The organism is Actinomadura sp. NEAU-AAG7, assembly GCF_018603865.1.
Lineage (GTDB): Bacteria > Actinomycetota > Actinomycetes > Streptosporangiales > Streptosporangiaceae > Spirillospora > Spirillospora litoris.
Genome location: NZ_JAHFZY010000001.1, coordinates 1,875,407 through 1,986,497, shown reverse-complemented (window position 1 = coordinate 1,986,497; position 111,091 = coordinate 1,875,407). Strand labels below are relative to the sequence as shown.

At 73.5% G+C, this 111,091-nt stretch carries 111 protein-coding genes (1 of these 111 only partly in view); 42 read left to right on the top strand and 69 right to left on the bottom strand.

Features of this window, described 5'->3' with window-relative positions; genetic code table 11:
• Positions 1-334 carry the 3' portion of a phosphate signaling complex protein PhoU gene (phoU, locus tag KLI87_RS09110; RefSeq protein WP_214616518.1) on the top strand. Its footprint begins 326 nt before the window's first position, so 334 of the gene's 660 nt are visible here — the last part of the coding sequence; its start codon lies off the left edge, out of view; its stop codon occupies positions 332-334.
• Between the two features lie 86 nt (positions 335-420).
• On the opposite strand, the gene KLI87_RS09105 is transcribed toward phoU, so the two are convergent.
• The 3 genes from KLI87_RS09105 to KLI87_RS09095 all read right to left on the bottom strand — a co-directional run bounded on the left by KLI87_RS09105 (position 421) and on the right by KLI87_RS09095 (position 2,876).
• Complete coding sequence (locus KLI87_RS09105; protein ID WP_214616517.1) at positions 421-642, bottom strand: hypothetical protein; 222 nt, start codon at positions 640-642, stop codon at positions 421-423.
• Positions 643-688: 46 nt separating this feature from the next.
• Positions 689-841 carry a hypothetical protein gene (locus KLI87_RS09100; RefSeq protein WP_214616516.1) on the bottom strand — a complete coding sequence of 51 codons (153 nt, stop codon included), beginning with the start codon at positions 839-841 and terminating at the stop codon, positions 689-691.
• Positions 842-959: 118 nt separating this feature from the next.
• On the bottom strand, positions 960-2,876 hold the full coding sequence (locus KLI87_RS09095; RefSeq protein WP_214616515.1) for an AfsR/SARP family transcriptional regulator: 1,917 nt from the start codon (positions 2,874-2,876) through the stop codon (positions 960-962).
• Positions 2,877-2,949: 73 nt separating this feature from the next.
• Between KLI87_RS09095 and KLI87_RS09090 the strand changes: the two genes are divergently transcribed.
• Complete coding sequence (locus KLI87_RS09090; protein WP_214616514.1) at positions 2,950-3,822, top strand: alpha/beta fold hydrolase; 873 nt, start codon at positions 2,950-2,952, stop codon at positions 3,820-3,822.
• Positions 3,823-3,826: 4 nt separating this feature from the next.
• Here the strand turns inward: KLI87_RS09090 and KLI87_RS09085 are convergent, their stop codons facing one another.
• From KLI87_RS09085 to mshA, 3 genes are read right to left on the bottom strand one after another with little or no spacing between them, the layout of a single operon-like run.
• Positions 3,827-4,594: a phosphoglyceromutase gene (locus KLI87_RS09085; protein WP_214616513.1), complete on the bottom strand. Its 768-nt coding sequence runs from the start codon at positions 4,592-4,594 to the stop codon at positions 3,827-3,829.
• Between the two features lie 28 nt (positions 4,595-4,622).
• Positions 4,623-5,168 carry a YbjN domain-containing protein gene (locus KLI87_RS09080; protein WP_214616512.1) on the bottom strand — a complete coding sequence of 182 codons (546 nt, stop codon included), beginning with the start codon at positions 5,166-5,168 and terminating at the stop codon, positions 4,623-4,625.
• Positions 5,165-6,487, bottom strand: coding sequence for a D-inositol-3-phosphate glycosyltransferase (gene mshA / locus KLI87_RS09075; protein ID WP_214616511.1), 1,323 nt, complete (start codon positions 6,485-6,487; stop codon positions 5,165-5,167). Before mshA ends, KLI87_RS09080 begins: the two co-directional genes overlap by 4 nt.
• Before the next feature lie 98 nt (positions 6,488-6,585).
• On the opposite strand from mshA, the gene KLI87_RS09070 reads away from it, so the two are divergent.
• Positions 6,586-7,350 carry an SDR family NAD(P)-dependent oxidoreductase gene (locus KLI87_RS09070; protein WP_156221497.1) on the top strand — a complete coding sequence of 255 codons (765 nt, stop codon included), beginning with the start codon at positions 6,586-6,588 and terminating at the stop codon, positions 7,348-7,350.
• Here the strand turns inward: KLI87_RS09070 and KLI87_RS09065 are convergent.
• The gene (locus KLI87_RS09065; protein WP_214616510.1) at positions 7,347-8,156 is read right to left on the bottom strand and encodes a class I SAM-dependent methyltransferase; all 810 of its coding nucleotides are present in this window, start codon (positions 8,154-8,156) and stop codon (positions 7,347-7,349) included. The genes KLI87_RS09070 and KLI87_RS09065 overlap by 4 nt on opposite strands.
• An 80-nt stretch (positions 8,157-8,236) precedes the next feature.
• On the opposite strand from KLI87_RS09065, the gene KLI87_RS09060 reads away from it, so the two are divergent.
• On the top strand, positions 8,237-8,704 hold the full coding sequence (locus tag KLI87_RS09060) for a universal stress protein (protein ID WP_156221493.1): 468 nt from the start codon (positions 8,237-8,239) through the stop codon (positions 8,702-8,704).
• A 7-nt stretch (positions 8,705-8,711) separates the two neighbouring features.
• On the opposite strand, the gene KLI87_RS09055 is transcribed toward KLI87_RS09060, so the two are convergent.
• On the bottom strand, positions 8,712-9,221 hold the full coding sequence (locus tag KLI87_RS09055; RefSeq protein ID WP_214616509.1) for an O-acetyl-ADP-ribose deacetylase: 510 nt from the start codon (positions 9,219-9,221) through the stop codon (positions 8,712-8,714).
• Positions 9,222-9,471: 250 nt separating this feature from the next.
• Between KLI87_RS09055 and KLI87_RS09050 the strand changes: the two genes are divergently transcribed.
• Complete coding sequence (locus tag KLI87_RS09050) at positions 9,472-10,305, top strand: NAD(P)-dependent oxidoreductase (RefSeq protein ID WP_156221489.1); 834 nt, start codon at positions 9,472-9,474, stop codon at positions 10,303-10,305.
• Between the two features lie 25 nt (positions 10,306-10,330).
• Here KLI87_RS09050 and KLI87_RS09045 read toward each other — a convergent pair whose 3' ends face one another.
• Positions 10,331-11,092: a dioxygenase gene (locus KLI87_RS09045; RefSeq protein ID WP_156221487.1), complete on the bottom strand. Its 762-nt coding sequence runs from the start codon at positions 11,090-11,092 to the stop codon at positions 10,331-10,333.
• Positions 11,093-11,179: 87 nt separating this feature from the next.
• Here KLI87_RS09045 and KLI87_RS09040 point away from each other — a divergent pair, with 87 nt between their 5' ends.
• Positions 11,180-11,662, top strand: a complete 483-nt coding sequence (locus KLI87_RS09040; RefSeq protein WP_156221485.1) for a MarR family winged helix-turn-helix transcriptional regulator — start codon at positions 11,180-11,182, stop codon at positions 11,660-11,662.
• Here the strand turns inward: KLI87_RS09040 and KLI87_RS09035 are convergent.
• Complete coding sequence (locus tag KLI87_RS09035) at positions 11,603-12,859, bottom strand: MFS transporter (protein WP_214616508.1); 1,257 nt, start codon at positions 12,857-12,859, stop codon at positions 11,603-11,605. The two genes, KLI87_RS09040 and KLI87_RS09035, sit on opposite strands and share 60 nt — an antisense overlap.
• 80 nt (positions 12,860-12,939) lie before the next feature.
• Between KLI87_RS09035 and KLI87_RS09030 the strand changes: the two genes are divergently transcribed.
• Positions 12,940-13,539, top strand: a complete 600-nt coding sequence (locus KLI87_RS09030; RefSeq protein ID WP_214616507.1) for an ABATE domain-containing protein — start codon at positions 12,940-12,942, stop codon at positions 13,537-13,539.
• Here the strand turns inward: KLI87_RS09030 and KLI87_RS09025 are convergent.
• Complete coding sequence (locus KLI87_RS09025; RefSeq protein ID WP_214616506.1) at positions 13,536-14,627, bottom strand: winged helix DNA-binding domain-containing protein; 1,092 nt, start codon at positions 14,625-14,627, stop codon at positions 13,536-13,538. The two genes, KLI87_RS09030 and KLI87_RS09025, sit on opposite strands and share 4 nt — an antisense overlap.
• A complete protein-coding gene (locus KLI87_RS09020) occupies positions 14,617-15,255 on the bottom strand; it encodes a TetR/AcrR family transcriptional regulator (RefSeq protein WP_173390999.1) in 639 nt (212 codons plus the stop codon). The genes KLI87_RS09025 and KLI87_RS09020 overlap by 11 nt, the downstream gene beginning before the upstream one ends.
• A gap of 136 nt (positions 15,256-15,391) precedes the next feature.
• Here KLI87_RS09020 and KLI87_RS09015 point away from each other — a divergent pair, with 136 nt between their 5' ends.
• On the top strand, positions 15,392-15,892 hold the full coding sequence (locus tag KLI87_RS09015) for a MarR family winged helix-turn-helix transcriptional regulator (protein ID WP_214616505.1): 501 nt from the start codon (positions 15,392-15,394) through the stop codon (positions 15,890-15,892).
• A 15-nt stretch (positions 15,893-15,907) separates the two neighbouring features.
• Here the strand turns inward: KLI87_RS09015 and trpS are convergent, their stop codons facing one another.
• Positions 15,908-16,966: a tryptophan--tRNA ligase gene (gene trpS / locus KLI87_RS09010; protein ID WP_214616504.1), complete on the bottom strand. Its 1,059-nt coding sequence runs from the start codon at positions 16,964-16,966 to the stop codon at positions 15,908-15,910.
• A 226-nt stretch (positions 16,967-17,192) separates the two neighbouring features.
• On the opposite strand from trpS, the gene KLI87_RS09005 reads away from it, so the two are divergent.
• The 3 genes from KLI87_RS09005 (at position 17,193) to KLI87_RS08995 (ending at position 19,724) form a co-directional block, all read left to right on the top strand.
• Entirely contained in the window at positions 17,193-17,681 is a 489-nt protein-coding gene (locus tag KLI87_RS09005) for a MarR family winged helix-turn-helix transcriptional regulator (RefSeq protein ID WP_156221476.1), read from the top strand.
• A gap of 75 nt (positions 17,682-17,756) precedes the next feature.
• Entirely contained in the window at positions 17,757-19,244 is a 1,488-nt protein-coding gene (locus KLI87_RS09000; protein WP_214616503.1) for an MFS transporter, read from the top strand.
• A 12-nt stretch (positions 19,245-19,256) separates the two neighbouring features.
• On the top strand, positions 19,257-19,724 hold the full coding sequence (locus KLI87_RS08995; protein ID WP_214616502.1) for a TIGR03618 family F420-dependent PPOX class oxidoreductase: 468 nt from the start codon (positions 19,257-19,259) through the stop codon (positions 19,722-19,724).
• A gap of 30 nt (positions 19,725-19,754) precedes the next feature.
• On the opposite strand, the gene KLI87_RS08990 is transcribed toward KLI87_RS08995, so the two are convergent.
• Both KLI87_RS08990 and KLI87_RS08985 read right to left on the bottom strand, forming a co-directional pair.
• A complete protein-coding gene (locus KLI87_RS08990) occupies positions 19,755-20,663 on the bottom strand; it encodes a M56 family metallopeptidase (protein ID WP_214616501.1) in 909 nt (302 codons plus the stop codon).
• Complete coding sequence (locus KLI87_RS08985) at positions 20,660-21,043, bottom strand: BlaI/MecI/CopY family transcriptional regulator (RefSeq protein WP_308165909.1); 384 nt, start codon at positions 21,041-21,043, stop codon at positions 20,660-20,662. Before KLI87_RS08985 ends, KLI87_RS08990 begins: the two co-directional genes overlap by 4 nt.
• Positions 21,044-21,135: 92 nt before the next feature.
• On the opposite strand from KLI87_RS08985, the gene KLI87_RS08980 reads away from it, so the two are divergent.
• The 3 genes from KLI87_RS08980 (at position 21,136) to KLI87_RS08970 (ending at position 23,955) form a co-directional block, all read left to right on the top strand.
• Positions 21,136-22,512, top strand: a complete 1,377-nt coding sequence (locus KLI87_RS08980) for a cytochrome ubiquinol oxidase subunit I (RefSeq protein WP_250903506.1) — start codon at positions 21,136-21,138, stop codon at positions 22,510-22,512.
• Entirely contained in the window at positions 22,509-23,393 is an 885-nt protein-coding gene (locus KLI87_RS08975; RefSeq protein ID WP_214616500.1) for a cytochrome d ubiquinol oxidase subunit II, read from the top strand. The genes KLI87_RS08980 and KLI87_RS08975 overlap by 4 nt, the downstream gene beginning before the upstream one ends.
• Positions 23,394-23,466: 73 nt before the next feature.
• On the top strand, positions 23,467-23,955 hold the full coding sequence (locus KLI87_RS08970; RefSeq protein WP_214616499.1) for a hypothetical protein: 489 nt from the start codon (positions 23,467-23,469) through the stop codon (positions 23,953-23,955).
• Positions 23,956-24,107: 152 nt separating this feature from the next.
• On the opposite strand, the gene KLI87_RS08965 is transcribed toward KLI87_RS08970, so the two are convergent.
• The 3 genes from KLI87_RS08965 to KLI87_RS08955 form a co-directional block, all read right to left on the bottom strand.
• Entirely contained in the window at positions 24,108-25,022 is a 915-nt protein-coding gene (locus KLI87_RS08965) for an NAD-dependent epimerase/dehydratase family protein (protein ID WP_214616498.1), read from the bottom strand.
• A gap of 80 nt (positions 25,023-25,102) precedes the next feature.
• Positions 25,103-26,164 (bottom strand): hypothetical protein, encoded by a 1,062-nt coding sequence (locus KLI87_RS08960; protein WP_214616497.1) that lies wholly within the window; start codon positions 26,162-26,164, stop codon positions 25,103-25,105.
• Positions 26,161-26,526, bottom strand: coding sequence for a PadR family transcriptional regulator (locus tag KLI87_RS08955; protein ID WP_156221462.1), 366 nt, complete (start codon positions 26,524-26,526; stop codon positions 26,161-26,163). The genes KLI87_RS08960 and KLI87_RS08955 overlap by 4 nt, the downstream gene beginning before the upstream one ends.
• Before the next feature lie 79 nt (positions 26,527-26,605).
• Here KLI87_RS08955 and KLI87_RS08950 point away from each other — a divergent pair, with 79 nt between their 5' ends.
• Together KLI87_RS08950 and KLI87_RS08945 are read left to right on the top strand one after the other, a co-directional pair.
• A complete protein-coding gene (locus KLI87_RS08950; protein ID WP_214616496.1) occupies positions 26,606-27,256 on the top strand; it encodes a TetR family transcriptional regulator in 651 nt (216 codons plus the stop codon).
• 54 nt (positions 27,257-27,310) lie between these two features.
• Complete coding sequence (locus KLI87_RS08945) at positions 27,311-27,838, top strand: DUF488 domain-containing protein (protein ID WP_214616495.1); 528 nt, start codon at positions 27,311-27,313, stop codon at positions 27,836-27,838.
• A 117-nt stretch (positions 27,839-27,955) separates the two neighbouring features.
• On the opposite strand, the gene KLI87_RS08940 is transcribed toward KLI87_RS08945, so the two are convergent.
• From KLI87_RS08940 to KLI87_RS08925, 4 genes are all read right to left on the bottom strand, one after another.
• Positions 27,956-28,318: a DUF2516 family protein gene (locus KLI87_RS08940; protein WP_242891293.1), complete on the bottom strand. Its 363-nt coding sequence runs from the start codon at positions 28,316-28,318 to the stop codon at positions 27,956-27,958.
• 187 nt (positions 28,319-28,505) lie between these two features.
• Positions 28,506-28,925 carry a hypothetical protein gene (locus KLI87_RS08935; RefSeq protein ID WP_156221458.1) on the bottom strand — a complete coding sequence of 140 codons (420 nt, stop codon included), beginning with the start codon at positions 28,923-28,925 and terminating at the stop codon, positions 28,506-28,508.
• 56 nt (positions 28,926-28,981) lie between these two features.
• The gene (locus KLI87_RS08930) at positions 28,982-29,380 is read right to left on the bottom strand and encodes a helix-turn-helix domain-containing protein (RefSeq protein ID WP_156221456.1); all 399 of its coding nucleotides are present in this window, start codon (positions 29,378-29,380) and stop codon (positions 28,982-28,984) included.
• Positions 29,381-29,447: 67 nt separating this feature from the next.
• Positions 29,448-30,227 carry a TetR/AcrR family transcriptional regulator gene (locus KLI87_RS08925; protein WP_214616494.1) on the bottom strand — a complete coding sequence of 260 codons (780 nt, stop codon included), beginning with the start codon at positions 30,225-30,227 and terminating at the stop codon, positions 29,448-29,450.
• Positions 30,228-30,350: 123 nt separating this feature from the next.
• Here KLI87_RS08925 and KLI87_RS08920 point away from each other — a divergent pair, with 123 nt between their 5' ends.
• Positions 30,351-31,997 (top strand): carboxylesterase/lipase family protein, encoded by a 1,647-nt coding sequence (locus KLI87_RS08920; RefSeq protein ID WP_214616493.1) that lies wholly within the window; start codon positions 30,351-30,353, stop codon positions 31,995-31,997.
• Between the two features lie 65 nt (positions 31,998-32,062).
• Complete coding sequence (locus KLI87_RS08915; RefSeq protein ID WP_156221438.1) at positions 32,063-32,626, top strand: dihydrofolate reductase family protein; 564 nt, start codon at positions 32,063-32,065, stop codon at positions 32,624-32,626.
• Between the two features lie 81 nt (positions 32,627-32,707).
• Here KLI87_RS08915 and KLI87_RS39875 read toward each other — a convergent pair whose 3' ends face one another.
• Positions 32,708-33,604 carry a neutral zinc metallopeptidase gene (locus KLI87_RS39875; RefSeq protein ID WP_308165908.1) on the bottom strand — a complete coding sequence of 299 codons (897 nt, stop codon included), beginning with the start codon at positions 33,602-33,604 and terminating at the stop codon, positions 32,708-32,710.
• Between the two features lie 120 nt (positions 33,605-33,724).
• Here KLI87_RS39875 and KLI87_RS08905 point away from each other — a divergent pair, with 120 nt between their 5' ends.
• The 6 genes from KLI87_RS08905 to KLI87_RS08880 all read left to right on the top strand — a co-directional run bounded on the left by KLI87_RS08905 (position 33,725) and on the right by KLI87_RS08880 (position 39,053).
• Complete coding sequence (locus KLI87_RS08905) at positions 33,725-35,449, top strand: DUF2207 domain-containing protein (RefSeq protein ID WP_214616491.1); 1,725 nt, start codon at positions 33,725-33,727, stop codon at positions 35,447-35,449.
• A gap of 76 nt (positions 35,450-35,525) precedes the next feature.
• On the top strand, positions 35,526-35,894 hold the full coding sequence (locus KLI87_RS08900) for a hypothetical protein (RefSeq protein WP_214616490.1): 369 nt from the start codon (positions 35,526-35,528) through the stop codon (positions 35,892-35,894).
• Between the two features lie 156 nt (positions 35,895-36,050).
• Positions 36,051-36,791, top strand: a complete 741-nt coding sequence (locus KLI87_RS08895; RefSeq protein ID WP_214616489.1) for a FadR/GntR family transcriptional regulator — start codon at positions 36,051-36,053, stop codon at positions 36,789-36,791.
• Positions 36,788-38,056 (top strand): MFS transporter, encoded by a 1,269-nt coding sequence (locus KLI87_RS08890; RefSeq protein ID WP_250903504.1) that lies wholly within the window; start codon positions 36,788-36,790, stop codon positions 38,054-38,056. Before KLI87_RS08895 ends, KLI87_RS08890 begins: the two co-directional genes overlap by 4 nt.
• 124 nt (positions 38,057-38,180) lie before the next feature.
• Positions 38,181-38,462 carry a hypothetical protein gene (locus tag KLI87_RS08885; RefSeq protein ID WP_156221428.1) on the top strand — a complete coding sequence of 94 codons (282 nt, stop codon included), beginning with the start codon at positions 38,181-38,183 and terminating at the stop codon, positions 38,460-38,462.
• 75 nt (positions 38,463-38,537) lie between these two features.
• Positions 38,538-39,053 (top strand): VOC family protein, encoded by a 516-nt coding sequence (locus KLI87_RS08880; RefSeq protein ID WP_214616488.1) that lies wholly within the window; start codon positions 38,538-38,540, stop codon positions 39,051-39,053.
• Here the strand turns inward: KLI87_RS08880 and KLI87_RS08875 are convergent, their stop codons facing one another.
• Positions 39,054-39,626, bottom strand: a complete 573-nt coding sequence (locus tag KLI87_RS08875; protein ID WP_214616487.1) for a methyltransferase domain-containing protein — start codon at positions 39,624-39,626, stop codon at positions 39,054-39,056.
• Positions 39,627-39,671: 45 nt separating this feature from the next.
• Complete coding sequence (locus tag KLI87_RS08870) at positions 39,672-40,355, bottom strand: TioE family transcriptional regulator (protein WP_156221422.1); 684 nt, start codon at positions 40,353-40,355, stop codon at positions 39,672-39,674.
• Between the two features lie 90 nt (positions 40,356-40,445).
• Here KLI87_RS08870 and KLI87_RS08865 point away from each other — a divergent pair, with 90 nt between their 5' ends.
• The gene (locus KLI87_RS08865; RefSeq protein WP_214616486.1) at positions 40,446-41,612 is read left to right on the top strand and encodes an erythromycin esterase family protein; all 1,167 of its coding nucleotides are present in this window, start codon (positions 40,446-40,448) and stop codon (positions 41,610-41,612) included.
• Between the two features lie 48 nt (positions 41,613-41,660).
• Here KLI87_RS08865 and KLI87_RS08860 read toward each other — a convergent pair whose 3' ends face one another.
• Together KLI87_RS08860 and KLI87_RS08855 are read right to left on the bottom strand one after the other, a co-directional pair.
• Complete coding sequence (locus tag KLI87_RS08860; RefSeq protein WP_214616485.1) at positions 41,661-42,626, bottom strand: asparaginase; 966 nt, start codon at positions 42,624-42,626, stop codon at positions 41,661-41,663.
• Positions 42,627-42,652: 26 nt separating this feature from the next.
• On the bottom strand, positions 42,653-43,480 hold the full coding sequence (locus KLI87_RS08855) for a 3-keto-5-aminohexanoate cleavage protein (RefSeq protein WP_214616484.1): 828 nt from the start codon (positions 43,478-43,480) through the stop codon (positions 42,653-42,655).
• A 20-nt stretch (positions 43,481-43,500) separates the two neighbouring features.
• Between KLI87_RS08855 and dtd the strand changes: the two genes are divergently transcribed.
• The gene (gene dtd, locus KLI87_RS08850) at positions 43,501-43,926 is read left to right on the top strand and encodes a D-aminoacyl-tRNA deacylase (RefSeq protein WP_214616483.1); all 426 of its coding nucleotides are present in this window, start codon (positions 43,501-43,503) and stop codon (positions 43,924-43,926) included.
• A gap of 12 nt (positions 43,927-43,938) precedes the next feature.
• On the opposite strand, the gene KLI87_RS08845 is transcribed toward dtd, so the two are convergent.
• The 4 genes from KLI87_RS08845 to KLI87_RS08830 all read right to left on the bottom strand — a co-directional run bounded on the left by KLI87_RS08845 (position 43,939) and on the right by KLI87_RS08830 (position 46,786).
• Entirely contained in the window at positions 43,939-44,436 is a 498-nt protein-coding gene (locus KLI87_RS08845; RefSeq protein WP_214616482.1) for a hypothetical protein, read from the bottom strand.
• A gap of 95 nt (positions 44,437-44,531) precedes the next feature.
• Entirely contained in the window at positions 44,532-45,515 is a 984-nt protein-coding gene (locus tag KLI87_RS08840) for a folate-binding protein YgfZ (protein WP_214616481.1), read from the bottom strand.
• A gap of 48 nt (positions 45,516-45,563) precedes the next feature.
• Complete coding sequence (locus tag KLI87_RS08835; RefSeq protein ID WP_156221409.1) at positions 45,564-45,980, bottom strand: Fur family transcriptional regulator; 417 nt, start codon at positions 45,978-45,980, stop codon at positions 45,564-45,566.
• A gap of 320 nt (positions 45,981-46,300) precedes the next feature.
• Positions 46,301-46,786 carry an FABP family protein gene (locus KLI87_RS08830; protein WP_214616480.1) on the bottom strand — a complete coding sequence of 162 codons (486 nt, stop codon included), beginning with the start codon at positions 46,784-46,786 and terminating at the stop codon, positions 46,301-46,303.
• A 200-nt stretch (positions 46,787-46,986) separates the two neighbouring features.
• On the opposite strand from KLI87_RS08830, the gene KLI87_RS08825 reads away from it, so the two are divergent.
• Complete coding sequence (locus KLI87_RS08825) at positions 46,987-47,349, top strand: DsrE family protein (RefSeq protein ID WP_156221406.1); 363 nt, start codon at positions 46,987-46,989, stop codon at positions 47,347-47,349.
• A 19-nt stretch (positions 47,350-47,368) separates the two neighbouring features.
• On the opposite strand, the gene KLI87_RS08820 is transcribed toward KLI87_RS08825, so the two are convergent.
• From KLI87_RS08820 to KLI87_RS08795, 6 genes are all read right to left on the bottom strand, one after another.
• Positions 47,369-48,019, bottom strand: coding sequence for a hypothetical protein (locus KLI87_RS08820; RefSeq protein ID WP_156221404.1), 651 nt, complete (start codon positions 48,017-48,019; stop codon positions 47,369-47,371).
• A 107-nt stretch (positions 48,020-48,126) separates the two neighbouring features.
• Complete coding sequence (locus KLI87_RS08815) at positions 48,127-48,927, bottom strand: NAD(P)-dependent oxidoreductase (protein WP_214616479.1); 801 nt, start codon at positions 48,925-48,927, stop codon at positions 48,127-48,129.
• 77 nt (positions 48,928-49,004) lie between these two features.
• A complete protein-coding gene (locus KLI87_RS08810; protein WP_214616478.1) occupies positions 49,005-49,544 on the bottom strand; it encodes a YdeI family protein in 540 nt (179 codons plus the stop codon).
• Entirely contained in the window at positions 49,541-49,951 is a 411-nt protein-coding gene (locus KLI87_RS08805; protein ID WP_156221399.1) for a VOC family protein, read from the bottom strand. The genes KLI87_RS08810 and KLI87_RS08805 overlap by 4 nt, the downstream gene beginning before the upstream one ends.
• 131 nt (positions 49,952-50,082) lie before the next feature.
• Positions 50,083-50,799: a type 1 glutamine amidotransferase gene (locus tag KLI87_RS08800; protein ID WP_214616477.1), complete on the bottom strand. Its 717-nt coding sequence runs from the start codon at positions 50,797-50,799 to the stop codon at positions 50,083-50,085.
• Entirely contained in the window at positions 50,789-52,039 is a 1,251-nt protein-coding gene (locus KLI87_RS08795; protein WP_214616476.1) for a MurT ligase domain-containing protein, read from the bottom strand. The genes KLI87_RS08800 and KLI87_RS08795 overlap by 11 nt, the downstream gene beginning before the upstream one ends.
• A gap of 427 nt (positions 52,040-52,466) precedes the next feature.
• Between KLI87_RS08795 and KLI87_RS08790 the strand changes: the two genes are divergently transcribed.
• Both KLI87_RS08790 and KLI87_RS08785 read left to right on the top strand, forming a co-directional pair.
• Complete coding sequence (locus KLI87_RS08790; RefSeq protein WP_214616475.1) at positions 52,467-53,891, top strand: hypothetical protein; 1,425 nt, start codon at positions 52,467-52,469, stop codon at positions 53,889-53,891.
• 140 nt (positions 53,892-54,031) lie between these two features.
• Positions 54,032-55,159, top strand: coding sequence for a hypothetical protein (locus KLI87_RS08785; RefSeq protein ID WP_214616474.1), 1,128 nt, complete (start codon positions 54,032-54,034; stop codon positions 55,157-55,159).
• 13 nt (positions 55,160-55,172) lie between these two features.
• Here KLI87_RS08785 and KLI87_RS08780 read toward each other — a convergent pair whose 3' ends face one another.
• The 8 genes from KLI87_RS08780 to glf form a co-directional block, all read right to left on the bottom strand.
• Entirely contained in the window at positions 55,173-58,160 is a 2,988-nt protein-coding gene (locus KLI87_RS08780; RefSeq protein WP_308165907.1) for an ATP-binding protein, read from the bottom strand.
• A 163-nt stretch (positions 58,161-58,323) separates the two neighbouring features.
• Positions 58,324-60,420, bottom strand: coding sequence for a hypothetical protein (locus KLI87_RS08775; RefSeq protein ID WP_214616472.1), 2,097 nt, complete (start codon positions 60,418-60,420; stop codon positions 58,324-58,326).
• 269 nt (positions 60,421-60,689) lie between these two features.
• Positions 60,690-62,549 (bottom strand): class I SAM-dependent methyltransferase, encoded by a 1,860-nt coding sequence (locus tag KLI87_RS08770; protein ID WP_214616471.1) that lies wholly within the window; start codon positions 62,547-62,549, stop codon positions 60,690-60,692.
• A complete protein-coding gene (locus tag KLI87_RS08765) occupies positions 62,539-65,226 on the bottom strand; it encodes a hypothetical protein (protein ID WP_214616470.1) in 2,688 nt (895 codons plus the stop codon). Before KLI87_RS08765 ends, KLI87_RS08770 begins: the two co-directional genes overlap by 11 nt.
• Positions 65,227-65,318: 92 nt before the next feature.
• Positions 65,319-66,107, bottom strand: coding sequence for an ABC transporter ATP-binding protein (locus KLI87_RS08760; protein WP_242891252.1), 789 nt, complete (start codon positions 66,105-66,107; stop codon positions 65,319-65,321).
• Positions 66,108-66,109: 2 nt separating this feature from the next.
• Positions 66,110-66,976: an ABC transporter permease gene (locus KLI87_RS08755; RefSeq protein WP_214616469.1), complete on the bottom strand. Its 867-nt coding sequence runs from the start codon at positions 66,974-66,976 to the stop codon at positions 66,110-66,112.
• Positions 66,973-69,012 carry a glycosyltransferase gene (locus KLI87_RS08750; RefSeq protein WP_308165906.1) on the bottom strand — a complete coding sequence of 680 codons (2,040 nt, stop codon included), beginning with the start codon at positions 69,010-69,012 and terminating at the stop codon, positions 66,973-66,975. Before KLI87_RS08750 ends, KLI87_RS08755 begins: the two co-directional genes overlap by 4 nt.
• Positions 69,009-70,175: a UDP-galactopyranose mutase gene (gene glf / locus KLI87_RS08745; protein ID WP_214616468.1), complete on the bottom strand. Its 1,167-nt coding sequence runs from the start codon at positions 70,173-70,175 to the stop codon at positions 69,009-69,011. Before glf ends, KLI87_RS08750 begins: the two co-directional genes overlap by 4 nt.
• Before the next feature lie 179 nt (positions 70,176-70,354).
• Between glf and KLI87_RS08740 the strand changes: the two genes are divergently transcribed.
• Genes KLI87_RS08740 through KLI87_RS08730 form a run of 3 tightly spaced genes read left to right on the top strand, consistent with a single transcriptional unit; the run spans position 70,355 to position 73,715 of the window.
• Positions 70,355-71,572 (top strand): hypothetical protein, encoded by a 1,218-nt coding sequence (locus KLI87_RS08740; RefSeq protein ID WP_214616467.1) that lies wholly within the window; start codon positions 70,355-70,357, stop codon positions 71,570-71,572.
• Positions 71,569-72,780 carry a hypothetical protein gene (locus KLI87_RS08735; protein ID WP_214616466.1) on the top strand — a complete coding sequence of 404 codons (1,212 nt, stop codon included), beginning with the start codon at positions 71,569-71,571 and terminating at the stop codon, positions 72,778-72,780. The genes KLI87_RS08740 and KLI87_RS08735 overlap by 4 nt, the downstream gene beginning before the upstream one ends.
• A complete protein-coding gene (locus tag KLI87_RS08730; protein ID WP_214616465.1) occupies positions 72,777-73,715 on the top strand; it encodes a glycosyltransferase in 939 nt (312 codons plus the stop codon). The genes KLI87_RS08735 and KLI87_RS08730 overlap by 4 nt, the downstream gene beginning before the upstream one ends.
• Here KLI87_RS08730 and KLI87_RS08725 read toward each other — a convergent pair.
• Positions 73,697-75,163, bottom strand: coding sequence for a family 43 glycosylhydrolase (locus tag KLI87_RS08725; RefSeq protein ID WP_214616464.1), 1,467 nt, complete (start codon positions 75,161-75,163; stop codon positions 73,697-73,699). The two genes, KLI87_RS08730 and KLI87_RS08725, sit on opposite strands and share 19 nt — an antisense overlap.
• Positions 75,164-75,332: 169 nt before the next feature.
• Here KLI87_RS08725 and KLI87_RS08720 point away from each other — a divergent pair, with 169 nt between their 5' ends.
• Entirely contained in the window at positions 75,333-76,838 is a 1,506-nt protein-coding gene (locus tag KLI87_RS08720) for a sulfatase (protein WP_214616463.1), read from the top strand.
• A 168-nt stretch (positions 76,839-77,006) separates the two neighbouring features.
• Entirely contained in the window at positions 77,007-80,300 is a 3,294-nt protein-coding gene (locus tag KLI87_RS08715; protein ID WP_214616462.1) for a hypothetical protein, read from the top strand.
• Here KLI87_RS08715 and KLI87_RS08710 read toward each other — a convergent pair.
• Both KLI87_RS08710 and KLI87_RS08705 read right to left on the bottom strand, forming a co-directional pair.
• Entirely contained in the window at positions 80,297-81,241 is a 945-nt protein-coding gene (locus KLI87_RS08710) for a glycosyltransferase (RefSeq protein WP_214616461.1), read from the bottom strand. The two genes, KLI87_RS08715 and KLI87_RS08710, sit on opposite strands and share 4 nt — an antisense overlap.
• 247 nt (positions 81,242-81,488) lie before the next feature.
• The gene (locus KLI87_RS08705; RefSeq protein WP_214616460.1) at positions 81,489-82,979 is read right to left on the bottom strand and encodes an LCP family protein; all 1,491 of its coding nucleotides are present in this window, start codon (positions 82,977-82,979) and stop codon (positions 81,489-81,491) included.
• A gap of 113 nt (positions 82,980-83,092) precedes the next feature.
• On the opposite strand from KLI87_RS08705, the gene KLI87_RS08700 reads away from it, so the two are divergent.
• Together KLI87_RS08700 and KLI87_RS08695 are read left to right on the top strand one after the other, a co-directional pair.
• On the top strand, positions 83,093-84,034 hold the full coding sequence (locus tag KLI87_RS08700; RefSeq protein WP_246249324.1) for a DUF6177 family protein: 942 nt from the start codon (positions 83,093-83,095) through the stop codon (positions 84,032-84,034).
• A gap of 55 nt (positions 84,035-84,089) precedes the next feature.
• Complete coding sequence (locus tag KLI87_RS08695; RefSeq protein ID WP_214616459.1) at positions 84,090-85,505, top strand: DUF1266 domain-containing protein; 1,416 nt, start codon at positions 84,090-84,092, stop codon at positions 85,503-85,505.
• A gap of 9 nt (positions 85,506-85,514) precedes the next feature.
• Here KLI87_RS08695 and KLI87_RS08690 read toward each other — a convergent pair whose 3' ends face one another.
• Positions 85,515-85,961, bottom strand: coding sequence for a hypothetical protein (locus KLI87_RS08690; protein ID WP_156214006.1), 447 nt, complete (start codon positions 85,959-85,961; stop codon positions 85,515-85,517).
• Positions 85,961-87,013, bottom strand: coding sequence for a hypothetical protein (locus KLI87_RS39870; RefSeq protein WP_250903503.1), 1,053 nt, complete (start codon positions 87,011-87,013; stop codon positions 85,961-85,963). Before KLI87_RS39870 ends, KLI87_RS08690 begins: the two co-directional genes overlap by 1 nt.
• Before the next feature lie 1,082 nt (positions 87,014-88,095).
• Here KLI87_RS39870 and KLI87_RS08680 point away from each other — a divergent pair.
• Positions 88,096-88,821, top strand: coding sequence for a hypothetical protein (locus KLI87_RS08680; protein WP_156214008.1), 726 nt, complete (start codon positions 88,096-88,098; stop codon positions 88,819-88,821).
• A 49-nt stretch (positions 88,822-88,870) separates the two neighbouring features.
• Here KLI87_RS08680 and KLI87_RS08675 read toward each other — a convergent pair whose 3' ends face one another.
• The 7 genes from KLI87_RS08675 to eccD form a co-directional block, all read right to left on the bottom strand.
• Complete coding sequence (locus tag KLI87_RS08675) at positions 88,871-90,187, bottom strand: S8 family serine peptidase (protein ID WP_250903502.1); 1,317 nt, start codon at positions 90,185-90,187, stop codon at positions 88,871-88,873.
• Positions 90,188-90,290: 103 nt separating this feature from the next.
• Positions 90,291-91,589 carry a WXG100 family type VII secretion target gene (locus tag KLI87_RS08670; RefSeq protein ID WP_214616458.1) on the bottom strand — a complete coding sequence of 433 codons (1,299 nt, stop codon included), beginning with the start codon at positions 91,587-91,589 and terminating at the stop codon, positions 90,291-90,293.
• Positions 91,590-91,622: 33 nt separating this feature from the next.
• Positions 91,623-91,997 (bottom strand): hypothetical protein, encoded by a 375-nt coding sequence (locus tag KLI87_RS08665; protein WP_156214011.1) that lies wholly within the window; start codon positions 91,995-91,997, stop codon positions 91,623-91,625.
• 158 nt (positions 91,998-92,155) lie between these two features.
• Positions 92,156-92,443 carry a WXG100 family type VII secretion target gene (locus KLI87_RS08660; RefSeq protein ID WP_156214012.1) on the bottom strand — a complete coding sequence of 96 codons (288 nt, stop codon included), beginning with the start codon at positions 92,441-92,443 and terminating at the stop codon, positions 92,156-92,158.
• 43 nt (positions 92,444-92,486) lie between these two features.
• Complete coding sequence (locus tag KLI87_RS08655) at positions 92,487-92,807, bottom strand: WXG100 family type VII secretion target (RefSeq protein ID WP_156214013.1); 321 nt, start codon at positions 92,805-92,807, stop codon at positions 92,487-92,489.
• Positions 92,808-93,048: 241 nt separating this feature from the next.
• Positions 93,049-94,458 (bottom strand): type VII secretion protein EccB, encoded by a 1,410-nt coding sequence (eccB, locus tag KLI87_RS08650; protein ID WP_214616457.1) that lies wholly within the window; start codon positions 94,456-94,458, stop codon positions 93,049-93,051.
• A gap of 9 nt (positions 94,459-94,467) precedes the next feature.
• A complete protein-coding gene (gene eccD / locus KLI87_RS08645) occupies positions 94,468-95,865 on the bottom strand; it encodes a type VII secretion integral membrane protein EccD (RefSeq protein WP_214616456.1) in 1,398 nt (465 codons plus the stop codon).
• Between the two features lie 409 nt (positions 95,866-96,274).
• On the opposite strand from eccD, the gene eccCa reads away from it, so the two are divergent.
• Both eccCa and KLI87_RS08635 read left to right on the top strand, forming a co-directional pair.
• Entirely contained in the window at positions 96,275-100,249 is a 3,975-nt protein-coding gene (gene eccCa / locus KLI87_RS08640) for a type VII secretion protein EccCa (protein ID WP_214616455.1), read from the top strand.
• Positions 100,250-100,326: 77 nt separating this feature from the next.
• On the top strand, positions 100,327-100,785 hold the full coding sequence (locus tag KLI87_RS08635) for a hypothetical protein (RefSeq protein ID WP_214616454.1): 459 nt from the start codon (positions 100,327-100,329) through the stop codon (positions 100,783-100,785).
• 5 nt (positions 100,786-100,790) lie between these two features.
• Here KLI87_RS08635 and KLI87_RS08630 read toward each other — a convergent pair whose 3' ends face one another.
• Together KLI87_RS08630 and KLI87_RS08625 are read right to left on the bottom strand one after the other, a co-directional pair.
• On the bottom strand, positions 100,791-101,948 hold the full coding sequence (locus tag KLI87_RS08630) for a S8 family serine peptidase (RefSeq protein ID WP_214616453.1): 1,158 nt from the start codon (positions 101,946-101,948) through the stop codon (positions 100,791-100,793).
• Between the two features lie 78 nt (positions 101,949-102,026).
• Entirely contained in the window at positions 102,027-102,896 is an 870-nt protein-coding gene (locus tag KLI87_RS08625; RefSeq protein WP_214616452.1) for a hypothetical protein, read from the bottom strand.
• A gap of 35 nt (positions 102,897-102,931) precedes the next feature.
• On the opposite strand from KLI87_RS08625, the gene KLI87_RS08620 reads away from it, so the two are divergent.
• From KLI87_RS08620 to KLI87_RS08610, 3 genes are read left to right on the top strand one after another with little or no spacing between them, the layout of a single operon-like run.
• The gene (locus KLI87_RS08620; protein ID WP_214616451.1) at positions 102,932-103,552 is read left to right on the top strand and encodes a hypothetical protein; all 621 of its coding nucleotides are present in this window, start codon (positions 102,932-102,934) and stop codon (positions 103,550-103,552) included.
• A complete protein-coding gene (locus tag KLI87_RS08615) occupies positions 103,549-104,148 on the top strand; it encodes a hypothetical protein (RefSeq protein ID WP_156214019.1) in 600 nt (199 codons plus the stop codon). The genes KLI87_RS08620 and KLI87_RS08615 overlap by 4 nt, the downstream gene beginning before the upstream one ends.
• Positions 104,145-104,738, top strand: a complete 594-nt coding sequence (locus KLI87_RS08610; RefSeq protein ID WP_214616450.1) for a hypothetical protein — start codon at positions 104,145-104,147, stop codon at positions 104,736-104,738. The genes KLI87_RS08615 and KLI87_RS08610 overlap by 4 nt, the downstream gene beginning before the upstream one ends.
• Here KLI87_RS08610 and KLI87_RS08605 read toward each other — a convergent pair.
• The 10 genes from KLI87_RS08605 to KLI87_RS08565 all read right to left on the bottom strand — a co-directional run bounded on the left by KLI87_RS08605 (position 104,623) and on the right by KLI87_RS08565 (position 111,020).
• Positions 104,623-105,927: a hypothetical protein gene (locus KLI87_RS08605; protein ID WP_214616449.1), complete on the bottom strand. Its 1,305-nt coding sequence runs from the start codon at positions 105,925-105,927 to the stop codon at positions 104,623-104,625. The two genes, KLI87_RS08610 and KLI87_RS08605, sit on opposite strands and share 116 nt — an antisense overlap.
• Positions 105,928-106,036: 109 nt before the next feature.
• Positions 106,037-106,345, bottom strand: coding sequence for a DUF1416 domain-containing protein (locus tag KLI87_RS08600; RefSeq protein WP_156214022.1), 309 nt, complete (start codon positions 106,343-106,345; stop codon positions 106,037-106,039).
• Positions 106,346-106,397: 52 nt separating this feature from the next.
• Entirely contained in the window at positions 106,398-107,237 is an 840-nt protein-coding gene (locus KLI87_RS08595; protein ID WP_156214023.1) for a sulfurtransferase, read from the bottom strand.
• 98 nt (positions 107,238-107,335) lie between these two features.
• Positions 107,336-107,785 (bottom strand): DUF4395 domain-containing protein, encoded by a 450-nt coding sequence (locus KLI87_RS08590; protein ID WP_156214024.1) that lies wholly within the window; start codon positions 107,783-107,785, stop codon positions 107,336-107,338.
• Positions 107,786-107,859: 74 nt separating this feature from the next.
• On the bottom strand, positions 107,860-107,925 hold the full coding sequence (locus tag KLI87_RS41860) for a putative leader peptide (RefSeq protein WP_353819285.1): 66 nt from the start codon (positions 107,923-107,925) through the stop codon (positions 107,860-107,862).
• A 135-nt stretch (positions 107,926-108,060) separates the two neighbouring features.
• A complete protein-coding gene (locus tag KLI87_RS08585; RefSeq protein WP_156214025.1) occupies positions 108,061-108,495 on the bottom strand; it encodes a thioredoxin family protein in 435 nt (144 codons plus the stop codon).
• 49 nt (positions 108,496-108,544) lie between these two features.
• The gene (locus KLI87_RS08580) at positions 108,545-109,288 is read right to left on the bottom strand and encodes an anti-sigma factor (RefSeq protein ID WP_156214026.1); all 744 of its coding nucleotides are present in this window, start codon (positions 109,286-109,288) and stop codon (positions 108,545-108,547) included.
• Positions 109,285-109,773 carry a sigma-70 family RNA polymerase sigma factor gene (locus KLI87_RS08575; RefSeq protein ID WP_372492435.1) on the bottom strand — a complete coding sequence of 163 codons (489 nt, stop codon included), beginning with the start codon at positions 109,771-109,773 and terminating at the stop codon, positions 109,285-109,287. Before KLI87_RS08575 ends, KLI87_RS08580 begins: the two co-directional genes overlap by 4 nt.
• A 74-nt stretch (positions 109,774-109,847) precedes the next feature.
• Positions 109,848-110,561 (bottom strand): DUF2993 domain-containing protein, encoded by a 714-nt coding sequence (locus tag KLI87_RS08570; protein WP_156214028.1) that lies wholly within the window; start codon positions 110,559-110,561, stop codon positions 109,848-109,850.
• Positions 110,562-110,759: 198 nt separating this feature from the next.
• Positions 110,760-111,020, bottom strand: coding sequence for a MoaD/ThiS family protein (locus KLI87_RS08565; protein ID WP_156214029.1), 261 nt, complete (start codon positions 111,018-111,020; stop codon positions 110,760-110,762).
• Between the last annotated feature and the right edge of the window lie 71 nt (positions 111,021-111,091).

Here is a 111,091-nt window from a genome sequence, read left to right as displayed (position 1 = left end):
CGAGTCCGCCGTCCCGCCCGAGCTTCAGGCGACGGTCCTGGAGATGGGCCAGATCGCCGAGCGGATGATCGCCAAGACCGGCAGCGTGATCGCGTCCCAGGACGTCGAGATGGGCCTGGAGCTCGACGCCGACGACGACCAGATGGACCGGCTCCACCGCCGCCTGTTCGACATGCTGCTGTCGCCCAAGTGGAAGCACGGCGTCGAGCCCGCCGTCGACATCACCCTGGCCGGCCGCTACTTCGAGCGCTTCGCCGACCACGCGGTGCATGTCGCGGAGAACGTCGTCTACCTCGTGACGGGCCAGCGCCCGGAGGAGATCGCCGACACCTGAGCCGGCCCTTCCCCACCCCGCACATGAACAACCCGCCGCGGCTTACTCGGGGAGCCGCGGCGGGTTCTTGCTCTGCGCGCCCCCCGTCAGCGTCGCAGGCGCACGACCGCCCGGTGCCCCTCGATCGCCACCGTAGTGATCTTCAGGCCGTTCATCCGCGAGGTCATCCCCGGCGCCTGGCCGCTGAAGGTGATGCTCCCGTTCTCCGAATCGGAGACGAAGGTGACCCCGCCGCCGCCGACCTCCGTGACCTGTATCGTCCCCAGCCCCGTCGCGGGCGGCGCGGGGATCTCGTCGTGGGGCTTCACCAGGACCTCGCACGAGCGTTTCGCGCACACCCTGAACCGCCTGCCGTCACGGGCGTGTAAGGGCCGCCCGGTACTCGGCGGGGAACTGGGCGTCGAACTGGGCGTCGAACTCGGCGCGGCCGACGGCGTGCCGCTCCGGGGGGTGCTCGGCGCCGGTGTCGACCTTTCGGCGCGCCCTTCGGCGTCGCCGCCACCGCACCCGGCGGATGCCAGCAGGAGGGTCGAGATGATGATCGCGCGTCGGTGCATGGCCCAATACTGAACGTGAACGCCCGGGACCGGTCCCGGGGTCGGCCGAACTCCTGGTGATCGCCCGATTACGGTCGTTGCGAACGTCGGAGGGCGCCGGTCAACGCGGCCAGGTGGTCCGAGACCGGGCCGAGGGTGACGAGGCCGCTCGCGGCACCGGCCAGCTCCGCGGCGGCGGGGGCGAGGGCCTCGCGGGCGCGGCGCATCAGCCCGCGGTCGTCCAGGGCCACGGCGGCGCGGGCGGCCAGGCACCAGAGGGCCTCCTGCATGAGGTCCCGGGGCGGGTCCGGGACGCGGCGGAGCGCGTCCGCCGCGTCCCCGGGGCGGTCCCGCGCCAGCAGCACCAGCGGACGCGCCCAGGGCTCGTAGGGGCCCCAGTCCAAGGGCTCGGTCGGGGCGGGCCGATCGTCCAAAACGCGCAGGGAGAGCAGGGCCAGCGGGACGAGCCCCCGCTCCAGGCCCGGCATGCCGCAGCCGTCCAGGAGCGCGGCGGCCTCCCGGTAGGCGGGCTCGGCGGGCCGTCCGGCGGCGGCCGTCCGCAGCGCCCGGTACCACCCGGTGAACACGCGGACCAGCGGCCGCTCGTGCCGGTCGGCCAGGCCCTCGGCGGCGGACGCGTGCCGGTCGGCGGCCGGGAAGTCCGCCATGCCGGAGCACGCCTGGAGCCGGACGAGATGCCCGAGGATCTCGAACGCGGTCAGGCCGTGCCGCTCGGACAGCGCGACCAGCTCGGCGCCGATCCCGTCGCGGCGCGGGGCGAGGCCCGTCCTCTCGAAGGACTGCATGAACACGGCGTTGAGGGCGAAGGCCAGCAGCGCCGGGTCGTCCAGCCTGCGGGCGATCGCCTCCGCCTCGCGGGCCGCCTCGGGGCCGCGCGCCGACCGCGTGCCGCGCGATTCGAGGGCGACGGTGGCGAGCAGGCGCGCGCGGGTGGCGTCGCGGCCGGGCGGGAGGGCGGCCAGCGCGCGCTCGGCGGCGGCCACCACCTGGCCGGCCTGGCGCGGGTCGTCCGAGCGCGTCCAGATCGCGGGGACGTCGTAGGAGCCGATCACGCGCGCGGTCAGCTCCGGGTCGCCCAGGTCCTCGGACGCGCTGATGGCCGCCATGCGCTGCTCGCGGGCCGCCGCCAGGCCGCCGCCGCCCGCGAGCGCGAGCGTCCGCAGCAGGCCGACGGTCGACTCAAGCCGGTCCCGGGAGCCGGACGCGACCGTCCGGTCGTAGGCGGTCGCCGCGCGCGCCCAGACGCGGGCCGCCGCGTCCGGCTCGGTGAGGTGGTCGGCATGCCGGAGGATGTCGGCTTCCAGTTTCCGCAGCGACGGCCCCGGCTCCACCCCCAGCCGGTCGACGAGAAGCCCGCGCGCCCGTCGCAGCACGGCCAGCGCGTCCCCCTGGCGTCCAGACCGGTAGAGGGCCAGCGCCAGGAGCCGCCACGCGTCCTCACGCAGCGGGTGGACGGCGACGTGCGCCTCCAGATCCGGAACCGCCTCCGCGGGCGCCCCTCCCGCCAGACGCGCCTCCGCCAGGCGCTCGACCGCGTGCAGGCGAAGCTCGTCCAGCCGGGAGCGTTCGGCACGCGCCCAGGGCTCGTCCGCGAAATCGGCGTAGGCGGGACCGCGCCACCAGCCGAGCGCCTCCTCCAGCCGCTCCGCCGACCTCTCGCCTACGGCATGCTCGAAACGCCAGGCGTCGACGTCATCCGCATGCAGCGCGTACCCGGGCCCTTCGGTGACCAGGACGCGCGGCCGGGCCCGCGGCGGCCGCTCGGGTTCGAGGGCGCGGCGCAACGCGGCGACGAACGTCCGGACGGCGCTCACCGCGCCCGGCGGCGGGGCCGTCCACAGGTCGTCGACGAGGACGCCGACCGGCACGACCCGGCCCCGGGCGATGATCAGGCGGGCCAGGACCGCGCGGTGCCGCGGCCCCCGCAGGTCGATCGCGTCCCCGGCGTCGTCCCAGGCCACGACCGGCCCCAGCACCCCGAACACGCCTCCACCGTAGCGCTCATCGGATGCTCATCCGCGTCCAGCAGGCTGGGGTCGCCAACGGAAGGGAATCACCATGGTCATCACCGGTTTCGAGTACCGGCGCGTCCCGGTCGCCGACGGGGTCGCGCTGAACGCGGCCGTCGGCGGGACGGGCAGCCCGATCGTCCTCCTGCACGGCTTCCCGCAGACGCACCTGATGTGGCGGCACGTGGCCGCCGACCTCGCGGCCGACCACACCGTCATCTGCCCGGACCTGCGCGGCTACGGCGCCAGCGACAAACCCGGGGAAACGAGCCCGGACGTCTACTCCAAGCGCACCATGGCCGCCGACATCGTCGAGCTGGCCCGCGCCCTCGGCCACGAGCGCTTCGCGCTGGCCGGGCACGACCGCGGCGCGCTGGTCGCCTTCCGCGCCGGGCTCGACCACCCGGGCACGGTCACGCACCTGGCCTGCCTCGACGTCCTGCCGACCCTCGACATGTGGGACGCGATGCGCGGCGCGTCCGCCGCCGTCGGCTTCCACCTCTACCTGATGGCCCAGCCGCCCGGCCTCCCCGAGACGATGATCGGGGCGAGCCCGGACGCCTTCTTCGGCCACTTCCTCGACGTGTGGTCGAACGACCCGTCCGCGATCCCGCCCGACGTCCGCCGGGCCTACCTGGACGCGTGCCGCGCGGCGGTCCCCTCCATCGTGGCCGACTACCGCGCGTCCGCCGGGATCGACATCGTCCACGACCGGACCGACCTGGCCGCGGGCGCCGAACTGCGGATGCCGGTCGCGGTCGTCCAGCAGGACTGGGGCGCCGCCCTCGGCTTCGACGCCGCCGCCCTGTGGCGGGTCTGGGCCCCCGACCTGCACCACCGGACCGTCGCCCACGGCCACTACATGGCCGAAGAGGCCCCCGCCGAGATCACGAAGACCCTCCGGACCCTCCTCGCCCGCTGAAGGGCTACTTCTTCTTGGGTTTCTGGGAGGTGGCGCCCTGGTTCTTGACGGCCTCGATGGCGGCCCTGGCGGCGGCCGGGTCGAGGTATTCGCCGCCGCGCTTCAGGGGGGCGAAGTCGTCGTCGAGTTCGTAGACGAGGGGGATGCCGGTGGGGATGTTCAGGCCGACGATCTGCTCGTCGGTGACGTCGTCCAGGTGCTTGACCAGGGCGCGCAGGGAGTTGCCGTGGGCGGCCACGAGGACGGTGCGGCCGGCGGCGAGGTCGGGGACGACCGCGTCGTACCAGTAGGGCAGGAGGCGGTCGACGACGTCGGCGAGGCACTCGGTGCGCGGGATGAGCTCGGAGGGCAGCTCGGCGTAGCGCAGGTCGTTGACCTGGGAGAGGGGGTCGTCGTCCTTGATGGGGGGCGGCGGGGTGTCGTAGGAGCGGCGCCAGGTCATGAACTGCTGCTCGCCGAACTCCTCGCGGGTCTGGGCCTTGTTCTTGCCCTGGAGGGCGCCGTAGTGGCGCTCGTTCAGGCGCCAGGAGCGGCGGACGGGGATCCAGAGCAGGTCCGCGACGTCCAGCGCGATGTTGGCGGTGCGGATGGCCCGTTTCAGCAGCGAGGTGTGCACCACGTCGGGGGTGATGTCGGCGTCGAGCAGAAGATCGCCGCCCTTGATCGCCTCGCCTTCGCCCTTCGCGGAGAGATCGACGTCCACCCAGCCGGTGAACAGCCCTTCCGCGTTCCAGACGCTTTCGCCATGCCGCAGCAGTACCAACGTCGCCATGACACCAGAGCCTAGCGGCCGGGGGTTCCTAGTCGCGGTTGGCGGGGTCGGCGAACGAGGCGAACGCCCGCAGGTTGGCGAGGCTCTCGCCCCGGCTGACCCGCCAGTCCCACTCGCGCCGGATGGACGACTTGAACCCGCGTTCGAGGGCCCTGTCGAAGTTGTCGTCGGAGTAGGTGAGGACGCAGCCGAGGAGGCGGTCGATCTCGTCCTCGGTGACGGAGGCGAGGGGGACCTTCCCGACGAGGTGGACGTCGCCGACGTCGTCCAGGGCGAACGCCACCCCGTACATGCGGCCGTTCTTCTCCAGGAGGAACCGGTAGAAGTCGGCGTGGTTCTCGTCGGGGCGGCGGCAGAAGAACGCCTCGACGTGCAGGCTGTGGTCGCCGACGATCAGCCAGGTCATCGTGGCCAGCTTGTGCTGGCCGGGGAGCTTGACGAAGAACGCCCTCTCGCGCGGCTCGTCGTATTCGAGTCCGGCGCCGTCCAGGGCCGCGCGGACGGTCTCCACGGTCGTCACGCTGTTCCCCTGCGGGGGGACGGCCCCCCGCGCCCCCCGGTCCGCTTCGCTCATGCTGTGGCCTCCGCCGTCAGGCGCGGCGTACTCACGGGCTGGAGTGACATGGCACCGGTATACACCTCGATGAGGCGGTCCACGGTGACGTCCCAGCCGAAGTTCTGCGCGTGGCGGACGGCGCCGCGCGCGAGGCGGGCGTGCCGGCCCGGCTCGGTGTGGAGGCGGCTCAGGGCGGCGGCGTAGTCGGCGGGGTCGTGGCCGTCGATCAGCAGGCCGGACTCGCCGTCCGCGACGGCGGTGCGCAGGCCGCCGACCGACGCGGCGACGACGGGGGTGCCGCACGCCTGCGACTCGACGGCGACGAGGCCGAACGACTCGTTGTGGGACGGGACGACCGTGACGTCGGCGGCGCGGTACCAGTCGGCGAGGACGGGTTGCGGGCTCGGCGGCTCGAACCGGACGACGCCCGCGATGCCGAGCGCGGCGGCGAGCGCCTGGAGGCCCTCGGGGCGGGAGCGTCCGCTGCCGCTCGGGCCGCCGACGACGGCGACGACGAGGCGGGAGCGCAGGGACGGGTCGTCCGCGAGCATCCGGGCGGCGGCGCGCAGCAGGACGTCGGGGGCCTTCAGCGGCTGGATCCGCCCGACGAACAGCAGGACGTAGGCGTCGCGCGGCAGGCCGAGGCGGCGGCGCGCGGGACCGGTGCGATGCGGGAGGAGGCCGGTACTGGCCAGCAGCGGCGACTCCGGCCGAAACCGGGACAGGTCCACCCCCGGGCTGACGGTCGCGACGCGGGCCGGGTCGGCGCCGTAGAGGCCGATCAGGTCGCGGGCCTCCTCGCCGGTGTTGGCGACGAGCTGGTCGGCGGAGGCCACGACCTGCTCCTCGCCGAGCACGCGCTCGTCCGGCTCGGGCTTGTCGCCCTCGGCGAGCGCGGCGTTCTTGACCTTGGCCATCGTGTGCATCGAGTGGACGAGCGGGACGCCCCAGCGCCGCTTCGCCGCCCATCCCGCCTGGCCGGAAAGCCAGTAGTGCGTGTGCAGGAGGTCGTAGTGGCCGGGGTCGTGGGACGCCTCGGCGCGCAGCACGCCGGAGGTGAAGCCGCACAGGTGGCGGGGCAGCTCACCCTTGTCCAGCTCCTCGAACGGGCCCGACACGACGTGCCGGACGAGGACGCCGGGCGCCAGCTCGGCGACCGGGGGCAGGGCCCGTGATGTGGCGCGGGTGAAGACGTCCACCTCGATCCCCCGGGCCGCCAGCCGCCGCGCGACCTCGACGATGTAGACGTTCATGCCGCCCGCGTCACCCGTACCCGGCTGGTCAAGGGGGGAAGTATGAGCACTGACCGTCGCAACTCGGTTGATACGACGCGACACCGGACACCACCTCCGACAGTGCAACCTATCCCCCGGTTCGGCTGTTCCCGGCCACCCCGGGCTGCGGGGAGCGCGGCGGAACTGGAAGGCTTGGGCGCATGCGTAAGACGGCGGTGGTGACGGGAGCAAGCAGCGGGATCGGGGCCGCCACGGCGCGGCGCCTGGCGGCGGAGGGGTTCAACGTCGTGCTCGCGGCGCGGCGGACGGACCGGCTCGACGCGCTGGCCAAGGAGATCACCGAGACCGTCCCGGGGGCGGGGCGGCTCGCCCCGGTCGAGCTGGACGTGACGTCGCAGGCGTCGGTGGACGCGCTCGCGGCGGCGGTCGGCGGGACCTGCCACGTGCTGGTCAACAACGCCGGGGGCGCGCTCGGCCTGGACAGCGTCGCGACCGCCGACCTGGACGACTGGCGCGCGATGTACGACACGAACGTCCTCGGGCTGGTGCGCGTCACGAAGGCGCTGCTGCCCGCGCTGGTCGGGAGCGGCGCGGGGCATGTGGTGAACATCACCTCGCTCGCGGCGCACGAGCCCTACGAGGGCGGGGGCGGCTACAACGCGGCCAAGCACGCCGCGTACGCGGTGAACGAGGTCATGCGGCTGGAGCTGGTGGAGCAGCCGGTCCGGGTCACCGAGGTCGCGCCGGGGCTGGTCAGGACGGAGGAGTTCTCGCTGGTCAGGTTCCGCGGCGACGAGGAGAAGGCCGCCAAGCCGTACCAGGGCGTCCCGGAGCCGCTGGTGGCCGACGACGTCGCCGACTGCGTGGCGTGGGCGGTCACCCGTCCGCCGCACGTGAACATCGACCGGATCGACGTCCAGCCGCGCGTGCAGGCGGCCGCGCACAGGCTGCACCGCGAGTCCTAGCCGACGGACGTCCACGGCAGCGTGACCTCGCCCAGGCGCCAGCGGCGGCGGCCGCCGTAGGGCGGGGCCGTGAGCACCGGGTGGGTCAGGGCGAGCAGCCGCACCGCCTCGATCCAGCGGGCGCGGGGACCGAACGCCGAGTGCGGCGCCGCCGTCGCCCAGCAGCGGTCGAACGCCGCGAGCAGGTCGTGCACGGGCTCGCCCGGGACGTTGCGGTGGATCAGCGTCTTGGGCAGCCGCTCCGCCAGCGCCGAGGGGCGCGGCAGCGTCGGCAGGTGGGCCGCGAACGTGATCGTCCGCGGGCCGTCCCGGGTGAGCGCGACCCAGACGGCGCGACGGCCGATCTCGTCGCAGGTGCCCTCGACGAGGACGCCGCCGGGGGCGAGGCGGGCGCGCAGACCGTCCCAGGCGCGCCAGGCCGCCGCCTCGTCGTATTGGCGGAGCACGTTGAACGCCCTGATCAGGACTGGTGGCCGCGGCACCGGCAGCTCGAACCCGCCGCGCCGGAACGACAGGCCCTCGTGCGGGCCCGTCGCGTCCAGGAACGCCTCCCCCGCCGCGACGCGTGCCGGGTCGATCTCGATCCCGGTGACCTCCAGCCGGGGCGCGACCGCGCGGAGCCGCGCGTACAGCTCGAACGTGGTGACCGGCGACGCGCCGTATCCGAGGTCCACGGCCAACGGGTGTTCCCGCATGCGCAACGGGCCGAGTTGGGTGGCCGCGATCCAGCGGTCCACCCGCCGCAGCCGGTTGGGCGCGGTGGTGCCCCGCGTGACCTCCCCCTGCGGCTTGCGCGTCCCGACCATCCGCCGATTCTCCCGTGAGACGTTTCCCACTGTTCCCACCGAGCCGCGTTAACCAGCCTTTTTCTGGACATGTCATCCGTATGACAGTTCTCATCGCCTTCGACGGTTCTGACGACGCGCGCACCGCGATCGAGTACGCGGCGCGGCACGTCCGCCCGGAGCCGACCGTGATCCTCACCGTCTGGGAGCCCCTGCTCATGCAGATCGCGTGGGCGCCGCTGGCCGCCGCCGCGCCGGTGCCGAGCACCGAGGTGGAGGACGGGCAGTACGCGGAGGAGAAGCAGGCGGAGAAGCTCGCGCGGCAGGGCGCCGAGATCGCCGCCGCGGGCGGGCTCACCGACGTCACGCCCCGCGCCGAGCGCGGCACCGGGCCGATCTGGGCCACGATCGTGGACGTCGCGGACGAACTGGACGCCTCCCTGATCGTCACCGGCTCGCGCGGCCTCGCGGGCGCGCGGTCGGTGCTGCTGGGCAGCGTGTCGACGCGCGTCCTGCACCACGTGCACCGCCCGACGCTCGTCGTCCCGCCGAAGAAGGACGAGGACTAGACGGAGACTAAGTGCCGACGGCACGCTCGAACGCGGTGTAGGCGTCCGGGGTGAACAACACGAAACGGGTGTCGGAAACCTGGGTGGGCGTCGATCGGACGGTCTCGACGGCGATCCTGGCGGCGTCGTCCATCGGCCAGCCGTAGATCCCGGCGGAGACGGCGGGGAAGGCGACGGAGGCCGCGCCCAGCTCGTCGGCGACGCGCAGCGACTCGCGGTAGCAGGAGGCCAGCTGGTCGGAGCGGTCGTCGGACGCGGAGTACACGGGCCCGACGGTGTGGATGACCCATCGCGCGGGCAGCCTGCCCCCGGTCGTGGCCGCGGCCTGGCCGGTGGGCAGGCCGCCGCCGTAGTGCGAGGCGCGCAGCTTGCGGCACTCGTCGAGGATCGCGGGGCCGCCCCTGCGGTGGATGGCGCCGTCGACGCCGCCGCCCCCGAGCAGCGAGGAGTTCGCGGCGTTCACGACCGCGTCGACCTGCTGCTCGGTGATGTCGCCGCGGACCAGGCTGATCTTCATCTCGGCGCTCCTCGCTCGCCACGGGTGGGGAGAATTATCCCCCGCGGGTCACACGAAACGCACGGCGGCGGCCGACGGCGGTACGCTCGTGGCGGACGGCGCTCCGGGGGCGGTGCGCGCCGTCCGCCCCCCGCCCGCCCGCAGCCGTGGGATCTCCACCCCTGGGGCCGGGCGTGACCAGGAGAGAAGCCACTGCCTATCCTGCCGTCGAGACGACTACAAAGGCGTGAAAGTCGTGGAGGTTACCCCCTTGAAGATCCTTCTCGCCGGTGCGACCGGAGTCGTCGGCCGCCGGCTGACACCGCTGCTCGTCCAGGCGGGCCACGAGGTCGCCGGGACGACGCGCCACGAGGCGCGCGCCGCGTCCGTCCGTGAGGGCGGGGCCACGCCGGTCGTCATGGACGCGCTGGACGCCGCGTCGGTGCGCCGGGCCGTCGAGACGGTGCGCCCGGACGCGATCATCCACCAGCTCACCGATCTCAGCGGGGAGGACTTCACGGCCAACTCCCACCTGCGGATCAAGGGCACCCGCAACCTGGTCGACGCGGCGCTCGCCGCCGGGGTCCAGACCATGATCGCGCAGAGCGCCGCCTGGCTGTACGTCGCGGGCGCCGCCGCGGCGGTCGAGACCGACCCGCTCGACCCGGCGCTGCCGCCCTCCCCGGGCGTCGTCGCGCTGGAGGAGGCCGTCGGCGAGATGCCGCGCGGCGTCGTGCTGCGCTACGGCGCGCTCTACGGCCCCGGCACCTGGTACGCGCCGGACGGCGCGATCGCCAAGCGGGTCCGCGCCGGGAACCTGCGGCAGACGCCCGCGTGGACGTCGTTCGTGCACGCCGACGACGCGGCCGCCGCCGCGCTCGCGGCGGTGGAGTGGCCCGCGGGCGCGGTCAACATCGTCGACGACGAGCCCGCCACCACGGCCGACTGGCTGCCGGTCTACAGCGCCTCGCTCGGCGCGCCCCTCCCGGGGACGGCCCGGCACGCCGCCGCCATGGGGCGCCCGGTGTCCAACGCCAAGGCGCTGAGCCTCGGCTGGAAGCCGCAGGTGCCGTCGTGGCGCACGGGGTTCGCCGCGCAGCGTTGACCCCCTTACGGGAACGTGACAAGCGTCAGCCGAACTGGAACGACCGCTTCGCGAGTCCGAACCAGTAGCCGTCGATGACCGCGCGCCGCTCGGCGGGCGTGTCCGCGTCGGCGCCGAGGGCGACGAACAACGGGGCGAAGTGCTCGGCACGGGGGTGCGCGACGCGCGCGGCGGGGGCCTTGGCGCGGAAGTCCAGCAGGGCGTCGATGTCGCCGCCCCTGACGGCGCGGTCCGCCCAGTCGTCGAACTCCGCCGACCACGCGGGCGGCGCCGCGTCCGCCCCGGGGGCCAGCTCACGCAGGTTGTGCGTGGTGAAACCGCTCCCCACGATGAGGACGCCCTGGTCGCGCAGCGGCGCGAGGCTCCGGCCGACCTCGAACAGCCGCTCGGGCTCAAGCGAGGGCATGGACATCTGGAGCACGGGGACGTCGGCGTCCGGGAACATCTCCACCAGCGGGACGTAGGCGCCGTGGTCGAGCCCGCGCTCCTCGTCGCGCCGCACGCCCGGGACGAGCTTCTCGACGTCCTCGGCCAGCCCCGGCGCGCCGGGGGCCTCGTAGCGGACGCGGTAGTAGTGCTCGGGGAAGCCCCAGAAGTCGTAGACCAGCGGCAGCGTGCGGGTGGCGCTCACGGTCAGCGGCGCCTCCTCCCAGTGCGCCGACACCATCAGGATGGCCTCGGGCCGGGGCAGCCCCGCCGACCAGCGGGCGAGTTCGGCGGTCCAGACGGCGTCGTCGGCCAGCGGCGGCGCGCCGTGGCTGAGGTAGAGCACCGGCATGCGGCTCATGGGGTCCCCCCGTGGTTCAAGTACTTGAGAGTTCAACTATAACCCGGCTTTGCTTGAATCTTCAAGTAACCAGGTAGTCTGACCCGTATGACCGGAACGCGGTGGCTCGACGCCGACGAACAGGAGACCTGGCGTGCCTTCCTGTGGACCTCGCGCCTTCTCAACGAGGCCCTCGACCGCCAACTGCAACGCGACTCGGGCATGCCGCACACCTACTACATGATCCTCGCGATGCTGTCGGAGGCGCCCGGACGCGCGCTGACGATGACCGAGCTGGCGGCGATCGTCCGCTCGTCCCCGAGCCGGCTGTCGCACGCCGTCAAACGGCTGGAGGAGGACGGCTGGGTGCGCCGCGTCAAGGACGGCGCCGACCGCCGCACCACGATCGCCGAGCTGACCGACACGGGCATGGCCGTGCTCACCGAGGCCGCGCCCGGCCATGTCGCCGAGGTCAGGCGCCACCTGTTCACGCCCCTGACCCGCGACCAGATGCTCCAGTTCCGCGAGACGCTACGCGCGCTCCTCGACTCCCTGGACCCCGCCCGCGAGGCCCCCTGCGCCGACGGCTGATCCGCGGCGCATCGCGACGAGGTGCCGGGCGAGCGCGAGCACGGCCAGCACGGCGACGAGCAGGCAGACACCGTTCCAGCCCAGCCCGGTGTAGGCGCGGACGCCGAGCCAGGACCCGGCGCTGCCGCCGAGGAACGAGCAGGTCATGTAGGCGGTGTTGAGCCGGCTGCGGGCCTCCGGCCGGAGCGCGAAGATCCGCGCCTGGTTGGCCACCTGGCCGGCCTGCACGGCCACGTCGAGCAGCAGCAGCGCCAGCGTGACGCCGACCAGGCCCGGGACGCCGCCGAGGCCGCCGGTGGTGAGCAGCGCCGCGGCGGCGACCGTGCCCAGCATGCACACGAGGCCGACCGGGTCGGAGCCGTGCCGGTCGGCCAGCCGTCCGGCGATCGGGGTGGCGAACATGCTGGCGGCCCCGACCAGGGCGATCACCCCGACCGCCGAGGCGCCCATGCCGTAGGCCGGGCCGGTGACCAGCAGCGCGAGGCTCGTCCAGGCGGCGCTGAACCCCGCGAAGACCAGCGCCTGGTAGAGGCCGGAGCGGCGCAGGTCCGGTTCGGTGCGCAGCAGCCGGATCGTGGTGGCGAGCAGCGCCGGATAGCGCTCGGTGGACGAGGGCGTCGTCGCGGGCGCGGCGAACGCCAGCACGACCGCCAGCAGCACGACGACCGCGGCCGCGACCAGGTAGGGCGCGCGCCAGCCGAGCCACTGGCCGAGCCCGCCGCTGAAGGAGCGGGCCAGCAGGATGCCGCCGATGAGCCCGCTGAGCAGCGTGCCGGTCACCGCGCCCCGGCGCCGCTCGGGCACCAGCCCCGCTGCCATCGGAATGATGATCTGCGGGACGACCGTCGCGACGCCGATCAGGACGCTCGCGGCCAGCAGCAGCGGCAGCGCGGTCGCGAGGCCCGCGACCAGCAGGCCCGCCGCGGTGACGGCGAGCAGCGTGACGACCAGCCGCCGGTGCGCGAGCCGGTCCCCCAGTGGGACCAGCAGGAACACACCGGTCGCGTAGCCGAACTGGGCCGCCGTGACGACCGCGGCCGCCGCGCCCCGGGACACGCCCAGGTCGTCGGCGATGAGCGGGCTGATGGCCTGCGGGAAGTAGATGCCCGCGACGCCGACGCCGCAGGTCAGCGCGAGCAGCGAGATCAACCGGCGCGAGGGGCCGGCCTGGTCGGGGCGGGGGGAGCCTGACGGCATGGGGGTCCTCTCGAAAGCGAACCGGTTTAAGTGGTTCAGAAAGGTACCAGTCAAACCGGTTCACGAGTAGGGTCGGCCCCATGCCCTCCTCGCCCTCGGGTTTCCGCGCCGGTTCCGGGCGGCTGTGCCTGGACTTCATCCGCACGCTGCGCCATCGCGGCACCGGCTCCGCGGCGGAGGAGCTGCCGGATCCGATGGCGCTGGCCGCGTGGGTGAGCCGGTTCGGCCCGTGGGAGTCGGTCCCGCCGGACGCGGCGGACGGGCGCGACGCCGAGGCCCGGGAGCTGCGCGAGGCGATCCACGCGCTGATCGCCGCCGCGCGCGGGCCCGCGGGGGTCGGCCCGTCCGCCGACGCGCCCCGCGAGCTGGTCAACCGGGTCGCGGCGCTCCCGGTCCCGGCGCCGCGGCTGGACGGCTCGGGACGCCCCTCCTGGCATGCCGAGGACCCGGTGCGGGCGGCGCTCGCCCTCATCGCGCGCGACGCCGTGGACCTGGTCGGCGGGCCGGCGATCGACCGCGTCCGCGAGTGCGCCGGCGCCGACTGCCAGGCGCTGTTCCTGGACACCTCCCGCCCCGGCACCCGCCGCTGGTGCTCGATGAACACCTGCGGCAACAGGGCCAAGAAACAGGTCCTGCGCGACAGGGCGAGCACCGGCGGGCGGGGCGCCGACCCGGGCTAGAGCTCGACGGTGTGCGTGGCGGCGTCGGGGTGGGCGGCCGCCAGCAGGCGACCGGCCTCCTCGGCGAGCGCCGCCTGAGCCGGTTCCGGCACGGGCGAGAAGGGCATGAGGCGCAATGTCGCCACCCCGCGCTTGCGCTCCATCTTCCACATGCCGTGGACGAAGCCGTCCACCAGGAACGTCGCGCGGATGATCCCGTTGACCGTGAAGACCCGCTTGCGGTGCTCCTCGCTGATGACGCGCGCCCGGTCGGCGTGCGAGAGGAGCAGGTTGTCGAACTCCGGGACGAACCGCACCGGCGCCGGGGTGCCCGGGTCCGGACGCGGCGCCTCGGGCAGGTCGTACAGCACCCGGCCGCTCTCGTCCCGGAAGGCGCGGAGCTTGGGCAGCACCCGCTCGACGACCTCGCCGAGCCGCGTCAGGCCCGACCAGTGCTGGACGTCCTGGACGGACGCGGGCCCGAACGCGCCCAGGTAGCGCAGCACCATCTCGTCCAGGGACGGCTCGGGATGCGGTTCGCCGAGCCAGCTCTCCAGGGTCGTGTGGCGGGCGAGGCCCGAGGCGCCCCAGACGCCGCGCGGCGGGACCTGCACCAGCGGCAGCGAGCACCGGACCGCCCAGACCAGCAGGTCGGCGTCGAGGTCCGGCCACCGCTCGGCGAGCAGCGCCCGCAGCTCCTTGTCGGAGCGGGGGGCCTCCTCCAGCAGCGTCCGCGCGCGGGCGACGACGGGCGCGAGGTCGAATCCGCGCAGCGGCACGGCGCGCGGGCTCTTGAGGTAGTTGTCCAGCACCACCTGGGTCAGCGGCCGCAGCGCGCGGGCGTCCCGGGCGCTGACCAGGTGCAGCGTGCCGCGCATCAGGACGATCCGCGCCGCGCGCCGGTCGGTCATGAGCGCGGACAGCTCGCCGAAGTCGAAGCCCTCCAGGCGGCTCCACAGCCCGACGTAGGGCGGGTTCGGCGCCTGGGACTGCATCCCGACCAGGTGCTCGATCGCGTCGAGCGCGGGCATCGGGTGCCGGTCGAGCAGCAGTTGCCGCGCCAGCAGGGCCCGGTTGAGGGCGCGCCGGCCGAGGACGTCAGTCGTCATAGCGGCCTCGCAGCTCCTGCCAGGTGGGCGGCGGGCCGGGCAGCTCGTCGGCGCCGGTCAGGCGCAGCGCGTCCAGCATCAGGGCGAGGTAGCGGTGCTGCAACCGGTTCATCCGCGCGTCGTCGCCGATCCGGATCGTGTGCAGGTGCTCCAGCAGCACGGAGATGTCGCCCACCTCGATCTCGGGACGCAGCACGCCCGCCTCCTTCGCCCGGGTGAGCAGCCGCTGCGTGGCGAGGTGGATCTCGCGGCCCTTCGCGCTCATCGCCTCGGTGACCTCGAAGGTGCCCGCGAGCCGCATGGTGAGGGACCCGGCGCCGATGTCCAGGCAGCGGCGCATGAATCCGGCGAAGGCCGCCCACGGGTCGCCCTCGTCGGCGAGGGCGGCCTCGACCTCGGCGAGGTAGCGGTCCATGCCGTCGTCGGCGAGCCGCTGGAGCAGGTCCTCCTTGCTCTTGTAGCGGCGGTAGAGCGCGCTGATCCCGACCCCGGCGTGCTCGGCGACGGCCGAGATCGGCGCGCCGGGATCGGCGGTGAACACCGCCCGCGCCGCGTCCCGGATCAGCTCGTCGTTGCGCGCCGCCTGCGCCTTGCGCCCGCTCATGGGCGCCCGTGTGGAGGTCTCCATACCGCCAGCATACGGGAACGAATGATTCCGTTCTACTGTCGGCCCGGAAAGCGCGCCCGCTTGGAACGTGCCTACCAGCGTGACCAGGAGCGGGACGGCCCACCCGCGTCCACCGGCGTGGATTAGCATCGCCGCCATGACCGATGCCGAGTCGCTCCCCGAGCCGCTCCCCGGGACGCTGACGTTCCAGCTCGTCGTCCTGGGCGCGATCGCGACCGACCGGTTCGCCGACGCGCTCGCGCCCCTGCGCCTGAAGCCCAAGCACGCCGGGCTGCTGGCGGTGGTCAGCCGCGGCCTCGCCGCGTCCCAGCTGGAGGTCGCGACGACGATGGGCGTCGTGCCGAGCCTCGTGGTGTCGCTGGCCGACCACCTGGTCGGGCTCGGCGCGATCGAGCGCGTCCGCGACCCGGCGGACCGGCGGCGGCAGGTGCTCACGCTCACCGGCGAGGGGCGGCGGCTGCTGGAGGAGTGCGCCGCCGCCGCCCGCTCGGTGGACGACCAGCTCGCCGCCTCCCTCCCCGCGCGCGAGCGGGGCGACCTGGCGCGGTCGCTGGGCGCGCTCGCCGCCCCGGCCGCCCCGGGGGGTGCGGGGGGCCGCCCCGCCGCGAGGAATCGGTCCGGGGTTCCCACCCGCTGAGCCCGGTGCGCGCCCTCAGGTCGCCATGGCGGCCCTGACCTCGGTCAACGTGCGCTCGGCGAGCGCGTTCGCGCGGGCGTCGCCCTCGGCCAGGACGTCGCGCAGGTACGCCCGGTCGGCGGCCAGCTCGGCGCGGCGGGCGCGCAGCGGGCGCAGGAACTCGTTCACCGCCTCGGTCGCCGTCCGCTTGAGCGCGGCGGCGCCGCCGGAGCCGATCTCCTCCGCGACCTCGTGCGGGTCGCGCCCCTGGCACAGCGCGGCGAGCAGCACGAGGTTCGACACCTCGGGACGGGCGCCCGGGTCGTAGGCGATGTGCCGCTCCTCGTCGGTCACCGCGCGCCTGATCAGCCTGGCCGTCTCGTCCTCGGTGGCCGACAGCGCGATCGCGTTGCCGCGGCTCTTGCTCATCTTCCGCCCGTCCGTGCCGAGCAGCAGCGGCGTCTCCGACAGCAGGGCGTCGGGCACCGGGAACACCGGCGCGTACCGCTCGTTGAAGCGGCGCGCGATCGTCCGGGTGATCTCCTGGTGCGGGAGCTGGTCGCGGCCCACCGGCACGAGGTTGGCCTTGCAGAACAGGATGTCGGCGGCCTGGTGGACGGGGTAGGTGAACATCAGCCCGCTGACCGCCGCCTGGCGGGAGCCGGCGATCTCGTCCTTCACCGTCGGGTTGCGGCTCAGCTCGGAGATCGACACCAGCGACAGGAACGGCAGCATGAGCTGGTTCAGCGCGGGCGCGGCGCTGTGCCGGAAGATCGTCGCGGTGGACGGGTCGACGCCGGCGGCCAGGTAGTCGGCGACCAGCCCCTCGACGTGCCCGGCGAGGTTCTCGACGATGTCCCGGTCGGTGAGCACCTGGTAGTCGGCGACGAGGACGAACAGCTCGACGCCCGCCCGCTGGAGCCGGACGCGGTTGGCGAGCGTCCCGAAGTAGTGCCCGAGGTGCAGCGCGCCGGTCGGCCGGTCGCCGGTCATGATCCGGAACGCCGCGGGGTCGGCGGCGACGCGTTCCTCCAGCTCCAGGCGCCGTGACTCGGCGTCGGCGGGCTGCTCCGGGGCGGTGCCGGTGGTCTGCATGGGGGTTCTCTCCTCCTGTCGGGGGGCGTCCGCCCGGCCGGCCCGCCGTGTCGCGGAGAAGAGAGAGGGCCGTCCAGCGGACGGCCCGGGGCGTGCGTGGGTGTCGGCCGTCCTAGGACGGCCACCAGCCCAGACACGTGGTGCGGTTCACGCCGTCAACCATAGCCCATCAAATGGAGCTGCTCATAGATAATCTGGAACGGAACCAAATGGGTATCCTGGCGGTATGACAGCCCTCGCCCCCGCGAACACCGAACCGGACCTGTCGTTCTTTCTCGACCACACCACGCACGTGCTGAAGACGCAGATGACCGCCGCGCTGGCCGAGGTCGGGCTGACGCCGCGCATGCACTGCGTCCTCGTGCACGCGCTGGAGGAGGAGCGCACCCAGATCCAGCTCGCCGAGATCGGCGACATGGACAAGACCACGATGGTCGTGACGGTGGACGCGCTGGAGAAGGCCGGGCTCGCCGAGCGCCGACCGTCCTCCACCGACCGGCGGGCCCGCATCATCGCGGTCACCGAGGAGGGCGAGCGCGCCGCCGCCCGGGGCCAGAAGGTCGTCGACCGCGTCCACGGCGCCACCCTCGACGCGCTGCCGGACGCCGACCGCGCCGCCTTCATGCGGGCGCTGCGCGTCCTGGCCGAGGGCCACCTGAGCACGCCGGTCGAGAACCCGCAGCCGGTGCGGCGCGCCCGCCAGCGCGCGAAGTAGGCCGACCAGAGATCTACAACAAAATAAGACCGTCAAGGATCGTCTGTTACAGAACTATCTGCTACGGTCTCTCCCATGTCCTCCAGACACGGGTCCACCGACCGCGGGCAGACCGCGGCCTCCCCCTCCTTCCTGCGCTCGCGCTGGGCGGCGCTCGGCGTGCTGTCCGCGACCATGCTCATGACGATCCTGGACGGCAGCATCGTGACCGTCGCGATGCCCGCCATCCAGCGCGACCTCGGCTTCTCCCCCGGCGGGCTGAGCTGGGTCGTCAACGCCTACCTGATCCCGCTCGGCGGCCTGCTCCTGCTCGCCGGGCGGCTCGGCGACCTCCTCGGCCGCCGGACGCTGTTCCTCGCGGGCAACACGCTGTTCACCGCCGCCTCCGTGCTCGCGGGCGCGGCGAACGGCCCCGGCCTGCTGGTCGCCGCCCGGTTCCTCCAGGGCGTCGGCAGCGCGCTCGCCTCGGCCGTCGTGCTCGGCATCCTCGTGACGCTGTTCACCGACCCCCGCGAGCGGACCCGCGCCATCGGGATCTTCAGCTTCACCGGCGCGGCGGGCGCCTCCATCGGCCAGGTCCTCGGCGGCGTGCTGACCGACGCGCTGAGCTGGCACTGGATCTTCCTCATCAACCTGCCGATCGGCGTCGCGACGGTCCTGCTGGCGCTCCCGGCGCTGCCCCGCGACCGCGGCGCGGGCCTGTCCGCCGGGGCGGACGCGGCGGGCGCGCTGCTCGTCACCTCCGGCCTCATGCTCGGCATCTACACGGTCGTCAAGGTCGAGCGGTACGGATGGCTGTCGGCCCACACGCTCGGCCTCGGCGCGGTGTCGCTCGTTCTGCTCGCCGGGTTCGCCGCCCGCCAGGCCACCGCCGCGAACCCGCTGATGCCGCCGCGCTTCCTGCGCTCGCGCACGGTGTCGGTCGCCTACGCCGTCCAGTTGCTGACCTTGTCGGCGATGTTCTCCTTCCAGGTCGTCGTCGCGCTCTACATGCAGAAGGTGCTCGGCTACGGCGCGCTCGACACCGGCCTCGCGATGCTCCCGGCGGCCGTCGCCATCGGCGCGGTGTCGCTGCTGGCCTCGCCCCGGCTGGTCGGACGGTTCGGCGAGCGCGCGGTCCTCGTCGCCGGGCTGGCACTGCTGGCCGCCGCGATGATCTGGCTGACGGCCGTCCCGGTGGACGCCGACTACGTCACCGATCTGCTGCCGGTGTTCGTGCTGGTCGCGGGCGCGGGGCTGGTGATCCCGGCGCTGACCGGGCTCGGGATGTCCAGCGCCGGGCCGCAGGACGCGGGGCTCGCCTCGGGGATGCTCACCACCGTCCAGCAGGTCGGGATGGCGTTCGGCGTCGCGGTCCTGACGACGCTCGCCGCCGCCCGCACCGAGCGCCTGCGCGCGGACGGGCGTCCCGAGCCCGCCGCCCTCACCTCCGGCTACCACCTGGCCTTCGCCGTCTCCGCCGGCCTCCTCGTGGTCGCGCTCGCCCTCACCCTGTTCGCCCTGCGGCGGCGGCCGGCGCCGGCGCCGCGGGAGAGCGAGACCCCGACGTCCGTCACCATCTGAAAGAGAAGGATCATGACCGAATACGGCCCCGGACAGGGACCAGGCCCGAAGCCCGTCAGCGCGGACGACCTCGCCCGCGTGCTCGGCGAGCAGACGTTCGCCGTGCTCGCCACGAACCGCGCGAACGGCCACCCGCACCTGTCGACCGTCGTCTACACGTGGGACCCTGCCGAGCGCGTCGTCCGGATCTCGACGACGGCCGACCGCGTCAAGGTGCGGCAGCTCCGCAAGGACCCCCGGGCCGCGCTGCACGCCTCCACCCCGGACCACCTGGCGTTCGCGGTCGCCGAGGGCACGGCCGAGCTGTCGGAGGTATCAGCGGAGCCCGGCGACGCGGCCGGGCGGGAACTCCTGGCCATGACACCGGGCTTCGACGACCCGGACGACGAACGCCTCTTCCTGGAGCAGATGGTCGAGGACCGGCGTCTCGTCATCCGCCTGCACGTGAACCGCCTCTACGGCACGGCCCTCGCCGACTGAACCCGGCTGCTGATCCCGGATGGGCGGGCCTCAGTGCGGCAGGATGATCAGCAGCAGCGGGAGGCCCGCGACGACGGGCACGGCGACGGTGGCGGCGAAGCGGGTCCGCCTCGGCAGCGGCTGCGGCTCCAGCAGCCGCCTGACCCGCGCCATCACCGGGATGTCGTCGGCGGACGCGACGCCCAGCGTCCCCGACGGCGCCGCCGCCGGGCGCGCCGCCGCGAACCGCAGCAGCGCGGTGGCCAACTCGCGCGGCGGCCGCCCCGACCGGGCCCGGTCGTCGGCGGCCATCTCGATCAGCAGCTCCACGGCGTCCAGACATCGCCCGACCAGCCGGAACTGCGGGAACACCTGGCGCAGCGAGGCGAAGGGCAGCAGCACCAGATCGTGCCGCTCCCGCGCGTGCGCGCGCTCGTGCGCGAGCACGGCGGCCAGCTCCGCCTCGTCGAGCAGCTCCATCGTCCCGGCGCTCACCACGACCTTGGACGACCGCACCCCCGGCACGCAGTACGCGGCGGCGCCGGGGTGGTCCAGGACGAGCGTCCCCGGGACGGTGGAGTCCGACCGCGAGACCAGCGCCAGCAGCGCCCGGTGCCGCCGCCGCGCGCGCACGACCCGCACCACCGCGTACATCAGCATCGCCAGCAGCACGCCGGTGAGGCTGACGGCCGCGAGCAGGGCGGCCATGTGCGGCGCGTCCAGCCGGGCGGCCTGGTCGTCGAGCAGTCCGGGCACGCTGCCCGCGACCCCCCGGCCGTAGGGCAGCAGCGCGACTCCGAGGAGCGCGCCGATCGTGGCGACCCCCCAGCACAGCCCGAGGGCCTGCCAGAGGGCGATCCCGGTGCGCGGCGTCCGCCACGTCCAGCGGGCCCCGGACAGCAGGTGCGCCCCGCCGACGGTCCCGAGCGAGATCAGTGCGAGCAGGGCGGTGCCGGTCATACCGGATGTTCCTTGCCTGTGAGCCCGGCGAGGGCCTCGCGGATGACGTCGATCTCGTCGCTCGACACCGAGCGGACGAAGTGGGCCAGCGCCGCGTCGCGGTCGCCGGTCTCGTTCAGCGCGCCGAGCATCAGCTCGGTCACATACCCCTCGCGGCTGGCGACGGGTTGATAGCGCCAGGCCCGGCCGTCGCGCTCCCGTTCCAGGAAGCCCTTCTTGGCGAGCCGGTCGAGCACGGTCATGACCGTGGTGTGCGCGAGGTCCCGGTCACCGGCGAGCGCACGGCTCACATCGCGGGCCGTGGCCGCCTGGACACCGGCGTCCTCCCGCGCCCACAGAACCTCCATGACCGTGCGTTCAAGCTCTCCGAGACCCTTCACGCAAGCCAGGGTAACCGATTGAGAGGCATGTCACCACGGCAGGTAGTACTACCAGCTTTAGTACTACAGCTCGTAGTACTACGTTTGGTCGTATGAGCACCGTCGCGCTCCTCACCGACGCGGTCGCCCCCCACGCGGGTGCCGCGTCCCCGGCCGACTACATGGCCGCCCGCCAGCAGATGGCCTTCACACTGGGCTTCCACATCGTGCTGGCCTCCATCGGGATCGGACTCCCCGCGATCACCCTGCTCGCCGAGTGGCGCTCGCTGCGCACGGGCGACGCCGTCTACGCCGAACTCGCGCGCCGCTGGATGAAGGCGGCGGGCGTGCTGTTCGCGGTCGGCGCGGTGTCAGGGACGGTCCTGTCGTTCGAGATGGGCACCCTCTGGCCCGGCTTCATGGACAAGTACGGGCAGGTCTTCGGCACCTCGTTCGCGCTGGAGGGCATCGCCTTCTTCATCGAGGCGATCTTCATGGGCGTCTACCTCTACGGCTGGGACCGGCTGTCCCCGCGCGCCCACTTCCTCACCGGCGTCCCCGTCGTGATCGCCGGGCTGCTGTCGGCGGCGTTCGTCCTCACCGTGAACTCCTGGATGAACCAGCCGCGCGGGTTCAAGCTCGTCGACGGCGAGGTCACCGACGTGGACCCGCTCGCCGCGATGTTCAACCCGGCGACGCCCGTCCAGGCCGTGCACCTGATCCTGGCCTCGCTCATGGTCTGCGGGTTCATCGTCGCCTCGGTCTACGCGGTCGGCCTCCTGCGCGACCGCAAGGCCGGACGCGACGACCGCTACAACCGGATCGGGTTCGCCATCCCGTTCTCGCTCGGCGCGGTCTGCGCCCCGCTCCAGGTGATCGTGGGCGACTGGGCGGTCCGGTTCGTCGCCGACAACCAGCGCGCCAAGTTCGCCGCCATGGAGGGCGTCGAGCACACCCAGGCCGGGCAGCCGTTCCGGTTCGCGGTCTTCGAGGTCCCGAACGCCCTCTCGCTGATGTTGAGGTTCGACGCGCACGCGACCCTGCGCGGCATGGACTCGATCCCGGTGGACGACCGCCCGCCCGCCGAGGTCGTCCAGACCTCCTTCGAGATCATGATCACGATCGGCGTCCTGCTGCTGGCCCTCGCGACCTGGTGGGGTTTCGCCTGGTGGCGCCGCCGCCACTCGCCCGGCCTGCCCTGGCGCCCCTGGTTCCTGCGCGTCGCCGCGACGGCGGGCGTGCTGGCCGCCGTCGCCATGGAGGCCGGATGGACGACCACGGAGGTCGGGCGGCAGCCCTGGATCGTCTACGGCGTGATGCGCACCGAGGAGGCGATCAACCCCAACCCGGGCCTGCGCTACGGGCTCTACATCGTCCTCGTGGTCTACGCCGTCCTCACCGCCGCGACGATCAGCGTCCTGCGCCGCATGCGCCACACGCCCCCCGTCGCCGCCCCGTCCGACGAACCGGAACTGGAGCCCGCACCGTGACCGACGCCGCGATCGCCCTCATCCTCGCCGGGCTCTCCGCCTACCTGCTGTTCGGCGGCGCGGACTTCGGCGCCGGGCTCTGGCACCTGGTGTCCCGCCGCCGCGCCGACAAGGACGTCATCGAGCACGCCATGGGCCCGCTCTGGGAGGCCAACCACGTCTGGCTGATCTTCGTGATGGTCATGACCTGGACCGCGTTCCCGCCCGTCTTCGCGGACGTCATGTCCGCGCACTGGGTGCCGCTGTCGCTCGCCGCGCTCGGCATCGTCGCCCGGGGCAGCACGTTCGTGTTCAGCAAGGCCGACCCCGACCAGCGCTGGTACCCGTGGCTGTTCGGCGTCTCCTCCGTCCTGACCCCGTACTGCCTGGGCTCGGTCGCGGCGGTCGTCGCCACGGGCGGCTCGTCCTGGCTGAGCCCCACCGGGCTGTACGGCGGCGTCCTCACCACCGCCCTGTGCGCCTACCTCGCCGCCGTCTACCTGATCTGGGACGCCCGGCGCCTCGGCGACAACGACGCCTCGCTGCGCTTCCGCGGCTACGCCCTGCTCTCCGGCGCCGCCGTCGGCCTGTTCGCCCTGCCCGGCGCCGCCGCGCTGGGCGTCCGGTCCCCGATGATCTGGCTGTCGGCCCTCGCGGGGACGGTGTCGCTCGTCCTGCTGCTGCGCCGCGCGTACCTGTCCGTCCGCGTGACGGGCGGGCTGGCCGTCGTGACCGTGCTGTGGGGCGCGGCCGAGATGTCCGGCCTGGACCTGGACGGCGCCGCCGCGCAGGACGCCGTCCTGCGCGCCGTCTTCATCGCGCTGGGCGTGGGCGCGCTGATCCTCGTCCCGTCCATGACGTGGCTGTACGTGCTGTTCCAGCGGCAGCCCCGCTCCCCCTGAGCCGGCGGTGTGCCGGGACCACGGTCGGCAGCCAAGCCCCGGCACACCGCTCCCCCGCCTACCATGGCCCGGCATGGCGGACCTGTACGAAATGCTGCTCGTCGCGGAGCTTCCCGCGGACCTCCCCGAAGCGGAGCTGGCCGAACTGCGCTGGCACCTCGGACTCGGCCCGGAGCCGGACCGGTTCGCCATCGTCACCGACGGCCTTCCCGTCGTCACGGCCGACGACGAGGGCGAGCCCCTCCCCGAGGCGCTCTGGACGGTGGAGCACCTCCCCCTGCTGGCGGGACGCGGCGCGGCCGACCCCCGGATCGGCGGGGCGCTGTTCTCCGGACTCGTCCGCCGCGAGGGGCCGCGGGACGCGAACTGGGCGCTGACCTCGCGCCAGGTCCTTCACCCCGACGATCGGGACCAGTTCGCCCAGCTGCTCGGCTGGCTGCGGCGGCGCGCGGTCGGGCACCGGGGCGCGCCGCCGTGCCTGACCTGCCACCTGCGCCACCACGAGGACGGCCCGGCCCTGAAGCCGGTCGCCCTGGACGGCGCGGAACCGCTCATGTACTAGGCCGCATCCGGCCAAGCCCGCGCGAACCCTGATCCGAGCGGCCCCGCCCGGCGAATACCGGGCGTTCAACACGCCGGCGGTTGGGCCGCCGGGCCCGTCTCCGTCTCCACCCCGCGGGAGAGCCGGGGGGACGGGCCCGGCGCGTAAGCCTTTCAGGCGCCGCGGACGAGCTCGCGCCGGATCCAGTCGGTGACGGACGCGTGCTCGGGCCGCCAGTCCAGATCGGCGCGGGCGGCGGCGTCGCGGACGCGGCTGTTGGAGCCGAGCGCGTAGACGGCCGGTTCGTAGCCCCAGGCGGCGATAGCGGAGTCGATGTCCCAGGGCCGGGCGGGCTCCTGGCCGAGAGCGCCCGCGATGGCGTCCGTGATCGCCTTGAAGGACGCCTCGCCGCTCTCGACGAAGTAGAACGAACCGGCGGGGGCTCCCTCCAGCGCCCGCACATAGAGCTCCACGACGTCATCGACATGGACGGTCGACCAGATGTTGGCCCCGGGACCGATGTGCCGGGCGACACCGGTGCTCTCGGCCTGCCGCACGAGCAGCGGGATCTGGACGCTGTCCCGCGCGACCCCGCGTCCGTGCCCGTAGATCAGCGTGTTGCACAGCACCACCGACCGCACGCCGTGGTCGGCGGCGCCCAGCACCCGGCGGTCGATGGCCACCCGGGCGGCCTTGTCCGGCGACGGCCGCCAGCCGGGGGCCAGCACCTCCTCCTCGGTCCAGACCCGGTCGGACGCCTCGCCCCGCGCGTCGTCCCCGACGATGCTGGACCCGCTGGTGTGCAGCAGCGGCTTGCCGGAGCCCTGGAGCGCCTCGACGAACGCCTCGACCGCCCCGGCGTGGTCGCTGTCGGCCGCGTTGACCACCGCGTCGGCCTCGGACGCGGCGCGCGCGAGCACGTCGCCGTCGTCGAGCGTCCCCGCGACCGGCTCGATCCCGATCCGGCGGAGCGCGTCCGCCCCTGCCGCCGAGCGGGCCAGCCCGGTGACCGTGTGCCCCCCGGCGACGAGCCGGACGCCGATGGAGCCCCCGATGTAGCCGGTCGCGCCGGTCAGGAAAATGCGCATCAGACCTCATTTGTGTGCACTTACACTATCTGCATATGCATATATCTTGTGCACCACGCGCCCCACCTGTCAAGCCGCGATCAGGCCGGGGGCCTCCCGTGTCGCCGTGCTCGCGCCCTGGAGGGAAGCTCCACGCCCCGGACGCACAGCATCGCCAGGGCGAAGCCGATCGCCCCCTCCGCCACCAGCCGGAAGACCGCCTCGGACTCGCCGAACAGCCGATCCGGAACGAGGTCCACGCGGACGAGCAGCGGCGCCACGGCGACCGCGAGGAGCGCCCAGGCCCGGCGCCCCTGGGCGGTGCGCGCCAGCCCCGCCGTGACCAGGACGGCGGCGAGCAGCACGACGGAGTTCTGGAGCAGGTCCCAGGTCCACGAGTAGGTGATCAGGCGGTCGACGTCCATGGAGACCATCTCCTCGAAGTCGAGGTCGCCTCGGAGCAGGAGGCTGAACAGCGGGGTCGTGGAGAACGCGACGAGGGCGGCGGCGACGGCGCCCGCGCCGAGGACGTGGCGGCGTCCCAGGAGGCGCGCTCCATGCGCGGGCCCCGGGGAGAGGAGGAGCGAGGCGGTGGCCAGCACGGCGAGCGCCAGCGGGGGGCCCGCCAGCGACGTCCCGAGCCACGCCCACGGACGGTCGTAGGCGGACGCCCCGTACAGGGCGAACGCGATCTGCGCGGCGGTGACCGCGCAGGCGCCGATCGTGGCCGCGCGCCGCCGTCCACGCCAGAGGAGCAGTGCGATGACGACCCAGGCGAGCCAGTAGGGAGCCGTGCCGAAGTGGAGGGCGACCGTCCGGGGCAGGGAGCCGCCCGTGTCCGGCGGCTCCGGAAGGACGGTGACCCAGTAGGGCACGTTGACCGCGAACCGGAGCCCGTCGGCCAGCAGCAGGCACACCGCCAGGAACCCGGTGATGGAGAACGCCCCCGGCCACGGCGACCCGCCCTCGCCCGCGGCCAGATGGCGCAGGCGGATCCGGAGGGCGCCGTAGAGCAGGTCGGCGGCGTCGGCGGCGGAGGGACGCCGCTGACCGGGCCTCGCGGCGGACAGCAGGACGTCCAGCATCTCCTCCCCGTGCTCCGCGCGGTGATCGGCCGGATAGCAGGCGAGCAGGCGCCGGTAGCGGCTCTCCAGGGCGCTCAACGCGGCCCCCCGTCGAACGCGGGGGCGCCGCCGCCGCGCAGGCGCGGGAGGGCGGCGAGGCGGCGGGCGGCGACCTCCGTGCGGCGGCGCAGGGCCTCGACCTCGGCGGCGAGCGCGGCGGCGCCCTCGTCGGTGAGCCGGTAGTAGCGGCGCAGCCGGCCGTCCACGACCTCTTCCCGGTCGGGGGCGACCAGCCCTTCGGACCGGAGCCGGTCGAGGGCGGCGTAGAGGGTGCCGGCGCGGAGCCTGGTGCGGCCCGCGGAGATCCGCTCGACGTCGGCGATGATCCCGTAGCCGTGCTGGGCGGCGTCCGCGAGCGCGGTCAGGATCAGGAACGTCGGTTCCTGCATCATCTTGCTCATGCGATCTTTATATATCGATCATCTGACTGTAGCAAGTATGCAGTGATTGCAACTTTGCACTCATGGTAATCTTCGCCGCATGGACGAGCGGCCGGCCCCGCGACGCGAGCCCGGAACCGGCCCCGAGCAGGGGCTCAGGGAGCTGAAGAAGCAGCGCACCCGCCGCGCCATCGCCGCCGCCGCGCTCCGCCTGTTCGCCGAGCGCGGCTACGAGGAGACCACGATCGCCGACATCGCCGCCGCGGCCGAGGTGTCCCCGCGCACGTTCTTCGGCTACTTCCCGAGCAAGGAGGACGTGGTATTCGCCGAGGTCGACGACCGGCTCGCGGAGGTCGCCGAGCGCCTGCGCGGGACGCCGGGCGAATCGCCCCTGGAGACGATCCGGCGCGGCGTCGTGGACGTCCTGGAGGCGATCGTCGGCGAGCACGGCGAATACGGATCGGTCCGGACAGGGCTCGTCCTGGAGCACCCCGGGTTGCAGGCGCGCGCGCTGCGACGCCTGACCGCCGCCCAGGAGGCCGTCGAGAACCTGCTGCGCGAGCTGTGCCCCGGCATGGACGAGATCGACGCGGTCGCCTCGGCGGGCGTCGCGGTCGGCGGGATGCGGGCGGTCATCGTCCACTGCCGGCGCCACGGCCACGACCCGGCCTCCATGCGGACGGCGCTCGACCGGGCGACCCGCGTCGTGGAGAACGGCCTAGCCTCGGTGGAGACCCTCGTCCGCCCGTGAACCCGATCGGGATACACGACACAGGATGTCGTGTTTCGTTGCGAGGCTGGTCGCATGACCAGCAAAGACACCGGCCACCGAACCGGGGGTGAGGCGATGCGCACGATGGTGACGATCGGCGTCTACGGCTTCGACGGCGAGTCCTTCCTGCGGCGGCTGCGGGAGGCGGACGTCCGCCTGCTGCTCGACGTCCGCCAGCGCCGCGGCGTCCGCGGCCCCGAGTACGCCTGGGCGAACTCGCGCCGGCTCCAGGCCGCCCTCGCCCAGGCCCGGATCGCCTACGAGCACCGCCCCGAACTCGCCCCGACCACCGAGCTGCGCCGGCTCCAGTACGCCGAGGACGACCGCCGCGGGGTCGGCAGGCGCTCGCGCCGCGCGCTGGCGGCCGACTACACCCGCCGCTACACCGCCGAGATCCTCGACGCCGCCGACCTCGGGCCGGTCCTGTCGGCGCGGCCGGACGGCGGGAGGGCCGCGCTGTTCTGCGTCGAGCGCGACCCCGAGGCGTGCCACCGCTCGCTGATCGCCCGGCGGCTGGCCGAGCGGCACGGCGTCACGATCGAGGACCTGCGCCCGCTGTGAAGCCGCGCGCCGGGCTCGCGGCCGGTCGGAGATCCCGACGCGCGGGCGCCGGGACGGCGGCCTCCCGTTCGCGCGGGTCCTGGTCGTCCGGTTCGAGCCGGGTGGTGCGCCTCGTGGTCACCAGGGGCCGTAGGGGCCCATGTTGCCGCCGCGCCCGCCGTTCTTCTTCTTGTACGGGGCGACCGCCGGACGGACGTCCGCCAGGTACACCGCCGCCGCGATGAACGCCGCCACCGGCAGGATGCCGAGCAGCAGCCCCACCGGCCTGATGCCGAGCGCGAGCGGCGCGACCGCGTGCGCGATGCCGAGCACCGCCGCGACGATCAAGATGATCAGCCACAGCTTCTTGCTGAGCTTGCCGGCCGCCGCGTACGCGCCCTCCGGCACGGTCAGCGCGTCCAGCAGCGCCCACCCCTCCATCACGAACGCGATGATCAGGAGAAGCCAGAAGAAGTAGTCCAGCACATTGAAGTCCGCCACCGGGGATCAGCGCTCCTGCCTGTCTCGGACGGCGACTCCACGTCGCACCCATGGGATCACCGTCCCAACCCTACGGGCCTTGTCCACCCTCGGACGGGGAGGCGCCGCGAGGCGCGTGGAATGCCGCGGCCACCTGGAAAGACGACGGGGCCCGGCCGGGTGTTCCCGGCCGGGCCGCCCGCCATGATCAGGCGCCGCGCGACGACCCGCCATCGGTGATCTCGGCGGCCTCGCCGTGCACGACCTTCCTGCCGCGCTCGGCGAGCCCGTCGATGAACTCGACCGTCCGGGTGCCGACGTGCGTCACGTAGGCGATGGCCGCGCCGGGCAGTTCCTTGGTGTCGACCCGGTCCTGCACCTTGGTGACCTCGACGCGGTAGCGGCCCACGGCCTCGCGGACCTGCTCGCGGTACCGGCCGACCGTCCCGCGGACGTCGCCCTGGTAGCGCGTCGCGGCCTCGCGCGCGCGGTCCTGGTAGCGGTCGAGGTTCTCGCGCGCCCGCGTCATCTGCTCCGGGACCTCGCGAAGCTTCTCCACCGCGAGATCGCCGGCGCCGGCCACGGTGTGGACCGCCTTGTTCTCTCGGAGGCTGCTGGCCAGCGTCATCTGACCCCGTCCTTTCCGCTCGTCTGTCTGCTTCGGGTGCCGCGCGGGGCGGCTCGTCATGGCGCGCGGGTCGTGTGCTCGTCGCCGAGCGCGGCCTCGTCCTCCTTGAGCGCGGCCTCGTTCTCCTTGAGGAACGAGGCGTAGATGTCGAGGAGCACCTGCTTCTGACGCTCGCTCAGAAGGGCATCGGCCCGCACGGCGGCCATCACATCGGTGTCGGCCTCGCGGTCCTCAAGGATTCCGGCCTGCACGTACAGCGCCTCGGCGGAGATCCGCAGCCCCTTGGCGATCTGTTGCAGTATCTCGGCGCTCGGCTTGCGCAGCCCGCGCTCGACCTGGCTCAGATACGGGTTGGAGATGCCGGAGGAATCCGCGAGCTGCCGCAGCGAGATCTTCGCCCGGGTGCGCTGCTCGCGGATGTACTCCCCGAGGGAGCCGACCTTGGAACCTGCCATGGCTCCACCATGCGCCAGCATGCTTGCAATTGCAAGCGCTCTAGCTAGCACTCACCGGTGATACCCCTCACAACGGCCCTTCGCGTGATCGACCCGGCGCAGCCGGCTCCGCGGCACGTTTCGCCGCGACCAGCACGCCGATCCCGTCCAGGATCCGGCCGAGCCCGAAGGCCACGTCGTCGTCGACGACGTCGTCGGTGTAGTCGTCGCCCTCCATCATGGACGCCAGGACCGAGTGGCCGCGTTCGCGCAGCCGGGGCAGGAGGAACGCGGCCACGGTGTCCGACCGCGTCGGAGCCGCGGTGCTGTACCGCAGGTCGCGGCGCATGCCGCCGATCTGCCGCGCATAGCCGTCCAGCACGAACGCGCACCCCAGAGCCTCGGCGGGGGTCAGCCCGGCGCCGGTCAGCACCTTCAGGATCGCCTCCGTCCAGTCCAGCAGGTTCGGCGTCACCGGGGCCCCGCGGACGGGGAGATCGCACAGCCAGGGGTGGACCTCGCACCGGTCGATCATCGCCCGCGTCCACCCGCTCGCCGCGTCGCGCCAGTCCCCCGTCCCGGACGCCAGGTCCGGCGCCGTGCCCCAGGCGGCCTCGGCGACCAGGACCAGCAGCTCGTCCCGGGACCTCACATACCGGTAGATCGCGTTGGCGGTCAGCCCGAGCCGCCGGGCGATCCTGGGCATCGACAGGGCCTCGAATCCGTCCGCGTCGGCCAGTTCGAGGGCCGCGGCGACGATCCGCTCGACGCTCTGCGACGGCTTGCGCCCGAGCTTGGTCGTCTTGGCGGGGAGGCCCCACGCCAAGGCCAGCCCCGGCGGCAGCCCGGGGTCCTCCGCGATCGGCATCCGGCGGCCTCCTCCGCTCGACCGGGGATCCCTGTCACGCCGACTCTACCTTGACTTCGTGTATGCCCCACACCTAAGTTTGTGTGACCCACACACGAATAATGATCGCAGAGGGAGCGCGACATGGAACCGCCGTATCGACACCCCGCGCCGGGCCGGCGCACCCGGCGGCTCGGCGGTGTGGTGGTGCTGCTGACCGCGGCGTTGCTCTCCGGCTCGGTCGCCGGCGGAGGGGCGGCCGACGCGCTGCCACCGGACCGCGGCGACGCCGTGGTCCGGACCGACGCCGGCGCCGTCCGCGGCAGGGTCGATTCGACCGCCAGGGTGTTCCAGGGGATTCCGTACGCCGCGCCACCGGAGGGCGACCTGCGCTGGGCCTCGCCGCAGCCGGCCGAGCCGTGGCGGGGAGTGCGGGACGCCACCGAGCCCGGCAACCGCTGCGCCCAGGCCAAGGGGCTGGTCGATGAGGCCAGCACGGACGAGGACTGCCTGTTCCTCAACGTCACCACGCCGCGCCACACCGGGAAACGCAGACTGCCGGTGATGGTGTGGATCCACGGCAACGGGTTCATCAGCGGCGCCGCCAGCCTGTACGGCGCGAAGCGGCTGGCCGCCGAAGGCGACGTGGTCGTGGTCAGCCCGAACTACCGGCTCGGAATCTTCGGGTTCCTGACCCACCCGGCACTCGACCACGGCAAGGCCCGGAACCTGTCCGGGAACTTCGGTCTCGAAGACCAGCAGGCCGCACTGCGCTGGGTGCGGCGCAACGCCGCGGCGTTCGGCGGCGACCCCGGCAACGTCACGATCTTCGGCGAGTCCGCGGGCGGGACCAGCGTCTGCGCCCAGCTCGCCGCGCCGTCATCGGCGGGGCTGTTCCATCGGGCGATCGTGCAGAGCGCGCAGTGCACCGGTGCGAAGTGGTCGCCGGGGCCTGCGACCTGGTTCCCGCTGCCCCGCGCCGACCGTCGGAAGCACGGTCTCAAGGTGGCGGCCGAGCTCGGCTGCGCCGACCCGGCGACGGCGGCGACCTGCCTGCGCGACGTGGACCCCGGTGAACTGACCAAATGGTCCGACATCGGCGTCGGGTCGGGTCCCACCGTCGGTGGCGGTTTCCTGCCGCTCAGCCCGGAGCGCGCCTTCGCGACCGGCCGCTTCAACCGCGTCCCTGTCATGCAGGGGACCACGCGGGACGAGCACCACCTGTTCACCGCGGCGATCGAGGCCGCCACCGAACAGGAGACCACCCCGGAGAGCTATCGCGAGCAGCTCGCCGCCTTGTTCCGCCCGGCCGACCTGCGGCGGGTCCTGGCCCGGTATCCGGTCGCCGGGTTCCACTCCGCGGGCGAGGCACTGTCCACGGTCGTGACCGACTGGGCCTGGGGATGCCCCGCCCAGGACCGGGACCGCGCACTCGCCGCGCACACCGCGGTCTACGCCTACGAGTTCGCGGACGACACGGCGCCGTGGTTCAGGAGCCTGCGCAAGCCCAACTTCCCCACCGGCGCGTTCCACGGTGCCGAACTCCAGTACCTGTTCGACGACGAGCAGCTCCCCGGCCCGCAGACGCCCGCCCAGCAACGGCTCGCCACGACCATGATCAGCTACTGGTCCCGGTTCGCCGCCGCCGGAAACCCCAACAGCAGCGGACGACCCCGGTGGATGCCCTTCCAGGGCGACGACGGGGTGCAATCACTCGCGACCACCACGATCGGCCAGACCGACCGCGACGCGGAACACCGGTGCGCCTTCTGGAGGACCATCGATTCCTGACCCGATGATTTTCGCGCGCCGTGCTGGTCTGTACGCCGAGTACCGAATCACAGGAGGCGCACGCGATGCGGAAACTGACCTTCGGCATGAACATGAGCTTGGACGGCTACATCGCCGCGCCCGGCGACGACCTCGGCTGGAGCGCACCGAGCGACGAGCTGTTCCAGTGGTGGTCCGACCGGGTGGCCGCGACGGAACTGGCGCTGTACGGGCGCAGGCTGTGGGAGACGATGAGCTCGTACTGGCCGACCGCCGACCGGGAGCCCGGCGCCGCACCGGCGGAGATCGAGTTCGCCCGCCGCTGGCGGGACATGCCGAAGGTGGTGTTCTCCTCGACGACCCGCGCGGTCGACTGGAACACCCGCCTGGTCACCGGCGACGCGGTCACCGAGATCACCCGGCTCAAGGCCGAGGACGGCGGCCCCATGGACATCGCGGGCGCCACGCTCGCCGCGGCGGCCATGCGGGCCGGGCTGATCGAGGAGTACCTGGTCGTCACCCATCCGGTCCTGCTGGGCGGCGGCACGCCGTTCTTCACGGCCCTGGACAACTGGGTGAACCTGAGCCTGGCGGAGACCCGGACGTTCCCCGACGGCGTACTCCTGGCCAGGTACGAGACCAGGCGCTGAGGACCCGGCCCCGGCGCCGCGGAACGGCGCCTCGGGCTCCGGCCGGTGCGCCACGACGGACCAGGTGGTCGGTCCCGCCCGTCAGCTCACCTTTTCGGGGCGGGCCGTCCAGGTGTTGCAGACGGCCAGGCGGCGGCCCTGGAAGCCGGTGACCACCCAGCCGGCGTAGTTGCGGCCCGAGCCGTGGTCGCGCTCCTCGGGCGGCAGCCGCTCGTCGCCGCGGCCGCGCACGTCCATGACCATCGCGACGTACTGCTCGCGCGTCATCGGGAGCGTCGCGCGCTCGGCGCCGAGGAAGGCGCCCGCGAAGCACTGCGCCTGGAGCTCGATGCGGCGGCTGGCCTCGTTGCGGGCCATGATGTCGGCCTTCTCCATCTCCTCGTGCCCGTAGAGGAGGATTCCGGCGCGGTCCTGGACGTGGTGCCCGTACTCGTGCGCGATCACCCGGGCGAACACCGCGAAGTGCGACAGCGGCTCGCCGCCTGAGGTCTCCACGATGTGCCGCAACCCCACGTACATCGTGTTGTTGGCGGGGCAGTAGAACGCGGACGCGCCGGGGCTCGGGTACGTCCCGCACGGGCTGCGGCCGGACTGCTCCCAGAACACCCGCTTCGGCGGGTCGAACCGGGCGTCGATCTTGGCGAACTGGCGCGTCCAGGACGTGTCGAGGCAGTCGCTCAGCACGTCCATGAACCGGCGCATCGACCCGGCGGCCGGAGTGATGCGCGGCAGCGCGCACCGGACGGGGGTCAGCGCGCCCGTCGTGTAGAGCTTGTTCGCGGTGGCCGCCGAGCGCGGCGCGCCGCCGCCGGAGGCCGAACCCGGCCGCGCGCCGATGCCGCCGATGCCCCCGATACCGCCGTCGCCGCCGAGGACCGAGAAGGCGAGGATCGCCAGGACGACCAGCGAGGTCAGCCCGCCCACGACGCCCGCGACCGTCCCGCCGGCGCTGCGGCGCGGCGGCCTGCGCGCGGGCACGTACCGGTACCGCGGCGGGCGGTAGGCAGGCGGACCGTACGGTGGCGCCGGCGGGGGCGGGGGGCGGTGACCTGCCATAGCGAAGAATCATCGCACGCGTTCCCGATACTATTTGCGCCCATGTCTGCTCATGCGGCGTTGTGTCGTCTGCGACCGGCGGTCCTGATCTTGACGGCCGCCGTCCTCGTCCCGCTGACCGCGAGCGCCCCCGCGGCCGCGGGGACCGCCGCGTCGGAGCGGGTCCTCAAGGACGAGGTGGTCCTCACCGCGGGCAAGGGCGGCCTGACCCGCGTGAAGGAGACGATCGTCTACCGCTTCGCGGGCAGCAGGGGCTTCAAGCGGACGTTCGTCACCCGCGACCACGACAGCGTCACCGAGGACCGCGTCTACAGGATCGAGGGCCTGCGCGCCTCCAGCCCCAACGGCGGGCCGACGAAGGTCCACACGTCCGAGAGCGGCACCCGGACCATCGTCAAGGTCGGCGGCGGGACGTCCCTCACCGGCGAGCGGACCGTCGTCCTGGAGTACGGGCTGCGCGGCGCGATCGCCCGCATGGACTCGGTCGAGGAGCTGCGCTGGCCCGCCGTCGGCGGCTGGAGCGTCCCCGTGGACGAGGCGCGCGCGACCGTCACCGGCGGCGCGACGATCAACAACGTCAACTGCTTCGCGGGCCCGCCCGGGAGCACGATCGGCTGCACGCAGTTCTACACGAACCACACGCGGACCGAAGGGATCTTCAGCCAGCAGCGGATGCTGTCCGGGGAGTCCCTCACGGTCGTCGCGGGCTTCCCCGCCGGGACCACCGGCGGCACCGCCCTCTACGAGCGCCGGCACAACGTCGCGACCGCGTTCTCCGTCAACGCCGTCACCGGCGGCGCGCTGCTCGGCCTGCTCGTCCTGCTCGGCGGCGGCCTCGCGGCGCTGTACCTGCTGCGCGGCCGCGACGCCCGCGTCGTCGGCAAGAAGGCCGCCGAGGGCGACCAGCCGCCGGTGTCGGGGGCGGAGTTCGAGCCGCCGGACGGCGTCCGCCCCGGCCAGATCGGCACGCTGATCGACGAGCAGGCCGACGTCATCGACGTCACCGCCACGATCGTGGACCTCGCCGTCCGCGGCTACCTGCTGATCGAGGAGGAGGACCGCGCCGCCACCGGACGCCTGGACTGGACGCTGCGCCGCCTCGACCGCCCCGTCGTCGACCTGCTCCCCTACGAGCGGATCCTGCTCGACGCCCTCCTCACCGCGCCCGACGGCAGCGGGCGCGACTCGGTGAAGCTGTCGCAGCTCGGCGGTACGTTCGCGACGCGGCTGGCCCAGGTGCGCTCCGCGATGTACGACGACGTCGTGAAGCAGGGCTGGTTCGCGCGGCGGCCCGACACCGTCCGGTCCCGGTGGACGGTCGCCGGGATCGTCGTGACCGTCCTCGGCGTCGCCGGCACCGTCGCGCTCGCCCTCACCACCGAATGGGCCCTCGCCGGGCTCGCCCTGGTCATCGCCGGGGCCGCGCTCGCCTACGGCGGCCAGTACATGCCCGCCAAGACCGCGCGCGGCGCCACCGTGCTCGCGCACACCATCGGCTTCCGCGCCTTCCTGGAGCGCGGCGTCCTCCCCGAGGGCGACGCGTCCCGGCAGCGCATCGCGCTGTACTCGCGCTTCCTCCCCTACGCGGTCGTGTTCGACGTCGTCGCGAAGTGGTCCGAGACCGTCAAGGACGCGGGGCGGCAGGGCGCGGACAACCTGTACTGGTACGAGGGCCCCGCCGAGTGGGACCTGTCGAAGTTCGCCGAGTCGATGCGCGCGTTCACGCTGACGACGTCCGGCTCCATCTCGCAGTCGCGCGGCTTCTGAGCCGCCGCCCCGGCGGGGCGCGGAGGGTTGGGATCCGTGTGCCGGGTAGAGCGTGGTGGCGAGGAGGTGGCGCCGCATGCTCGCCGACACAGGCATGGTGGGGGACGCCCGCCTGTGGGTGTTCGGGCCGATCATCGTGTTCGCCGCGCTGGCCGTCTGGCTCACGCTCACGCTGACCGCCGCACGCGAGCGGAAACGCCCCCGGGGCAAGGACCCGGGACTTCCGCACCGGGGCGCGGTGACCGGCGGGATCATCGAGGGCAGCCCGGCCCAGCGGACCCGCCGCGACGCCGCCCCCACCGAACCCGAACGCGAGGCCGCCGCGGCCCGCGCCGCCGCGCTCGCCGCCGAACGCGAGCAGGCGCGGCGTGAGGCGGAACCGGAGCGGCGGCGCGCGTCGTCTCGCAGGAAACGCCGCCGGCACCCCCTGCTACGCCGCCGCTGACCCCCTCGACACGGCGCCCGCCGGACCGGAGCGCACTCACCTCCCCCGCACCCCTCGGTCCGGCGGGCGCCGTCCGCCGTCCGCGTGATCACCGACACGTTTTCCCGCGATCTTCGCGGAAGTAAGATGTCTGACGTCTTACTGAGAGAGGCTCTTGTGGTTCTTCATCCAGTTCCGGGCGGGTCGACCGTCGACGCCGTCCTCGACCAGCTCCAAGCCCAGGTCAGCGAGGGCTCCTGGCCGGTGGGCGGCCGCATCCCGGGCGAGGTGGACCTGGCAGCCCAGCTCGGGGTGAGCCGGCCGGCGGTCCGGGAGGCGATCCGGGCGCTGACCCACGTCGGCGTCCTGGAGGTGCGGCGCGGCTACGGCACCTACGTGCGCAGCAGCGCGAACCCGCGCCCCCTCCTGCGCCGCGTCGCGCGGGCCAACCTCCGGGACGTCTTCGAGATGCAGCTCGCCTACGACGTGCAGGCCGCCCGGCTGGCCGCCCGGCGCCGCACCGACGCCGACCTCGTCCGGCTCGAAGAGCTCCTGCGCGCCCGCGACGAGGCCACCGAGGCCGACGCGTTCGGCGCCGCCGACGCGCTCTTCCACCTCGGCGTGGCGGAGGCGACGCGCAATCCCGTCCTGATCGAGGCGATGCGGTTCTTCATCGACCGCCTCCAGGAGTCGATGCGGGCGCTCCGCCTCGACCAGGAGGTGCCGGAGGCGGGCCCGGCGCGGCACCGGGCCGTCCTGGACGCGATCATCGCCCGCGACCCCGTCGCCGCCGGTGAGGCCGCCGCGGCGGTGGTGGAACCGGCGCTGGCCGTCCTGGAGACCCTCGTCCCCCGCGAGGAGGGGTCCGCGGCGGCGTCCGGGCCCCGCCGGCCGGACGGCACCGAGGAAGGGCGATGATGGCGGGCCGACCCGAGACCGGCCCCGAGCACGCGGCCGCGGGACGCGGCGTGGTGGTCGGGCAGCTCGTGCTGATCGTCATCGTCGCCGTCAACCTGCGTCCGGCGCTGGCGGCGGTCGGGCCGCTGCTGACCGAGATCCGCGACGCCTTCCACCTCTCCGGGACGGCGGCCGGGGCGCTCACGACCCTGCCGCTGGTCTTCTTCGGCTCCTACGGCCTGCTCGCCCCGTTCCTGCGGCGCCCGCCGCGCAGCGAGACGCTCCTGGTCACCGCGATGGGGCTGCTCCTCGTGGGCCTGCTGCTGCGGCTGGTGGACGCGACGTTCGCGCTGTTCGCCGGGTCGCTGGTCGCCGGAATCGCGATCAGCGTCGGCAACATCGCGATGCCGGCGATCATCAAGCGCGACCACCCCGCCTCGATCACGGTCGTGACCTCGGTCTACACGGTGGCGATCACGGTCGGCGCGTGCCTGGCGTCCGGGCTCGCGGTGCCCGTCGAGAACGCCTTCGACGCGTCCTGGCGGCTGCCGCTCGGGCTGCTGGTGGTCCCGACCGCGGTCGCGGGCGCGATCTGGCTGCCGCGGGCGCTGAGATCGGCGCGCGCGGCGCGGTCGGCCCCCGCCGCCCCGGTGGCGCGCGGCGCCGCGTCCCGGGTGTGGCGGTCGGGCCTGGCCTGGCAGGTCACGTTCTTCATGGGCCTCCAGTCGCTGCTCGCCTACGTGGTGCTCGGCTGGCTTCCGACGATCTGCCAGGACCGCGGCATGGGCGAGGTGCCCGCCGGCTACGTGCTGGCGCTGTCGGCGGCGGTGCAGGCGCTCGGGTCGCTGTCGGTCCCGCTCCTGGAACGGCGGTCCCGGGACCAGCGTCCGCTCGTGATCGCGACGGCCGTGCTGAGCTTCGTGGGGTTCGCGGGCATCACCTGGGCGCCGATCGGCTCGGTCTGGGGCTGGACGGTCGTCCTCGGCTTCGGGCAGGGCCTCGGCTTCGCCACCGCGCTCTCGTTCATCGGGCTGCGGGCCCACGACGCGCGGGTCGCGGCGCAGCTGTCCGGGATGGCGCAGGGCACCGGCTATGTGATCGCGGCGCTCGGCCCGCTCGCGGTCGGCGCGCTGCACGACGCCACCGCCGGATGGACCGTTCCAATGATGGTCGTCCTGGCGGTCGCGACGGTCATGGTCGTCCCCGGCGCCGCCGCCGGACGGAACCGGACGATCGGCGCCGCCCCCTCCCCCGAGACCTCCGACGCCTCGCCCGCGCTCAACTGAGGTCAAGCGATCGCCACGACGTCCCCTCGGCACGGTCTCCGCCGGGGGGACGTCGCGATTGATCGGCGTTTGCCCCCATATCGTCCCTGGCAACGGGCATGTAACCCACGAGGAGGTGGACGGCATGCTCGCAACCGTCCTGGCCGGGTCGTCGGATCTGGCCAACACCGCTCCCCACGGCGCGATGCCGTGGGCGTGGCTGATCCCGGTGCTCGCCTCGGTGGCCCTGCTGAGCTGGCTGGCCCTGACCGTCGAGGCCTCGTCCAGGAAGGTGAACCCGAGCCGCCGCAACGACCAGGACAACCACCGGGGCGGCGAACAGGGCGGCTACTACGTCTACACGCCCGGGATCTACTCGCACAGCTACCCGCCGGGTGAGGCGAAGTACAACGACGAGCCCTCCTAGGATGTTATGGAATAGAGCATTCCGTTCTGGTAGTGTGAGGTCGACCGACCGCCTCACACGCGAAGGAGTGCCGCCATGACGACACCGCGCCCCACCCCGGTCCCCGACGGCTACACCACCGTCACCCCGTGGATCGTCACCAAGGACACCGCCGGGCTCATCGACTTCATCACCGAGGCGTTCGGCGCGGAGGAACTCAGCCGCCTCGACGTGGGCGACGGCGTCATCGGCCACGCCGAAGCGCGCATCGGCGACGCGATCGTGATGATGTTCGACTCGCCGTTCGCCATCGAGACCCCGGGCCTGCTGCGCCTTTTCGTGGACGACGCGGACGCGGTCGTCCGGCGGGCGGTGGGCGCCGGAGCCACCGTCGTGACCGAGCCGACCGAGCTGTTCTGGGGCGACAAGGTCGGCCGGGTGCGCGACCCGCTCGGCAACCTCTGGTGGATCCAGCAGCGCCTCGCCGAACCGACCCCCGACGAGATCGCGGCACGGGCGCAGGACCCGAGGTACGCCGAGGCGATGACCTACGTCCAGTCGAGCCTGGGCCCCGCCCTGCCCGCGCCCCGGAGCGCCGGCGCCCCGGCCTGACTAGCGCGCCCTGGTCCCGACCAGCAGCGAGTTCCGCAGGTCGGGGAGGACGACCTCGGTCGAGACGAGCCGCCGGTCGCCGAAGAACGCCCGGCGCTTGGGGTCGTCGGCGAGCAGCGGCGAGCCGGGCGGAAGCGCCGCCCTCGGCGTCAGGTCGTCCATGACGACGCGCCCGCCGATCCGCAGCAGGCCCACCGGGTCGACGCCGTGGGCACCGGCGTCGCTGAACACGAGGTCGAACGGCCCGCGCGCGGGCACGACGTCGGCGGCCTCGCCGGTGAGGACCTCGACGCGCGCGTCGCCGGACAGCAGTTCGCGGGCCACGGCGGCGAAGCGCTCCTCGACCTCCACGGTGACGAGCGTGCAGTCGGCGGGCATGGCGTCCGCGATCCACGCGGCCCCGACGCCCGTGCCCGTCCCGAGTTCGGCGATACGCCCGCCGACGCACCCGGCCGCCAGCACCGCCAGAAAGCGGCCGACGCCGGGCAGGCAGGCGGACGACGCACTGGCTCCCGCGTCCTCCCTGGTGAGCGCGAACCCCGCCGCCCGCGCGAGCTCGAACGCACGCGTCACCAATGCGGGAAACTCCTCCACTCCGACCTCCTCGGAACTCCGGCCTCAAGGCTCGCGGACGCCGAGGTAGGCGTCCAGTTCGGCGGCGCCCCTGAGCATGGCGCGCCCCCGGGCGGACAGCCGGGCCTGCCAGTCGCGCAGGGCCGCCTCCAGCGGGGCGACGCCCCCGGCGGAGCGGACCTGCTCGATCAGCGGCGCGATCTGCTCCAGCAGGTAGCCGCCCCGCCTCAGCTGGTGGGCCAGCCGGACGTCGCGGACGTCGGCCGCGCTGTAGACCCGGTAGCCCGTCCGGGGGTCGCGGCCCGGCCGGACCAGCCCGGCGTTCTCCCATTTGCGCAGCGTGGCGGGGCGGAGGCCGAGCCGCCTGGCCAGCGGGCCGATGAAGGTGCCGCCGTCCTCCGGCGGCACGGGCGCCAGATCGCGCAGCGCGGCCTCCACGGCCTGGAGGGTGGCGCGGTCGTCGAGGAGCTGGCCGTGGCTCTGGTCGATGAGGCGCAACGCGTCCTCGACGGCGCCCCGGTTGACCGCCCGCATGATCGACGTGGCCGTCCGGTGCCCGTGCCCCGGCAGGAGGGCGAGGAACGCGCGCAGGGCCTGCGCGTGCGGCGGCCGGTAGGTGCGGTAGCCGTGGACGCTGCGTCCGGCGGCGGGCAGGATCCCGGCGTCCTCGTAGTTCCGCACGGCCTGGGTGGAAAGACCGTGCTCCCGGGCCAGGTCCACCGGCCTCATGGATGCACCGCTGTTTGAGGCTTCACCGCACCATTCCCCATACTTTGAGGGCAAAGTTTACACCGAAAGTTCAACGATACCGTCGAAGGCATGGGTATCCAGGACACGGCCGGCCCGCTCGACGGCACCGGCATCTCGACGTTCCTCCGCTCGCTCCCCGCCCGTCCCGTGCTGCTCGGCCTGGGCGAGGCCAGGCACTTCGTGGGAGAGCTGGGCGAGGTGCGCAACGAACTCTTCCGGCACCTGGTCGAGCACGAGGGCTACCGGGCGTTCGCGATCGAGAGCGACTGCCTCAGGGGCCTCGTCGTGGACGACCACATCGCGACGGGCGCGGGCGGGCTCGACGACGTCATGGAGCGCGGTTTCAGCCACGGCTTCGGCGTGTCACCGGCCAACCGCGAACTCGTGCGCTGGATGCGCGCCTACAACCGGGAGCACGACGAGAAGCTCCGGTTCTTCGGCTTCGACGGCCCCCTGGAGTACTGGGCGGCGAGCCCGCGCCAGGCGATCACCGCCCTCCACGACCTCCTCGACGGCCCCCTCCCCTGCACCCGCGAAACCCTCGACGCGCTGCTCGGCCCGGACGAGCGGTGGTCGAACGAGGCCACGGCCATGGACCCGTCCCGGTCGATCGGCCGGTCCCCCGAGGCCCGGCGGCTGCGCCTGATCGCCGACGACCTGGTCGCGCTGCTCGAAACGCAGGCACCCCAACTGAGCGCGGACGACCGGGAGCGGGCGGCCCTGTACGGCCGCACCGCCACCGGCCTGCTCCGCTACCACTATTGGATGGCGGACACGTCCCCCGTCCGGTGGCCCCGGCTGTCGGCGCTGCGCGACGCGATGATGGCCGCCAACCTCCGTGCCGTCGCCGAGCGGGGCCCGGCCCTGGTCTTCAGCCACAACCTCCACCTGCAACGCGGCAGAAGCCGCATGTCCTTCGGTGACCAGGAGCTGGAGTGGTGGAGCGCGGGCGCGATCACCGCGACGCACCTGGGCGACCGCTACGCGTTCCTGGCCTCGGCCTTCGGGACGGCCGGCGAGGACGCCCCGCCGCCCGGCACCGTCGAGGGCGCCCTGTCCACGCTCCCCTGGGACCGCTCGCTCGTCGACGCCCGCCGCCTCGCGGAGACCCTCCCGTCGCCCTCCCCGCGCGTCTCCCACGACTTCGCCTATTTCCCCCTCGACCCGACCCGGCTCGATCTGATCGACGGCATCGTCTTCCTCAAACGCGCCGCCGATCTGACCGGACCCGGCTGACGGGGGGCGAGGCGAAGACGACGATCACCGCCCCCGGCGCCCGAACGGCTACGACGTGAAGACGTCGGGGGCCGGGCGGATCGTGCCCACCACCGCGTCGCCGCCGTGGAGCGGGACCGTGGCGAGTTCGTCCAGGGCCGCGGCGTCGACGTCTGGGGCGGTGTCGATCCTCAGGGCTCTGAGCAGGGCGGTCGTCACGGGGGTGCGGGCGCGCATGGCGCCGTCGTCGATCTTGACGGCTCCGGCGCGGCCGTCGGCGTGGGCGAAGGCGTCCACGCCCTCGGCGCCGCATTTGACGAGGAGGCCGGGGACGGCGTCCATCAGGCGGCGCTCCTCGCGGCGGGTGCCCGAGGTCCATCGGGGATGGGCGCGCATGGCGTCGGCGACGCGGCGCTCGGGGGTGCCCGGCTCGGCCAGGACGAGGGCGCGGAACGCCCTGGCGACGGCGGACGTGGAGATCGCGAACAGCGGGGCGCCGCAGCCGTCGACGCCGACCGCGACGGGGCGTTCGCCGGAGAGGGACTCGACGGTCGCGCGGACGGCGCGTTGCAGCGGATGGGACGGGTCGAGGTAGGAGGCCGTGGGCCAGCCGGACACCGCGCAGGTGGCGAGCATGGCGGCGTGCTTGCCGGAGCAGTTCATCCGGAGCCGGGACGGGCCGCCGGCCGTCCGCGCGACCTCCAGGTCGATGGGCCACTGTTCGGGGCAGCGCAGGTCCGCGGCGCCGAGGCCCACGCCGGCGAGGATCTTCTCGGCGCCCGCGACGTGGAAGTCCTCGCCGGAATGGCTGCCCGCGGCCAGGGCGAGGAGTTCGCCGTCCAGGTCGAGGCCGGAGCGGAGCATGGCGACCGCCTGCATCGGCTTGTTGGCCGAGCGGGGGAAGATCGGCTCCTCGGGCGCCCCGGCGCGGACGGCCGCCGAGCCGTCCGCCGCCAGGCCGATCGCGGCGCCGCGGTGCCGCGACTCCACGAACCCGGACCGCTCCACCTCGACCAGCACCGGATTGCCCCGCATCGCGCCCCCACTCGTCGCAAGCACCGCTAGCGCCGTTTCACGGCCAGGAGCCCGCGGGCCTCGGCGGGCGGCATCGGCGGACGTTGCGCCAGGTGGGCCGCCGACGCGGCGCGTTCCACCAGTTCGACGTTGGCCGTGACCGGGCGGCCCTTCGCGTAGGTGATCGTGTCCTCCATGCCGACGCGGAGGTGGCCCCCGGCGGACAGGGCGGCGAGCAGGACGGGCAGGGTCGTGCGGCCCACCCCCGTGGCCGACCAGGTCGCGCCCTCCGGGAGGGCCTCGACGGCGGCGACGAGGGTGCGGGTGTCGCCCGGCATGCCGCCCGGAACGCCCATGACGAGGTCGCAGTGGACGTGTCCGCCGTAGGGCGGGCCGTGCCTGTCCAGGAGGCGGTGGAGGGCGGCGACCTGTCCGAGGTCGAACAGCTCGAACTCCGGGACGACCTCCATCGCCTGGGTGCGCTCGTACAGCTCGGTCATGAAGGGCCAGGGATTCATGAACACGTCCGCGCCGAAGTTGACCGTCCCGCAGGTGAGCGAGCACATGTCGGGTTCGGCGTCCAGGACGCGGAGGCGGTCCTCGTAGGGATCGGTGACCGCGCCGCCCGTGGAGAGCTGGACGATGAGCCCCGTCCCCTCCCGCAGCGCCTGCACCGTGTCCCGCAGGCGGGACGGGGCGAGCGTGGGCCGCGCGTCGTCGTCGCGGATGTGCACGTGGACGACGGCCGCTCCCGCCGCCTCGCACTCCTTCGCCGTCTGGACCAGTTCATCCAGGGTGACGGGCAGGGCCGGGACGTCCGCCTTCGCGGACTCCGCGCCCGTGGGCGCCACCGTGATGAGCGTCGTTGCTCCCATAGGGGGCAGAATGCATGGTCATGCGTGCCGTAGTCCAGCGGGTGAGCCAGGCGAGCGTGTCCGTCGACGGTCGTGTCACCGGGGAGATCGAGGGGCCGGGCCTCATGGTGCTCCTGGGCGTCACCCACGACGACGACGCGGAGAAGGCCCGGAGGATGGCCGCGAAGCTGTGGGGCCTGCGGATCCTCGACGGCGAGAAGTCGTGCTCGGACGTGGACGCGCCGCTCCTGGTGGTGAGCCAGTTCACGCTCTACGGGGACGCGCGCAAGGGCCGCCGCCCCACCTGGGTCGCCGCCGCGCCCGGGCATGTCGCCGAGCCGCTGGTGGACGAGGTCGTCGCCGAGCTGCGGACACTGGGCGCCGAGGTCGCGACCGGGGTCTTCGGGGCGGACATGAAGGTCGCCCTGGTCAACGACGGTCCGATCACGCTCGTCGTGGACATGTGACCGGCGGGTGACTCAGAAGCCGTAGACCATTCCGATCAGGGTCACGACCGTCCCCGCGGCGGCCAGCAGGACGAGGACGCGGTCGGCCGGTTCCAGGCTGATCTTCGCGGTGTCCGTCGACCCGGCCCGGAACGGGTTGCGGAGCCCGACCAGCTTCCAGAGCGCGTCCACCTTCGCCTGCTGGTGGCTCGGTCCGCATGCGAACAGCCTGCCCCGGGCCCGCTCCGTGCAGTAGTGCCCCTCCCGCGTCCTCGCCCGGCAGAACGTCGGGACGAGCATGAACTGGTACAGGCACCACGCGAGCAGGCCGAGGAGCGCGACGGGCCACGATCCCAGCATCCAGGCGGCGACGGCGAAGACCGCGAACACGCCCCACCACACGAGGGCCGACTCCCGCCGGCGGCGGCGCCGGGTTCCGCGCCTGGCGGGCGGGGGCTGCGTCGGGGTCTGGTTCGGGGGCTGGTTCGGGGGCTGCGTTGGGGGCGGCGTCCTCCCCAGGTTCGCGACCATCGTAGGAATCCACCTTCCCCGGCCGGTGGCCCGGCAGAAATCATCAGCTTCTGATGATTTGCCCGGAAGATCGCGGTTTTACGCCAGGTTCACCGTCATGCGCGGCTCGCCGGACGGCGCCGAAGATCGATCTGCGCGTTCGCGCCCGTGTCCGGCGCCACCACGACCTCCTGGGCCGCGGCGATGCCGCCCGCCAGCAGCTCGTCGGTGACGGGGACGTTCCGCTTCACGAGCGCCAGCGCGACCGGGCCCAGCTCGTGGTGCCGCGCGGCGGAGCCGACGGCGCCGACCGTCCGGCCGCCGGGGATGTCGACGGGGTCGCCCTTGGCGGGCAGCCGGTCCACGCTGCCGTCCAGGTGGAGGAAGACGAGGCGGCGCGGCGGCCGGCCCAGGTTGTGGACGCGGGCCACGGTCTCCTGCCCCCGGTAGCAGCCCTTGCTGAGGTGCACCGCCGTCTCGACGAGCCCGACCTCGTGCGGGATCGTGCGGTGGTCGGTGTCGAGGCCGAACCGGGGCCGGTACGCGGCGATCCGGAGCGCCTCGTAGGCCCAGATGCCGGCGGGACGCAGGTCGGCGGGGAAGCCGTCCGCGCGGGGGACGATCCGGGTCTCCGTCCCTGACACGTCGGGCCACGCCGGGCCCTTGCCCCGCGGCGGCCCGGTGATGACGGCGTACTCCGCCGAGACGTCCTCGACCTCCACGCGGAGCATGAACCGCATCTTGTCCAGGAACTCCACCAGGGACGGGGCGTCGCCCGGCTCCACGTGGGCCCAGACGGCCTCGCCGTCGTCGATGACGTGCAGATGGTGCTCGATGTGCCCGTTCGGGCTGAGCAGCAGCGCCTCGGTGGGCTCATACGGCTTCAGCCCGTCCAGCCGCTGGCTCAGGAGGCTGTGCAGCCAGCTCAGCCGGTCGGGCCCGGAGACCCGCACGACGCCGCGGTTGCTCCGGTCGACGAACGCCGTCCCGGCCTCCAACGCGCGTTGCTCCTGCGAGGGCTCCCCGTAGTGGGCGGCGACCTCCTGGTCGGGCGCGTCGGCGGGGACGGCACCGGGCGACTGCAACAGCGGGCTCTCCATGATTCCCAGGTTATGCGCCCGCCCCGCGGTTGCGCGCCCCGGCGCCGACTACGTCGCGCGGCAGTCCTTGCACCGCCCGTAGACGGTGAGGTGGTGGACGTCGGTCTCGAAGCCGAAGTCGCGCTCCAGGCCCCCCGCCAGGCCCGCCGCCGCGCGCGGGTCGACGTCCTCGACCGTCTGGCACTCGCGGCAGACCAGGTGGATGTGCTCGGCGTCGGCCGCCAGGTGGTAGTTGGGCGGGCCGTGCCCGAGATGGGCGTGCTTGACGAGCCCGAGCCCCTCCAGCAGCTCCAGCGTCCGGTAGACGGTGGAGATGTTCACGCCCCGGGCGGTGCGCTGCACCTCGGTGCAGATCTCCTCGGGAGTCCCGTGCTCAAGGTTGGTGACCGCCTCCAGCACCAACTGGCGCTGCGGCGTGACCCGGTATCCCTTCGCCCGCAGCTCCTCCTGCCACGACTCGACCATGGGTCGAGTGTATGCCGGAAGAGATCGCCGGAAACTCGCTTGCCTCCTCGCGGCGGCTCACATAACGTGCCGGTACGCGCGAAAGGAGGTGGTCCAAGAAAATGGTTGATTCTAGGACTCGCGAGGTGGCTGTCCGCTAGTCGCCGTTCCGCCTCGGCGCCGCCGCCCCCGGCGGCGGCAACCGGTCGCGACGGTGACCGGCGAATCCCAGGCAGTTACCCGATCCCCGGACCGATGGACCAGTCCTGTCCGTCGCCCCGCCCATGCGGGAAGGTCCGGGGATCGCTCATTTCTCCGGGCCGCCCGGCGCCCCTGCTCGCTCAGGCGACGCGCTTCAGCTGGGCCGACAGGTGCGACTGGAGCTTCTGGCCCATCGCCGCCATGTCGTAGGCCCACCCGAGGTCCTCCCCGATGAGGCCGTAGAGGCGGGTGCCGCCGGTGACCTCCTTGGCCGACTCCGTCCGGGCGACGACGTCGGTCTGGAGCTCGACGCGGTTGAACGCGACGTTGCCGACGTAGATCTCGACGATGCCGGTCGGATGGGCGAGCGTCACCTCGACCTGGTGGTCGGGACGCGGCCGCCAGTAGCCCGTCTCGGTGCCGAGCGGGCGCCCGAGCGTGCCGTCCTTCTCGATCATCCAGGTGCGGCTCGCGTAGATCAGGAAGGGCTTTCCGTTGTGGGTGAAGGACATCTCCTGGCCGAAGTTGAAGTCCTCGATCGTGGGATAGCCGCCGACACCGGCGCCCTCCCACGTGCCCAGCAGGAACTTCAGAGGCTCAAGGTCGGGGTGCAGCTCAGGCTCCATGGGGACCGAGCGTAGCGGCGCGGCGCGGGCGAGGGGACGCGCCCGCCGTCCCCGCCTCCGGCGCGGGCTACTTCAACCGGCCGAGCTTGACCACCAGCAGCACGGCCGACACCGCCACCAGCGCGAGCACGACGACCAGGACTCCCGCGTTCACCATGCCGCCCACGGCACGGATGCTACAGCCCGGCTAGAGTTTTCGTATGGCGAGACCTCTGGTGATCAAGGTGACGGCGGGGGCGGACGCGCCGGAGCGGTGCAACCAGGCGTTCACGGTCGCGGCGGCGGCGGTGGCGAGCGGGGTGCCCGTCTCGCTGTGGCTGACCGGGGAGTCGGCGTGGTTCTCGCTCCCGGGCCGCGCGGCGGAGTTCACGCTCGCGCACGCCACCCCGCTGGAGGACCTGCTCGCCGTGATCCTCTCGGCCGGGCGGGTGACCTTGTGCACGCAGTGCGCGGCCCGCCGCGACATCGGGCCTGACGACGTGCTCCCGGGCGTCCGCATCGCCGGTGCGCCGACCTTCGTCGAGGAGATCACGGCGGACGGCGTGCAGGCCCTCGTCTACTGATCGGGCCCCTCCGCGCCGATCAGGGCCGGGTGACGCGGTCGAGTTCGGCGACGGACGGCGCCGGACGCCGGTCGGAGGCGTTCCGGCGGACGCGCGGGCGGGAGCGGACGGCGACCGCCGCGGCGGCGAGGCCCGCCGTGGTGGCGCCCGCCAGACCCAGCATCAGGTCACCGATGGTGTCGCGGTAGATGGTGACGGTCTCCGGGGTGTCCAGGATGAAGACCCAGTACTCGAAGAACTCCCAGAGGATCGCGGCGATGGCGCCCATCCCCGCGCAGGACACGGCGATGGCCCAGGGCCTCAGGGAGGCCCATCGGTGCAGGGCGACCCCCGCCGCGGCGCCCAGGAGCGCCCAGTTCGCGTAGTGGCAGAAGTCGTCGAACCCCTCGACGGTGTCATAGAGGTCGGCGGCGTTGCCCGCGACGTCGATCAGGAACGGCGCCGTCACCAGCAGGTCGATGTCCCACGGAAAGGGCGTCCCGCGGCCGCGCCCCCGCAGCAGCCAGATCAGCGCGACCACCATGACGGCGCCCGGGTAGGTGAACGCCCGGACGTCCATCGCCTTGTCGGCGAACCGGTCCCATTCGGGGAACACGAGGGCGAGGGCGAGCAGCGCGGCCAGGGCGGCCTTCGCGAGAAGGGCGGGCGGCCGCCACCGTGGGGTGTCCATGCCCGTACCCTCTCCGGCCGGGCGGCCCGCCGGCATCGGCGCGGATACTCAGATCCCCCTGAGTGCCCGTACGGGACCTCGGCCGGGGACGACCCCGCCGCCGGCCCTCAGACGCCGAAGTCGGGGCCGCAGAAACGGCCGCCGAGCCAGCGCGCGTCCGGCGACTCCGGATCGAGGGTCCCGAAGCGCTCGGTCAGTTCCGCCGCATAGGGTTCGGCGTCGTCCTGCGGTTCGTATCCGATCGCGCGGGCCTCGTCGAGGGAGAACCATCCCCGGGTGTTCGCGGACACGCCCCACACCACCCGGAAACCGGGGCTCGGCGCGGAAAGGCCCGCCTCGAACAACCGCGCCGCGTCGCCGGGCGAGAGCCAGGTCGCCAGGGAGCGCAGGTCGGGCGGACGCTCGTTGCAGGTGAGGATCCGGATCGCGATGACGTCGAGCCCGTAGCGGCTGTGGTAGAGGCTGCCGAGGGCCTCGCCGGTCACCTTGCTGACGCCGTAGTAGGTGTCGGGGGCGGGGAACAGGTAGTCGGGGGCCGGTGCTTCGTCGGACGGATGGAAGCCCGCGGCATGGTTGCTCGACGCGAACACCACCCGGCCCACGCCGGTCCGGCGGGCGGCCTCGTAGATGTTGTAGGTGCCGTTGATGTTCACGTCGGCGATGTCGTTCCACGGCGCCTCGGACGCGAGCCCGCCGAGGTGGACGACCGCGTCCACGCCCTCGCAGGCCCGCTCCAGCGCTGCCAGGTCGGTCACGGAGGCCCGCAGATGCTCCTCGCCCGGTCCCGCCTCCCCCATGTCGGCGATGTCCAGCAGGCGGAGGGTCCGGCCCGGCCGGGCGAGCCTCGGCCGCAGGAACGACCCGATCAGTCCCGCCGCGCCGGTGATGAGAATCCGTTCCGCGCTCATCGTCATTACGCCCCTGCTCCGTGTGGCATGTCCGCCCGACAGTATGACCGCAGGCGAAGCCGGCGCCTCAGGGCGGGTCAGGCGGACAGGTCGGCGACCGTCCTCTCGATGCGCGCCGCGCGCCCGGCGGCGGTCCTCGTCTTCAGCAGCGGGAGGATCAGTTGGTACCGGCCGGTCTTGCCGAGCGCCTCGAACCGGGCGGCGGCCCGCGGGGACGCCTCCAGCGCCGCGAGCAGATCGGCCGGGACGGCCACGTCGCGCTGCCGCGCGTACGCCGCGTCCCAGCGCCCGTCGGCCTTCGCGGTGTCGATCTCGGCCTGGCCGGGCGGGCGCATCCGGCCCGCCGCGATCAGCGCCTCGGCCTTCTCGACGTTGACCCGCGACCACGCGCCCCCCTTGCGCCGCCGCGAGTACCGCTGGAGGTAGCCGTGCTCGTCGAGGGACTTGCGCTGGCTGTCGATCCAGCCGTAGCAGAGCGCGACGTCCAGCGCCTCCCCGATGGTGATCGAGCCGGAGGGCGATCCCTTCTTGGCGATCCGCAGCCACACGCCGCCCTCGTCGCCGTGGTGGTCGGCCAGCCACGCCTCGAACGCGGCGGCGTCCGCGAAGTCCATCATCGTCCCACCACGTCCAGGTAGTGCCGGTTGTACATGATGCCGAGGACGTTGCCGAACGGGTCGACCACGGACGCGGTGACGAACCCCTCCCCGCGCTCGGTGATCGGCTGGTACTCCGCCGCCCCCATGGACAGCAGCTTCTCCAGCGTCCCCTCAAGGTCGTCGACGTGCCAGTACATGAGGGCCCCGCCCGGCTCGGAGGCCGACCTGCCGGGCGGCGCGAAGCGCCCGTCGATCAGGCCCAGCTCGTGCTCGTTGTCCCCGACGCGGAACTCGTAGTAGGCGGGGCGTCCGTCCGGCCCGGAGCGGCTGAAGTACGGCTCGAATCCCAGGAACTCGGTGTACCAGCGCTTGGCGGCGTCCAGGTCGTCCGCCCAGAAGTTGGTGGTGGCGGGTCCTCGCAGCATCGGTTCTCCCTCTCGTCATGCCGTTGACCACCACGTTAGGGGCCCAATAGGTCAGCGAATGTCCTACTGGGACATGGACGCGCAAAAAGGCCGTGGACGCGGGTTCGCGTCCACGGCCGGGGAGGGCGGGATCAGGTCAGGACGGCGTTGAGCCGCTCCTCGCGGAGGCGGCCCGCCCAGGAGTCGTCGATGGGCGGGAGCTGCCGCCCGACGGCCCAGGTGAGGATGAGGTCGGCCAGGCCCGGGTTGCGGACGAGCGCCGGCCCGTGCATGTAGGTGCCGAGCACGCGGCCCGCGTAGGCGCCCTCGAAGCCGCTGCCGTCGCCGTTGCCGATCCCGGAGATGACCTTGGCGAGGGGCTTGGCGCCGGGGCCGATGCTGGTGGCGCCCTGGTGGTTCTCGAAGCCGGTGATGCGCGGGACGTTCAGCTCGGCGGACACGTCGCCGACGACCTCGCCGACGGCGCGGGTCTGGCCGCGGCCGGAGTGGATGTCGAGGATGCCGAGCCCGGGGACGGGCTGCCCCTCCTCGCCGCCGAACTCGTGCCCGAGGATCTGGAAGCCCGCGCAGACCGCGAAGATGACCGCCCCGCGCTGCGCCGCGTACTGGAGGCCGCCGTCGTTGCGCAGCCGCTGCGCCGCGAGGATCTGCGGGCGGTCCTCGCCGCCGCCGAGGAGGTAGATGTCGCCGTCCTGCGGGACGGGCTCGTCCGAGCGCATGTTGACGGTCTCGGTCGGGATGCCGCGCAGCGCGGCGCGGCGCTCCAGGACGATCGTGTTGCCCTGGTCCCCGTAGGTGCTGAGGAGGTCGGGGTAGATCCAGACGATCTTGATGCGGTCAGACGACACGGCCGTACCTCGTTCGGATGTTCTGGAAGGCGGTGTAGTTGGCGATCACGTCGAGATGGCCGGGCGGGACGGCCATCACGGCCTGGTCGATGTCGTCGACGAGCGTGAAGGCGACCTCGGCGGCCTCCAGCCGGGCGGCGAGGTCGATGCGGCGCTCGCCCGCGACCCAGACCGGGCGGCCGCGCAGGATGCGGTAGTCGACGTCCCAGAGCCAGGAGGTGTCGCGGCCGTCGGGCCCCTGCGCGTTGATCGACAGCGCGACCGGGCCCGGCGCGGGCTGGAGCACGTCGAACGCCTCCAGCCAGCCCGCCGGGTTCTTCGACAGCAGCAGGCGGATGCTGCGGCCCTCGTGCTCGACCGTGGTGTAGCGGCCCGCGACCGAGGTGACCTGCGACAGCAGCGGCAGCGCCTGCTCGGGCGGGACGCCGAACTGGGCGACGACCGCGAGCGCGATCAGGGCGTTGGAGCGGTTCGCGCGGCCGGGCAGCGACAGCCCGGTGAGGCCGAACGTCCGGCCGTCGGGGGCGGTGATCAGGTCGCCGTGCAGCGCCCAGTCGGGACGCGGCCGGGCGAAGTGGCACTGGCGGCAGCGCCAGTCGCTGTCCTCGCCGGTGTCCTGGCGGTCGAGGGGGCCGCCGCACTCGGGGCAGCACCAGGAGTCCTCGCGCCAGTGCTGCCCGGCGGCGACCCACGTCACGCTCTTGGCCGTGGACGCGCCCCAGGTGACCAGCGGGTCGTCGCAGTTGGCGATGACGTGGCTGTTCGGGGACGCCTCCAGGGCGCGCCGCCACTTGCCCGCCAGCAGCCAGATCTCGGCGGCACGGTCCATCTGGTCGCGGCTGAGGTTCATCAGCGCGACGATGTTCGCGCCGGTCTCGGCCAGCACCATCGGGACGTACTTCTCGTCGCACTCCAGCACGCCGTACCGGGCGGTCGGGGCGGACGCCAGCGCGGACACGTGCCCGGTCGGCATGTTCGCGCCGAACGCGTTGGTCGCGACCTCGCCGAGCGGCGTCATCGCCGAGGTGATCAGCCGGGTCGTCGTCGTCTTGCCGTTGGTGGCGCTGACGAGGACGAGCTTGCGGTCCTTCGCGAGCCTGGTCAGCAGCTCGGGGTCGAGGCGCAGCCCGATGCGCCCGCCGATCACCGAACCGTCCCCACGGCCCGCGATGCGGGACATCTTGGCGGCCGTACGACCGAGCGCGACGGCCAGCTGCGAACGCAGCGGAAGATCGCTCATTGACTCCGTCTTCTCTGGATGCGCCGGGGAAACCGCTCCGAGCCTAGCCGCTGGACGGTCCGCACGCGCGCGGAGCCGTGACGCCCGACGCTCCGTGGACCGCCTTTGACGCGCCGTGGACGGGAAGGGGACGGGAAGGGGATGGAAGTGGGCCGGAAGGTGGATGGAAGACCGCGCGGCACCCGGCAATGCGATGAGCATCACAGCGGATCGTGTAAACCACTCCCGGCAATCTTGACCTTCGGCGAGGTGTCGTGATTCGGTGCGACCCCGACTGCGGTGAGCCAGATTCCCATCCACGCGTCCTGGATCGACGTCACCCACTACTTTTGTCGGGAGCCCTGCGGTTTGCGGGGAAGCTGTCCGCCGCGAGGGCGGACCGGGATCGCAAGCGTGGACGAAGCGGCGACAAGGCGAGGTCTGAGCGATGCAGTGTCCGACGTGCGGTTCCAACACGCCCGGGACGCTCGGCAAGTGTTCGAACTGCGAGGCGCCGATCGACGTGTACTCGGTCGGCCCGGCCGCTCCGCTGGCGGCGCCGACCGCCGGCGCGCTGGGCGACAAGACGTTGATGGTGCCGCCCCCGACGCAGGCGCCGACGCAAGCACCGACGCAGGCGCCGCCACCGGCGTGGGCGCCGGAGACCCCGCCGGCGGCCCCGCCCCTCCAGCCGCCCGCGCCGCCCGCGCAGCAGGGCCCCGGGGCGCCGGAGGCCGTCGACTCCGAGTCGACCTCGCCGTGGGCGTTCGACCCCGACGCCGACAGCGGCGCCTACGACACCGTCGCGCCCGCACCCGCACCGGCACCGGCGCCGGCGCCGGTGCCCACGTGGGCCGAGCTGCACGCGCCCGAACCCGAGCCGTCCGGGCCGCAGTCGATCGTCCCGGAGTCGTGGTTCGCGCAGCCGCGCAAGCCCCAGCCGGTGGAGGCGGACGCGACGCAGGTGTACGCGCCGCAGCCCGCGCCCGCCGACCAGGGATGGGGCGCGCAGCCGCCCGTCCAGCCGCACCCGACGATGATGGACGCGAACGGCGCCACCCAGATCGCCCCGATGGGCCACCCCGGCGGGCCGGGCCTCGGCGACGGGACGCGCCTCGACTTCAACCCCGGCGCGGCGCCCATGGGCGCCCAGATGGGCGCGCCCATGGGGCCGCCGCCGATGGGGGCGCCGCCGATGGGGCCGGGCGAGCCCCCGTACGCGGGCTACCCGGGCCAGGGCCCGACGCGGTCCGGGGGCGGGACGAGCAAGCCGCTCATCGTCGTGGTCTCCGCGCTGGTGACGGTCGCGGTCGGGGCCGTCGCGTTCGTCATGTGGCCCTCGGGCGATGACAAGGCGCCCTCGGCGGGCGGCACGCCGACGCCCGCCAACAGCAAGGTCGCGCAGACCAACAAGATCCCGAGCGCGGCGCGGGAGCAGGCGGCCGCGATGAACGCGGTGCTGGACGCCAGCGTCGACACCCGCCGCGTCCTCGCGGGGGCGCTCGGCCGGGCCGGCACCTGCAAGGAGCTGCCGCAGGCGATCCAGGGGTTCCAGACCGTCGCGCAGCGCCGCCAGAACCAGCTCCGGCGCACCAAGAACCTCAAGCTCGACAAGCTGAGGAACGGCGAGCGGCTGCGCGGGTCGCTGAACCAGGCGCTGCTGGCCTCCCTCCAGGTCGACCAGGTGCTGCTCCAGTGGGCGCAGCGGAACCAGGCCAAGTGCAAGGGCAAGCCGCGCCCGGACGCGGCGCACGTCCCCGGCCGCGCCGCCGGGGAACGCCGCGCCACCCGCGCCAAGCGGCAGTTCGTCATCGCCTGGAACCCGGTGGCGAAGGCCACCGGGCAGCCGCAGCGGAGCTGGCAGCGGGTCTGATCCGCCGATCACGACCGCGTTGCGACTGGCGCCGGGGCGTCCACGCTCGGGGACGGCGCGTTATCTTGGCCACCGGCGAACCTGACGGCTAAGGGGTCGGTATGCGGTGTCCGGGCTGTGGCAGCGACACCACGGCGGCGTTGCCCCGGTGCACCCGGTGCAACGCCCCGCTGGACGAGGCGTCCGGCGACGACGAGACGGCGACCTTCGGCGGGGCCTACGACGCCGCCACCGGCGGACCCCCGCCCGGCGGGCCTCCGCCCGGCGGCCCCCCGCCGGGCGATCCGGCGGCGGGCGACCCGGTACCGGGCGATCCGGCGCCGCACGGCAACCTGTTCGAGCCGCGCCGGCGCAACCCGTTCGCGCATGATGCGACCGCGAGGGACGACGAGCAGGCCCCGGGAGAGTGGGGCGGCGTCCCCCCGCGGGAGAACGAGCCGATGGCGCCGCCGTGGGCGTCGCCGCTCTGGGGCGAGCAGGCGCAGGGGCCCGCCCCGTGGCCGCAGGGTCCGGCCGGTCCCCCCGGCGCGCCGGGTCCCCCGGGCACGTCCGGGCCGCCCGACCACACGTTGCACATGCCGCCGTCCGGGGAGACGTCGATCCCGCTGTCGCCCGAGCCCTGGGCGTCGCCCGAGCCGTGGGCGGAGCCGCAGATCTGGCGGCCCCCGCCGCCGCCCAGGAGGAGCAAGGCGCCGTACCTGCTGATCGCGGCGGGCGTCGTGCTGCTGGCGGGGATCGCGCTCGCGATCGTCCTGTGGCCGGACGGCTCGTCCTCGCCCCCGGCGGCCAACGCGGGCTCGCAGCAGAGCCCCGGCGTCACCCCCGAGACCCCGGGCACCCCCGACGCGACGACCAGCCCCCCGGCCGCCGAGGGCGACCTCGACGCGGAGGCCGCGGAGGTGGACGGGCTGCTGAAGGAGATGTCCGGCACGCGCACCGACCTCGGCTCGGTGGTGGCGGCGGGCTGCGGCACGGCGGGCCTGGAGCGCATCCGCGACCAGCGGCAGGAGCAGCTCGGCAAGGCGAAGGCGCTGGAGGTGGGCGCGCTCCTGGAGGGCGAGGCGATGAAGGAGGCGCTGGTCCGCGCGCTGGAGGCGTCGGTCGAGTCCAACCAGCGCTACCTCGACGCGGCGCCCGGCTGCCCGTCCGACGACGAGGTCGCGGGCATCAACCAGCAGGCCAGCGACGCCAAGACCGAGTTCATCCGGCTGTGGACGCCCAACGCCGAGAAGGTCGGCCTCGACCCGCGCAGCGAGTCGGTGATCTGACCGGCCCGGCGCCTCACTCGCTGAGGAACGGGAGCGCCGCCGCCGGGTCCTCGAAGGGGTCGATGAAGCGGTCCGCCCAGCACAGCACGGGCTCCAGCCAGGAATCGACGCGCATCGTCGCGGCGACGTACCCGACCTGCTCGTCCTCGTCGACGCCGAGCGCGACGACCGGCAGGTCGCGGAAGAAGCCCGCGTGGTCGTCGTCGCCGTACAGGGCGGTGAGGGCGAGCGGGCGGTTGCGCGCCAGCTCCATCGACAGCGGGTGGCGGCGCAGCGCCCGCAGCCGGTGGCCGAGCCGGGCGTCCGGGGGCTGCTTGAGGCCGGGGAGCTGGTAGTCCAGCGGCGGCGCGGGCGCGTGCTTGTCGGGGACGGGCCGGTCGTGCGGGAACAGGCGGTCGAGCTCGTGCAGCCACCGCACCTGCGGGATGACGAACGCCGGGCCCGGCGCGCTGCCGGTGGCGCCGCCGCCGAGGACGCGCTGCGCCACGTCCGCGACCCGGCCGGTCAGGTCCGCCGGCGGGTAGGCGGTGCGGAGCGCGCGGGAGCGGCGGGACACGGCCTGCTCCAGGACGGTCGCGAGCGCGCACTCGCGCAGCCTCGGCCGCAGCCGCGACCAGCCGCGCAGCAGGTCGGGCGGGACGGCGGGCAGCGGCCGGTTCACCACGTGCGCGAGCACGAGCGTGTCGGCCCACAGCCGCAGCCAGCCCCGGTCGGGGTGGCCTGCGACGAGGTCGGCCTCCCGCAGCTCGTAGAGCGTGCAGGCCCGCCCGGAGCGGCACTCGCAGCCGCAGGCGGCCGAGCGGCGGCCGTCGACCGGGGGCGGCGGCCCCGGCAGCTCGGCCTCGCGCCCCTCCCCGAGCGGGACGCGGACGCGCAGCGGCCGGTCCATGCCGTCGGCGAACACGGCGGCGACGCCGGGGCGCAGCGACACGACCTCGCGGGACTGGTCCTCGTCGAGGTTCATCGCGGCGCCGACCTGGTGCCGGTCGTCGTGGGCGGGCAGCCGGTGCACGACCTTCAGCGCCGTGTTCTTGATGACGTCGGGGACGAGCTTGGTCGGGATCTGCTCGGCGACGATGATGCCCTCGCCGTAGGCGCGGATCTCGGCGAGCATCCCGGCGAACAGCTCCACGGCGTGCGAGCTGGTGCGCTCGGGGCCGCGGTTGCGCAGCAGCCGGTGCGCCTCCTCGATCACGATGACGTGCCGGAGCGCGGGCCCGGCCGAGCCCGCCCGGTCGCGGCGCCGCTCGCGCATCCGCAGGTGCTCGACGATGCGGATGATGAGCGTGCCCATGAGGAACGCCTTGTCCTCGTCGTTGGCGACGTCCTCGATGGCGAGGACGATGTTGTCGCGGAGCATGCCGCCGATGTCGGCGGGGTGGCCGCCCTCGAAGAAGCGCCCGGCCGAGCCGATGCGCAGGGAGCGGAGCCGCACGTCCACGAAGCCCTGGACGTCGGCCATCAGCTCCCGCCCGTACCCGACGTCGGAGATGACCTGGAGCGCGGCGTTCTGGAGCTGCTCCAGCGTCGGGACGGCGGGCTCGATCAGCGACCCGGGGACGCCCGCGCCGGTCACCACGTCCCAGCCGTTGGTCTCGTAGACGCGCTGGAGGGCCTGCGCCATGATCTGCGGGAACGGCTCCTCGGCGTCGAAGGCGGCCTGGAACAGCGCGCGGACCATGTCGATGTGCGCCTGCACCGGGTAGCCGGGCTCGGGCGCGAGCGGGTTGACCGACAGCGGCACCGCCGCCGGGTCGGAGGGGTTGACGACCGTGACCTGCCCGCCGAGGTCCTCGATGCGCCCGGCCATCGCCGCGTACTCCGACTTGGCGGGCTCGATCGCGAGCCACGGGATGCCCGCGCGGGTGAGCTGCTCCAGCAGGTGCCGGACGGTCTGCGACTTGCCCGCGCCGGTCGCGCCCGTGACGAACACGTGCCGGTTGATCGTGGACCTCGGGACGGTGAACCGGCCGACGTGCCGGTCCTGGCCGTCCAGGATGGCGCCCAGCTCGATCCGCGCGGCGGGCTCGGTCGGCGGCGCCGCGTGCCCGTCGGTCTCGGAGGTGACGTCGAAGTACCCGGCGTCCAGGACGCGCAGCCCCGGCACCTCGCGGCGCGGCAGGCCCGCGAGCGCGGCGAGCGCCCCGGCGGTCGCGACGAACGGGAACCGCTGCTCGGACTCGGCCATCGCGCGCGCCGGGGCGGCGGGCTCGGCGGCGGGGCGCAGCGTCTCGCTGAACGGCCCGCTGCCGTGCCCGGACCTGAGCCGGTAGGGGTGGTGGCCGAGCTCCATCGACCCGACGAGCACGGGCGCGATCTGGCCCAGCTCGTTCTGGTCGGCGGCGCCCGCGACGACCCGCACCTGCCAGAGCCCGGCCTCGCGGAACGCGTCCAGCTCGGCGAGCCGCCGGTCGGCGCGGGCGACGGCGAGCCTGGCCTGCTCGTCCTCGCCCCGGCGGAGCATCCGCAGCTCGTGGTGCAGCTCGCGCATCTCGGTGTCGATCAGCCGCTCGTCGCACGGGTCGGCGACCAGGAACCAGCCGAACGGCCGCTCCATCAGCGTGACGAGCGTCGACTCGAACAGGCCGGGGCCGAGCGGCGCGGCGGCCGGGGCGGCGCCCGCCTGCGGGGCGAGGCGTCCGGGGCAGCGCGTCCAGGCCATCCGCTCGGCCTGCCGCAGCCAGCCGTCGCCGACCGGGACGCCGCGGGCGCCGCTCGGGAACAGCAGCCCGCGCGCCTCGCCGCCCTCGACCGGGACGGCGCCGATCGGGCCCGCGTTGGTGATCAGCTCCAGCGGCGCGCCGCCGCCCGCCGACAGCCAGCCGACCACGAACGGGCTGCCGCGCCGCGCCGCCGACAGCGCGGCGGGGAGCACGCTGACGAAGTCCGACTCGGCGGAGGCGTGCCGCTCCGGCGCGGGGATCGCCTGGATGCGGTACCAGGGGCCGGGGAGCGCGAACGGCTCCGGCGCCGCCGCCCGCCCGGCGCCCGGATCGCGCACGGCGGACGAGCGGGGTTCGGCGCCCCACATTCCGGGAGGCGGTGTCCCGGGCGTCCCCGGCGTTCCAGGTACGCCCGGCGTCCCCCCGGGCCGCCTGGGCGGCATGCCTGACATCACCCCAGCATCCTTGCGCTCCCTCCGCCGACGCGCCAGACGCGGGCGGTCAGGACGGCGGATCGGCCTTGTGGCGGCCGGCCCGTTTGAGGGGCGGGACGATCCGGGGCCCGCGCCCGTTCGCGCCCCGGGGGAGCGCGTGCCGCGGCCGCGGCCCCGAGGCGGGCCGGGACGGCGCGGCGGGCTCCTGCTCCGCCGCCTCCGGCTCGGGCGGGACGGCGGGCCTCCCGGCGGGCGGCTCGGCGCCGGGGAGCTCCGGCGCGGGCGGCGCCTGGGCCTGGGCGCGCACCTCGCGGACGTACTCCTCGAACTCCATCGAGTGCGCGGTGGGGAGCGTGATGATGCCGGGGTTGGCGTCCACCAGCATGATGCGGCGGCCGGTGGCGCCGGCGTGGGTGAACACCATCGCGGTCGGCGGCAGCTCCTGGAGTTGCAGGGGCTCGGCGAGCAGCTCGCGGAAGCGCTGCTTGGCGGCGCGCCGTTCGTCGGCACGGCGCGGCGAGACCGTGCGGCCCCAGGCGGTGGCGGAGCTGATGCCCTCGACGAGCGCGGTGTCGTCGGCGGCCGGGGCGGGCAGCGGCGACCAGGCGGGGTCGGTGAGGCCGTCGCCGCTCGGCCGCGCGTAGGCGACGGTGCTGGCGTAGCTCTCGCCCGCGAAGTCGAACAGGGTCTCCCCGGCGGAGTCGGTGATCTCGGCGACGAGCAGCGGCTGGTCGGCGCCGATGTGCTCGGCGGCGACGCGGGCGTCCTCGGGGTTGCCGAGCCGCATGAACCCGACGGCGGCGTGGCCGCGCCGCCCGAGCCGCTCGCGGACGTGCGCCGGGATGGAACGGTACATCAGGACGAGCCCGGTGCCGGTGGCCTCGCAGGCGTCGATGAGCCGGTCCAGGACGTCGCCGCGCAGCTTCTCGGCCCCGCACAGGAACAGCGTGTGGTCCCAGCGCCCGCCGGGCGGCGCCTCGCGGACGCGGTGCGTCAGCGCGGTCGTGACGTAGGTGCCGAGGATCCGGTTGGTGAGCACCCCGGCGCGGCGGTCCATGGACACGACGTGCAGCCGGGACGGCGGCAGCGCCACCCGCTCGGTCGCGAGCCGCTCCAGCTTGCGGAGCTGCGCCTCCAGGGCCCAGGCGCGGCGGATCACGATGCGGTCGGTGGCGTCGCGGCCGAACAGGGTGGCGATGCGGTGCAGCTGCTCGTCGGTGAGCAGGCCCCGGCGCAGGTCGTCGCGGGGGTCGCCGACCTGGGCGAGGACGCGCAGCGCGGCGGTGATGCGCGGGATGCCCGCGCCGGGGCCGAGCACCTCGATGAGCCGCTCCAGGATGGAGTTGTCGAAGGAGAGGTCGCGGGTGCCGTCCTGCTCCTCCCCCGCCGAGACCACCAGCGACAGGACGTCGGCGAGCGCCTCGGGGCGCAGGCCGCGCGTCACGTCCAGCCGGGGCAGGTCGGCGGGCAGCACCCAGACGAGCGGGTCGTCGCCCCGGTCGGCGGCGAGCCGCAGCAGGTCGTGCGCGACCGCGCCCTCGGACAGGTCGATGACGGTGAGCCGGGCGCCGACGGCCAGCCGCGCGGCGCCCATCGTGGTGACGGCGGCGGACCAGCCCGCGAGCGTGCCGCCGACGACGTCGACCCGGTCGACGCCGGGCGGGACGGCGACGGGGTACCACTCGCGCTGGCTCTCGTAGGCGGCGTGGCGGCGCTCCCACTCCGTCCTGGCCTCGCCGTAGGCGCGCTCGGCCTCGGCGCGCTCGCGGTCGCGGGCGGCGCGCTCGCGTTCGTCACGTTCCCGTTCGGCGGCCAGGCGCTCGCGGACGGCCCGCTCGTCCCGCCAGAGCGGGCCGCCGGTGATCCCGAGGACGACCGCGCAGGCCAGCAGCGCGACCCCGGCGAAGGGCCAGGGCAGGAAGCCCGCGATCCCGCAGGCGAGGAACAGCGCGGCCCCGGCGATCGCGCCGCCGGCGGCCGTCCGCAGCGGGCGGGCGGCCATGTGCTCGGCCGGGCGCCGGGCGGTCGAGGGCGCCGGACCGGGCCGGGTGCGCTCGGGCAGGCCGGGCGGCGGCCCGGGGTCCGGGTGCGCCTGCGCATAGCGCCAGCCCACGTGGACGCGGTCGCCTTGGGTGAGCCGCGCCGTCGCGGACCCGCTCGCCATGTCAGTCACGTCGAGAGACCCCTGGGAGTTGCGGGATGAGGAGGAACGCCTGGGGGTGGTCGGGTTGGTTTCTTACACCACACACAGTAAAGAGATTGCCGGGTTTCCGCGTGTCGTTCGAGGAACAGGACCCATGATGACCGACTTGCGCCTGCAATTCGGTCACCACGTCAACCTGCGGGAAACATCGGGCGCGCCCGGTCCGGAGGGTGGCCGGATCCGGCCACCGCGAACTGGCATGGACCGGTGCGAGGGCCCCGCCGGGGAGGTCAGCCCGCCCGGGGCGCCTTCACCGGCATGAACGCGTCCAGCTCCATCGTCGGATGGGGGTACTTCCAGTCCGCCCCGTCGAAGGGGACGTACATGCCCTCCGGCGTATCGGCGAGGAAGTAGTTGCCGTTCCACCGGTTCGGGTGCGTCACCGGGGCGTCGGCGGGATAGCGGGCGCCGAGCGGGTGGTACTTCACGTCCACGCCGAACATCGCGTGGACGGCGGCGTCCACGAAGTTGCAGTGCTCGATGGCGCCGCGCAGGTGGGTGTTCTGGACCACGACGCCGTGCACCCGGTCGCGGGCGAAGTACAGCGCGCTGAGGTCCTTGACGACCTGGTCGAAGTCGTGGGCGCCGTCGTGGTGGACGAGCGCGCGGGTCCCCTCCTCGGCGAGCAGGACGTTCCGCACGTAGGTGGGCAGGTCGCCGAGGAACATGCGGACGCGCGGCATCGCGCCGGGGAAGACGCGCCGCACCCGCTCGTAGGCGAACTGGAGGAAGCCCGGGTTGACGTCGACGAGGTCGAGCTCCAGGCCCATCGGCTCGACGCAGCCCGCGAGGACGGCCGCGGACCCGCCCATGAACACGCCGACGTCCACGAGCCGGGTGACCGAGCGGTGCTCGCGCTCGACGCAGCCGAACACGTCGAAGTAGTGCTGGGCGCTGCACTGGTCCTCGTAGGCGAGGTCCACGCCCGCGGCGCGGGCGGCGATGCGGTCGAACACGGCGTTGCGCCCGGCGAAGGCGCCGAGGTCGGCGCGGTGGCCGCCGAGGATCGGGATGCCGAGCAGGTCGTGCGGGTCAGCGGCGGCGGCGAGGTCGCCGTCGGGGGCGAGGAAGCCGCCCCACCGCTCGTCGTGCATGGCGACGCTCTCGACGAAGCCGCCCGCCGCGGGCCCGCCCGCCGGTTCGCCGTCGGGCCCGGCCGGGTCGCGGTCCCCGGCGCGCAGGCGCTCGATCTCCTGCCGCTGCGCGGTGATCGTCTCCGTGAGCCGGTTCGCGTCCGCGATCCGCGCCTTCGCCTCGTACTGCAACTGGAGGACGCGCGTGTACAGCGCGATCCGGTTGTTCTCCAGGGTCGCGAGCAGGCCCGAGGAGGTGTAGGGCCGCAGCGCCTCGACGACCTCCGCCGCGCCGGGCGCGCCGTCCCGGACGAGCACGCCGAAGCCGAACACGGCCGGGACGACCTCGAACCGCCAGCCGTCCGCCTCCCGCACGGCGTCCTCGACGGCGGTGAGGACGCCGTTGCGCTCGCCGCCCGCGTGCCGCGCGACCGTGTACGCTCCGCCGCCGACGAACCCGGCGGGGGTGGGGTCGTCGTGCCAGACGGTCGGGCCGTCCGGGGTGTCGGGGTGGAGGTCGCCGGGCGGCAGCGGGGACGGCTGGTAGTAGGTGTCGCGGCGCCCGCAGGGCCACAGCACGTCGTGCAGGACGACGACCGCGTCGGGGGCGTGCTCCATGATCCAGGCCAGCTCGGCGCGGACGACCGCGTAGTTGTGGTCGCCGTCCAGCACGTAGAGGTCGGCGGCGGGCAGACCGGCCAGCGCCCCCGGGGACGCCTCCTCGACGAGGTGCAGCCGGGGGTCGGCCGCGACGACGGCGCGCATCTGCGCGTCGGGGCTGGGCTCGACGCAGTGGACGTCGGCGCCGAGGTCGGCGTACAGGGAGCTGACCTGCCCGGACTCCACGCCCACCTCGACCACCGTGCCGATCCTCCGGCACCGCGCGATCGCCTCGAACAGCTCCCGGAACACCGACATCGAGTGGACGAGCAGGGGCAGCCCCCGGGCCGCGCGGGCCTGCGCGTGCGGGTCGTCCCGCGTCCCGGTCACGGGCGGGGTCCAGCCGTCATGTGCCATCGCCGAGCTTCCTCCTGGCCACTCGTCCGGCGCCCGCCGCGACGCCCTTGACCCCCGCCGCGCGGTACTCCTCGCGCAGCCGCTCGGTGAGCCGGGCGGCGCGCGCCGACCGCTCGGCCCGCCGGTCCACCGGCATCCGCGGCGCCATGCCCGTCATCGACTGCGGCAGCATCGCGAACGCCACCGTGACCTGCGCGGAGGAGACGACCCGCGTCCCGGCGCGGCGGGCCAGCGGAAGCCACACCGCCGCGTAGGAGGTGTCGAACTCCATCAGGTTGCCGCCGAGGTAGCGGCAGTCGGCGTAGTGCAGGCCGACGAAGTCCTCGGGTCTGTCCCAGCGCAGCACCTCGCCGTGGCGGCGGCCGCCCGCGATGACCTCCGCCTCGATCCAGTCGACCCGGACGATCGCCGGGCGCCCCGGGATCGCGATCGAGATGTCGACGGTGTCGTGGTGCTCGAAGCGGAACCGGGCGAACGACAGCCCGTTGTGGTTGATCCGGACGCGCCGCCGGATCGGCTCGTGCCACCGGTCGTCGGCCGTCCGGTAGCGGAGCCTGCTGTCGTGGGGCTCGCCCGCCGGGTCGAACGCCTCCCGGTCGATCGCGCCCTCGGCGACGGCCCGCGCCATCGCGCCGAGCCCGGTGTCGGACGCGGAGATCAGCGCGGGCCAGAACGAGTCGCGCATGTCCAGGTCGTGGAGGTCGCCCGGGGACAGGTACGGGATCGCGGGCTTGAGGTCGCGGGGCAGCAGCGTGGTGACGGTCGCGGAGCCGAAGTTGTCCTCGTGCACCCAGTTGCCGAACACGGCGGCCTCGTCGGCGGTCGGCGACTCCAGCGCCGCGACGAGGATCCGCGCCAGCCGGTTCCGCGCGGCCTCCGGCTCGGCGAGGTCGGGCCACGGGCCCTCGCCCGCGTTCGCGGCGGCGGTGACGTACCGGTTCCAGAGCCGCTGGAAGGCGAGCACGCCGTCCTGGACGGTGCGGCGCTCGGCGTTCTGCGACGGCGAGTCCGCCGCGACGCCGAGGATCGGCGCGGCGTCCTCGGTGAAGCCGATCAGCGACCCGCACAGCGCGTTGACGCACTGCTCGACGATCTCGGGGCTGCGGGTCACGGTCGCGGCGACGTCCGCGGGGTGCCCGGCCTGCGCGAGGTAGCCCTCGGCGCGCAGCCCGGCCAGGTACACCCGCTCGGCGCGGGCGTCGGTGGCGAGGTAGAGCCCGGCGGGCGCGATGTCGATCCGGGCGATGTCGAGCGCACGGGCCAGGTGGCGCTGGATCGTGCCGCCCCAGCCGAGGTCGACCAGCGTCAGGTCGGGCCCGTCGAGCGCGCCCGCCTCGCGCAGCGCGCGGATCAGCCGCTCGCGCGCGGCGGTGACCGTCACCGCGAGCCGGTTGCACAGGTGCGGCGTCTCGGTCAGCGCGCGGGCGACCCGGTCGGCGACGTCGCCGTTGTCGATGACGGTGTCCAGCTCGGTGGCGAGGCCGGGCACGTCGCCGGGCTGGAGCTCCAGCACCGACAGCGCCTGCCGGACGGTCAGCCGGTAGCCGGTGCGGATGAAGGCGTGCACGGCCTCGGTGTCGTGCGCGTCGAGCCCGGCGAGCGAGGTCACGAACCGCGACAGCCACACCGGCCTGGCCTCGACGTCCAGGCCGCGGGCCCGCGCCGCGTCGTTGATGAGCTGGGAGAGAAGCTCGCCTTCGCGCATCGTGCACCACAGCACGCGGGTGCCGGTGTCGTGCGCGCGCCGCGCGGCCCACTCCGCGAACCCGGTCAGCACCGGGCCGAGGACGCCCGCGCCGAACCGCCACGCGACGTCCAGCGCCGAGGTCGAGTACGGGACGCCGGAGTGGACGGCCTTGGCGCGCAGGCTCGTCAGCCCGAAGTCGCCGTGCCGCTCGTCCAGGTCGGGGGCGTGGTCGCCGTGCGGGTCGACGGGCTCGCGCTCGCGGCGCAGCACGTCCCGGTAGGGGTCGTCGAGCCTGCGGTAGTGCACGGTCCGGACGCCGAGGCCCGCCGGGACCTCGTCGTCGGCGACCGGGTGGTCGCCGATGTGCACGATCTGCTCGGGCGCCCGGCCGAGGTCGCGCAGCACGATCTCCCACAGGCCGGTCGACTTGGCGGTGCCGTGCTGGTTGGAGCGGAAGACCCGCACGTCCTCCATCGGCCCCAGCTCGGGCCGGTCGAGCAGGTGGGAGAGCTGGTCCTCGGTGAAGTAGGTGTCGGACACGAGGACGACCTCGACGTCCTGCTTGCGCGCCGCCCGGATGACCTCGGCGATGTCGAGGTCGACGACGGTCAGCTCGCGTTCGAGCGCGACCTCGGCGGCGACGAACCGCTCCAGGGGCGTGTCGCCGAACGGCGCACCCGGGGTGTCGAGCGGCATGAACCGCCAGATGTCGGCCAGCGAGACCTCGGAGCCGAGGCCGACCCGGCCGCGCCGGGCGGTCTGCTCGGCGCCGATCCGCATCCGCCGGAACGTCGCGTCGCCCATCCAGGGCGGGCACAGCCCCTCGGCGCGCAACCGGGCGCCGAGCAGCGCGAACACGTCCTTCGGGCGCGGGACGCGGCGCCACAGGATCGTGTCGAAGACGTCCAGCGACAGGACCGCGCAGCCCCGGTCGGCGATGACGCGATGGACGTTGTCGAGCAGCGGGACCGCGTTCTCCTGCTTGGCCAACGCCGCACCTCTCTTCCGGACCCCGGGCGTGGACCGGGAGCGGGGTCCTCACGTTCTCGGGCCGCCGCCCGCCACAGCCCGGGACACCTTATCTAAGTCGATTTCGGGATTTGGGAGCTCGATCCGTCCGGCAGCGCGGCGGCGGCGCGGCGCGCCTGGCGGTCGGCGCGGACGAGCGCGCCCGCCTCGGCGGTCGGCCCGTCGAAGGCGACCCGGCCCTGCCGCATCGTGATCCCCCGGTCGCACAGCCCGATGAGCATCTGGATGTCGTGCGCGACGACGACCATCGTGCGGCCCTGCCCGCGCAGCTCCCGGATCCGCTCCAGGCACCGCTCCCGGAACGGCGGGTCGCCGACGGCCAGCACCTCGTCGATCAGGAACACGTCCGGCTCGGTGTGCGCGGCGATCGAGAACGCCAGCCGCATGAACATGCCGGACGAGTAGAACTTCACCTGGTCGTCCAGGAACCGGCCGATCCCCGAGAACTCGACGATCGCGTCGAACTTCCGCTCGATCTCCGGCCGGGTCATGCCGAGGATCGCGCCGTTGAGGCGGACGTTCTCGCGCCCGGTCAGCTCGGGGTGCAGCCCGGCGCCGACGTCGATGAGCCCGGCGACGCGGCCCCGGACGAGCACCCGGCCCTCGTCCGGCCGCATGACCCCGGAGATCAGCTTGAGCAGCGTGCTCTTGCCGGACCCGTTCAGCCCCATCAGCGCGACGGTCTCGCCCCGGTCGATCGTCAGGCTCACCCCGTCCAGCGCCCGGAACCGGTCCGACAACCGCTCGCCGCGCAGCGCGCGGACGCTCATCTCCTTGATCGAGCGGGCGTGCCGCAGCGTGAAGTGCTTGGTCACGTCGTCGATGACGATCGAGGGGGTCACGGCTACAGCTCCTGCGCGAATCGGCGCTGCATGCGGGCGAACAACGCGTGCCCGGCGAGGAACACCAGCACGCTCACGCCGAGCGACAGGCCGGCGCGCGCGTACAGGTCCGGCGGGAGGGTGAAGTCACCGCCGGTCGCGGGCGGCCAGAACGCGCGCTGGAACAGCGAGACGGCGCTGACCAGCGGGTTGGCGAGGTAGGCGTCCAGGACCCAGCCGGGCGCGTGCTCGCGGACGTGCGTCCACGGGTAGATCATCGGCACCGACCAGGTGATGACGATGACCGAGATGTCGATGACCTGCTCCAGGTCGCGGAAGAACACGTTGACGGCCGCGCACGCCAGCCCGAGGCCGAGCCCGAGCACCACGATGATCGAGAACCCGAGCGCGGCGGCGGCGAGCGCGGCGGGCGAGGGGCGCCAGCCCGCGGCGGCGGCGCCGCCGAGCAGGATCACCATGCCGGGCAGGAAGTGCACCAGCGACACCAGCGCGGACGCGGTCGGGAACAGCTCGCGGGGCAGGAACACCTTGTTGACCAGCGGCGCGTTTCCCGTCACCGACCGGGTCGTCGAGTGCAGCGTCTCGGTGAACAGGTTGACCAGCACCATGCCGGAGAACAGGTAGACCGGGAAGTCCTCGATCTGCTTGCCCATGCCGAGGAAGACGCCGACCACGGAGAAGTAGACCGAGAACGTCACGGCCGGCCGCACGTAGGACCAGCCGAGGCCGAGCAGCGACCCCTTGTAGCGGGCCCGCAGCTCCCGGCGGACGAGCAGCCGCAGCAGGTACCTGTTCCGGAACGTCTGCCGCAGGCCGCCGTCCTCACCGGGAGGGCGCAGCGGCGGATCGTCCAGGAGGGGCGCCGTCATTCGCCGCCCGGCCCGGCCTCGGCGACCTCGGGGAGTCCCGTCGCCTCGGCGGCTCCGGCCGCCTCGGCGGCCGCGAAGGTGGCGCGCCACGCCTCGGGCGAGGTCAGCTCGGCCACGGCGTCCCGGTAGCGGCGGCTCAGCTCGGGCCACTCGCGGCTGAGCCGGGCGTGCAGCAGCGACGACCGCGTCAGCAGCCGGCGGAACCGCTCGGGGTCGCGCTGGTACCAGGCGACCTTCGTGCCGTCCGCCGAGGAGACCAGCGCGCTGTCGACCTGCGCGAGCAGGCTCCAGTGCCGGTCGATGTGCGGGACGACGACCTGCGGGTGCGTCCGCCCGGCCGGGTCCAGCGGCCGGAGCTGCTTCAGCGTGCCGAGCATCGCGCTCGCCAGCACGTTCACCCTGCCGCGCGGCGGCTTGAACCCGCGCCCCCGCTTGGGCGGCTTGCTCCGCCGCACGCGCGGGAACTCCTCGTGGCTCGGCCGGCTGTGCGCGTCGGGGAACTCCGCCCGGAACGCGGTGATCTCCGCCAGCTTCCCGGTGATGCCCGCGTGCATGTGCCCGGGCCCGCTCAGCACGTCCTCGATCGCCGACAGCATCAGCTCGGCGGTGGAGTACTGCATGGCGAGGGCGTGCTTCACCGAGATGATGTAGCTCTCCTTGACCAGGTTCCCGCCGCGCTCGTAGGGCGAGTGCGTGAGCGCGGTGACCAGCCGGTTGCGCTCGTGGAAGTAGGACTGCCAGTCGATCCCGTCGTCCTTGTCCTGCCAGGGGACGTGCCAGGCGGCCATGCCCGGCAGCGTCACGGTCGGGAAGCCCGCCGCGCCCGCGCGCACGCAGTACTCCGCGTCGTCCCACTTGATGAACATCGGCATCGACAGGCCGACCTTGCGCAGGACGTCGACGGGGATGAGGCACATCCACCAGCCGTTGTAGTCGACGTCCACGCGCCGGTGCAGCCACTTGGTCTCGCGCAGCCCGCCCGCGCTCCCGCGCAGCCGCGGGTTCGGGTTCGTGTCGGGTTCGGCGGCGAAGTCGTGCTCGCGCCTGGTGTGCGGCGCCTCCTCCCACCACCAGCGGTACCGCCCGATCGTCTCGCCGTAGGCGTGCAGCTGCGAGCGGGCGAACAGGTTGAACATGTGCCCGCCGACGATCGTCGGGGTGCGGGCGAAGTCGGCGAACGCGACCGCGCGCAGCACGCCCTCGGTCTCGGTCACGACGTCGTCGTCCAGGAGCAGGACGTAGTCGCTGGTCCCGGCGCTGAGCGTCTCGTCCATCGCGCGGGAGAAGCCGCCCGAGCCGCCGAGGTTCGCCTGCCGGATCAGGCGGAGCTTCGCGCCGAGCGCCTCGGCGGCGGCGGCGAAGCCCGCGTCGTCGCGGACGAGCCGGGTGCCCTGGTCGACGACGAGGACCTCGTCCACGACGTCCAGGACCTCGGGGGCGCCGCCGAGCGCGGCGAGCTGCGCGACGCAGAAGTCGGGCCGGTTATAGGTGGTGATCCCGAGAGTGACCCTGCCCTGCCGGACGCCGCCCGCCTCGGCGCACCAGTCCGCGCGCTCCAGGACGGCCGCGTCCTCGCCCGCGAGGACGTCCATCCAGTACCAGCCGCCGTCGATGAACGGGTCGAGCGTCAGCCGGAACGTCTCCTCGCGCGGCGCCCGCGAGTCGAACCGGACGGACGCCACGCGCTGCACGTGCCCCTTCGCGCTCGACCGGTAGACGATCACGTTGGCCTGCCCGCGCATCCGGACCCGCAGCACGACCTCGTCCACGCTCGTCCAGCGCCGCCAGTAGCTCGCGGGGAACGCGTTGAAGTAGGTCGCGAACGAGACCCGCCCGCCGACCGGGACGACGAGGCTGCGGCGCCCGACGGCGTCGGCGGAGGCGGCGCCGTCCTCGGCGGCGGCCTCGGCCGCGAGCGCCTGCGCGCCGCGTCCGATCTCGCCCTCGACGTACAGCTTGAGCACGTCGAGGTCGCGGTCGACCGGGATCACCACGCGCTGCAGCACGCGCAGGTCGGTTCCGTTCTGCCCGGTCACTCGTGCACACCTCCGGTTGTCAGGCGGGCGGCCCCCGTGAAGTGGGGGCGCAGCTTGTTGTCGACCATGCTGAGCGCTCCGGCGATCGCCATGTGCATGTCGAGGTACTTGTAGGTGCCGAGCCTGCCGCCGAACAGGACGCCCCTCTCGCCTCTGGCCAGCTCGCGGTAGGCAAGCAGGCGGGCGCGGTCCGCGGCGGTGTTGACCGGGTAGTACGGCTCGTCGCCGCGCGCGGCGGCCCGCGAGTACTCCCGCATGATCACCGTCCTGTCGGACGGGTAGTCCCGCTCGGGGTGGAAGTGGCGGAACTCGTGGACGCGCGTGTAGGGGACGTCCTCGTCGGCGTAGTTCATGACGGGCGTGCCCTGGAAGTCGCCGGTCGGCCTGACCTCGGTCTCGAAGTCGAGCGTCCGCCAGCCGAGGTCGCCCTCGGCGTAGCCGAAGTAGCGGTCGAGGGGGCCGGTGTAGACGACGGGGACGTTCCCGGCCGCGTCGTCGCGGACGCCGAGGAAGTCGGTCTCCGTCCGCACCTCGATGCGGGGGTGGTCGGCCATCCGCTCCAGCCACGCGGTGTAACCGCCGGTGGGGAGCCCCTCGTAGGTGTCGTTGAAGTACCGGTCGTCGAAGGTGTACCGGACGGGCAGCCGCGTGATGATCTCGGCGGGCAGCTCGCGCGGGTCGGTCCGCCACTGCTTGGCCGTGTAGCCCCGGATGAACGCCTCGTACAGCGGGCGCCCGACCAGCGAGATCGCCTTCTCCTCCAGGTTGGACGGGTTCGACACCTCCGCCGCGTGCCCGGCGACCAGCGCGCGCGCCTCGTCGGGGGTGAAGGCGCGGCCGAAGTAGGCGCAGATCGTGCCGAGGTTGATCGGCATCGAGTAGACCCGGCCCTTGAACGTCGAGAACACCCGGTGCCGGTAGCCGGTGAACGTCGTGAACCGGTTCGCGTACTCCCACACCCGCCGGTTGGAGGTGTGGAACAGGTGCGCCCCGTACCGGTGGACCTCGATGCCCGTCTCCGGGTCGGGCTCGCTGTAGGCGTTCCCGCCGATGTGCCCGCGCCGTTCGAGCACCAGGACGCGCAGGCCGAGGTCGGCGGCGCACCGTTCGGCGACCGTGAGCCCGAAGAACCCGGATCCGGCCACCACGAGGTCGACATTCACTGACGGCGTCCATCCCGTGCGGGGGGAGCGGTAGACCCGGTGTCGCGGACGGTGACGCGAACACGACGCACCGGTCTGTTGGTAGGGAATGCGGCTAAGATACCCGGGGTTCGATCGGTACCGGCAAGAACCCGAGGATCGCGGTGGCCCGACCCACTTCCGGCGGAGAGCCGCGGCCCGTGGTCTACCTGCATGTCGGTGCGGCCAAGAGCGGCACGACCTACCTCCAGAACGTCCTGTGGCACAACCGGGAGCGGCTGCGCGGGGACGGCATCCTGTACCCCGGCGGCGACTCGGCCTCGCACGTCCGCGCGGCGTTCGACCTGCGCGAGACGTTCTTCGGCGGGGCTGCGGACCTGTCCGTCCGGGGAGCGTGGCCCGCCCTCGTGGAGGAGGCCCGCGCCTGGCACGGCGACGTGATCCTCTCGCAGGAGCTGTTCGCGCCCGCCACCCAGGAGGAGGTCGCGCGGGCGCTGGCCGATCTCGGCTTCCTCGACGTCCACGTGGTGTTCACGGCCCGCGACCTCGCCCGGCAGATCCCGGCGCACTGGCAGGAGGACGTCAAGAACCGGTTCACGACGTCCTTCCCCGACTTCGTCGCGGCGCTGCGGCACCGGAACTGGCAGGGGATCGACAGCGCGCGGCTGTTCTGGGGCCTCCAGGACCCGGTCGCGGTGCTGGAGCGGTGGGGCGCCTCGCTGCCGCCGGACCGCGTCCACGTCGTCACGCTCCCCCGGCCCGGCGCGCCCCGGGACCTGCTCTGGCGGCGGTTCTGCGCGGCGGTCGGGCTCGTCCCGGACGGGTACGACCTGGCCGTGCCGTACACGAACCCGTCGCTGGGGCTGGCCGAGACCGAGTTCCTGCGGCTCCTCAACGGCGCGCTGGACGACGGCCTCGGATGGCCCGCCTACAACGACGCGGTCAAGCACTACCTCGCCCAGGACGTGCTGACCGCCCGTCCGGACCCGGTCAGGATCAGGCTGCCCGCCGGCGACCTGCCGTGGGCGACCGAGCGGGCCATCGAGACGGCCGAGGGGCTGCGCGCGGCCGGGTACCACGTGGTCGGCGACCTGTACGAACTCGTCCCGGTGGAGGGCGCGGCGGAGGCGGAGTCGACGGAGCCGCCCCCCGCCGACCTGGCCGACGTCGCCGTGGACGCGGTCGCGGCGCTGCTGCTGCGCGTCCGGGAGCGGGAAGGGCGGGCCGAGGGGACGCCACCGGCGCGCGATCAGATCGACCGGCTGCGCGGCGAGGCGGCCGAGCTGGCGGACCGCACCGGGCGACTGGCCCACGGCGCGCTGCCGCTCGTCCACCGGGCCGCGCGGAACGCGGCCGAGCGGTACCCGGCCGTGCGGCGGGTCGGGGGCGCCTACCGCCGCATCCAGGACAGGAGGTGAGGGCTCTCGTGGGCGAGCATGGTCCGGAGAAGAGGGTGTGGCTGCATGTCGGCGCGCCCACCGCCGGGGACGCGTTCCTCCAGCGGGCGCTGTGGGCGAACCGGCTGCGGCTCGGCGACGCCGGGGTCTGCTACCCGGTCACCGCCCCGCAGGAGGACTTCGCGGCGGTCATGGACCTGCGCGAGATGAGCTGGGGAGGGCACCGCGACCCGTCCTGGGACGGGACGTGGGAGCGCGTGGCCGGGCGCGCCCGCGACTGGGACGGCGGGACCGTCGTCCTGTCGCAGGGGCTCCTCGGCGGCGCGTCGAAGAAGCAGGCCGCGCGCGCGGTGGCGGACCTGGAGCCCGCCGAGGTGCACGTGGTGTTCGCCACCCGCGACCTCGGCTGGCAGCTCATCCTCGACTGGCAGGAGCAGGTCCGGCACACCCACTCGATCACGTTCGAGCGGTTCGTCGACGACCTGGTCGCGTTCGGGATCGACGCGCCCGAACCGTACGGGGAGATGTTCTGGGGGCTGCACGACCCGGTGCGCGTCCTCGCGACGTGGGCGACGGCCGTGCCGAAGGAGCGCGTCCACGTGCTCACGCTGCCGCCGCCCGGCGGGTCGCCGGCGCCGCTGTGGACGCGTTTCTGCGCGCTGACCGGCATCGACGCCGGGGCCTGCGACATCGAGGGCATCGACGCGGACGAGCCGCTGTCGGCGGTCGAGGCCGAGCTGCTGCGGCGGCTGAACGTGCGGATCGCGCCCGCGCTGGGCGCCGACTACGAGCGGATGGTCGGCGACCACCTCGTGGGGAGCGGGCTCGCCCGCGCGGCCGACGAGACGGGCCGCACGCCGATGGGCCTGCCCGAGCGGCACCGGGAGTGGGCCGCCGCGCGGACGCGGGAGACCGCCGCGTCGCTGCGCGCGTCCGGCTACGACGTGGCGGGCGACCTCGCCGACCTGACGACGGCCCGGACGCCGGTGGAGGCTGCGCTGCTGCCCGGCGACGTCCCGGAGGAGCTGGTCGCGGCCGCGGCCGTCGGCGCCGTCGCGCACCTGCTGGAGGGGCTGGCCCGGACGAACGAGCGGATCGGGCTGGCGCACCTGCACGGTGAGATGGCCGAGGTCAGGCAGAACCTCGAACGGCTGCTGAAGGCCGCCGAGGCGCCGTCGCCCGTGCTGCGGCGCGCCGCCCGGCGCGCCACCGGACGGCGCGCCCCGTGAGCGCGGCGCCGACCGTCGCGGCGGTCGTGGTGACCTTCGACCGGCGCGAGCTGCTGGCGGAGGCGCTGACCGCGCTCGGCGCCCAGACCCGCCCGCCCGACCGGATCGTCGTCGTCGACAACGCCTCGCGGGACGGGACCGCCGCCATGGTCCGCGACCGCTTCCCCGGCGTGGAGCTGCGGGAGCTGCCGCGCAACGTGGGCGGCGCGGGCGGCTTCGGCGCCGGGATGGCGCTCGCGCTGGACTCCGACCTCCTGTGGCTGCTGGACGACGACACCGTGCCGGAGCCCGGCGCCCTCCGCGCGCTGCTGGACGCGCGCGACCGCGCCGCCGGTGGCCCTCCGACGCTCGTCGCCAGCCGCGTGGTGTGGACCGACGGGCGCGACCACCCGATGAACACCCCGCGCGCCAAGCCCCGCGCGTCGGCCGCCGAGACGGAGGCGGCGCGGGCGGCGGGCTGCGTGCCGATCCGCTCCGCGTCGTTCGTGTCCGTGCTGGTGGACGCGGCGGCCGTGCGCGAGCGCGGGCTGCCCGTCGCCGACTACTTCCTGTGGAACGACGACTTCGAGTTCACCACGCGGCTGCTGCGCGGGCGGCGCGGGCTGCTCTGCCCGGCGAGCGTCGCCGTCCACAAGACCCGGGCGTTCGGCGGCACCGAGACCGACCCCGGCGACCGGTTCTTCTACGAGGTCCGCAACAAGATCTGGCTGTTCACCGGCAGCCGGGGTCTCGCGCCGCCCGAGCGCGTCCTGTACGCGGGGTCCACGGCGCGGCGGTGGGCGCGCACGTTCGCCGCGTCCGAGGACCGGGCCGTGCTGCGGCGGGCGCTGGTGCGGGGCGTGCGCCAGGGGCTGCTCACGCGTCCGCGGCCGACCGAGGCGCTGCTGCGCGAGGTGGGAGTGGAGCCGCCCGGTCCCTACCGCAGTTCCAGGTAGTCGACCTGGCCCTGGCCGGTCAGGCGGCGCAGGCCGAGCGTGTTCCATCCGGCGCCCAGCTCGACGTCCGCCGCGGCCGAGGTCCAGTCGGCGCCCCCGGTCGCGCGCAGCCGCACCGGGGCGCCCGCCGTCCCGTTCACCGACAGCTCCAGGTCGGTGTCGCGGCCCGACCGGTTCGCGTACTGCGTCCGGACGGTGTAGCGCCCGGCGGTCGGCGCGAACACCGGCACCTCCAGGCGGCAGCCGTCGCGGTCGAACGGGCCGACCGCCTTCCGGCCGGAGGCGTTGGGGCGGTCGAGCGCGGAGACGCAGCCGTTCAGCCGTCCGGCCTCGGCCTCGTACCGGACGGGGACGCCGCGCACGACGGGCCGCGCCCCGTCCCAGCCGAGCGGCGCCACGTACATGCCGCGGTTCACGTTCGCACCGCCGTGGTAGCCGATGATGCCGTGGAAGACCAGGTAGTCGCCGGTGTCGTCGCTGAGGACGTCCGCGCTGCCCGGCCCGTCGATCCGCCGCCCGTACGCCTCGGTCGACTGGAGCGGCGCCGGCGCCTTGGTGTAGGGGCCCTCGATGGACGGCGCGGTCGCGTACCGGGTCTGGTAGTTCGACCGGAAGTACCAGCCGGAGGAGTACAGCAGCACGTACTTCCCGCCCCGCTTGACCAGGTCGGGCGCCTCGACCAGGACGGGTTCGGACTCGCGCCCGATGAGCTTGACCGGCGCGGCGGCGATGCCGAGGCCGTCCGGGCTCAGCCGGACGAGGAAGATCGACGACGTCTCCCGCGCGTCGCTCTTGTAGAGCAGGTAGCGCGTCCCGTCGGGCTCGATGTGGGACGCCGGGTCGATGGCGCCGCCGAGCTGCCGCGGGCACACGAGCGGGTCCCCCTCGACCGGGACGAACGGCCCGGCGGGCGACGACGCGGTCGCCGCCCCGATGCACTGGACGTCGGCGTCCTTGCGGCGCGCCGAGAAGTAGAGCGTGTAGGACGCCTGGCCCGGACGCGGCGGAACGACCTCCGGCGCCCACGTCCGCCCGGTGGTGGCCCAGGCCGGGAGCCGGGCGAGTCCGTCGCCGGGCGTGCGCGTCCACGGGCCGGTGGGCGAGGGCGCGGTGGCGACGGGCATCGCCGCCTCGCCGTTGTTGGTGCCGTAGGCGAAGTAGGTGCCCGCGACCTTGATCACCGATGGGTCGGCGAACGGCCGGTCGAGCACGGGCCTGTCGGGCGCGTATCCGGGCGGGGTGATCGGCCCCGGCGTCCCGGCGGGGCTCGGCACGGGCGCCCCGGACGCCGCGGCCGGCCTGCTCGGCCGCGCCTCCGGTCTCCCCGAGCCGGGCACGCACGCGTTCGCGATCGCGACGACGAGCGCCACGACGGCGCTGATGGCGGCCCCGGCGATCAGCGGCGTCAGCGGCCCGCGCAGTCGCGGATCCCCGGCCCATCTGTTCATCCCCCCGCATGATGCCAACAACGTGACTGCCACCGCGAACCAGCCCGCGAACCGGCACCGCGAACCAGCACCACAAGGCGGGCGAACCGTCACTCTCCGAGCGAAACGCCCATCGAATCGTTACGCTGCCAACGGCACTTGATCATCGGCACGGGACGGGGCGGCGGGCTTGATCCATCGACGGCGGCTCCCGAGACCCGCGCCGGCGGCCCTGTTCTGCCTGGTCCTGGCGCTGGCACTGGTCGGGTGCTCGGGCGGCGAGGGCAAGGGCGGCGCCCCGAAGGCGGCGCCGCCGGGCAAGCCGAACATCGTCTTCGTGCTCACCGACGACCTCTCGTGGAACCTGATCGCGCACATGCCGCAGGTGCGCGACATGCAGGCGAAGGGCCTCACCTTCGACAACTTCTTCGTGGCGGACTCGCTGTGCTGCACGTCCCGGTCCACGATCCTGACCGGCAAGTACCCGCACAACACCGGGGTGCGCACCAACTTCCCGCCGGACGGCGGCTACCGGGTCTTCAAGGCGCACGGCGGCGAGCAGGCGTCGTTCGGCGCGGGGCTCCAGGGGGCCGGGTACCGGACGGCGTTCCTCGGCAAGTACCTCAACGGCTACCAGCCCGGCGACAGGCAGGGCGGCCCGGCGCCGTACGTCCCGCCCGGGTGGAGCGAGTGGTACGTCACGGGCAACGGCTACCCCGAGTACAACTACAACCTGAACGAGAACGGGCGCCTCGTCCACCACGGGCAGGCGCCGCAGGACTACCTGACCGACGTACTGTCGGGGAAGGCGGACGACTTCGTCCGGCGGGCGGCCGCCGCCGGGAAGCCGTTCTTCATGGAGGTCGCCACGTTCGCGCCGCACGGGCCGTTCGTCCCGGCGCCCCGGCACGCGGGCGCGCTCCCCGGGGTCCGCGCGCCGCGCACGCCCGCTTTCAACGAGGCCGACGTCGGTGACAAGCCGTCCTGGCTGCGCGCGCGTCCGAGCCTGCGCAGCCCGGGGCTCCAGGGCATCGAGCGCGGGTTCCGCGACCGCGCCCGCATGGTCCAGGCGGTGGACGAGATGATCGCGCGGTTGCGGCGGACGCTCGCGGCCAAGGGCCTCGACAAGGACACCTACCTGGTCTTCGGCTCCGACAACGGCTTCCACATGGGCGAGCACCGGCTCGCGGGCGGCAAGATGACGGCGTTCGACACCGACATCCGCGTCCCCTACGTCGTGGTCGGGCCGGGCGTCGAGGCGGGCGGCCGCACCGGGGCGATCGTCCAGAACACCGACCTGGCGCCGACGTTCCTGGACATCGCCGGCGCCGCCGTCCCGCCCGCCACCGACGGGCGCTCGCTCGTCCCGTTCCTGCGCGGCGCGCGGCCGCCGGACTGGCGGACCGCCGCGCTGGTCGAGCACGTCAAGCCGCCGCCGTCGCCGCAGGACCCCGACCGGCAGGACTCCTCGCCCGGCGCGCCGCCCACCTACAACGCGCTGCGCCTGCCCGACGCCCTCTACGTGGAGTACCAGAACGGCGAGCGCGAGTACTACGACATGACCCGCGACCCCCACCAGCTCGACAACCTGGGAGGACGGCTCCAGCGTGACCGGCGGCGGCAGCTGTCCGCGCTCCTCTACGCACTGACGCACTGCTCCGGCGCGGGCTGCATGTCCGCGGGACGCACGCGCTAGGCCCGGTTCCGGGCGCCGAGCGGGGCCGAACGAGGGCACCTGGACCGATCGCTATCATCGCTGGCGACACATTGGTCCGCGGAGGTCATGGATTGACCGACCCGACCTGATCGAACCGTTCGACCGCACTGGCCGACCGACCCGACCGACCGACTGGGGGAGACGGGCGTGACCCCACCCAAGGCTCCGGACACGCCGGACGACGAGAACGGCCACGACCGGCCGGAGGCCGCCCCGGACGGGTTCGGCGCCCCGCCGCCGCCCCAGTGGCTCTCGGACGGCCCGCGGCCGGGCGGCGCGAACCTGCTGCCCGAGCCGCCGCCCGCGCCCCCCTCGCCCCCGCCCGCAGAGGAGACCGTCGCCGAACCGGCCGTCGAGCCCGGTGACGACTCCGAGAACGACAAGACGATCGTCGGCGGCGACCTCGCGGGCGCCTACAAGACGCAGGTGTTCGAGAAGCGGAACCCGCAGGACGAGCGGCCGGAGCAGGAGGAGCGGCCCGAGGACGAGCCGGAGCCGCCCGCTCCCCCGGCCGCCGAGCCGGAGCCGGATCCGGACCCGGCCTCGCTGACCTCGACCGACATCCCGCTGCCGCCGCCGTTCCCGTACGCCGACGACGACAGCGCCCAGAACGACAGTGCCCAGAACGACAAGACGCAGTTCGACTTCCCGCAGCCCGACCCGGACGTGACGCACATCGACACGCCCGTGCCTCCGCCCGCCCGGCCTCCGGCGCCCCCGCAGCCCGACGTGCCGCCCGCGCCCCCGGCACCTCCGGTCCCGCCCGCGGCGTCCGCGCCCCCGCCGTTCCCGTACGCGCAGGAGATCCCCGGCACGCCCGCTCCCGCCCCCGCCCCGGAGCCCTTCCCGTACGCGCAGGAGATCCCGGGGACACCCGGCCCGTCGTCCAGTCCCCCGGCCGCCGAACCGTTCCCCTACGCGCAGGAGATCCCCGGCGGTGGTGCGCCGCCCCTGCCGTCCACCGGCGGCGGCGCCGAACCGTTTCCCTACGCGCAGGAGATCCCGGGCCGCCCCCCGCAGCCCGCCTACGAGAGCCCGCAGCCCGCCCCGCGACCGGCGCCGCAACCGGCGCCGCCCCCCGCGCCGCCCGCGATCGACGAGCCCTGGCGCACCGCCGGGCCCGGCAAGACCAAGCGCAAGCGCGGCAAGAAGCCGCTGCTCGTCGGTGTCGCGGGCGTGGCGGTCGCGGCGGTGCTCGCCGCCGGGGGCTTCTTCGCCGTGACGAGCCTCGGCGGCGACGACGGCGACGGCGGCGGCAAGGAGAGCGCCAGGCTCGCCGCGTCGCTGTTCCCGGTGGAGGGCGGCGCCCGCACCGACGGCCGCGACCAGGAGCTCAACGGCGTCGCGTCCGTGGGCTCGACGGTCGTCGCGGTCGGCGGCGAGAGCGACGTGCAGGCCGTGCGCGGCCTGTTCCTGGTGTCTGTGGACGGCGGGCGCACGTTCAAGCCCGCCGCCCAGCAGGGCCCCGACGGCGGCGCGCCGCGTCCGGGCGAGACGCCCCAGGCGGTCGGCGGGTCGGCGGAGGGCTGGGTCGCCGTCGGCACCCGGACCGGCGGCACCGGCGTCGTGTGGACCAGCGAGGACGGCCGGGAGTGGCGGCGCGAGCCCGACGCGGTCGGCGGCGTCTTCGGCGCGAACGACCGGGTCCGGCGGATCGTCGCGTCCGGCGGCGGGTACATGGCGGTCGGCGACCACTCGCAGAAGGGCGACTTCAGCGACGCCGCGCCCGCCGTGTGGCTGTCGGCCGACGGGCGCCGCTGGGAGGCCCGCACCGGCGACCAGATCGGCGTGCAGATCGACCGGGGGACGTTCTCGCTGGTCGAGGCCGCCGCGAGCGGCAAGGTGATCCTGCTGGAGGGCCTGGTCACCCCCGGCCGCAACAAGCCGCCCTACCGCAAGGTGTGGCGCTCCGACGACGGCGGCCGCACCTGGTCCGCCTCGGACGTGCCGGTGCCGAGGGGCAGCCGCGGCCTGATCATCGGCGGCGGCGGGGCCGGGTTCCTCGCGCTGCGCGAGATCCGGGCCGGCGGCAAGGCGTACGCGCAGGCGTTCGCGTCCAGGGACGGCTCGCAGTGGCGCAGGGCCGGCAACCTCACCACCGGCGGCTACGAGCGGACGAGCCAGGTCCTCGGCGACGAGCGCGGGTTCGCGGCGGTCGTCGTGCGCGGCCGCGACGTGCTGCTGTCGCGCAGCGCGAACGGCGCCGCGTGGAAGGACGCGGGCACCGTCGAGACCAGGCCGCAGCGGGAGATCCGCGGCGGCGCGCTCGCCGGGGGGCGGACGGTCGTCGTCGGCCGCGAGCCCGGCGGCGGCGACATGGACCCCATGCTCGGCGTGTGGGACGCGGCGGGCACCGCCGTCCCGGTCGACCTCGCGAAGGTGCCGGGCGCGATCCGTCCCGACCACACCGTCCGCACGGTCGGGGTGAACGGCGACCTCGCGGTCGCGGTGGGCAGCGCGTCCGGTGACGCCGCCGCCTGGACCTCGGCCGACGGCGGCGCCTGGAAGCCCGCGCAGGGGCTCGGCGCCGCGTTCACCCGGCCGGGGCCGCAGCAGCTCATCGACGTCGCGGGCGGGAAGGCGGGCTGGCTCGCGGTCGGCTACGACCAGTCGGCGCCGCGCCGCGCGCTCGTGGTGACCTCGGCGGACGGCGCGACCTGGCAGGCCGCCGACAACGCCGCCGCGTTCCGGGCCACCCGGAACGGCGTCCCGGTGACCTCCGCCGCCGCGTCCGGTCCCGGCGGGTACGTGGTCGTCGGCATCGAGGGGTTCTCGGCGGTCACCTGGTACTCCGGCGACCTCAAGAACTGGGAGCGCGGGACGAGCGGCGGCCGGAACGCCCTCGAAGGCGCCAGGAACCGCAGCCACTGGATGCTGGACGTCGCCTCCGCCGGGTCGTCCGGATTCGCGGCCGTCGGCGGCGAGCGCGACGCCAAGGGCAACCACCCCGCGGTGTGGACGTCGCGCGACGGCAAGCGGTGGTCGCTCCAGAACCTGCCGCTGCCCGGCGGCATCACCGAGGGCCACCTCACGCACATCGCCGCACGCGGGAACACGCTGGTCGCCGCCGGAATCGCCGCGACGCCGCGGGGCCTCGTGTGGCTGGGCTACACCTCGTCCGACGCGGGCCGGACGTGGCGTCCGCTGCCGGTGCCGGGCGGCGGGACGAACGAGGTCATCACGACCGCGCTGGCCGCGACCCCGAAGGGCTTCGCGGGGACCGGCACCGTCCAGCAGGACGGCGCCGCCGACGTGGTCTCGTGGACGTCCGCCGACGGCTCGTCCTGGAAGAGCACGACGCCCGGCGGCACCGGGCTCGGCGGGGCGGGCGACCAGCAGGTCACCGGGCTCGCCGCGTTCAGGAACTCGCTGCTCGGCGTCGGGCGCAGCACCGACGCGGGCGCCGACCAGCCCGTGCTGTGGAGCCGTCCCGTCCCCTAGCCCGCCGGATGCCGGGGCGGGGCCGGCTCGGGCTCCGCCTCCTGGGCGCGGGCGTGCCTCGGGACGTAGGACGGCGCCTCGGCGGCGGCGCGCCTGCGGGACCGGTTGCGGCGCGCGCCGTAGGGCGCCACGAGCATCCGGTAGAACGGCCGCCTGACCAGCGTCGGGACGAGGCGGTACCCGCCCCGGACGACGACGTTGCGCCAGTACTGCGGGCGCGTGATGAAGCCCTCGACGCGCATCGCGCGCTGGAGCCGCAGCTCCGAGCGCAGCAGGTCGCGGCCGCCGCGGCGCGCGTACGCGCCGTCCCCGACCCGGTAGTAGACGAGCGGCTCGGCGAGGTTCACCACCCGCGCGCCCTGCGCGATCATCCGCGCGAACAGCCAGTAGTCCTCCATCAGCGGCAGGTCGCCGTAGCCGCCGACGGCCATCACGGCGCTGCGCCGGTACACGACCGTCGGATGGTTGAACGGGTCGTGCAGCCGCGAGTACCGCGCGATGTCGGTGGGGTCGCTCGGCGGGATGCGCCGCCCGACGATGTCGGAGATGTCGGAGCCGAACTCCAGCAGGCCCGCGCCGACCAGGTCGGCGCCCGCCCGCACCAGCGGCACCTGCTCCTGGAAGCGGTGCGGCATCGCGACGTCGTCGGCGTCCATGCGGGCGACGATGTCGTGCCAGGCGGCGTTCAGGCCCGCGTCCAGCGCCGGGCCGAGGCCGCGGTTGTGCTCCAGCGCGACGAACGTCACCTCCGAGGGGCTGTCCAGGACGAGCCCCCGCAGGCAGTCGGCCAGCTCCGGCGCGACGGGGCCGTCCCGCACCAGCACGACCTGGTCGGGACGCAGCGTCTGGTGGTGGACGGCGCTGTGGAACGCCTCCCGGACATACTCCACCCGATCACCGCCGTAGACGGTCATCAACAGGGTGAAGGGCTCGGGCTGCATCGGTCCCTATCGGTCCGTTCCGGGTGGGGCGCTTTCGCCCGGCAGAGCCCGTGGCGGGGGGGCGGCTCCTGGGGCAGGGGGCTGGTTCTGTTAGGCGGTCCTGATTGGGGCGCTCTGAAGCGATCGGTGGGCCAGGGGGTGCGTCATGGGGTGGCGCGCCGCCAACATACCGGGATGTGGTGGCGACTACGTCCTGGTTGACCGGTTCTCCACGTCCGCGAAACCTGGGCGATGCGTGATGCCGTCATCACGTCCGATCGCAGATGTTCCGGTCGGCCCTGATCTCCCCGGAGACCTGGGGCATCGGCCGCTTCGCCCCGGACAGTACCGCCCCGTCCTTGCCGATGACGAGATAGACGTAGCCGGGCCTGCCGCCGGGCCACGCGCGCGGCGGATGCCCCGGCAGCGCGATCGCGAGCCGCGCCGCCTGCCGCTCGGCCCCGGCGCCGTAGAGGATCTGCGTGGGGGCGCCGGCGGGCACCGCGCGCGTGCCGACCCTGACGACCTGGAAGCCGCGTCCGGTGAGCTGGTCGGCGGTCCGCCGGCCGAGCCCCTTCAGCCTCGTCGCGTTGTAGATGGCGACCTTGACCTGCGCGGGCGGGACGGGCGGCACCGGCGGGACGCCGCTCGGCCGCTGCGCCGGGACGGGCGCGGGCGCCGCCGGCTCGGCGGGCGGCGCGTTGTCCTCGCGGATCGACCTGAACAGCGGCTCCGCCAGCGCCTGGTTGAACTGGACGCGGTTCCTGTCCGCCGGATACGGCTGCACGGGGACGGTCACGAACCGCACCTTGCCCGCGCTCATCCCGCGCAGGCTGCCCGCGAGCTTCTGCATGACCGACAGCGTGAACCGGTCGTCCGCCTTGATGGACCTGGTCGCGGCGGACAGGAACGAGAAAGTGCGCCCGGGATCGGTGAGCATGCCCTTGTCGGTGGCCTTCTTCACGACCGAGGCCATGAACGCCTGCTGCCGCTTGATCCGGTCGAGGTCGGAGCCGTCGCCGAGCACGTACCGGGTGCGGACGTAGCCGAGCGCCTGGTCGCCGCGCACGGTCTGCGGCCCGGCGCGCAGGTGCAGTTCGGCCTTCGGGTCGTCGATGCGGCGGGGCACGCAGATCTCGACGCCGTTGAGCGCGTCCACGACCCGCTTGAACCCGGCGAAGTCCACCTCGACGAAGTGGTCGATGTGGATGCGGGTGAGCGACTCGATCGTCCGCCACGTGCAGGCCGGGCCGCCGGTCGAGAACGCGGCGTTGATCATCGCGAGCTGCGGCGGCGACGACCCGCCGCCCGTCCTGCGGCAGGAGGGGAGGTTCACCATCGAGTCGCGCGGGAAGCTGATCCCGAGCGCCTGCTCGCCGCCCGGCGAGATGTGCAGCAGGATCGTGGTGTCCGAGCGCTGCCCGACCTCCTGGCCGTAGCGCGCGTTCTCCCCCGCGCGGCTGTCGGACCCGATCATCAGGATGTTCATCGAGTTGTTGAGCTTGGCCGGACGGTTCGCGCCGAGCTTGTCGTCCACGTGCTCGCGGTCGATCTGGCCGTCCAGCCGCCGCCAGAACCCGTAGGCGCTGAGGCTGCCCGCGACCAGCACCGCCGACATCGCGATCGACACCCAGCCGAGCACGCGCCACAGCCGCCCCCGCGCCGGCGGTTCCGGCGGCCGGGGGGCGTCGTCGGTGTAGTACACGTCCCGGTAGTGCGCCCGCCTGGAGGGCGCGCGGGACGGCGCGGCTCGCTGCATCCGTAACATTTCAGCACACAATGGACAAGAGCCACCGGAGTCACGGCAAAGTCATCCAGGCAAGGTCATCTCGACCTCGGATCCCCGCGACCGCCCACTAGACTCCCCCGAAGATGAGCACCGTAGACGCGCTGACCGACCAGGCGATGGTCGTGTTGCAGGACCGGCCGGTCATCCCGCTCAGCGGCTGGCTGACCAGGGCCGTCGCCGACTGCGCCGAGAGCGGCCGCACGCTGCAGCTCCTCACCCCCCTCGACTCGCGGCTGTCGCTGCCGCTGCGCACCGTCGCCGCCGGAGCCGACCTCCAGTGGGTCGTCCGCCACGGCGACGGCTACTACGAGGGCCTCACCGGACGGCCGCTCAAGTGGGACGGCGCGACGTTCGTCCCCGTCCCGGAGGCGCGCGACTACGCGCCCGGGTTCACGACCCGCCCCACCGCCGCGATCGGCTCGCAGCTCACACTCGTCTACCGGATCAGGCACGGCGCGCAGGGTGACCTCGGCGGACCCGTCGAGCGCCTCCTGCAACTGCTCACCGGCAAGCAGCCCGCCGGGCTCGGGCCCGCCGAGCCGCTGGAGCACCCCTGGCGCGGCGACCGGCTCACCGAGTACGCGCGCGGCCGCTCCACCGCGCGGCTGCTGGTCGTCGGCGACGGCCCGCGCCCCGCCCAGGCGATCTGCGACTTCGCCACCACCGAGGGCGGCGGCGCCGCCGAGGTCACCACCGTCACCGTCGGCTACGCGCCCACCGACCCGCCGCCGCTGCGGCACCTGCCCTCGCTGGTCGGGGCGCTCGCCGCCGACCAACCGCTGGCCTCGCTGTTCGTCCAGCTCTGCCCCGGCCGCGCCGACCTCACCACCGAGCCGCGCTGGACGGGCGCGCCCGCCCCGGTCGCGCTGGCCGTCACCGGCACCGTCACCGGCCCCGCCGACCTCCCCGGGCAGCAGGTAGGCCCGGCGCGCACCCCGATGACGCTGTTCCCGCTCGGCGACGGCCGCTCCCCCGACGGCTGGCAGCGCCACGGCCTGCTCATGCGGCACCTCCAGGCGGGCTGAGCCTCCCCCACTCGTGGTGATCACCCCGATCGGGCGATGGGGTACGGTCCTGCCCATGGAACAGGCCCCCCGGCTCGACGCGTTGGAGCGGGCCGTCGAGGGAACCCTCGCCGAGGCGGCGCTGGAGATCGACGACGACGCGGCCGTCGTGCGGATCGAGATCTCGCTCCAACTCGCCACCGCCTGGTTCGTGGCCTGCGGCATCGGCGGGATCGCCCTGCTGCTCGCGGGCGCCGTCCTGTCCCTCACCGGCATGCAGGACGCGGCGCGCTGGCCCCTCGCCCCCGGCACGGCGCTGCTCGCGCTCGTCGCCGGCTACGTGGCCGTCGTCCGCTTCACCCCGCTGGTGAGGCTGTGGCCCGTGACCGAACTGCGCTTCGCCGAGCGCGAGCTGGTGCACCGCCACACCCGCGTCCCGTTCGGCGAGCTGCGCCCCGAGCACCTCGTGTGGAAGAACGGCCGCTTCTTCCGGCGCCTGTTCGTCCGGCACCCGGCCCTGCGCACGCAGCTCGCCGGGTTCTTCGAGAGCGAGCGGCGCAAGGCCGCCGAGTTCCACGACCGGCTCTGGAAGCTGATCTCCGGCCCCGCCCTCGCCTCCGGCGACGACCTCACCCCCGTGCAGCGCTGGATCATCGGCGCGGCCGCCCCCTACGGCGCGATCAACGGCTTCCGCCTCGACCGGCTCGGCGCCGCCCCCGGCGACCCCGCCGCGGCCGCCGACCGCCGCACCGCCCTGGAGCTCCTCCAGGACCCGTGGGGCGCCTACGACCTGGAGCAGCTCCTCGGCGCCGTGAACTGGCTCGTCCAGGACGGGCACCGCGCCGACTTCACCCAGGACGCCGACCTCGCCGCCCGCGCCCCCGCCGAACGCGACGCCTACACCGCGCTGCTCCGCGAGGTCGACGGCCTCATCGCCCGCGACGCCCTGGAGCCGCCGTTCGTGGAGCGGCTGATCGAGCTGGTCCGCGTCCGCTACGGGACGGAGGGCGCCGCGTACGCGCGGCTCGTCCCGCCCCTGCTGCGCGACGAGCCGGGCGCCGACGCCAGCGAGGAGGGCGCCGGGCTCGCCCAGTTCCTGCACCGGCTGTTCAACGACCGCGACCACGCCGCCGAGGAGCTGCACCGCCTGGAGACCCTGGCGGACCCGGCGCTGCGCGCCAACGTCGGCCGCTTCCTGATCTGGGACTACGGCCGCGCGCTCATGCTCTACCGGTGGGGGCACATGGTCGGCTGGCTCACCGAGGAGTACTGCTGGGAGCGCATGCTCCCGCTCGCGCTCGACATCCAGCGCCGCTACACGTCCTGGGAGGACATGGCCACCTGCTACCTCCAGGGCCGGCTGCTGTGGTCGGGCGGCGGCGGCAGCGCGCAGCAGGAGTACGAGCGCCTCGTCGCCCGGCTCGCCGAGGACGGCGGCAGCCCCTGGAACCTCGTCCCCTGGGGCCAGGACCTCACCCGCGACTGGAAGTGACGGGCGGGATCAGCCGCCGATGACGCCGTCGTGGAAGGCGGCGCCGGCGGAGGTGTCCCCGGCGGGGTCGCTCGCCTTCCAGCTCAGGGCCGGGGGCTCGATCGTCCCGTCCGGATAGACCGTGCCGCCGAGCCAGTGGACGAGCGAGTCGGCGAACCTGCGCGCCACCCGCGTCGCCTCCGGGAGGTCGGCGACGGCGCGGACGTCCACCCACCAGACCGGCACCGCGACCCGCGCGGCGAACTCCGCGCCGAGCAGCCGCCCGATCTCACCCTGGACCTCGACCTGGACCGCGCCCTCGATCGAGACGAGCAGCCGGCCCTCGGCGTCGTACAGCCGGGTCGCCTCCGGCTCGCCGCCGCGCAGCTCCAGCGGCTCGCCCATCGCGATCATCCCGTCGGCGACGGCGTGCACGTCGGGGCGCCGCCGCACCAGCGCGACCAGGTCACTGCTCATCAGGACATCCCAGCGGAGAGCGAACGCGAGAAGACCTCGTGCACGACCCGGATCACGGCCGCCCGCGCGGCGGCGGAGATCTTGGACATGTCCAGCGAGCCGCCGGTCGCGAGGTGCCGATCATACGGCACGGACACGACGGGCAGCCCCCACGCGGTGAGCATCTGGTGCGCCCGCTCCAGGTCGGCGCCGACCTGCGGGGCGTGCGAGACCATCGCGATCACGGTGCGCGGCAGCACGGCCTGCTGGTCGTTGCCCGCGAACCACTCCAGCGCGCCCCGCGCGCTCAGCGCCCCGTCCACCGTCCCCGGCGTCACCAGCACGAGGCCGTGCGAACCGGCGATCACGCCCCGGTTCAGCTCGGTGAGGATGCCCGCGCCGCAGTCCACCACCGTCGCGGCCACATACCGGCCGACCGCGTTGAGCGCGCTCTGGAACGTCTCCAGCGTGAACTCGCCCGCGATCCGCCCGTCCCGCGTCGAGGACAGCACGAACAGCCCGTCGGGCGTCCGCGACAGGAACTGCGCGGCCTCCTCGAACGTGCGCGGATTCTGCCCGGCCAACTCGAACAGCGAAAGCTGGGAGCGGACCCCGAGCCGCAGCGGCAGCGACCCCAACTCGGCGTCGGCGTCGGCGGCCAGCACCCGGTCGGCCCGGTGCCTCGCCAACTCGGTGGCGACCAGCGCCGCCATGGTCGTCTTCCCCGCACCGCCCCGCACGCTGGCGACCGCGATCTGCCGCGCGCCCGGGACCGAATGCCGCATCAGCTCGGCGAACGCCGCCATCTCCCGCGCGGCGCCGCCGCCACCGCCGACCACCCGGCGGACGTTCTGCCGCACCCGCCGTCCGAGGGGATCGCCGTGCTGGTTCCGCCGGACGAGGTCCTCCGCCGGCATCTGGGACGGAGGCTGCCGCGGCCCGGGCTCCGGCGCCCGGGGCTGGACGGGTCGCGGCGGCACCGGCGGCGCGTGACCGGCCCCGTCCTGCACCTCGTTCGCGGAGACCCCGGGCATCGGACTGACGGCCGACGCCCAGTCGAAGTCGGGATGCATGAGCGGCTCAACGGCCGGCTGCTCAGGCGGCTCGGCCGGCTGCCAAGCCTCAACGGCCGGCTGCTCAAAGGAAGGCGGCACGGGCGCCGGCGGCAACTCCGCACCCCCACCCGGGAACACAGGCGCTGCGGGAACCTCCTCCGCAGCAACCGGCGGAGGCTGAGGCGCCGCAGGCGCGGGATCCGCGACCGTATGCGACAGAGAAGGCGAAGGCGGCGGCGACTCACCCACCGGTTCCTCAAAAGAAGGCGGCACAGGCGCCGGAGGCAACTCCGCACCCCCACCACCCGCCGCAGGCGCAGGATCCGCGACCGTATGCGACAGAGAAGGCGAAGACGGCGGCGACCCACCCACCGGTTCCTCAAAAGAAGGCGGCACAGGAGGCGGAGGCAACTCCGCGCCCCCACCATCCGCAGCGGGCGCGGGATCCGCAACCGTATGCGGCAAAGAGGGCGAGGGCGGGTGCGAGACGGGTTGCACGGGAGCGGGCGGCGCGGGTGCGGGCGGCGCCGGAGCCGCCGCCTCGACCTCGGGAGCCCGCGGGACGGCCTCCACCACAGGCGGCTCGACGGGCGGCTGCTCAGGGGCGGGCAGCGGTGGCGCCTCGGCCCCCCACCCTCCCTGGGGCGGGGCGGGCTCGGCCTCCAGCGTCTGGAATCCCCGCTGCGGAACGCCGATCTCTCGCAGGACGGCCTGCTGCCAACTGGAGTCGGACACCTGCCTCCCCTCTTCCTTTAAAGCGTACGAGACACCGGTCGCCCCGTGCACCGTCGATGGGTCTCCAGAACGATTCCGGAAGCGAGAAGGGCGCTCCACAACGGCCCGACCGGCGCAGACGTGCCATACCCGATGAAATCAACACGGGACGCCCGCTAGTCTGGCCGGATCTCAATCGGCACCCCGCACGCGAACAGCCCGGAGCTCTTATGAACCCCCCTGAATGGCCTGGTCAGCCGCCCGGCCAGCCGGGATACCCGCCTCCTGCCGCCCCCGCCGGACCGCCTCCCGCGCCCCCGCGGGCCCCGATCGGGGGGCCGATGCCCGGCCCCCCGATGCCCGGCCCGCCTATGCCGGGACCGCCCATGCCCGGCGGTTTCCCGCCCCCGCCCCGCCGTAGCGGCGGCGGCGCGGCGGTCCCGCTGCTCATCGTCGGCGGGATGGTCCTGCTTGCCCTCATCGGCGTCGGCGCCTTCGTCGTGCTGAACAGCGGCGACGACAAGGACGACCCTCCCGCGATCACGTTCCCCTCGGCGCGGCCGACCTACACGCCTCCCTCCACCGGCTCGATCGAGCCGAGCCCGACGACCTCCCTCGGCGGTGGCGGCTCCGACCCGACGAGCCTGCTCTCGGCGACCGTCCGCACGGCGAAGGGCAACACCTTCACCCGCGCCGGAACCCGCACGGAGTCCTGCATCACCCGCGCCAACACCAAGCTGCTGTCGAGGCTGCGCACCGACCCGTGCATCGGAAGCATGTACTCGGCCGTCTACGCCAACCCGTCCCGGACGATCATCACGTCGGTCTCGATCGCGAAGTTCGCCACCCCCTCGGCGGCGAGCCGCATCGGCAACGCGACCGACGCCCAGGGCTGGCCGAAGCTGCTCACCCCGTCCGACGCCAGCGGCCTCCCGCAGCCCCGCGCCAACCCGGCGTACTGGACCCGCACCTGGACCCGCGGATCCAGCGTGATCTACGCCCAGTCCTACTGGACGCACGGCGGCGCCACCGGCGGCCGCACCGGCTCGGTGTTCGCCACCGCCGGAGAACTCGGCGTCGAGATCACCAACGCCCTCCTCTTCACCAACTGACGCCTCCCCACGGGCATGGGCGGCAACCCGCCCATGCCCGAACGGCGCATCAGCGAGGCGTCGGCGGCCCACCACCCTGAGGCGGCCCCGGCGGCTGGTACTGGCCGGGGGGCTGACCAGGTTGAACCGGCGGCTGGAAACCGGGTCGCCCAGACTGGCCGAACCCCGGGGGCACACCCGGTCCGGCACCGGGGCCGAACGGAGGCGGGCCGGGCGGCGGGCCGCCCTTCCCCCTCCGGCGCCGCGCGATGACGAACACGATCACCAGCACCACGAGCCAGAAGGCGCCGATGGCGCCGAAGCCGATGATGGTGCCGGTGCTCATCCCGTCGTCCGAGTCCTTTTCGGCCTTCGGCCGGGCACTGGGCCTGTGCCGCTTGGCCCACCGGTCGTAGTCCTCGAAGACGGGATTCGCCGAGCCCTGCGGCGCCTTCTGGGCGAGCAGGCGATAGGGCCGGACCATTCCGTATCCCGTTCGGTCGTCCTGCCCTTTGTCGGAGACGTCCTTCGCGGAGGCGATGAGCTGCCGAACCAGCTCCCGGTTCTTCATCTCGGGGAACTTGGCGCGCACTAGGGCGATCGCCCCTGACGTCAGCGCGGACGCGGCGCTCGTGCCGCTGCCGCTGATCAACTTCCCGCTCTTGACGACGACGGGGGCCCTGACGCCGGGGCCCGCCACGGTCACATACGGCTGGCGTTGCGTCTTCTCCCAGGGCCGCAGTTGCGCGTCAACGGCCCCTACCGCGAGAACGCCCTTGCAGTTGGCCGGAGAGTTGGAAGCGTTGCCTCCGGCACCGTCATTGCCCGCGCCCGCGACGATCACGACGTCCTTGTCCAGCGCATAGGCGATGGATTCCTGCAGGTTCGCCGGACAGGCGCCGGGCACGGCCTGGGACAGATTGACTACTTTCGCGCCATGGTCGGTCGCGTAGCGGATTCCCTTGGCGTAGGCGTCCGTGCTCTGCCCCACGATGGGGAGGATCTTCGCCTCGGGCGCGACACCGACGAGTCCGGTCCCGGTGCCCTGTGCGGCGATCAGCGATGCCATGGCCGTACCGTGGCCGTGGAGTTCACCGGTATCGCCATCGGTGCGGCCGTCGCCGCTTCCGCTCTCGGCGTCCATGCCGGGAAGAACCGCGTTCCGCAGATCCGGCACATTCGCCTGAACGCCGGTATCGATGACCGCGACCGTCACACCGGCGCCCTTGGAGATCGGCCACAGGAGGTCGTCCACTCCCCAAGCCGGAAACCACCATTCCTGGGCGAGCGGTTTCGGTGCCGCCGCAGCGGATCCTGGCAAAACGACCGCCGCCGACAGGAGCAGCGCCAGAACCAAGCCGACCAGTTTTCGACCTCGCTGCAGCATCGGTACTCCTCGTCTACAGCAACTGAATTATAAAAGGATAGGTAGATCAGGTTGGACCTGATCTACCTATCCCATCGCCTCTGTCACCACTATGGCACGAACATCAGCCGATCACGGGCGGGGCGGTGTCGTCGTTGCCGCCCCAGATGTCCTCGTCCTCGGTGAGCCACGTGCTGCGCTCGCGCTCCTCGCCGTCGCCGCCGCCGTGGCCGCCGGCTCCCATGGGCATTCCCATGCCGGACATGCCGCCCTTGCCGAGCGCGCCGGCGCCCATCAGGCCGCCGGGTCCGCCGAGTCCGCCACCGGGGCCGCCACCGGGACCACCGCCGAGAGCGCCGGGACCACCGCCGAGAGCGCCGGGGCCGCCGCCGAGACCGCCGGGGCCCAGACCACCGCCGCCGGGACCACCGCCGGGGCCGCCACCGGGCATGCCGCCGAGACCGGTGTCCGGTCCACCGCCGCCCGGCAGGCTCGCCAGGTCGGTGCCGGGGCCGCCACCGGGGCCGTTGCCGATGCCGCCGGGACCGCCGCCAGGGCCGCCGCCGGGGCCTCCGCCCGGGAGGTCGGGACCGCCCCCGGGGCCACCGCCCGGCATGTGCGGCGGTCCTCCCGGGCCTCCGCCGGGACCGCCCCCGGGCCCACCGGGGTTGTCGGGAGGCTTGGGCAGGTCGGGACCGCCACCGGGCCCCTTGGGCAGGTCGGGACCACCGCCGGGGCCGCCCCCGGGACCGCCGCCCGGCATCTTGGGCGACTTGGGGCCACCGCCGGGGGGAGTGCCCGGCGGGTCGGTGTCCAGGACGTTGGGGTCGGCCTCGGGCATGTCCTGGCGGATATCGGCCGGGAAGTTGTTGTAGGTGCCCTTGGTGCCATTGTTGATGGCATTCATGGCGTCTTTGGCGCCGAAGTTGTTGCCGATCAGGCCCGTGATGGCGGCCGGGGCGGTGGCGGGGTTGATCGCCATCGCGCGCTGGCCCCAGTTCACGACGTCCTTGACCCAGCTGTCGTTCGCGCTGCCGGAGCCGTAGGAGTGCTTCCACTGCCGCTGCTGCTTGGCGTGCGCCGTCAGGGCGGTGCCCGTGGTGGACGCCTTGGTCTTGATCTCCTGGGCCTGCCGGTAGGCCTTGTTCATCTGCTCCATGGCCTTTTCGGCGTCGTCACCGCCCCAGGCCTCGACCAGCCGCTGCGCCTGCTTGTAGATGAGATCGACGGAGTCGTTCATCCGGGTCGACAGGTTGGTGTAGGTGGTCGCACCCGTGTCGATCTGCTCCGGGTGCATGCTGTCGACGACCTTTTTGACCTTGTCGAACTGGTCTTCCCAGACCTTGAGCATCCCCCAGCCGCCGGTGCCCTCACCGCCGGTCTGGAAGCCCTCCTGCCTGATCTTCTGCGTGCTCTTCGTCACCTACGATCACCCTCCTCGTCGCGTGCGTTCCGCTCACACGCTGCTGTGCGGACTGGCGGCATTCTGAACGCCTTGCTTGGACTTGTCGTCGGCGTTGCGATGGGTCTGCTCGGAGGCCCGGAGGGCTTTGATCACGTTTTCGTACGCGGTGACGAACTGCGTGTAGGTGTTGCCGATCTGCGTCTGCGCGGCCGAAACGGTGTTGTAAAGGCTGCGGCCCGCCGTGTAGTTGCCGAGCGAGGACTCGGTCGGCGAGTCGTCCTCAAGCTTGTTGTCATAGCGCAGGCTTTTGAGGGCCCGCAGGTCCTTTTCGAGCTTGTCCGCGATGTCCTTGACGGTGTCGTGGTGAATGCCGATTTCTTTGCCGCCGGCCGTCGGCAGGCTCTTCGGGGGTTCTGGGGGTGCCATCTCTGCTTACCTCCTGTCAGCCTCTTGCCCCCTGAGCGGCTGTCTGGGAGACAAGACGGAACAGACCTGGGTTCGGTACGGGCGAAGTGGGCCCCGGCCGTTCGCACGGCCAGGGCCACTTCACAGCTGCGTCCAGCGGACGGGGGTTGAACCTGCGGTCAGCCCCAGATCCCGGAGTTGGACCGCTCGGCCTGCTGGTAGTTGTCGTGCGCGTCGCGGATCGCGAGACCGAGCTGCGCCACGACGTTCTGCATGTCCTTGGCGGCGCCGTCCCACTGCTTCTGGAAGACCCAGTAGGCCTCCTGGGCGGAGCCCTCCCACTGGTTGAGCTTCGTCCGGAGCTTGCCCTCCAGGTCGTTCAGCTCGTCCATCAGGGCGCGCGCGGCCTGGCTGAACTGCGCCTCACCCTCGGTCAGGCCGCCGAAATTGGCCCTCGTGTAGCTCATGATTCTCCTTTTCCAGCCGTCGTCACCTGGTTGTGAGGTTCGCTCAGGTAGAGCCGTTGAGCAGGGCCTGAACCTTGTTCACGGCCTGCTCGGACATCTCTTCCTTGGACTCATAGGTGATCTTGGTCTGGACGAGGCTCTGGTGCATGCCCTCCAGGGCCCGCAGCACCTTGCCGAAGTCCTCGTTGAACCGGTTGAAGACCGTCTCGAAGGCCATGGAGGCGTTGCCCTCCCAGGCCCCGCGGACCTGCTGCTTGTGGCCCTCAAGCTGCGTCTGCAGCCCCTTGATGATGTTCGCGGACGCGTCGATGTCATCCGCGGCCTGCTTCATGGATGCTCTGTCGACTGCCGACTGCTGCCCCATGAGTCACCTCCAGTGATTCGTACCGTGACCCGCGATCGTGAACTGGGCATAGACGCCGGGCCAACGCCGTAAGCCCCCGTTTCGGCAGCGCAAAGGACCCTGAGGCCGGTGATGGCGGGGGGTTGCACCGCAGAGTGATCATTACTTTAGGTGCTTTACTCCATGCTGTCCATCCGCTTCACATGATGTTTAGACGCATTGGCCCCCTTTACGGTTCGGGTCGTGGCCGAAGTCCGCACAATCAGTTCCCCGGCGGGGTGTTCGCCGGAGGCGTGGTGGAGACGGCGGCCGGGTCGAGCACCGGCCCCTGGGCGATCAGGTCCAGGACGCCCGCCGGAACCTTCGAGGCATCGCCCGGCAGAGAGTAGCCGAGCTTCTCGGCCGTCTCATTGTCTTTGATGGGGAATCTCTTTCCCTCGGCCACAAGGTAATAAGTGCTGACCTCATTCGCCTTTCCCGGGCTTGGTACCCGGCCCGCGAGCGCCGCGCTCCCAGGTGGGAAGGCCAATTGGTCCGCGCCGTTCGGCTGCGGGCCGCCGGGCGGCGCGGGCAGCCTCCCGTCGAGGGTGAGGGTCGCGTCGGAGTTGCCGCTCGGGTCGGCGTAGACCGCGCACAGCGGGCTCGTCTCCCGGTAGGCGACGATGCTCGGCGCCTTGCCTTCGAGCTGCTGGGCGCGGACCGTCCGCGCGGACTGCCGGGTCGAGTTCACCCGTCCGGCGTCCACCGGGAGGGGACGGACGGGTTGGTTCCCGTACGCCTGCCGGGTCAGCGGGTCGGCGACCAGCAGGTCCCGCTGGAGCGCGGAGATCGCCGCCAGGCCGTCCGCGAGCAGCACGAACGAGGACGAGGATCCGGAGGCGGTGTCGACGCCGAAGATCTGGCCGACCTTCGCCGGCCCGAGCGGCCCGGTGACCGCACGTCCGAGGCCCGGGATCTGCGGCGCGGCGAAGTCGGGGCCCTGGGTGACGGAGTTGAGCCACTTGCCGGCGATCGGGACGGCGCTCGCGCCGAGCGTCGTCAGCGCGTAGGGCGGCATCCGCATGCGGGTGTTGCGCCAGAGCAGCCAGTTCTGCCCGTCCGCCTTGACGACCACGGCCTGGTCGGGACGCAGCGCGGTGCCCCCGACCTCGCGTCCGGCGGTGAGCGTGACCAGCGACCGGCGGCCGAGCGAGGTGCTCTCGGACGCCCGCACGCACACCGCCCACGGCGCCTTGGTCAGCTTCTTGGCGTCGGGGAGCGTGTTCGGCGCGCCCGGGATGCCGATCGCCGGTCCGCGCTCGTACTTGGTGAGCGAGTTGCTGGAGACCGTCCGGCGGCTCTTGGAGTCCGCCCCGGCGACGAGCCGCGCCGAGACGTAGTTGGCGACCGGGCAGAGCTTGCCGTTCTCGCACCACACGTAGCGGGCGCCGGTGTCCTTCTCCACGAGCAGCATCCCGGCCTTCTCCAGGCCGGTGGCGCCGCCGGGGCGGATGACGCCGAAGATGCCGAACGCCGCCATGACGAGGATGCCGATCATGATGCCGCTGAACGCGCTGATGTTCATCCGGCGCAGCGGCAGCTCGGGGTTGTCGGGCTCGCCCGAGACCAGCGCGAGCGAGGCGCGCTGGCTCATCAGGCGGTGTGCCTGCAGCAGGTCCTTGCGCGTCTGCATGCGGCGCTCCTAACCGGCGAGCCCGCGCATGTACGCGAACAGCCCGCATTCTCCGAGGGCCATCGGGATGAGGGCGATCAGCAGGAACATCTCCAGGATGTCGCCCGCGCGGTTCCAGAACGGCGAGGGCCGGTGTCCCGGGAGCCACAGCCCCACCCCGACCACGACCGAGGTCGCCACGACCAGCGGGAGGAGCGCTCCGGCGGCCATCGTCAGCGGCGAGGCGTCCCAGGAGATGGCGATCGCCAGCGTCCCGAGGCCGAGCATGCCGGGCACCAGCATCGCCAGCCGCTGCACCCGGCCGCGGAACAGCCGGGAGCGCAGCAGGAGGAGGACGGAGATGACGGCGGCGGTGACCGGGCCGAGCCATCCGTCGCGGAACGCCGACGGGATCAGCCCGAGGATGCCCACGAGCCCGAGGCCGACCGTGAAGCCGGTGATGAAGCGGTCGGCCCGGCCGGTGCGGGTCAGCACCTGCTGGCCGTCCACCATGATCGTGTCGCGCCGCAGGTCGTCGGCACTCTGCGGCACCGGCGGCAGCGTGACCTTGGAGAAGCGGAAGGCGAGCGTGGGGGTCAGCGGGGTCAGCATCATCGCGACCACGACCGTGATCGCCGCGATCCCGGCCGCCGACAGGTCCTCGAAGGCCAGCGCGGCCCCGGAGCCCGCGGCGCCGAGGACGCCGCCGATGACCGAGCCCCAGAAGATCGAGGCGCCGTCGGTGACGCCCACGGCCGCGATCACCGCGACCAGGACCAGGACGCCGAACCCGGCCAGCGTGTTCAGCGCGTCCAGCTCGCCGAAGCCGTGGTCGCGGGCGGGGCCGAGCAGGCCCGCGAGGAAGGCGTGCGGGAGCGCGGCGAAGGCGAGCACCGTGCCCGCCCTGGCGTCGCCCGCGGCGCGCGAGGCGACCACCGCGCCGATGACGAGCAGCAGGGCGACCACCCCGGCGGCCGCGGCCGGGACGATCCAGGACGGTCCGGCGAGCAGCACCACGACGGCGGCGACCGCCGAGCCGCCCGCGCCGACCCCGAGGGAGAAGGCGCGGGTCCATTCGGGCCGCCAGCGGTCGCGCCGGTCCTTGACCGCGGTCGCGACGACGTCGGCGACGTCGTCGAAGGCCAGTTCGGGAAGCTGCGACATCCCCGGGCGCAGGTAGAGGATCTCGCCGTCGCGCAGCCCCGCCTGCGCGGGGGTGGCCCCGCCGTCGAAGGGCGCCTCGTCCAGCCGCTGCAGGACCCAGCCGCCGTGGGCGAGCCCGGCGTCGGCCATCTGGCTGCCGGAGTAGTGCAGGATCGCCGGGAAGAACTGGGCGAAGGGGACGTGGGCGGGGAGCGAGATGTCGATGCGGCGCTTGGGGGCCACCACCGTGACCCTGCACAGCTCCGCCCCGGTGACTGAAGCCACTGAACTTCCTCACATGTAGGCACGGCCCCACAGGGAGCACCCGAACACCGGCGAGAACCGTAACAACATAGACCTCCCGGCCCGCCCTCTGCGACCGGCTGAGATGCCCCACTTCGATGCGGTAACGCCCGCCCCGGTTCCGTCCGGCGCGGACCTTGGACGTCCGCGATGCCTTGCCCGCATGGCTTTTTCGCGCCTGCCGCTTTCGTTCCCCCTTCGTGACCGGCGGCGCAGATGAATCCTGGTGGAATGTTTCGCTTTCCCCCGAATCGAAGGCGGCGCCCGCCGAGCGCCTGTCGCAGGCCGCACTCCGTTACCGAGCGCATCCGGATGATCAAAGGATTATGCGGACCCGTACCCGTATGATGCTGGGCTGCGACATTGATGCCCAGAAGGGGGAGCCAGTCCAGTGAGCACCGTTCTGGTCCGGCGGAAGGAACGCCGCAAGCCCCCCGAGATGCCGCGGGGCGAGGTCCTGCTGGAGTCGCCGCCCGAGCTTCCCGAGGTCACCACCGACGGCTTCCGCAACGTGCTGACGTTCCTGCCGATGGCGGCCGGGTCCGGCTCGATGGCGTTCATGTTCCTGAACCCCAACTCCAACCCGCTCCAGATGGTGGCGGGCGGGATGATGGGCCTGTCGATGTTCGGCATGATGTTCAGCCAGGTCGGGCAGCGCAGCGGCGAGCGCAAGTCCAAGCTGAACGGCGAGCGCCGCGATTACCTGCGCTACCTCGGCCAGGTCCGGGCGAAGGTCCGCAAGGCCGCCGCCCAGCAGCGCGAGGCGCTGGAGTGGTACAACCCCGACCCGACCCGGCTGTGGTCGATCGCGATGAGCTCGCGGCTGTGGGAGCGGCGCGCCGACGACTCCGACTTCGGCCAGGTGCGGGTGGGCACCGGGCCGCAGAAGCTGGCCGTCCAGCTGATCGCGCCGGAGACCAAGCCGGTCGAGGACCTGGAACCGATGAGCGCGGGCGCGCTGCGCCGGTTCGTCCGGACGCACTCGACCGTCCCCGCCCTGCCGGTCGCCATCAACCTCCGCTCGTTCTCACGGATCTTCCTGCTCGGGGACGTGGAGGCCGCGCGGGCGATGCTGCGCGCCATGCTCATGCAGGCGGCCTCGTTCCACACCCCCGACGACGTGCGCATCAGCGTCTGCACCTCGCAGGAGCGGCTGCCCTACTGGGACTGGGTGAAGTGGCTGCCGCACGCCCTGCACCCCACCGAGCACGACGCCGCCGGGCAGGTCCGGCTGATCGCGCCGACGATGACCGAGCTGGAGGTGCTGCTCGGCCAGGAGATCAAGGACCGCGCCCGGTTCGTCTCCGGCCGCCCGTCCGGCGACCTGCCGCTGCACGTGATCGTGGTGGACGGCGGCATGGCCGCCTACGACTCGCAGATCGCCGCCGACGGCATCGAGGGCGTCTGCGTCATCGACCTCTCCCAGACCGTCGGCTACACGACCGAGGCCGGGACGCTGCGGCTGAACGTCACGCCCGACAAGGTCCACATGCTGCGCAAGGACCGGGCGGGCAAGGACGTCCCGACCCCGATCGGCGCGCCCGACAAGGTCACCGTCCCGCAGGCCGAGAGCCTGGCCCGCCAGCTCGCGCCGTTCCGGTCCAGCGCGAACGACGCCGTGGACGAGGAGGACGTGCTGGCGAACAACATGACGCTGACGTCCCTGCTCGGCGTCGAGAACGCCTACGCGGTGGACCCCGCGCGGGTGTGGCGGCCGCGCGCCCAGCGCAACCGGTTCCGGGTGCCGATCGGCCTGGACGCCGACGGCCGTCCGATCGAACTCGACATCAAGGAGTCCGCCCAGGGCGGCATGGGCCCGCACGGCCTGTGCATCGGCGCGACCGGGTCCGGCAAGTCCGAGCTGCTGCGCACGCTCGTCCTCGGCCTGGCGATGACGCACGCGCCGGACATCCTCAACTTCGTCCTGGTCGACTTCAAGGGCGGCGCGACGTTCCTCGGGATGGACGGCCTGGAGCACGTCTCGGCCATCATCACCAACCTGGAGGACGAGCTCCCGCTGGTCGACCGCATGTACGACGCGCTGCACGGCGAGATGGTGCGCCGCCAGGAGTACCTGCGGGCCATGGGCAACTACGCCTCGCTGCGCGACTACGAGAAGGCCCGGCTGGACGGCGCGAACCTGCCGCCGATGCCGACGCTGTTCCTCGTCCTGGACGAGTTCTCCGAGCTGCTGTCCGCCAAGCCCGACTTCGCCGAGCTCTTCGTCATGATCGGACGGCTCGGCCGGTCGCTGGGCGTCCACCTCCTGCTGGCCTCGCAGCGCCTGGAGGAGGGCAAGCTGCGCGGCCTGGACACCCACCTGTCCTACCGGATCGGCCTCCGCACGTTCTCCGCGATGGAGTCGCGCGTCGTCCTCGGCGTCCCGGACGCATACGAACTGCCTCCCGCCCCCGGTAACGGATACCTGAAGTTCGCCACCGAACCGATGGTCCGCTTCAAGGCGGCCTACGTCTCGGGGCCCGTGGACGAGCAGCCGAAGCAGAACGACGACAGGCAGGGCAGCCAGATCGCGGCCCAGATCGTCCCGTACCTGCCGGGCTACATACGCCCGCAGGTCATCGAGGACCGGTCCGAGGAGGAGCCCGAGCCCGAGGAGAAGAAGAACCAGGCGTCCCTGTTCGACGTCGTGGTCGGGCAGCTCGCCGGGCACGGCGCGCAGGCGCACCAGATCTGGCTCCCCCCGCTGGACGAGCCGCCCGCGCTGAACGAGATGCTCCCCCCGCTCCAGGTCACCCAGGAACACGGCCTCACCACCGCGGGCTGGGACGGCCGCGGCAAGCTGTACGCGATGGCGGGCATCGTCGACAAGCCGTTCCACCAGCGGCGCGACCCGTACTGGCTGGAGCTGTCGGGCGCCGCGGGCCACGTCGGCATCGCGGGCGGCCCGCAGAGCGGCAAGTCGACCCTGATCAGGACGCTGATCGCCTCCCTCGCGCTCACCCACACCCCCGCCGAGGTGCAGTTCTACTGCCTGGACTTCGGCGGCGGCGCCCTCGCCGCGCTGGCCGACCTGCCGCACATCGGCGGCATCGCCACCCGCCTGGACGCCGACCGCGTCCGGCGGACGGTCGCCGAGGTCAGCGGCCTGCTGGAGCAGCGCGAACGCGAGTTCGCCGAGCGGGGCATCGACGGCATCGCGACCTACCGCCGCATGCGCGCGTCCGGCGAGCACCCCGGCGACGGCTACGGCGACGTCTTCCTCGTCGTGGACAACTGGCTGACCCTGCGCCAGGACTACGAGGCGATCCAGGACACCATCACCCAACTCGCCGCGCGCGGCCTCGGCTACGGCATCCACGTCATCGCCGCGACCAACAAGTGGACGGAGTTCCGCACCAACGTCCGCGACCTGCTGGGCACCAAGCTGGAACTGCGCCTCGGCGACCCCTACGAGTCGGAGATCGACCGCAAGCTCGCCGACAACGTCCCCGAGGGCCGCCCCGGCCGCGGGCTCTCCCGCGACGGATTCCACTTCCTCACCGCCGTCCCCCGCATCGACGGTGGCGGCGCCGACGAGTCGCTGAACGACGGCGTCCTCAAAATGGTCCGGGCGGCGTCCGAGGCGTGGCACGGCCAGCGCGCCCCGCAGGTCCGCATGCTGCCCGACGTCCTGCCGCTCTCCTCGCTGCCGACCCCCGCCGAGACCGGCATGCGCATCCCGATCGGAATCGACGAGGAGTCGCTCTCCCCGGTCTACCTGGATTTCGCCCAGGACCCGCACTTCCTGATGCTCGGCGACGCCGAATGCGGCAAGTCCAACCTGCTCCGGCACATCACCACCGGCATCACCTCCCGCTACACCCCCGAGCAGGCCCGGATCATCTTCATCGACTACAGCCGCTCGCTGCTGGACGTCGCCGACACCGAGCACCAGATCGGCTTCGGCGCCTCGGCCCCGGCCGCGACGTCCCTGGTCAACGACATCCGCGGCGCGATGATGCAGCGCCTCCCCCCGGCCGACCTCACCCCCGACCAACTCCGCTCCCGCTCCTGGTGGACGGGCTCGGACCTCTTCCTCATCGTCGACGACTACGAGATGGTCGCCACCTCCGACAACCCGCTGCGCCCCCTCGTCGAACTGCTCCCCCAGGCCCGCGACATCGGCCTCCACCTCATCGTCGCCCGCGCCATGGGCGGCGCCGGACGCGGCATGTTCGACCCGGCCATCACCCGCATCAAGGAAATGGCCTCCCCCGGCCTCCTGATGTCCGGCAACAAGGACGAGGGCATCCTGCTGGGCAACGTGAAACCCCACAAACTCCCCCCGGGCCGGGGCTACCACATCGACCGCCGCACTGGCACGCGCCTGATCCAGACCGTCATCCGCGAAGACACCCCCCAGTGATGACCGCACCCGGGCCGGCCGCCGCCGTCGCGGGCGCCCGGATCCGCTGAGGAGAAGCAGTGGCCAAGAATCAACCCGTGCCCATTCGCAACGCGCTCCCCGAGACGCGTGCCCACGCCATGAAACTGGTCGCCGACGGCAAGCCGGTGGCGGCGGTCCGCCTCGTCCGCAAGGCCACCGGCGCCGACCTGCTGTCCGCGAAGGTGTACGTCGACGGGCTCAAGGTGGAGTTCCTGGCGGGGCGCGTCCCCGCCGAGGTCGAGGCGCAGGTGCGCGCGCTGGTGGCGGAGGGCAAGCCGAGAGAGGCGGTCAAACACCTCGTCCGGACCGCGGGGCTCGGCCTCAAGGACGGCAAGCAGTATGTGGACGCCCTGAGGGACGGCCGACTGCCCGGAGCGGCCGCCGCCGGCCCGCTCTCAGAACGGGTGCGCGCCTTCGTGGCCTCCGGCGACCGCCGCTCGGCCGTCGCCCTGGTCAGCGCCGAAACGGGGATGACCCCCGAAGAGGCCGACCGCTTCGTGGACGCTCTGGACTGACGGGGTCAGGCGCCGGGGCGCCAGTTGCGGCGGCGGCCGGCGGGGGTGATCAGCGCGGCCGTGCCGATGGCCGCGGCGGCCGTGAGGGCCGCGGCGGTGAAGGACAGGGCCAGCACCTTGCCCAGGTGGTCTTCGGGCGGGGGCTGGTCGATCGATACCCGGTGGGCGCCGGCGGGGGCCGCCGGCGCCGCGCCGGTCGAGACCGTGGTCACCGCGCGGAGCGGATTCACCACGCCCGACCCCGTGCCCTGGACCTGGGCGCCGTCGGCGGTCCTCTCGATGCGCTCCTTGACCTGGAGGTAGGTGAGCCTCGGGTTGAAGGAGCGGATCAGCACCGCGGTGCCGGCGACGTAGGGGGCGGCGAGGCTGGTGCCGTCGTCGGCCTTGTAGGCGTCGCGCGGCCAGGTGCTGACGACCGCCTGGCCGGGCGCGGTCACGGTGACCGGCGTGACGGTGTTGGAGAAGCCCGCCAGCTTGCCGTCCTTGGAGAGCGCGCCGACCGAGATCACGCCCGGGTAGCTCGCCGGATAGGACTTCTCGGGGGTCTGCTTCTGCTCGTCGGTGAGGTTGCCGGCGACCGAGACGATCACGACGTCGTGCCGCTGGGCGTAGGCCACGGCCCGGCGCAGGTCGGGCAGGTCCGGGGACTGGGACGAGATGTTGATGACCTTGGCGCCCAGGTCGACGGCCTTGCGGATCGCCAGCGGCGTCCAGCGGGAGTCGTTGCCCTGCGACTTCACGGCCATCTTCACCGAGATGAGCTGCGCCTCGGGGGCGACGCCGAAGAACGAGATGCCCTGGGCGCGCAGGTCCCGGCCGCCGATGATGCCCGCGACCTGGGTGCCGTGGCCCACGCAGTCCTGGAGGCCGGACCTGGTCACGTCGTAGGGGGCGACGCGTCCGCGCAGCTGGGGGTGCGAGGTGTCCACGCCGCTGTCGACGATGGCGACCTTCACCCCCTTGCCGCGGGTGTGGGTCCAGGCGTCCACGTAGTTCAGCCTCTCCTCCGGCCAGAGCTGCCGGGGGAGCTGGTTCGCGGGGCTGCCGTAGACCAGGGGCTCCTCGCAGGGCGCGGCCAGGGCGGGGGACGCGAAAAGGGGAGGCGCGAGCACGCCGCCGAACGCGGTGGCCGCCATGAGCGCGATCGCTTTGCGTCGTCGCACCAGCCCTCCCGGCGATGACCGAACCATGAGCAGTGAGCACATTACCGAGATTCGGGCGGACGTCGATCCGCGCCGCTCCTATTCGGCCGGTGGCTCGACTTGCGCGTCGTCCCATTCCCAGCCGAGTGTGCGGGCGGCCGCGGCGAGGGCGTCGCGGGTCCTGGCGCTGATGGTCACCGGGAAGTCGCAGGCGTTCTCGCGGTCGTGGTGCACGATCACGTCGGGGCCGCCGTAGGCCAGGCTGTGGACGCCGAGTTCGCGCCAGGGCTCGAATCCCATCGGACGGTACGCCGCGTCCAGGCGCTCGCCCACCGGGACGCCCGGGAAGTCGCCGGCGTCCAGGCGCAGGCACCAGCCGAGGCTCGCCGGGAGGCGCTGCACGGCGAGCTGGACGAAGAACTCCGAGATCGACCGGGCCTGCGGAACCCATTCGTCATCGGAGATCGTGACGAGCACGCGGGGGTCGTCCTGGCCCGCCTCGGCGGCGAGGTAGCCCCATTCGTTGCAGTACTCGTATTCGGCCTTGAAGACGCAGACGCGCAGGTCGTCGTCCGGGCCGACGTACGGGTTGTCCTTGGGCAGCCCCTCGGCGACGCCGTACCCGGACGGGTCGGGCCGGACGGTCGGCGGGTACACGGGATTGGTCCAGTACAGGCGCGGCGAGTGGGTGAAGGAATTGAAGGGGAGTTCCCACCACTCGTCCAGGGCCCGGGGGACGGGGAGGGAGAAGTCGACGCCCTCGAACTCGTCGTCCTCCTCGCCCGTCCATTCTCCTTTGAGGCGCCGTATATACGTCCGGTGCTCGTCCTCCGACCATTTGGCCCAGGGGGTCGCGTCGGCGGGCACCGCGTATCCCCACTCCTCCTGGAACTCGCGCAGCAGGTCCCAGCGGGGGCGGGGCGGGGCGAGCCGGTCGGCGAAACGCCCGTAGTCGATCATCTCCGTCACGGGGTGAAGGGTAATGGCGTATTACCATCTGGCGGGTGCAATCCACCGCACCGGTCCCTCCGAGTCCCGGCGAGCGCGCGTCGCGGCGCCGGCTGGTGCCCGTGTGCGCGCTCGCGGTGGCCGCCGTCCTGGTTCCCGTGCTGTGGGCGGCGGGCGGGTTCGCGGCGCGGCCGCGCGAGCCCGCGACCGCGCCGGGGAAGGCGGTCGACCTCGGCCTGTTCAAGGTCGTCGTGCGGGACGCGCGGATCGGCACGGCGAACGCCGACCTCGGCTCCGGACGGCAGCGGTTCGTGATCGTGCGGCTGTGGGTGCTCAACCAGGGCGAGGAGACCGTCTCGCTGGGCTTCGGCGGGCTGCGCGACGGCCTCGCCGCCCGCACCAAGGCGGGCAAATGGGTCAAGCCCGACCAGGTGGAGGGCCTCGCCGGGGGCGCGAAGACCGGCACGACGCAGCCGGGGCTGCCGGTCGAGGTCTCGGCGATGTGGAAGACGGGCCCGGCGGACGCGCCCCGCCGGTTCACCGTGGGCCTGCGCGAATGGGAGTACGACCACGGGTTCACCGATGACACCTACGCCTGGCGGGTCGATCTGGAGGACGGCTCGCTCGCCGGGCGGCTGACCCTCCCCGTCGCCGCCCCGAGGGTGCGGCCGCGGTGAACGTCCGGAGACTGCTGACGCAGGGCGGCGCGGGGGTCGGCGGGACGGCCCTGCTCGCCGGAGCGATGTGGCTGCATTCGATCGGCCCGCACGTCCGGGCGCGGGCGCTCGAACCGATCCGCGACGGCGGCGGGATCGGGCAGGTGGTCGGCAACCGCGTGTTCAGCGTGCGGGTCGACCGGGTGGAGGCGGCGCGGTCGCTGGCGCCGGGCCTGTCGCTGGGCGATCCGCCGCCCGTGGGCACCGAGGGCGTCTACCTGGTCGTGCGGCTGTGGGCGAAGGCCGAACGCGAGCCGCTGAAGCTGGCGGCGGCGAAGCTGGAGACGTCCGGGGGCCTGTCGTTCCGGGACGGTCCGCGGCCGGGCGCGGGCGAGGTCGTCCAGCCGCTGTTCCAGCCGATGATCTGGACGCCGACCGCGTTCGTGTTCGAGCTGCCCAAGGAGCGGGTGGCGGGCGCGCACCTGGTGGTGGGGACCGGCGGGCTGCTGCCGCAGCTGTCCGCCGAGGCCGACATCGACCTCGGGCTCACCAGGGCCCGCGCCGCCGAGCTGATCCGCGCCGCGCCCGAACGCTACGACGTGCGGGGACGCCGATGACCGGCGACCCGGCGCAGACCCGGCCCGACCTCCCGGCCCAGACCGGGGCGGGGCCGCGGATGCGGCCCCGCGACCGGCGGGTCGTGCAGGCGATCGCGCTCGCCACCCTGCTGCCCGCGCTGCTCACCGTCCACTGGCTGGACGAGACCCGCGACGTCCGCAGCAATCTGAAGCCGGAGGAGAAGGTCACGACGGTCCCGCGCGGGGCGGCCGGGGAACTGGCCGGAGCACGCTGGCAGGTCGTCGACCGGCGGACCACCGCGCCCCTGCTCAGGCCCGCGTCCGGCGCCCCGCCGGGGTCGGCCGAGGTGGCCGAGGTCCGGGTGACGCTCGCCGTCGTCGCGAAGGACGCGGCGGCCGCCAAGGCCGTCGGCGCGTACGGGATCGTCTACCGGCTCCGCGACGGCGACGGCCGCGCGTGGGCCGCGACCGGCCTCGGCACCGGCGCGGCCCGGCCGGGCGTCCCGGTCCGGATCACGGTCCGGGGGACGGTGCCCCGGGCCAAGGCCGACCTGCTGGTGCTGGAGGTGCGGCCCCCGGCGTACTCACGGCCGAAGGGACCACTGCCTTCGCTGCGGTTCGCGCCGTGACCCGCGCCATGACCAGGTTGAACGCCGCCGCGAGCAGGCAGATCCGCAGGATCTGGAAGACCAGCGCCGTCCCGAACCCGACGAGCGGCAGCCTCGGCATCCACCACGTGACCTCGTGCGGGCCGAGCAGTTCGTAGACCAGCCGCCGCGAGGCGTCCTCCGCGACGTCCAGGCCGGTGAACAGCAGGCAGAACGTCGCGAACGGCAGCACCCCCGACCGGCGGACGAGCCGCAGCCCGTACCAGGCGGGCAGCCACATCTCGCGGAAGCCCCGGGTCAGGATCTCGCGCGGGCTGTTGACGCGGTCCAGGCCCCCGGCGCGTGCCAGCCGTTCCGCCGCCCGGCTCCGGCCGAGCACGACCTGCTCGTCGCGCGCGTCCAGGCCGAGGATGACCCCGGCGATGACGAGCCAGATCAGCGCGCCGAGCACCGCGTCCTTGAACGGCGGCCACTGGTCGAGGACGGGCCCGGCCGCGTCGGTGACCCACCCCCACGCCCGCCGCCGGGTGAACCAGTCGACGCCCTCGCCCCGCAGGTGGTCGATCGTGAAGATGCCGAACAGCGCGAAGTTGATCTCCAGGAAGGCGATGAGCGCGCCGAACGAGCGCTGCGACCGCTCCTCCAGCAGCCACTCGACCAGGAGCCGGACGACGAAGAACCCGACGGTCAGCCCGATCGCCAGCGGAACGTGCCTCTCCAGCGAGACGAGCATGCCGACGCCCTTGATCTGCCCCTCGAACCCGTTCTCGGCGAAGCCGCGGCTCGCCGCCTCGTCCGCGAACGCGCGGGCGTCCTCGCTCTGGAGCCCCCAGCCGAGGTAGAAGATCACGAAGGGGAGCGCCGCGCGGCCCATCGCACCGGCGACCGGCTCCTCGTTGCCGACGGCCCAGGCCGTCAGGCCGCCGCCGGACTCGCGGGCGTGCACGACGTCCAGCCCCTCGCGGACGCAGTGCACCATCGCGACCGCGACCGCCAGCGTGACCATCACGAGGACGCCGACGGTCAGCAGCGGCGCCACGGCCGCCGCCGTGCCCTTCATCTCGCCGAGCCGGTACCCGCCGTACATCGCGCCGTACCGCAGCAGCTCGCCCAGCGTGAACCACAGGCTCAGCGGCAGCGCGAACCGCCCCGCGAGCCGGAGTGCGGCCCAGGGCAGGATCAGCGGCGAGCGCGCGGACGGTCGGGACATCGCGCCGATGCTATCCAGCCCACCGGACCGGGCGCGGAAACGACCGGGCCCCGCCGTCCCGCGTGCGGCGGAACGGCGGGGCCCGAAGGATTGCCCGCGAAGGCTCTGCTCAGATCGCGACCTCAAGCGCGGCGACCTCGCCGATCTTGGCCGTGACGGCGTTGTCGACGCTCACGCCGCCCGCGGCGAGAACGCGCACGGTCCAGTCGCCGTCGGCGGCGAAGAACCGGAACACGCCCTCGTCGCCGGTGACCACCTCGGCGGTGAACTCGCCGGTCGAGTCGAGAAGGCGCGCGTAGGCGCTGGACACCGGGGCGCCGTCACGGGTGACGGTCCCCTGGATGACGGCCTCGTTGTCGAGGTCGACGGTCGCCGGAAGGTGCGCCGTCTGCGCGGGCGCTGCGCAGCCCTGGGTCATTGCTCCTCCATCTCCGTGCACACGGGAAGGTCTACGGAAGGTCTGGCTGGACTTACTTGGGCTCGCCGAGCTCGATCGGGACGCCGACGAGCGAGCCGTACTCGGTCCAGGAGCCGTCGTAGTTCTTGACGTCCTGGAGGCCGAGCAGCTCGCGGAGCGCGAACCAGGTGTGGGACGAGCGCTCGCCGATGCGGCAGTAGGCGATGGTGGACTTGCTCAGGTCCACCCCGGCCGCGCCGTAGATCTCGCGGAGCTCCTCGTCGGACTTGAACGTGCCGTCGTCGTTGGCCGCCTTCGACCACGGGATGCTGCGCGCGGTCGGGACGTGCCCGGCCCGCTGCGCCTGCTCCTGCGGCAGGTGCGCCGGGGCGAGCAGCTTGCCGCTGAACTCGTCCGGCGAGCGGACGTCGATCAGGTTCTTGGTGCCGATCGCGTCCACGACCTCCTCGCGGAAGGCGCGGATCGACAGGTCCTGGTCCTTGGCCTTGTACTCGGTGGCCGGACGGGACGGGACGTCGGTGACCAGCTCGCGGGAGTCCAGCTCCCACTTCTTGCGGCCGCCGTCGAGAAGCTGCACCTTCTCGTGCCCGTACAGCTTGAAGTACCAGTACGCGTACGCGGCGAACCAGTTGTTGTTGCCGCCGTAGAGGATCACCAGGTCGTCGTTGGCGATGCCCTTGGAGGACAGCAGCTGCTCGAAGCCGGTCTTGTCGACGAAGTCGCGGCGGACCGGGTCCTGCAGCTCCGTCTTCCAGTCGATCTTGACAGCGCCACGGATGTGGCCCTTGTCATAGGCGGACACGTCCTCGTCGACCTCGACGAGAACGAGACCGGGCGAGTCGAGGTTGGACTCGACCCATTCGGCGTCCACCAGGACGTCGGAACGGCTCATGCGGGTACCTCCCTGTCGGAGCGAATCTTCGCGGTTGTGCTGTGGTGCCGGGTCTTGCGGTGGTGCGGGTGGTGCTGATGGTGCGGGTGCCGCGCGGATCAGTGCCGCTGGGGCGAGGGCGCCCCCTCACCTCCTCCGAGCCGCGCGGCGACGCGCCGGACGAGCAGATACATCTCGCAGCCGAGGCAGAACCCGAACGCGGCGTTCAGGAAGGCCGCTCCCAGCGCGAGGGCGGTGGCACCGATACCGAGCCATGTGGTCCCCGTCGCGTATCCGACGGTTCCGACCAGGGCGAACACGAGGCCGACGCCCTGCGCGAAGCGGGGCGGCGCCGCGTCCTCAAGCTCCCTGGGCGGGGCCAGACGGGGACGGATCAGCACTGCGAAGAGCAGTCCGTACGGGGCGTACCGAAGGCCGAGGATGGTCGCGAGCGCGAACACGACGGCCTGGGCGGCGAGCAGGGCCCCGCTTCCCCATACCAGGACCGCGACCAGTACCACCGTCGTGGCGGCCGCCGCGAAGCGCTGCCCACGAGGATCGACCTGCATCGGGGTGCTCCAGAGTGGAGGAAACGTGCGTACGAGCTGGAAACGGAGTGCTCGGGGCGAACGGGCTCGATGCCTCAGGCCATGCGACAGAGCGAGGCGGCCACGCGGCAGAAATCCACCGCGCGGCGCTTCGTGAGCATCTGCTCTGTCCAGTAACGCACGGACACGATGGTAAGCCGACAATCGACGCCCTGTCACATCCGTCTCGCCTTGCGAGACAGTTACATTCGTCTTCCCGCAGGTCAACAACGGGGACGGCGGAGCCCGGAGGGGGCTCACGCGTCGGGTATCGCCAGGCCCAGCGCGGCGATGACGTCGGCCTTGCGGGGGGTTCCGGACGCGCGCCGGACGACGCGCCCGGCCGCGTCCAGAACCAGGATGGTGGGGGTCCGAATCACGTTGAGCCTGCGGACCAGCTCCAGGTGCGACTCCGCGTCCAGCTCGACGTGGGAGACGCCCTCGACCATGCCCGCGACGTCCCCGAGGACGCGGCGGGTCGCGCGGCAGGGCGCGCAGAACGCGCTGGAGAACTGGACGAGGGTGGCCTTCGCCCCAAGGTCGGCGCCCAGCTCGTCCGGGTTCAGGGTGTGCACGCCGCCGCCCTCCCGCACGCGGGAGGACGCGCGCAGCACTCCGTCGCGGCGCCGCCTGAGCAGGCCGAACAACGTGGCCGCCGCGAGGACCGCGGCGGCGACCAGTACGCCTTCCATCCCCGTGGACAACCCGCGCGTGCCCGGGATTCTTCCGGGGGACGCGGGATCAGGTGGGGATCGTGAGGAGAGGCGTGCCGTCCAGGCCCACGATCTCCAGGGAGAACAGCGCGCCCCGGGGGAACATCGTCGAGCCGTAGTAGCGGCCGTAGCCCTTGTCGTAGGGGACGTACCAGCTCCCGAGCGCGTCCCGCCGGCCGTCGCGGGCGATCACCAGCAGCCGGCACCGCGACCCCTTCGGGACGCCCGACACATACAGCTCGACCTCGGTGCCCCACTTCTTCTTGCGGAGCATCACGAAGCCCTTGACCTTGCTGTTGGGGCTCTCGGCCGCGATCCGCTCCCCCGTACTGGTCGGCGACGGCGGGCCCGGCGACACCGAGGTGCCGGGCGGCGCGGCCCGCTGGTCTCCGCCGGAGGAGGGGAACACCATGCCGCCGAACAGCGCACCGGCGAGCACCAGCAGGCACGCGGCGACGGCGAGCGGAGCCCACGCGAGACGCGGGCCCCGCTCGCCCGACCACCGCCGTAGCGGGCCGAGCCATCCCCTCCGTCGCTCGGCCGCGCGGGCCAGCAGGCCGTCCAGGAGTTCGGGTGGCGGGCCGGTGATCTGGCTGAGCTGCGCCTCGTCCACCCGGCCGAGCAGCGCGGGCATCCCGGCGAGCCCGGCCAGCTCGTCCCGGCAGGCGGGGCAGCGCTCCAGGTGCGCCTCCACCTGGCCGCGCTCGACCGGGTCGATCGCGCCCAGCACGTACACCCCCAGGGAGGTGCGGACCTCCGTGCAGTCGTTCATGGCGCGAGCCCCCGCTCCTCCAACGCGAGCTTGAGCGCCCGCAGCGCGTAGTACGTGCGGGACTTCACCGTGCCGGGCGGGATGCCCAGCGTCTTGGACGCCTCGGCCACCGACCGGCCCCGGTAGTAGGTCTCCACCAGCACGGCGCGGTGCGGCGGCGACAGCTGGGCCAGCGCCTCGGCCACCGTCCAGGACTCCAGCGCCCGGTCGATGTCGTCCGAACCCGACTCCGTCATCAGGACCTGCTCGTCGATGCCGGTCTCGGGCGGCCGCGCGCGCCTGGCCCGGTGCGCGTCCACCACGAGGTTGCGCGCGACGGTGAACAGCCACGGCCGCACCGGACGTCCCGCGAGCGCCTCAGGATGCTTCCAGGCGCGCAGGAGCGTCTCCTGCACGACGTCCTCCGCCTGGGTGCGGTCCCCGCCGGTCAGGCGCAGGACGTAGCCGAGTAGGGGACCGCCGTGCTCGCTGTACAGGACGCGCAGCAAACGCTCATCCGCGGTTGGACCCACACCACTGACACGTACGCCCTCCCCGCCCGGTTCACAACCCGGCGGGCCTATTTCAGCCGCTGCGACCGCTCCGGGTCGTTCAGCCGGACGTCGGTCGCGGTCGCCTCGACCCGCAGCCCCGCCTCGGTGGGCTCCAGCTTGCTGATCCGCGATCCGACGGGCAGCTCCGGGATCGGGACGACCCAGGTCAGCGGCCCGCGCACCAGCGCCATCGGCACCTGCGCGCCCGCCCTCGACGTGAAGGAGACCGGGGTGACGGCGATGCCCTTGGCCGTCGGCTTCGCCGAGACGACCGCGGTGCCCGCGACCGGGATGCCCGACATCGTCCCGGTCATCTCCAGCTCCAGGTCGTCGCCCTTCGGCTTGATGCTCTTGACCTGCCTCGGCGCCTGCTTCTGGACGGCCTCGTAGGGGACGACGGCGGACGCGGTGGCCTTGCCGGCGACCACGTTGGCCGTGCCGCCCGACAGGACGTCGGGGAGCGGCGCCTTCACGTCCCGCATGTCGACCTTGACGTCGTTGACGGTGACGCCCTCGCTCGTCCAGACGCCGATCTTCACGTCGATGTGGCCGTAGTCACCGCCGATCGCCTGGGTCAGGAACGGGATGCCGTGGATCGTGACGTCCGGCCGCTCGGGGAGGTTGTACTCGGCGGCGACCTGCTTGCCGATCTCGTCCTGCGCGACGCGGACGCCGATCCGGTCGGCGGCGGCCACGCCGACGACCAGCAGGATCAGCAGCACCAGCAGTACTTTCCGCATGTCACTCCTTCAGGCGACGGCACGCGATCGGCCCACACGATAGTGCGCGGACCACACCAAAAGGGTCGCGCCGCAGAATGAGATCGCCGGGGCCGCCCGTAGGTTCGGAGCATGACCCGCGTAGTCCCGTGAGCTGGGCGCGGGGCGCGCGCGGCCCGGCGGTCAGCCGCCCGCTCAGCCGCCCGCTCAGCCGCCCGCTCAGCCGCCCGCGAAGGGCGGCAGCACCTCGACGACGCCGCCCTCGGGCAGCGCCACGGACGCGTGCGGACGGGTGCCGACCGGGTCGCCGTCCACGAGGAACGAGCTGCGGCCGACGACGCGGCGGAACTCCTCGCCGCGCCCGTCCCGCGCGAGCGCCGCCGACACGGCGTCCGCGAGCGTCACCGCGTCGTAGGGCTCCTCGTGGACGCCCGCCGCGGCCTTCGCCGCCGCCCAGTACCGGATCGTTCCCGTGGCCATGAGGACAGCGTCTCATCCCGGTTCCGGCACCGCCGCTCCGCCTGCCGTGAGACCGCCTCGGATATGCTCAC

Bases quoted from the DNA above. Each gene is read 5' to 3' on its own strand.
- KLI87_RS09090 (WP_214616514.1), top strand. From the start codon at position 2,950: ATGGTCATCACCGGTTTCGAGTACCGGCGCGTCCCGGTCGCCGACGGG.
- KLI87_RS09085 (WP_214616513.1), bottom strand. From the start codon at position 4,594: ATGGCGACGTTGGTACTGCTGCGGCATGGCGAAAGCGTCTGGAACGCG.
- KLI87_RS09080 (WP_214616512.1), bottom strand. From the start codon at position 5,168: ATGAGCGAAGCGGACCGGGGGGCGCGGGGGGCCGTCCCCCCGCAGGGG.
- KLI87_RS09070 (WP_156221497.1), top strand. From the start codon at position 6,586: ATGCGTAAGACGGCGGTGGTGACGGGAGCAAGCAGCGGGATCGGGGCC.
- KLI87_RS09065 (WP_214616510.1), bottom strand. From the start codon at position 8,156: ATGGTCGGGACGCGCAAGCCGCAGGGGGAGGTCACGCGGGGCACCACC.
- KLI87_RS09060 (WP_156221493.1), top strand. From the start codon at position 8,237: ATGACAGTTCTCATCGCCTTCGACGGTTCTGACGACGCGCGCACCGCG.
- KLI87_RS09055 (WP_214616509.1), bottom strand. From the start codon at position 9,221: ATGAAGATCAGCCTGGTCCGCGGCGACATCACCGAGCAGCAGGTCGAC.
- KLI87_RS09045 (WP_156221487.1), bottom strand. From the start codon at position 11,092: ATGAGCCGCATGCCGGTGCTCTACCTCAGCCACGGCGCGCCGCCGCTG.
- KLI87_RS09040 (WP_156221485.1), top strand. From the start codon at position 11,180: ATGACCGGAACGCGGTGGCTCGACGCCGACGAACAGGAGACCTGGCGT.
- KLI87_RS09035 (WP_214616508.1), bottom strand. From the start codon at position 12,859: ATGCCGTCAGGCTCCCCCCGCCCCGACCAGGCCGGCCCCTCGCGCCGG.
- KLI87_RS09030 (WP_214616507.1), top strand. From the start codon at position 12,940: ATGCCCTCCTCGCCCTCGGGTTTCCGCGCCGGTTCCGGGCGGCTGTGC.
- KLI87_RS09025 (WP_214616506.1), bottom strand. From the start codon at position 14,627: ATGACGACTGACGTCCTCGGCCGGCGCGCCCTCAACCGGGCCCTGCTG.
- KLI87_RS09020 (WP_173390999.1), bottom strand. From the start codon at position 15,255: ATGGAGACCTCCACACGGGCGCCCATGAGCGGGCGCAAGGCGCAGGCG.
- KLI87_RS09015 (WP_214616505.1), top strand. From the start codon at position 15,392: ATGACCGATGCCGAGTCGCTCCCCGAGCCGCTCCCCGGGACGCTGACG.
- trpS (WP_214616504.1), bottom strand. From the start codon at position 16,966: ATGCAGACCACCGGCACCGCCCCGGAGCAGCCCGCCGACGCCGAGTCA.
- KLI87_RS09005 (WP_156221476.1), top strand. From the start codon at position 17,193: ATGACAGCCCTCGCCCCCGCGAACACCGAACCGGACCTGTCGTTCTTT.
- KLI87_RS09000 (WP_214616503.1), top strand. From the start codon at position 17,757: ATGTCCTCCAGACACGGGTCCACCGACCGCGGGCAGACCGCGGCCTCC.
- KLI87_RS08995 (WP_214616502.1), top strand. From the start codon at position 19,257: ATGACCGAATACGGCCCCGGACAGGGACCAGGCCCGAAGCCCGTCAGC.
- KLI87_RS08990 (WP_214616501.1), bottom strand. From the start codon at position 20,663: ATGACCGGCACCGCCCTGCTCGCACTGATCTCGCTCGGGACCGTCGGC.
- KLI87_RS08980 (WP_250903506.1), top strand. From the start codon at position 21,136: ATGAGCACCGTCGCGCTCCTCACCGACGCGGTCGCCCCCCACGCGGGT.
- KLI87_RS08970 (WP_214616499.1), top strand. From the start codon at position 23,467: ATGGCGGACCTGTACGAAATGCTGCTCGTCGCGGAGCTTCCCGCGGAC.
- KLI87_RS08965 (WP_214616498.1), bottom strand. From the start codon at position 25,022: ATGCGCATTTTCCTGACCGGCGCGACCGGCTACATCGGGGGCTCCATC.
- KLI87_RS08955 (WP_156221462.1), bottom strand. From the start codon at position 26,526: ATGAGCAAGATGATGCAGGAACCGACGTTCCTGATCCTGACCGCGCTC.
- KLI87_RS08950 (WP_214616496.1), top strand. From the start codon at position 26,606: ATGGACGAGCGGCCGGCCCCGCGACGCGAGCCCGGAACCGGCCCCGAG.
- KLI87_RS08945 (WP_214616495.1), top strand. From the start codon at position 27,311: ATGACCAGCAAAGACACCGGCCACCGAACCGGGGGTGAGGCGATGCGC.
- KLI87_RS08935 (WP_156221458.1), bottom strand. From the start codon at position 28,925: ATGACGCTGGCCAGCAGCCTCCGAGAGAACAAGGCGGTCCACACCGTG.
- KLI87_RS08930 (WP_156221456.1), bottom strand. From the start codon at position 29,380: ATGGCAGGTTCCAAGGTCGGCTCCCTCGGGGAGTACATCCGCGAGCAG.
- KLI87_RS08925 (WP_214616494.1), bottom strand. From the start codon at position 30,227: ATGCCGATCGCGGAGGACCCCGGGCTGCCGCCGGGGCTGGCCTTGGCG.
- KLI87_RS08920 (WP_214616493.1), top strand. From the start codon at position 30,351: ATGGAACCGCCGTATCGACACCCCGCGCCGGGCCGGCGCACCCGGCGG.
- KLI87_RS08915 (WP_156221438.1), top strand. From the start codon at position 32,063: ATGCGGAAACTGACCTTCGGCATGAACATGAGCTTGGACGGCTACATC.
- KLI87_RS08905 (WP_214616491.1), top strand. From the start codon at position 33,725: ATGTCTGCTCATGCGGCGTTGTGTCGTCTGCGACCGGCGGTCCTGATC.
- KLI87_RS08900 (WP_214616490.1), top strand. From the start codon at position 35,526: ATGCTCGCCGACACAGGCATGGTGGGGGACGCCCGCCTGTGGGTGTTC.
- KLI87_RS08890 (WP_250903504.1), top strand. From the start codon at position 36,788: ATGATGGCGGGCCGACCCGAGACCGGCCCCGAGCACGCGGCCGCGGGA.
- KLI87_RS08885 (WP_156221428.1), top strand. From the start codon at position 38,181: ATGCTCGCAACCGTCCTGGCCGGGTCGTCGGATCTGGCCAACACCGCT.
- KLI87_RS08880 (WP_214616488.1), top strand. From the start codon at position 38,538: ATGACGACACCGCGCCCCACCCCGGTCCCCGACGGCTACACCACCGTC.
- KLI87_RS08870 (WP_156221422.1), bottom strand. From the start codon at position 40,355: ATGAGGCCGGTGGACCTGGCCCGGGAGCACGGTCTTTCCACCCAGGCC.
- KLI87_RS08865 (WP_214616486.1), top strand. From the start codon at position 40,446: ATGGGTATCCAGGACACGGCCGGCCCGCTCGACGGCACCGGCATCTCG.
- KLI87_RS08860 (WP_214616485.1), bottom strand. From the start codon at position 42,626: ATGCGGGGCAATCCGGTGCTGGTCGAGGTGGAGCGGTCCGGGTTCGTG.
- KLI87_RS08855 (WP_214616484.1), bottom strand. From the start codon at position 43,480: ATGGGAGCAACGACGCTCATCACGGTGGCGCCCACGGGCGCGGAGTCC.
- dtd (WP_214616483.1), top strand. From the start codon at position 43,501: ATGCGTGCCGTAGTCCAGCGGGTGAGCCAGGCGAGCGTGTCCGTCGAC.
- KLI87_RS08845 (WP_214616482.1), bottom strand. From the start codon at position 44,436: ATGGTCGCGAACCTGGGGAGGACGCCGCCCCCAACGCAGCCCCCGAAC.
- KLI87_RS08840 (WP_214616481.1), bottom strand. From the start codon at position 45,515: ATGGAGAGCCCGCTGTTGCAGTCGCCCGGTGCCGTCCCCGCCGACGCG.
- KLI87_RS08835 (WP_156221409.1), bottom strand. From the start codon at position 45,980: ATGGTCGAGTCGTGGCAGGAGGAGCTGCGGGCGAAGGGATACCGGGTC.
- KLI87_RS08830 (WP_214616480.1), bottom strand. From the start codon at position 46,786: ATGGAGCCTGAGCTGCACCCCGACCTTGAGCCTCTGAAGTTCCTGCTG.
- KLI87_RS08825 (WP_156221406.1), top strand. From the start codon at position 46,987: ATGGCGAGACCTCTGGTGATCAAGGTGACGGCGGGGGCGGACGCGCCG.
- KLI87_RS08820 (WP_156221404.1), bottom strand. From the start codon at position 48,019: ATGGACACCCCACGGTGGCGGCCGCCCGCCCTTCTCGCGAAGGCCGCC.
- KLI87_RS08815 (WP_214616479.1), bottom strand. From the start codon at position 48,927: ATGAGCGCGGAACGGATTCTCATCACCGGCGCGGCGGGACTGATCGGG.
- KLI87_RS08810 (WP_214616478.1), bottom strand. From the start codon at position 49,544: ATGATGGACTTCGCGGACGCCGCCGCGTTCGAGGCGTGGCTGGCCGAC.
- KLI87_RS08805 (WP_156221399.1), bottom strand. From the start codon at position 49,951: ATGCTGCGAGGACCCGCCACCACCAACTTCTGGGCGGACGACCTGGAC.
- KLI87_RS08795 (WP_214616476.1), bottom strand. From the start codon at position 52,039: ATGAGCGATCTTCCGCTGCGTTCGCAGCTGGCCGTCGCGCTCGGTCGT.
- KLI87_RS08790 (WP_214616475.1), top strand. From the start codon at position 52,467: ATGCAGTGTCCGACGTGCGGTTCCAACACGCCCGGGACGCTCGGCAAG.
- KLI87_RS08775 (WP_214616472.1), bottom strand. From the start codon at position 60,420: ATGGCGAGCGGGTCCGCGACGGCGCGGCTCACCCAAGGCGACCGCGTC.
- KLI87_RS08770 (WP_214616471.1), bottom strand. From the start codon at position 62,549: ATGGCACATGACGGCTGGACCCCGCCCGTGACCGGGACGCGGGACGAC.
- KLI87_RS08755 (WP_214616469.1), bottom strand. From the start codon at position 66,976: ATGACGGCGCCCCTCCTGGACGATCCGCCGCTGCGCCCTCCCGGTGAG.
- KLI87_RS08725 (WP_214616464.1), bottom strand. From the start codon at position 75,163: ATGAACAGATGGGCCGGGGATCCGCGACTGCGCGGGCCGCTGACGCCG.
- KLI87_RS08710 (WP_214616461.1), bottom strand. From the start codon at position 81,241: ATGCAGCCCGAGCCCTTCACCCTGTTGATGACCGTCTACGGCGGTGAT.
- KLI87_RS08705 (WP_214616460.1), bottom strand. From the start codon at position 82,979: ATGCAGCGAGCCGCGCCGTCCCGCGCGCCCTCCAGGCGGGCGCACTAC.
- KLI87_RS08700 (WP_246249324.1), top strand. From the start codon at position 83,093: ATGAGCACCGTAGACGCGCTGACCGACCAGGCGATGGTCGTGTTGCAG.
- KLI87_RS08695 (WP_214616459.1), top strand. From the start codon at position 84,090: ATGGAACAGGCCCCCCGGCTCGACGCGTTGGAGCGGGCCGTCGAGGGA.
- KLI87_RS08690 (WP_156214006.1), bottom strand. From the start codon at position 85,961: ATGAGCAGTGACCTGGTCGCGCTGGTGCGGCGGCGCCCCGACGTGCAC.
- KLI87_RS39870 (WP_250903503.1), bottom strand. From the start codon at position 87,013: ATGCATCCCGACTTCGACTGGGCGTCGGCCGTCAGTCCGATGCCCGGG.
- KLI87_RS08680 (WP_156214008.1), top strand. From the start codon at position 88,096: ATGCCCGGCGGTTTCCCGCCCCCGCCCCGCCGTAGCGGCGGCGGCGCG.
- KLI87_RS08675 (WP_250903502.1), bottom strand. From the start codon at position 90,187: ATGCTGCAGCGAGGTCGAAAACTGGTCGGCTTGGTTCTGGCGCTGCTC.
- KLI87_RS08665 (WP_156214011.1), bottom strand. From the start codon at position 91,997: ATGGCACCCCCAGAACCCCCGAAGAGCCTGCCGACGGCCGGCGGCAAA.
- KLI87_RS08660 (WP_156214012.1), bottom strand. From the start codon at position 92,443: ATGAGCTACACGAGGGCCAATTTCGGCGGCCTGACCGAGGGTGAGGCG.
- KLI87_RS08655 (WP_156214013.1), bottom strand. From the start codon at position 92,807: ATGGGGCAGCAGTCGGCAGTCGACAGAGCATCCATGAAGCAGGCCGCG.
- eccB (WP_214616457.1), bottom strand. From the start codon at position 94,458: ATGCAGACGCGCAAGGACCTGCTGCAGGCACACCGCCTGATGAGCCAG.
- KLI87_RS08610 (WP_214616450.1), top strand. From the start codon at position 104,145: ATGACCGGCGACCCGGCGCAGACCCGGCCCGACCTCCCGGCCCAGACC.
- KLI87_RS08605 (WP_214616449.1), bottom strand. From the start codon at position 105,927: ATGTCCCGACCGTCCGCGCGCTCGCCGCTGATCCTGCCCTGGGCCGCA.
- KLI87_RS08600 (WP_156214022.1), bottom strand. From the start codon at position 106,345: ATGACCCAGGGCTGCGCAGCGCCCGCGCAGACGGCGCACCTTCCGGCG.
- KLI87_RS08595 (WP_156214023.1), bottom strand. From the start codon at position 107,237: ATGAGCCGTTCCGACGTCCTGGTGGACGCCGAATGGGTCGAGTCCAAC.
- KLI87_RS08590 (WP_156214024.1), bottom strand. From the start codon at position 107,785: ATGCAGGTCGATCCTCGTGGGCAGCGCTTCGCGGCGGCCGCCACGACG.
- KLI87_RS08585 (WP_156214025.1), bottom strand. From the start codon at position 108,495: ATGGAAGGCGTACTGGTCGCCGCCGCGGTCCTCGCGGCGGCCACGTTG.
- KLI87_RS08580 (WP_156214026.1), bottom strand. From the start codon at position 109,288: ATGAACGACTGCACGGAGGTCCGCACCTCCCTGGGGGTGTACGTGCTG.
- KLI87_RS08570 (WP_156214028.1), bottom strand. From the start codon at position 110,561: ATGCGGAAAGTACTGCTGGTGCTGCTGATCCTGCTGGTCGTCGGCGTG.
- KLI87_RS08565 (WP_156214029.1), bottom strand. From the start codon at position 111,020: ATGGCCACGGGAACGATCCGGTACTGGGCGGCGGCGAAGGCCGCGGCG.